90 protein-coding genes, 1 tRNA gene and 1 pseudogene (1 of these 92 cut by a window edge) are annotated in these 105,403 nt (G+C 63.3%); 28 read left to right on the top strand and 64 right to left on the bottom strand.

Annotated features, from left to right (window positions below):
- Positions 1-242, bottom strand: a 242-nt coding sequence (locus AC3A35_RS04525; RefSeq protein WP_487434689.1) for an NAD(P)/FAD-dependent oxidoreductase, incomplete at its 3' end; no start/stop codon positions are given.
- Between the two features lie 813 nt (positions 243-1,055).
- On the opposite strand from AC3A35_RS04525, the gene AC3A35_RS04520 reads away from it, so the two are divergent.
- Positions 1,056-2,078, top strand: a complete 1,023-nt coding sequence (locus tag AC3A35_RS04520; protein WP_487434688.1) for a tyrosine-protein phosphatase — start codon at positions 1,056-1,058, stop codon at positions 2,076-2,078.
- A gap of 217 nt (positions 2,079-2,295) precedes the next feature.
- On the opposite strand, the gene AC3A35_RS04515 is transcribed toward AC3A35_RS04520, so the two are convergent.
- On the bottom strand, positions 2,296-5,796 hold the full coding sequence (locus tag AC3A35_RS04515) for an indolepyruvate ferredoxin oxidoreductase family protein (RefSeq protein WP_487434687.1): 3,501 nt from the start codon (positions 5,794-5,796) through the stop codon (positions 2,296-2,298).
- A gap of 262 nt (positions 5,797-6,058) precedes the next feature.
- On the opposite strand from AC3A35_RS04515, the gene gloB reads away from it, so the two are divergent.
- Positions 6,059-6,823, top strand: a complete 765-nt coding sequence (gloB, locus tag AC3A35_RS04510) for a hydroxyacylglutathione hydrolase (RefSeq protein WP_487434686.1) — start codon at positions 6,059-6,061, stop codon at positions 6,821-6,823.
- A gap of 241 nt (positions 6,824-7,064) precedes the next feature.
- Here gloB and AC3A35_RS04505 read toward each other — a convergent pair whose 3' ends face one another.
- Together AC3A35_RS04505 and AC3A35_RS04500 are read right to left on the bottom strand one after the other, a co-directional pair.
- Entirely contained in the window at positions 7,065-8,003 is a 939-nt protein-coding gene (locus AC3A35_RS04505) for an electron transfer flavoprotein subunit alpha/FixB family protein (protein ID WP_487434685.1), read from the bottom strand.
- A 2-nt stretch (positions 8,004-8,005) separates the two neighbouring features.
- On the bottom strand, positions 8,006-8,755 hold the full coding sequence (locus AC3A35_RS04500) for an electron transfer flavoprotein subunit beta/FixA family protein (RefSeq protein ID WP_487434684.1): 750 nt from the start codon (positions 8,753-8,755) through the stop codon (positions 8,006-8,008).
- A gap of 490 nt (positions 8,756-9,245) precedes the next feature.
- On the opposite strand from AC3A35_RS04500, the gene AC3A35_RS04495 reads away from it, so the two are divergent.
- The gene (locus AC3A35_RS04495; protein WP_487434683.1) at positions 9,246-10,211 is read left to right on the top strand and encodes an NAD(P)H-dependent flavin oxidoreductase; all 966 of its coding nucleotides are present in this window, start codon (positions 9,246-9,248) and stop codon (positions 10,209-10,211) included.
- Positions 10,212-10,309: 98 nt separating this feature from the next.
- Here the strand turns inward: AC3A35_RS04495 and AC3A35_RS04490 are convergent, their stop codons facing one another.
- From AC3A35_RS04490 to AC3A35_RS04480, 3 genes are read right to left on the bottom strand one after another with little or no spacing between them, the layout of a single operon-like run.
- The gene (locus AC3A35_RS04490) at positions 10,310-11,326 is read right to left on the bottom strand and encodes a DUF7064 domain-containing protein (protein WP_487434682.1); all 1,017 of its coding nucleotides are present in this window, start codon (positions 11,324-11,326) and stop codon (positions 10,310-10,312) included.
- Positions 11,319-12,839, bottom strand: a complete 1,521-nt coding sequence (locus AC3A35_RS04485) for a phosphotransferase family protein (RefSeq protein WP_487434681.1) — start codon at positions 12,837-12,839, stop codon at positions 11,319-11,321. The genes AC3A35_RS04490 and AC3A35_RS04485 overlap by 8 nt, the downstream gene beginning before the upstream one ends.
- Positions 12,820-14,064, bottom strand: coding sequence for an MFS transporter (locus tag AC3A35_RS04480; protein WP_487434680.1), 1,245 nt, complete (start codon positions 14,062-14,064; stop codon positions 12,820-12,822). The genes AC3A35_RS04485 and AC3A35_RS04480 overlap by 20 nt, the downstream gene beginning before the upstream one ends.
- 305 nt (positions 14,065-14,369) lie before the next feature.
- Here AC3A35_RS04480 and AC3A35_RS04475 point away from each other — a divergent pair, with 305 nt between their 5' ends.
- Both AC3A35_RS04475 and AC3A35_RS04470 read left to right on the top strand, forming a co-directional pair.
- A complete protein-coding gene (locus AC3A35_RS04475) occupies positions 14,370-14,798 on the top strand; it encodes a universal stress protein (protein ID WP_487434679.1) in 429 nt (142 codons plus the stop codon).
- Positions 14,799-15,348: 550 nt separating this feature from the next.
- Positions 15,349-16,821 carry an aromatic ring-hydroxylating oxygenase subunit alpha gene (locus tag AC3A35_RS04470; RefSeq protein ID WP_487434678.1) on the top strand — a complete coding sequence of 491 codons (1,473 nt, stop codon included), beginning with the start codon at positions 15,349-15,351 and terminating at the stop codon, positions 16,819-16,821.
- 185 nt (positions 16,822-17,006) lie between these two features.
- Here the strand turns inward: AC3A35_RS04470 and AC3A35_RS04465 are convergent, their stop codons facing one another.
- From AC3A35_RS04465 to gloA, 14 genes are all read right to left on the bottom strand, one after another.
- A complete protein-coding gene (locus AC3A35_RS04465) occupies positions 17,007-18,065 on the bottom strand; it encodes a phosphotransferase family protein (RefSeq protein ID WP_487434677.1) in 1,059 nt (352 codons plus the stop codon).
- Positions 18,062-19,333 (bottom strand): acyl-CoA dehydrogenase family protein, encoded by a 1,272-nt coding sequence (locus tag AC3A35_RS04460; RefSeq protein WP_487434676.1) that lies wholly within the window; start codon positions 19,331-19,333, stop codon positions 18,062-18,064. Before AC3A35_RS04460 ends, AC3A35_RS04465 begins: the two co-directional genes overlap by 4 nt.
- A 41-nt stretch (positions 19,334-19,374) precedes the next feature.
- A complete protein-coding gene (locus AC3A35_RS04455) occupies positions 19,375-20,520 on the bottom strand; it encodes an NADH:flavin oxidoreductase (protein WP_487434675.1) in 1,146 nt (381 codons plus the stop codon).
- A 54-nt stretch (positions 20,521-20,574) separates the two neighbouring features.
- Entirely contained in the window at positions 20,575-21,363 is a 789-nt protein-coding gene (locus tag AC3A35_RS04450) for a crotonase/enoyl-CoA hydratase family protein (RefSeq protein ID WP_487434674.1), read from the bottom strand.
- Positions 21,364-21,390: 27 nt separating this feature from the next.
- Positions 21,391-22,152: a crotonase/enoyl-CoA hydratase family protein gene (locus AC3A35_RS04445; protein WP_487434673.1), complete on the bottom strand. Its 762-nt coding sequence runs from the start codon at positions 22,150-22,152 to the stop codon at positions 21,391-21,393.
- Positions 22,153-22,161: 9 nt separating this feature from the next.
- Positions 22,162-22,926 (bottom strand): SDR family NAD(P)-dependent oxidoreductase, encoded by a 765-nt coding sequence (locus AC3A35_RS04440; RefSeq protein WP_487434672.1) that lies wholly within the window; start codon positions 22,924-22,926, stop codon positions 22,162-22,164.
- Between the two features lie 14 nt (positions 22,927-22,940).
- Entirely contained in the window at positions 22,941-24,128 is a 1,188-nt protein-coding gene (locus tag AC3A35_RS04435; RefSeq protein WP_487434671.1) for a thiolase family protein, read from the bottom strand.
- Positions 24,129-24,242: 114 nt separating this feature from the next.
- Positions 24,243-25,382 (bottom strand): acyl-CoA dehydrogenase family protein, encoded by a 1,140-nt coding sequence (locus AC3A35_RS04430; protein ID WP_487434670.1) that lies wholly within the window; start codon positions 25,380-25,382, stop codon positions 24,243-24,245.
- A 34-nt stretch (positions 25,383-25,416) separates the two neighbouring features.
- Positions 25,417-26,604 (bottom strand): acyl-CoA dehydrogenase family protein, encoded by a 1,188-nt coding sequence (locus AC3A35_RS04425; protein WP_487434669.1) that lies wholly within the window; start codon positions 26,602-26,604, stop codon positions 25,417-25,419.
- Positions 26,605-26,634: 30 nt separating this feature from the next.
- Positions 26,635-27,789, bottom strand: coding sequence for an acyl-CoA dehydrogenase family protein (locus AC3A35_RS04420; RefSeq protein ID WP_487434668.1), 1,155 nt, complete (start codon positions 27,787-27,789; stop codon positions 26,635-26,637).
- Between the two features lie 12 nt (positions 27,790-27,801).
- On the bottom strand, positions 27,802-28,875 hold the full coding sequence (locus AC3A35_RS04415) for an acyl-CoA dehydrogenase family protein (RefSeq protein ID WP_487434667.1): 1,074 nt from the start codon (positions 28,873-28,875) through the stop codon (positions 27,802-27,804).
- Entirely contained in the window at positions 28,872-30,035 is a 1,164-nt protein-coding gene (locus AC3A35_RS04410) for an acyl-CoA dehydrogenase family protein (protein WP_487434666.1), read from the bottom strand. Before AC3A35_RS04410 ends, AC3A35_RS04415 begins: the two co-directional genes overlap by 4 nt.
- Before the next feature lie 115 nt (positions 30,036-30,150).
- Positions 30,151-31,542: an FAD-binding oxidoreductase gene (locus tag AC3A35_RS04405; RefSeq protein WP_487434665.1), complete on the bottom strand. Its 1,392-nt coding sequence runs from the start codon at positions 31,540-31,542 to the stop codon at positions 30,151-30,153.
- A 7-nt stretch (positions 31,543-31,549) separates the two neighbouring features.
- A complete protein-coding gene (gloA, locus tag AC3A35_RS04400) occupies positions 31,550-32,047 on the bottom strand; it encodes a lactoylglutathione lyase (RefSeq protein WP_487434664.1) in 498 nt (165 codons plus the stop codon).
- 273 nt (positions 32,048-32,320) lie between these two features.
- On the opposite strand from gloA, the gene AC3A35_RS04395 reads away from it, so the two are divergent.
- Complete coding sequence (locus AC3A35_RS04395; protein ID WP_487434663.1) at positions 32,321-33,025, top strand: TetR/AcrR family transcriptional regulator; 705 nt, start codon at positions 32,321-32,323, stop codon at positions 33,023-33,025.
- Between the two features lie 81 nt (positions 33,026-33,106).
- Here AC3A35_RS04395 and AC3A35_RS04390 read toward each other — a convergent pair whose 3' ends face one another.
- From AC3A35_RS04390 to AC3A35_RS04380, 3 genes are all read right to left on the bottom strand, one after another.
- A complete protein-coding gene (locus AC3A35_RS04390; RefSeq protein WP_487434662.1) occupies positions 33,107-34,927 on the bottom strand; it encodes a putative bifunctional diguanylate cyclase/phosphodiesterase in 1,821 nt (606 codons plus the stop codon).
- A 205-nt stretch (positions 34,928-35,132) separates the two neighbouring features.
- A complete protein-coding gene (locus AC3A35_RS04385; protein ID WP_487434661.1) occupies positions 35,133-37,322 on the bottom strand; it encodes a molybdopterin-containing oxidoreductase family protein in 2,190 nt (729 codons plus the stop codon).
- A gap of 258 nt (positions 37,323-37,580) precedes the next feature.
- Positions 37,581-38,378, bottom strand: coding sequence for an SDR family NAD(P)-dependent oxidoreductase (locus AC3A35_RS04380; RefSeq protein WP_487434660.1), 798 nt, complete (start codon positions 38,376-38,378; stop codon positions 37,581-37,583).
- A 420-nt stretch (positions 38,379-38,798) separates the two neighbouring features.
- Between AC3A35_RS04380 and AC3A35_RS04375 the strand changes: the two genes are divergently transcribed.
- Positions 38,799-39,566, top strand: a complete 768-nt coding sequence (locus AC3A35_RS04375) for a glucose 1-dehydrogenase (protein WP_487434659.1) — start codon at positions 38,799-38,801, stop codon at positions 39,564-39,566.
- A 131-nt stretch (positions 39,567-39,697) separates the two neighbouring features.
- On the opposite strand, the gene AC3A35_RS04370 is transcribed toward AC3A35_RS04375, so the two are convergent.
- The 4 genes from AC3A35_RS04370 to AC3A35_RS04355 all read right to left on the bottom strand — a co-directional run bounded on the left by AC3A35_RS04370 (position 39,698) and on the right by AC3A35_RS04355 (position 43,772).
- Complete coding sequence (locus AC3A35_RS04370; protein ID WP_487434658.1) at positions 39,698-40,069, bottom strand: EthD domain-containing protein; 372 nt, start codon at positions 40,067-40,069, stop codon at positions 39,698-39,700.
- 11 nt (positions 40,070-40,080) lie between these two features.
- Positions 40,081-40,602 carry a nuclear transport factor 2 family protein gene (locus AC3A35_RS04365; RefSeq protein ID WP_487434657.1) on the bottom strand — a complete coding sequence of 174 codons (522 nt, stop codon included), beginning with the start codon at positions 40,600-40,602 and terminating at the stop codon, positions 40,081-40,083.
- An 82-nt stretch (positions 40,603-40,684) separates the two neighbouring features.
- The gene (locus AC3A35_RS04360; RefSeq protein ID WP_487434656.1) at positions 40,685-41,344 is read right to left on the bottom strand and encodes a DUF2889 domain-containing protein; all 660 of its coding nucleotides are present in this window, start codon (positions 41,342-41,344) and stop codon (positions 40,685-40,687) included.
- Positions 41,345-41,582: 238 nt separating this feature from the next.
- Positions 41,583-43,772 carry an oxidoreductase gene (locus tag AC3A35_RS04355; protein WP_487434655.1) on the bottom strand — a complete coding sequence of 730 codons (2,190 nt, stop codon included), beginning with the start codon at positions 43,770-43,772 and terminating at the stop codon, positions 41,583-41,585.
- Between AC3A35_RS04355 and AC3A35_RS04350 the strand changes: the two genes are divergently transcribed.
- Both AC3A35_RS04350 and AC3A35_RS04345 read left to right on the top strand, forming a co-directional pair.
- Positions 43,773-44,543 carry an SDR family NAD(P)-dependent oxidoreductase gene (locus AC3A35_RS04350; RefSeq protein WP_487434654.1) on the top strand — a complete coding sequence of 257 codons (771 nt, stop codon included), beginning with the start codon at positions 43,773-43,775 and terminating at the stop codon, positions 44,541-44,543.
- Between the two features lie 210 nt (positions 44,544-44,753).
- Positions 44,754-45,524: an enoyl-CoA hydratase/isomerase family protein gene (locus tag AC3A35_RS04345; protein ID WP_487434653.1), complete on the top strand. Its 771-nt coding sequence runs from the start codon at positions 44,754-44,756 to the stop codon at positions 45,522-45,524.
- A gap of 57 nt (positions 45,525-45,581) precedes the next feature.
- Here AC3A35_RS04345 and AC3A35_RS04340 read toward each other — a convergent pair whose 3' ends face one another.
- Both AC3A35_RS04340 and AC3A35_RS04335 read right to left on the bottom strand, forming a co-directional pair.
- Positions 45,582-46,130, bottom strand: a complete 549-nt coding sequence (locus AC3A35_RS04340; protein ID WP_487434652.1) for a glutathione peroxidase — start codon at positions 46,128-46,130, stop codon at positions 45,582-45,584.
- A 157-nt stretch (positions 46,131-46,287) separates the two neighbouring features.
- Positions 46,288-47,439, bottom strand: a complete 1,152-nt coding sequence (locus AC3A35_RS04335; RefSeq protein WP_487434651.1) for a helix-turn-helix transcriptional regulator — start codon at positions 47,437-47,439, stop codon at positions 46,288-46,290.
- Positions 47,440-47,776: 337 nt separating this feature from the next.
- On the opposite strand from AC3A35_RS04335, the gene gshA reads away from it, so the two are divergent.
- The gene (gene gshA, locus AC3A35_RS04330; protein WP_487434650.1) at positions 47,777-49,534 is read left to right on the top strand and encodes a glutamate--cysteine ligase; all 1,758 of its coding nucleotides are present in this window, start codon (positions 47,777-47,779) and stop codon (positions 49,532-49,534) included.
- On the opposite strand, the gene AC3A35_RS04325 is transcribed toward gshA, so the two are convergent.
- The 3 genes from AC3A35_RS04325 to AC3A35_RS04315 all read right to left on the bottom strand — a co-directional run bounded on the left by AC3A35_RS04325 (position 49,506) and on the right by AC3A35_RS04315 (position 51,858).
- Positions 49,506-49,823, bottom strand: coding sequence for a hypothetical protein (locus AC3A35_RS04325; protein ID WP_487434649.1), 318 nt, complete (start codon positions 49,821-49,823; stop codon positions 49,506-49,508). The two genes, gshA and AC3A35_RS04325, sit on opposite strands and share 29 nt — an antisense overlap.
- A gap of 48 nt (positions 49,824-49,871) precedes the next feature.
- The gene (locus AC3A35_RS04320; protein WP_487434648.1) at positions 49,872-50,990 is read right to left on the bottom strand and encodes a Gfo/Idh/MocA family protein; all 1,119 of its coding nucleotides are present in this window, start codon (positions 50,988-50,990) and stop codon (positions 49,872-49,874) included.
- Between the two features lie 376 nt (positions 50,991-51,366).
- On the bottom strand, positions 51,367-51,858 hold the full coding sequence (locus tag AC3A35_RS04315) for a flavodoxin family protein (RefSeq protein WP_487434647.1): 492 nt from the start codon (positions 51,856-51,858) through the stop codon (positions 51,367-51,369).
- 431 nt (positions 51,859-52,289) lie between these two features.
- On the opposite strand from AC3A35_RS04315, the gene AC3A35_RS04310 reads away from it, so the two are divergent.
- Both AC3A35_RS04310 and AC3A35_RS04305 read left to right on the top strand, forming a co-directional pair.
- A complete protein-coding gene (locus AC3A35_RS04310) occupies positions 52,290-52,607 on the top strand; it encodes a putative quinol monooxygenase (protein WP_487434646.1) in 318 nt (105 codons plus the stop codon).
- Positions 52,608-52,754: 147 nt separating this feature from the next.
- The gene (locus tag AC3A35_RS04305) at positions 52,755-54,179 is read left to right on the top strand and encodes a DHA2 family efflux MFS transporter permease subunit (protein ID WP_487434645.1); all 1,425 of its coding nucleotides are present in this window, start codon (positions 52,755-52,757) and stop codon (positions 54,177-54,179) included.
- A 2-nt stretch (positions 54,180-54,181) separates the two neighbouring features.
- Here the strand turns inward: AC3A35_RS04305 and AC3A35_RS04300 are convergent, their stop codons facing one another.
- The 10 genes from AC3A35_RS04300 to AC3A35_RS04255 form a co-directional block, all read right to left on the bottom strand.
- Positions 54,182-54,868: a glutathione S-transferase family protein gene (locus AC3A35_RS04300; protein WP_487434644.1), complete on the bottom strand. Its 687-nt coding sequence runs from the start codon at positions 54,866-54,868 to the stop codon at positions 54,182-54,184.
- A 37-nt stretch (positions 54,869-54,905) separates the two neighbouring features.
- Complete coding sequence (locus AC3A35_RS04295; RefSeq protein ID WP_487434643.1) at positions 54,906-55,694, bottom strand: SDR family NAD(P)-dependent oxidoreductase; 789 nt, start codon at positions 55,692-55,694, stop codon at positions 54,906-54,908.
- Positions 55,695-55,740: 46 nt separating this feature from the next.
- Complete coding sequence (locus AC3A35_RS04290; RefSeq protein ID WP_487434642.1) at positions 55,741-58,215, bottom strand: efflux RND transporter permease subunit; 2,475 nt, start codon at positions 58,213-58,215, stop codon at positions 55,741-55,743.
- 16 nt (positions 58,216-58,231) lie between these two features.
- Entirely contained in the window at positions 58,232-59,302 is a 1,071-nt protein-coding gene (locus AC3A35_RS04285; RefSeq protein WP_487434641.1) for a WD40/YVTN/BNR-like repeat-containing protein, read from the bottom strand.
- 118 nt (positions 59,303-59,420) lie between these two features.
- Positions 59,421-60,788 (bottom strand): DUF1329 domain-containing protein, encoded by a 1,368-nt coding sequence (locus AC3A35_RS04280; protein ID WP_487434640.1) that lies wholly within the window; start codon positions 60,786-60,788, stop codon positions 59,421-59,423.
- Between the two features lie 15 nt (positions 60,789-60,803).
- On the bottom strand, positions 60,804-62,549 hold the full coding sequence (locus tag AC3A35_RS04275) for a DUF1302 domain-containing protein (protein ID WP_487434639.1): 1,746 nt from the start codon (positions 62,547-62,549) through the stop codon (positions 60,804-60,806).
- Positions 62,550-62,720: 171 nt separating this feature from the next.
- Entirely contained in the window at positions 62,721-63,128 is a 408-nt protein-coding gene (locus AC3A35_RS04270) for a nuclear transport factor 2 family protein (RefSeq protein ID WP_487434638.1), read from the bottom strand.
- A gap of 46 nt (positions 63,129-63,174) precedes the next feature.
- On the bottom strand, positions 63,175-64,188 hold the full coding sequence (locus AC3A35_RS04265; protein ID WP_487434637.1) for a zinc-dependent alcohol dehydrogenase family protein: 1,014 nt from the start codon (positions 64,186-64,188) through the stop codon (positions 63,175-63,177).
- Between the two features lie 10 nt (positions 64,189-64,198).
- Positions 64,199-64,609, bottom strand: a complete 411-nt coding sequence (locus AC3A35_RS04260; RefSeq protein ID WP_487434636.1) for an EthD domain-containing protein — start codon at positions 64,607-64,609, stop codon at positions 64,199-64,201.
- Positions 64,610-64,640: 31 nt separating this feature from the next.
- A complete protein-coding gene (locus tag AC3A35_RS04255; RefSeq protein WP_487434635.1) occupies positions 64,641-65,546 on the bottom strand; it encodes an SDR family oxidoreductase in 906 nt (301 codons plus the stop codon).
- A gap of 378 nt (positions 65,547-65,924) precedes the next feature.
- Between AC3A35_RS04255 and AC3A35_RS04250 the strand changes: the two genes are divergently transcribed.
- From AC3A35_RS04250 to AC3A35_RS04235, 4 genes are all read left to right on the top strand, one after another.
- Positions 65,925-67,853 carry an AMP-binding protein gene (locus AC3A35_RS04250; RefSeq protein WP_487434634.1) on the top strand — a complete coding sequence of 643 codons (1,929 nt, stop codon included), beginning with the start codon at positions 65,925-65,927 and terminating at the stop codon, positions 67,851-67,853.
- Positions 67,854-68,133: 280 nt separating this feature from the next.
- On the top strand, positions 68,134-68,919 hold the full coding sequence (locus tag AC3A35_RS04245; protein WP_487434633.1) for an SDR family oxidoreductase: 786 nt from the start codon (positions 68,134-68,136) through the stop codon (positions 68,917-68,919).
- Between the two features lie 131 nt (positions 68,920-69,050).
- Positions 69,051-70,403 (top strand): alpha/beta fold hydrolase, encoded by a 1,353-nt coding sequence (locus tag AC3A35_RS04240; RefSeq protein ID WP_487434632.1) that lies wholly within the window; start codon positions 69,051-69,053, stop codon positions 70,401-70,403.
- Between the two features lie 37 nt (positions 70,404-70,440).
- Positions 70,441-71,985: a long-chain-fatty-acid--CoA ligase gene (locus tag AC3A35_RS04235; RefSeq protein ID WP_487434631.1), complete on the top strand. Its 1,545-nt coding sequence runs from the start codon at positions 70,441-70,443 to the stop codon at positions 71,983-71,985.
- A gap of 172 nt (positions 71,986-72,157) precedes the next feature.
- Here AC3A35_RS04235 and AC3A35_RS04230 read toward each other — a convergent pair whose 3' ends face one another.
- The 3 genes from AC3A35_RS04230 to AC3A35_RS04220 form a co-directional block, all read right to left on the bottom strand.
- Complete coding sequence (locus AC3A35_RS04230; protein WP_487434630.1) at positions 72,158-73,402, bottom strand: amidohydrolase family protein; 1,245 nt, start codon at positions 73,400-73,402, stop codon at positions 72,158-72,160.
- 62 nt (positions 73,403-73,464) lie between these two features.
- Positions 73,465-75,234, bottom strand: coding sequence for an FAD-dependent oxidoreductase (locus tag AC3A35_RS04225; protein ID WP_487434629.1), 1,770 nt, complete (start codon positions 75,232-75,234; stop codon positions 73,465-73,467).
- Positions 75,235-75,265: 31 nt separating this feature from the next.
- Positions 75,266-76,060, bottom strand: coding sequence for an SDR family NAD(P)-dependent oxidoreductase (locus AC3A35_RS04220; RefSeq protein WP_487434628.1), 795 nt, complete (start codon positions 76,058-76,060; stop codon positions 75,266-75,268).
- A 400-nt stretch (positions 76,061-76,460) separates the two neighbouring features.
- On the opposite strand from AC3A35_RS04220, the gene AC3A35_RS04215 reads away from it, so the two are divergent.
- Positions 76,461-76,841, top strand: coding sequence for a VOC family protein (locus tag AC3A35_RS04215; protein ID WP_487434627.1), 381 nt, complete (start codon positions 76,461-76,463; stop codon positions 76,839-76,841).
- A gap of 331 nt (positions 76,842-77,172) precedes the next feature.
- A complete protein-coding gene (locus AC3A35_RS04210; RefSeq protein ID WP_487434626.1) occupies positions 77,173-78,873 on the top strand; it encodes a methyl-accepting chemotaxis protein in 1,701 nt (566 codons plus the stop codon).
- 532 nt (positions 78,874-79,405) lie between these two features.
- Here the strand turns inward: AC3A35_RS04210 and AC3A35_RS04205 are convergent.
- The 4 genes from AC3A35_RS04205 to AC3A35_RS04190 are packed head-to-tail and all read right to left on the bottom strand — an operon-like array spanning position 79,406 to position 86,063.
- Positions 79,406-81,862, bottom strand: a complete 2,457-nt coding sequence (locus AC3A35_RS04205; protein ID WP_487434625.1) for an efflux RND transporter permease subunit — start codon at positions 81,860-81,862, stop codon at positions 79,406-79,408.
- A gap of 4 nt (positions 81,863-81,866) precedes the next feature.
- Positions 81,867-82,961 carry a WD40/YVTN/BNR-like repeat-containing protein gene (locus AC3A35_RS04200; RefSeq protein WP_487434624.1) on the bottom strand — a complete coding sequence of 365 codons (1,095 nt, stop codon included), beginning with the start codon at positions 82,959-82,961 and terminating at the stop codon, positions 81,867-81,869.
- A gap of 17 nt (positions 82,962-82,978) precedes the next feature.
- Positions 82,979-84,346 carry a DUF1329 domain-containing protein gene (locus AC3A35_RS04195; RefSeq protein ID WP_487434623.1) on the bottom strand — a complete coding sequence of 456 codons (1,368 nt, stop codon included), beginning with the start codon at positions 84,344-84,346 and terminating at the stop codon, positions 82,979-82,981.
- A 40-nt stretch (positions 84,347-84,386) separates the two neighbouring features.
- Positions 84,387-86,063, bottom strand: coding sequence for a DUF1302 domain-containing protein (locus AC3A35_RS04190; RefSeq protein ID WP_487434622.1), 1,677 nt, complete (start codon positions 86,061-86,063; stop codon positions 84,387-84,389).
- Positions 86,064-86,385: 322 nt separating this feature from the next.
- Between AC3A35_RS04190 and AC3A35_RS04185 the strand changes: the two genes are divergently transcribed.
- The 5 genes from AC3A35_RS04185 to AC3A35_RS04165 are packed head-to-tail and all read left to right on the top strand — an operon-like array spanning position 86,386 to position 91,925.
- Positions 86,386-88,050, top strand: coding sequence for an AMP-binding protein (locus AC3A35_RS04185; protein ID WP_487434621.1), 1,665 nt, complete (start codon positions 86,386-86,388; stop codon positions 88,048-88,050).
- Positions 88,051-88,107: 57 nt separating this feature from the next.
- On the top strand, positions 88,108-89,094 hold the full coding sequence (locus AC3A35_RS04180; protein ID WP_487434620.1) for a quinone oxidoreductase family protein: 987 nt from the start codon (positions 88,108-88,110) through the stop codon (positions 89,092-89,094).
- Positions 89,095-89,102: 8 nt separating this feature from the next.
- On the top strand, positions 89,103-89,978 hold the full coding sequence (locus AC3A35_RS04175) for an alpha/beta fold hydrolase (protein ID WP_487434619.1): 876 nt from the start codon (positions 89,103-89,105) through the stop codon (positions 89,976-89,978).
- Between the two features lie 19 nt (positions 89,979-89,997).
- Positions 89,998-91,119, top strand: a complete 1,122-nt coding sequence (locus tag AC3A35_RS04170; RefSeq protein ID WP_487434618.1) for a CaiB/BaiF CoA transferase family protein — start codon at positions 89,998-90,000, stop codon at positions 91,117-91,119.
- 50 nt (positions 91,120-91,169) lie between these two features.
- Complete coding sequence (locus tag AC3A35_RS04165; protein WP_487434617.1) at positions 91,170-91,925, top strand: nitroreductase family protein; 756 nt, start codon at positions 91,170-91,172, stop codon at positions 91,923-91,925.
- A 47-nt stretch (positions 91,926-91,972) separates the two neighbouring features.
- Here AC3A35_RS04165 and AC3A35_RS04160 read toward each other — a convergent pair whose 3' ends face one another.
- Positions 91,973-92,752: an enoyl-CoA hydratase-related protein gene (locus AC3A35_RS04160; protein WP_487434616.1), complete on the bottom strand. Its 780-nt coding sequence runs from the start codon at positions 92,750-92,752 to the stop codon at positions 91,973-91,975.
- Between the two features lie 195 nt (positions 92,753-92,947).
- On the opposite strand from AC3A35_RS04160, the gene AC3A35_RS04155 reads away from it, so the two are divergent.
- Both AC3A35_RS04155 and AC3A35_RS04150 read left to right on the top strand, forming a co-directional pair.
- Positions 92,948-93,682, top strand: coding sequence for an SDR family NAD(P)-dependent oxidoreductase (locus AC3A35_RS04155; protein ID WP_487434615.1), 735 nt, complete (start codon positions 92,948-92,950; stop codon positions 93,680-93,682).
- A gap of 131 nt (positions 93,683-93,813) precedes the next feature.
- The gene (locus AC3A35_RS04150) at positions 93,814-94,044 is read left to right on the top strand and encodes a nuclear transport factor 2 family protein (RefSeq protein WP_487434614.1); all 231 of its coding nucleotides are present in this window, start codon (positions 93,814-93,816) and stop codon (positions 94,042-94,044) included.
- Here the strand turns inward: AC3A35_RS04150 and AC3A35_RS04145 are convergent.
- The 10 genes from AC3A35_RS04145 to AC3A35_RS04100 all read right to left on the bottom strand — a co-directional run bounded on the left by AC3A35_RS04145 (position 94,031) and on the right by AC3A35_RS04100 (position 102,517).
- Complete coding sequence (locus AC3A35_RS04145; RefSeq protein WP_487434613.1) at positions 94,031-94,846, bottom strand: enoyl-CoA hydratase/isomerase family protein; 816 nt, start codon at positions 94,844-94,846, stop codon at positions 94,031-94,033. The genes AC3A35_RS04150 and AC3A35_RS04145 overlap by 14 nt on opposite strands.
- A gap of 47 nt (positions 94,847-94,893) precedes the next feature.
- Positions 94,894-95,358, bottom strand: a complete 465-nt coding sequence (locus AC3A35_RS04140; RefSeq protein WP_487434612.1) for a MaoC/PaaZ C-terminal domain-containing protein — start codon at positions 95,356-95,358, stop codon at positions 94,894-94,896.
- A gap of 34 nt (positions 95,359-95,392) precedes the next feature.
- A complete protein-coding gene (locus AC3A35_RS04135) occupies positions 95,393-95,791 on the bottom strand; it encodes a Zn-ribbon domain-containing OB-fold protein (protein WP_487434611.1) in 399 nt (132 codons plus the stop codon).
- Positions 95,788-96,960, bottom strand: coding sequence for a thiolase family protein (locus tag AC3A35_RS04130; RefSeq protein WP_487434610.1), 1,173 nt, complete (start codon positions 96,958-96,960; stop codon positions 95,788-95,790). The genes AC3A35_RS04135 and AC3A35_RS04130 overlap by 4 nt, the downstream gene beginning before the upstream one ends.
- Positions 96,961-97,009: 49 nt before the next feature.
- Positions 97,010-97,327 (bottom strand): Rieske (2Fe-2S) protein, encoded by a 318-nt coding sequence (locus tag AC3A35_RS04125; RefSeq protein ID WP_487434609.1) that lies wholly within the window; start codon positions 97,325-97,327, stop codon positions 97,010-97,012.
- A 3-nt stretch (positions 97,328-97,330) separates the two neighbouring features.
- Positions 97,331-98,815, bottom strand: coding sequence for an aromatic ring-hydroxylating oxygenase subunit alpha (locus AC3A35_RS04120; RefSeq protein WP_487434608.1), 1,485 nt, complete (start codon positions 98,813-98,815; stop codon positions 97,331-97,333).
- Positions 98,816-98,896: 81 nt separating this feature from the next.
- Positions 98,897-100,267 (bottom strand): spinster family MFS transporter, encoded by a 1,371-nt coding sequence (locus tag AC3A35_RS04115; RefSeq protein ID WP_487434607.1) that lies wholly within the window; start codon positions 100,265-100,267, stop codon positions 98,897-98,899.
- Positions 100,268-100,376: 109 nt separating this feature from the next.
- The gene (locus AC3A35_RS04110) at positions 100,377-101,522 is read right to left on the bottom strand and encodes an acyl-CoA dehydrogenase family protein (RefSeq protein WP_487434606.1); all 1,146 of its coding nucleotides are present in this window, start codon (positions 101,520-101,522) and stop codon (positions 100,377-100,379) included.
- Positions 101,523-101,555: 33 nt separating this feature from the next.
- The gene (locus AC3A35_RS04105; protein ID WP_487434605.1) at positions 101,556-101,984 is read right to left on the bottom strand and encodes a hotdog family protein; all 429 of its coding nucleotides are present in this window, start codon (positions 101,982-101,984) and stop codon (positions 101,556-101,558) included.
- On the bottom strand, positions 101,984-102,517 hold the full coding sequence (locus tag AC3A35_RS04100; protein ID WP_487434604.1) for an FAS1-like dehydratase domain-containing protein: 534 nt from the start codon (positions 102,515-102,517) through the stop codon (positions 101,984-101,986). The genes AC3A35_RS04105 and AC3A35_RS04100 overlap by 1 nt, the downstream gene beginning before the upstream one ends.
- A gap of 162 nt (positions 102,518-102,679) precedes the next feature.
- Between AC3A35_RS04100 and AC3A35_RS04095 the strand changes: the two are divergent.
- From AC3A35_RS04095 to AC3A35_RS04085, 3 genes and pseudogenes are all read left to right on the top strand, one after another.
- Positions 102,680-102,981 (top strand): annotated as a pseudogene (locus AC3A35_RS04095) (transposase); the annotation flags it as partial.
- A 62-nt stretch (positions 102,982-103,043) separates the two neighbouring features.
- Entirely contained in the window at positions 103,044-103,343 is a 300-nt protein-coding gene (locus tag AC3A35_RS04090) for a hypothetical protein (RefSeq protein ID WP_487434726.1), read from the top strand.
- 531 nt (positions 103,344-103,874) lie between these two features.
- The gene (locus tag AC3A35_RS04085; RefSeq protein WP_487434603.1) at positions 103,875-104,573 is read left to right on the top strand and encodes a tyrosine-type recombinase/integrase; all 699 of its coding nucleotides are present in this window, start codon (positions 103,875-103,877) and stop codon (positions 104,571-104,573) included.
- A 71-nt stretch (positions 104,574-104,644) separates the two neighbouring features.
- Here the strand turns inward: AC3A35_RS04085 and AC3A35_RS04080 are convergent.
- From AC3A35_RS04080 to AC3A35_RS04070, 3 genes are all read right to left on the bottom strand, one after another.
- Positions 104,645-104,721: transfer RNA gene (locus AC3A35_RS04080), tRNA-Pro, on the bottom strand.
- 48 nt (positions 104,722-104,769) lie between these two features.
- A complete protein-coding gene (locus tag AC3A35_RS04075) occupies positions 104,770-105,150 on the bottom strand; it encodes a MerR family transcriptional regulator (protein ID WP_487434602.1) in 381 nt (126 codons plus the stop codon).
- A protein-coding gene (locus AC3A35_RS04070) for an integration host factor subunit alpha (RefSeq protein ID WP_108947619.1) crosses the window boundary here: on the bottom strand, positions 105,131-105,403 show its 3' portion. 39 nt of this gene lie beyond the right edge of the window; only the last 273 of its 312 coding nucleotides appear in the window; the start codon falls outside the window, past its right edge; the stop codon is at positions 105,131-105,133. Before AC3A35_RS04070 ends, AC3A35_RS04075 begins: the two co-directional genes overlap by 20 nt.

Raw genomic sequence — 105,403 nt, 5'->3', positions numbered from 1 at the left:
ACCGCGGTGTTGAGCGGGGCGCCGCGTTCCTTCCAGTCGGGGAAGAGCTCGGTGAGCGCGCGCGGGTCCATCACCGCGCCCGACAGGATGTGGGCACCGATCTCGGCAGCCTTCTCAATCAGACATACTGACAGTTCGCACCCCGCCTCGGCGGCGAGTTGCTTAAGGCGAACCGCCGCGGCCAATCCAGCAGGCCCCCCGCCGACAATCAGCACATCAAACTCCATCGATTCCCTTTGCACTTCTCATCCACTCCCTAAAGCTGTCACTGTTCGAAGCACCCAAACTCCGTGGCGCCCTACCTGTCCCGGTGATCGGCATTCACGACTGCCCTCGGCAGTCCGAGCCAGCGTCCACGCTGACGGAATCACGACAGACGACGTCAAGATGAAGTGCATCCCTGCTGCCATGCACGCGTATACAAAAAAATCCGGGCCGAAGCCCGGTAAAAAAACCAACGGGATGTTGAACAGGAGGAGAGGCATCCCGTCGGGGGTCGACTAAAACGGAGCAGCTCAAAAGAACAGCTTCTTGGCGCCCTTCATCGCGCCAAGAGCCAGCTTGCGACTCCATCGCTTTCCGCGCACTCGGAGCGGAACGGGAACTGAGCGTTTCTCGACGGCACTTTCACCCTCAAGGCTTCAGCCGCCGGCGCTGCAGCAATTCCTTCGAAACCGTGACGCTTCTTGCGACCTGCCGTCGAAACATAGCTTTCTACCGATGATGAAACAGTGCAGCCCAACCACATGGGGACACACAGCTAGGAACCGATTCGTGTGCAAGCACCCTGCCTGGCGACGAAGCATCCACATCGACCTGCGAACTCTGATTCCGCGTGTCCCGCACGACCTCACCAATCAGAATTGCTGCGGCAGCTCCGATGACGATCGCAACTCCACGATTCGACATGGCCTCCTCCACTGGGATTCACCTTCGCCTCCAGCCTTCCGGCAACCACGCCTGCTGGAATACGTAATCGATCATAGTCCTTGTACTTCAGACGAATTGCCCAGGACGGAAGGCGATATTGCATCCAGACCGCCGCAGACGAGACGATGATCGAAACCGTTTCGTCCGTACCCAGGGTGCCGGTCTCGGACAAGTTGCTCGATCACCGGCAGCAGCATTCGAACTTGTCCGCAACGGCATTCGAACATTCCCTTTTCGGCATCCAGCAGAATGATCCCGACGCCTTTGAGACAATAGGGTCGCCACTTGCGGCATCAACCGTCGTCATAGGCCAGCACGTTCCATCAAACATGACTGCAAACAGTCGGCACATCGAGCTAGAGGGCGCTTCCAATCTGCGGGACATTGGCGGTTACGACGCCGCCGACGGGCGGAGCGTGCGCTGGGGCAGCGTGTATCGATCAGGGGCGATGTCCCGATTCGCGCCCTCAGCGTGGCACTGGATGGCCGAACAAGGCGTCCGCGCCGTGTGCGACCTCCGCTCCCGCGAAGAGCGGGAACTGTCACCGACAGCCTGGCAGGGCGGCGAGCACACCCGCCATATCGGCGTCGAGTACGATGCGCAACTTCTGTTCGCCCATCGGAAGGGACGCGGACAAGCAGGCATGAACGAGATGCACGACTCGCTCTATGCCACCTTCCCGAAGCTTCTCGCTCCTTCCCTCAAGGCGATGTTCGAGGCACTGCTCGAGGCCCACACGCCACTCCTTGTCCATTGCTCGGCAGGACAGGATCGGACCGGACTGGCTATCGGCCTGTTGCTCAGTACCCTTGGCGTCTCCCGTGACACCATTCTGGCGGACTACGATCTGTCCACACGGTGCCGCCGTGTCGAGAACGAACTCGATCACGACAAGCTGGTCGCGCAGGCCGAGCACAATGCCTTCGCCCGCTACTACGTCGACATACTGAAGAAGCGAGGAAAGGCCGCGCTGAAGCCGCGGGTGCTGGTCAATCGCAACGGGCAATCGCTGCTGCTCGACGCCTTTCATGCCATCGAGGGCGAATGGGGGTCGGTTCCGGCCTATCTGGAAGCAGAACTCGACTTGCGGCTCGCGCATATCGTGCGCCTCCGGGAGATCTGCCTGACGACGTCGGACTCGCAGTAAGCCGCATCATTCAGTCCGCCACAGCGCGCACCGATCGTTGCCGGGACGGATGCCTCCTTGTCGGCGATGCGCCCCCGCGCCTCCCGAAACGAAGTGCACGGGGACTTTGCCCGCACCCGTCGCAAGGACGACCAGCCCCTGCGGACAAGGCGTGCCGGCCAGGCGGGCCGACAGGATGCCAGTCGGGCAATCGCACGGAACATCGATGTAGCGATGGCTAGTCCTTCGCCAATGCGAGATGTATGGTCTTGCGTGGCTCGGGAAGTGCGGCCTGGAAATCGGCCAGTAGTTTCTCCTTGCGTACCTGATACGTCCGGATGGACTCGTCCTTGACATGGCCGTAGCCGCGAACGTCGGCGGCCAGCCGGGCCAGTTCGATCGCTAGCGCCAGGTTATGCGGGGCCAGACGCGCCGCCAGATCCTCAATCGTCGCGCGGTATTGCGCGATCAGATGCCGTTCCATACGCCGCTCCTGCGTATGGCCGAAGGGGTCGAAGACGGTGCCGCGGAGGCCCTTGAACGCCTTGAGCATCCGGAACACCGGCAGCACCCAGGCGCCAAACTTGCGCTTGCGCGGCAAGCCGGTAGCCCGATCGCGGCCAGGAAGCAGCGGCGGGGCAAGATGGAACTTGACCTTGAAGTTTCCGGTGAATTGCGCGTTCAAACGGTCCAGGAACTTCGGATCGCTGTGCAGCCGCGCGACCTCATACTCGTCCTTGTAGGCCATCAGCCGCGCCAGCGTCAGCGCCACCTCACGCACGAAGGTTTCGCTACCGTCGATCTTCCGCTCGCCGACGCGTCGCTCGATATCGCGCACGAATTCCTCATAGCGCTGCGCGTACGCAGCATCCTGATAGTCGGTCAGCAGGTGCTTGCGGCTGGCGATCACTGACTCGATCGTGTCCAGGCGAGGCAGTTTGTCCTGCTCGGACGCCAGCTCGTCAAACACTGCCGGCGCGTGGGCCACGAGTCGCCCGAATGCGAAGGTACGCAGATTGCCTTCGACGAAGGTTCCGTTCAGCCGGATGGCCTCTTCGAGCGATGCGATGGAAACCGGCAGCAAGCCTTTCTGGGCCGCATAGCCGACCATCAGCACGTTGGTGGCAATACTGTCACCGATCAGATCGGTAGCCAGCCGCGTGGCGTTGAAGCTGAACATCTCGCCGCCGGCAAGGCCGTCGCGGATCACCGCTTCGAGATCCGCACCGCCAAAGTCCATGTCGCGATGGGTCTGGAACTCGCCGGTGGGGGTCACGTCTGCATTGACGACCGCGCGGGTATGGCCCGGATGAACGGTCTTCATCACTTCGCGGCCCGACGCGACAATCATGTCACAGGCGAGCATCAGATCCGCCATACCGGGGCCGAGACGCGAGTTGTTGATCGCGTCGGGCGAGGCGCCGATACGCAGGTGGCTGGTCACGGCGCCGCCTTTCTGCGCCATGCCGGTCATATCGAGGATCGAGCACCCCTTGCCTTCAAGGTGGGCCGCCATGCCGAGAAGCGCACCGACGGTAAGGACGCCGGTGCCGCCGATGCCCGCCACGAGCACGTTGTATTCCTGCGCATCGACTGAAATGCATGCAGGTTCCGGCAGGGTAGCGATCAACGCGTCGAACTTCGCGCCTCCAAGGCCCGTCTTCCTGGCGATCTTGGCGCCGGAGACGGTGACAAACGACGGACAGAAGCCCTTAATGCAGCTGAAGTCCTTGTTGCAGGTCGACTGGTCGATCACGCGCTTTCGCCCGAACTCCGTCTCGAGCGGCTGGATGCTGACACAGTTGGACTGCGCCGAACAGTCGCCACAGCCCTCGCAGACTTCGGGGTTGATGAAGACACGCTTGTCCGGATCCGGATAGGCTCCGCGTTTGCGGCGACGACGCTTTTCAGTCGCGCAGGTCTGCTCATAGACGATGGCCGATACGCCCTTGAGCTCGCGCAGCTCTCGCTGCAGGCGATCGAGCATGTCGCGGTGGTAGACCTTCACGCCGGGAGGCAACGTACCCGTGGCGTACTGCTCCGGTGCGTCCGAGACCAGCGCCACCGGCATGACCCCTTCGGCGAGGAGCTGGCTGACCAGACCGGTGGGCGTGAAATGGGCTTCGACTGGCTGGCCGCCGGTCATCGCAACGGCGTCGTTGAACAGAATCTTGAACGTCATGTTGGCGTTGGCGGCCACCGCGGCACGAATCGCCAGGACGCCCGAGTGCGAATAGGTGCCATCGCCCATGTTCTGGAAAATATGGGGTCTGTCCACCAAGGGACCGACCGAGACCCAGGGCATTCCGTCGCCGCCCATCGGCATCGGGTACATGGTGCGCCTTTCGGGCATCACGTACGCGGCAAGACCCTGACAGCCCACTGCGCTGATCGCGATACTGCCGTCCGGAATCTTGGTGCTGGTATTGTGCGGACAACCCGAACAGTAGAAGGCCGGACGCGCCTTGTTGCCGCCGACGGACAGGGCGCGCTGCTCGAGCCGCTCGAAGTTCGTGTAACGTGCCAGCAGGTCCTCGTCAGCCAGGCCGAGCTGCACAAGCACTACCTTGAGGGCGTGGCGGACGGCACCCGGCGTCAGCTCGCCGACCAGCGGCAGCAACGACACACCGTTGAGATCCTGTTTGCCAGCCAGTGCAGGGCGGCGGTCGGCGCGGATGCCGTACAGATGACGTGCGAGCTGATCTTCGATGACCGGGCGCTTCTCCTCGACCACGAGAACCGCCTGGCTACCTTCGGCGAAGGCGACCGCTTGCTCGCGCTCGAGGGGCCAGATCATGCCGGGTTTGTAGAGACGGACACCGAGGGCACGCATGCGGGCCTCGTCGAGACCGAGGTCGACAAGCGCCTGACGCAGATCCAGATAGGCCTTCCCGGCAGCCACCAGCGACAGCGTGCGGCGCTCCGCATCGACGATCGTACGGTCGATACCATTGGCACGCGCGAAGGCGGCCGCGGCCGGCAGGCGCTTGTTGACGACCCAGTCTTCCTGCACCAGAGGCGGCAACTTCTGGCGCAGGTTCAGCCCCTCGGGTGGAAGCTCGATATCTGGCGTCACGAACGGCCGGTAGGCATTCGGCAGTTCGATAGAAGCCGACAGATCCAGGGTGTCGGTGATGCACTTGAGGCCGACATACAGGCCGCTGTATCGCGACAATTCCCAGCCGAAGATTCCGTATTCGAGGATCTCCCGGATGGTCGCGGGATACAGCACCGGCAGGAAGCCTGCGATCAAGGTGTGCTCCGACTGATGCGCGCTGGCCGAGGATTTACCGCCGTGATCGTCGCCCGCCACCGCGAGCACGCCGCCGTACGCCGACGTTCCTTCGAGGTTTCCGAGCTTCAGCGATTCGCACGCGCGGTCGACGCCGAGCCCCTTGCCGTACCAGAGCCCGAACACGCCCTGATACTTCGACTTGCCGAACCACTCGAGCTCCTGCGTGCCGCGAATCGAGGTCGCTGCAAGCTCCTCGTTCAGCCCCGGCTGAAAACGGAGATCGTGCTGATCGAGAAGCTTCTGCGCCCCCCAGAGCGCGGCGTCATACACGCCCAACGGGGAGCCCCGGTAACCGGAGATATAGCCCGAAGTCGCCAGCCCCGCAGCCCGGTCACGGCGGGCCTGGTCGAGCAGCAGGCGTACCAGCGCCTGGTTGGATGAAATGAAAACCCTGCCGGTCTCGAGCAAGTACTTGTCTTCCAGGGTCGTTACACTCTTGGTCATGATTCAGGCTAGATCTCAGAAATACTTCGTTGCTGTCAGTCGGGGACCGAAGCGCCCGGGAGGGCTTGGCAGATGCGTGTTGCTCAGGGTCCAAACGTAGCAATCAACGACGGCGGACAGTTGTCTGCGGATGAAGTACGTCTTGGGGCGCGAGAGCAGAAGCGTCCTGCCGGACGGAACAACCCACTTGCAGAAGGAGACAAGGGACGCCGCAATGTCGTGGGACACTTTGCCGGAACTCATGTTACGGACCTGAAATCCCATGGACCAGATCGTTGCTGTGCCCGCTTTCGAAGACAATTACATCTGGCTGCTGCGCAAGGGCACGCGGGTGGCCGTGGTCGACCCGGGCGATGCCGCTCCGGTGATGAAGGCCATTGAGGAACGCGGCTGCACGCTGGCAGCCATCCTCCTCACCCACCATCACCCCGACCACGTCGGTGGCGTCGCCGAGTTGCTGGCCTGGCAACCGGTGCCTGTGTACGGTCCCGCCACCGAGGCAATCCCGCTCGTCAACAGGCCGCTGGCCCCCGGTGATCGAGTGAGCCTTCCGGATCTCGACCTCGAATTCGACGTGCTTGATGTCGGCGGTCACACGCTCGGCCACATCGCCTACTCGGGTTCGAACACCGTGTTCGCGGGTGACACCCTGTTCGCCGGTGGATGCGGCCGTATTTTCGAGGGTACGCCCGAGCAGATGTGGCAATCGCTGTCGCGGCTTGCTGCCTTGCCGCAGGAGACCGAGGTGTATTGCGCGCATGAGTACACCACGAGCAATTTGCGCTTCGCAGTGGCGGTCGAACCGGAAAACGAAGCGCTCCGGAGGAGGGTGACAGAAGTGGAACATCTGCGTGCCGCAGGGCGGCCAACCGTTCCGACGACCATCGGACTCGAGTTGCAGACCAATCCATTCCTGCGCGTGCGCGAACCCGCCGTAATCACCGCAGCAGAGGATTTCCGTGGTCATCCACTCCAGGGCGATGTCGAGATCTTTGCGGCGCTGCGCGAATGGAAGAACGTCTTCTGACTGCTTATCCGGGCATGAGGCCCGCAGCGTACCGGCTGCATGGGCCAGACAACCATTGCCAGGCGGCCTGACCAGAAGGCAGCAGCCTCAAGCCACACCCCGCGACGGAAGCCTGCCGCAACGGGGCATCTGACATTCGTCGCGCATCGCGATTCGAAATTTCCATTGCAGACGACGGGTGGCACCAAAAGCGCGGGCCGACAATGCCGGCCCGCGCGACTCATCATTACACGTTCCCGCCTCAATCCTCCAGCGCGCGAATCAGTTCCGGAATCGCGGTAAACAGGTCGGCCTCGAGGCCATAGTCGGCGATTGAGAAGATCGGGGCCTCGGAATCCTTGTTGATCGCCACGATGATCTTGCTGTCCTTCATGCCGGCCAGGTGCTGGATGGCGCCGCTGATGCCGCAGGCGATGTAGAGGTCGGGCGCAACGATCTTGCCGGTCTGCCCGACCTGCAGATCGTTCGGCGCATAGCCGGCGTCGACGGCGGCACGGCTGGCGCCGAGGGCGGCACCGAGCTTGTCGGCGAGCGGCGTGAGCACCTCGTTGAACTTGTCCGCCGACCCAAGCGCACGGCCGCCCGAGACGATGATCTTGGCGGCAGTGAGTTCGGGGCGGTCGTTCTTGGTGACATCCCTGCCGACGAAACTGGAGGTGCCGCTGTCGCCCACGGCCGGCACGTGCTCGACGCTGGCGTTGCCGCCGGTGGCCGCAGCGGCCTCGAAGCCGGTCGTGCGCACGGTCAGAACCTTGACCGCATCACTGCTTTGCACGGTGGCGATGGCGTTGCCGGCGTAGATGGGACGCTCGAAGGTGTCGGGGCCGAGCACCTTGATGATGTCACTGACCTGCGCGACATCAAGCTTGGCTGCCACGCGCGGGGCGACGTTCTTGCCGTTGGCAGTGGAGGGAAACAGGATATGACTGTAGTTGCCGGCCAGTGCCAGCACCTGGGCGGCGACGTTCTCGGCCAACTGTTCGGCCAGTTGCGGGGCATCGGCCAACAGAACCTTGGTGACGCCGCTGAGTTGCGCGGCCTGCCGGGCCGCTTCACCGGCGTTGTGGCCGGCAATCAGCACATGGACTTCGCCGCCGCAGGCCTGTGCGGCAGTAACGATGTTGAGGGTGGCGCTCTTGAGGCTGCCGTGGTCGTGTTCGGCAATAAGGAGTGCAGTCATGATCAGATTACCTTGGCTTCGTTCTTCAACTTGGCGACCAGGGTCGCGACATCGGGCACCTTCACGCCAGCCGACCGCTTGGGCGGCTCGCTGACCTTGAGCGTCTTGAGCCGTGGCGTGATGTCCACGCCGAGCGCTGAAGGAGTGAGCGTCTCGAGCGGCTTTTTCTTTGCCTTCATGATGTTGGGCAGCGTGACATAGCGCGGCTCGTTCAGGCGCAGATCGGTGGTCACGATGGCCGGCAGCACGAGCGTGACCGTCTCGAGACCGCCGTCGACCTCGCGGGTGACGGTGGCCGTCCCGTTGGCGAGCACCACCTTCGAGGCAAAGGTCGCCTGAGGCCGGTCGAGCAACGCAGCGAGCATCTGGCCGGTCTGGTTGCAGTCGTCATCGATCGCCTGCTTGCCCAGAATCATGAGGTGGGGCTGCTCCTTGTCGGCCAGGGCCTTGAGCAACTTGGCCACGGCCAGCGGCTGCAACTCCTCGGTGGTCTCGACCAGGATGGCCCGGTCGGCGCCCATGGCCAGCGCGGTGCGCAGCGTTTCCTGGCATTGGGCCACGCCGCAGGAGACGACAACGATTTCAGTAACAACGCCGCTCTCCTTGAGACGGACCGCCTCTTCAACGGCGATCTCGTCGAACGGGTTGATGCCCATCTTGACGTTGTCCAGATCGATGCCGCTGCCGTCCGACCTGGGTCGGACCTTGACGTTGTAATCCACCACCCGCTTGACGGAAACGAGAACTTTCAAGAGCTTCTCCTACGATAAAGGTCGCGGTGGGCAAGCCGAGCATCGCTTCGCTCTGCACCGCCCGAACCACAAATGGAACAGAAAGATCCGCAGCGTTCGCAGCATCCGAATTTGGACCTGTCGATAGAAGCGACCATTGATTCCCCAGGGGGACTGGCCGTTCTCGCCCGGCGTCACGTTTCAACGTTTGGCATTTTCACTCGGGTCCAATCACCGCGGCACACGAGGAGCACAAGGGACACTTGCGATTGCCTGACGGGACAAGGGGAGCGTGCCTGCTGCCTTGTTCCGGGCCGGATCGACAACGCGCCCCTACGGCGCACGGGTTTCACGGCCGCGTTCGAGCACGGGGAGTAATCAAGGGCGACTGCAACGGCAGGCAATCGCGGTGACCGACCTTGGCTAACATGTCGAGCATACCGAGCCAGCCTGCCTGATACGCAGAATGGGCTCACCAAGTTGACCCCAACCCTGGGCTGAAGGCATGCAGATGAAAACCCCTGTCACCGAACTACTGGGCACCCGCTATCCGATCATTCAGGGCGGTATGCAGTGGGTCGGCCGAGCGGAATTGTCGTCGGCCGTATCGAATGCCGGCGGACTCGGCATTCTGACCGGTCTCACACAACCCACGCCCGAGGCGCTGGGCCGGGAGATCGATCGATGCCGGGAGATGACCGACCGGCCATTCGGCGTGAACCTGACGATCTTTCCGACGATCACACCGCCACCGTACGACGCCTATCTCGATGTGATCATCGAGAAGGGAGTTGGAATCGTCGAGACGGCGGGCAGCAAGGCCACGGACTTCATCCCCAGGATGAAGTCCGCCGGCCTCAAGGTCATTCACAAATGCGTGTCGGTCCGCCATGCCGTGACCGCCGAGCGCCTCGGGGTCGATGCGATCAGTATCGACGGCTTCGAGTGTGCGGGCCACCCCGGTGAGGAAGACATCCCCGGGCTGGTGCTGATCCCCGCGGCGGCCAGCCGGCTCAAGGTGCCGGTCATCGCCTCGGGCGGCATCGCCGACGGTCGCGGGATGGCGGCTGCGCTTGCGCTCGGCGCTGCCGGCGTCAACATGGGGACCCGCTTCTGCGCAACGAAGGAAGCGCCGATCCATGAAAACATCAAACGGGCACTGCTCGATGCCAGCGAGCGCGACACCAACCTGATCTTCCGTTCGCTCCGAAACACTGCCCGGGTGCTGAAGAACCGGATATCGGATGAAGTGGTAGCGACGGAGCGTCGCGGTTGCACCTTCGAGGATATCCGTCCGCTCGTCGCCGGGGCGCGCGGCAAGGCCGCTCTCGAAGCCGGAGAGCCCCAGGAGGGCATCGTGACCGCAGGCGTGGTGGTCGGTCTGATCGACGACATACCCACCTGCGCCGAGCTCATCGAGCGCATGGTCGCGGAATGCCGCGAGCGTCTTGAGAATGGGCTGAGCTGCTTCAACTGAGCTCGCGCGCGGGGCGGCAATACCGCTGAAATCCCTGCGCGCGACGACGGAACAGCCGAGGCAGGCGGGCCAGGCCCGCCTGCTTCAAGCTTCGCGGATCAGATGGGCTTGCACACTCGTGCGACGTAGTCGTTCCACTGCACTTCCTGGGTCTCGCCCCAGCCGACGCTATCGAACTGGGGTGACGTCCATTTCGTCAGTCCGCAGTGGCACAGCGCGTTCTGCCAGCAGTGCCAGGGGTTGCTGGCCGTGACCTCGCCGACGAAGCGGAAAGCCCGGCCATCCTCGGTTTCGCAATCAATGACGCTTCTGACCGGGCGCAGACCGTCTTCCGCGCGTTCGGTGAGCTTCGACATTTTCGTCAGTCGCAACGGCTTGCCGTGGTCGTAAATCCAGGCGTCGCTCATCAGCTTTTCTTCCGGCACCTCATACAGCCCAGCCCAGTCCGGATTGCGCTTCGGATCGTCGAGCCCCGAGATGCAGAAGGAGAAATCTTCCGAGAATGCGCCGTTCATCCACGTATAGGGGGGAATCAGGTGACCCTCCTCGGGCCGGCGTTCCCCCCACGAGCGGTCGCGGGTCGAAAGATTGTCAAACGCGTATTCCCTGCCTTCGTAGACCACCGAACCCACCGCCCGCATGGTCTGCTCGAAATGCTGGTTGTTGGCCCGCATGATCGCCGGCTGCACCGCCTCCTGCACCATATCGAGTTTGAACCGCCGGCCGGCGTTCTCGTACTGGATGCGCATGCGCTGCATCGGCTTTTCGAATGTGACGGTCAGACCGTTCGCCAGACGGATATTGCCCTCGCCATCGAAAATCTCATCCGGCGTGAAGTTGCGAAAATCGAATACCTCCGCCGCGAGTTGCTCCCGCTTGTGGCCGAAGTGGGCAAAGATGCCTCCCGTGCACAGGTTCAGGTTGGGATGCGTCCAGATGTGGATGAACCCGTGGAGCCTGGACTCCGGCTCGTAGAACGCCCAGTACCAGGTCTCGGTCATTTCGTGGTGCTTCTCCGCCAGCGTGCGGCCGTGATAGGAATCGTCACGCTCGGAGGGCGTGCCGAAGCCTTTCTGGCTCTTGGTCCAGGCGATGGTATCCGACGATTCAGACATGGGTTTGAGCTCCGCGAATGATCGAGTCGAGCATTTCGATTTCGAACTTGGGAATGTAGATGGTTCCGGCGACCGATAGCGGCACGTCCTTCACCCCGGGCAGCAGCAGCGAATTCAGCGATCCCATGCAGGCCACCATGTTGCGGGCGCTTTTCCAGACATCGAAGAATCGCGCCGCCTTCGCATCGAAGCGGAATCCGGACTCAGCTTCGTAGATCTCGAGAAAGTCGGGCCAGGCCTCGATCTGGTCGATGAAGGGCTTGATGTAGATGAGATCTTCGACCGGGTCGCTGTCATGGCTGAACTCCCAGTCGAGCAAGGCCACCAGCCGGTCGTCGCGCATCAGCATGTTGTGGTAGCCCGCATCGCCATGCACGCGGCAGGCCGGGCGGCCCTCCAGATCATCGAGGTGGTCCACCAGCCAGGCAAGGCCGAAGGCGATGCCGGGGTGAGGATGACGCTCGCGTTCCTCCAGTCGCTGCTGCAAGTCCGCGATGTCGCTGCGCAGCACTGCCCGTACGTCCGTGTCCTTGCGTGCCGTCGACCGGTGTAGCGCAGCCAGCGTGCCGGCCAGATTCCTGGCCCACTCCAGCCTGCCCCCAGGCTTGGCCGGGAGGACGAGGTGTGCCGGCTCTCCATTGACGAAGCCGACCGCCATGAAGGCCGAGCCGAAATGCTTGGCGTCCGCCTCCAGCCACAGGGGCTCGGGTGTCGCTATTCCTGTCCCGTGCACCTCGCGCAGCACCGCGAATTCCGATGTCACGCTGGAACCGGTGGGCAGCCCCATGCCATCCTTGCGCAACACGATGGTTTGCTCGCGCCCGCCCGACTCCAACTTGACGATGTACGTCTCCTTGGAGAAACCGCCCATCAGCCGCTTCACGTCCAGCACCGTGGTTTCCCGGTGTTCGGCGAATCGCGTCCGCAAGTAGTCCTGCAGCGGCGCGGCAGTGATGTAGATCGGGCCAGACTCCGACTTGGTCCCGCCGTCGCCGCGTCCGCCCTGATACGCATTGCTCGCGCCACCGCCGATCGCCGGGTCCGCATGCTCGTGGTACGAGACCAGAAAGTCCCTCAGGCGCTGTGCGACCGTCGCTTCGGACACTGCATCGAGCTTGCCGCCGCCGGATTCGGACTGTCCCCCTTGCAGCACGGCCGTCAGTTCCGCGCCAATGCCCTCGGACCAGCGCGGCTGCGCCTGACGGGTAACAGACGCAGGTACCGACCTGCCGAGCAGCGAGCGAAGCTCGGCCGACAAGGCGTGCTCGTCGCGCCGCAGCTTCGCCACAAGCGCTTCGTCATAGCCCGTCCGAGCAAGTTGGTAACCGATCGCTGTCACCGCCATGTGAGCCTCGGTGAGTTGATGCGGTGTCAGCCCGTCCGATTGCACGAGGCGCTCCAGGAACGCCTGGACGGAAAGGAGCACCTTCCGTGTAATCTCATCCATTGAATTTTCTCCGATTACAAGCGGCTTCGAACTACGGTACAAACGTTCAGGATGTGATTGGTGCAACGGCGATGGCCTTCTGCCGCCGCAGAATCAGCAGCATGAGGTAGAAGGAGGCCCCCGCCACGGCAAGCATCACGGCGGTCATCAGGAAGGGCAGATCGTAGCCGCCGAAGCGCTCGAACATCAGCCCCAGCCCGGGCGCGAACCCGAAGATGAACGGGAGCTTGATCGAGTAGCTGTAGCCCATTGCGCGGCTGACGCTGGCCGCGTCGAACATCTGGCTGATCGCGGCACCGTGCAGCATTACCAGGGGCACGACGCAGATGCCCAGCACTGCCGCCAGCACATAAAGCGAAACCCCGTCGGCGTGCAGGAATCCCCACCACAGCAGGGCCTGACAAGTCGCGCTGATCACCAGGGCGGCGGGCGGGCCGATTCGATCGCAAAGCCAGCCGAAGAACAAGGTGCCGGCTATCCCCGCCGCGGCATAGACCGACAGCAGCGCTGAGGCGGACTGGAGCGTCATCTGCTTGCCCATGCCGAAGGGCACGATATGCACGACGAAGCCGGTTCCTGAACCAGCCATGATGCCGATACCCAGGGAAAGCAACCAGAACGCCGGTCGCTTGAAGATCGACGTGAGCCCCTCGCCACCAGCCACCGCCGATCCTGCCCCGCCCACTGCGCGTTGCGCCTGAACGGGGGGATGCTCGACCAGCAACAGCATCAGCAGTGCGAGCACGGCGCATACCGTGCCCAAGCCTCCCAGCAAGGCGAACCGCCCGTAAATCGGCAGCAGCTCGGCCACCAGGTACGGCGTCAGGAAAAGTACGACCGGCAGGTTGACCAGGCTCAGCATCTTTCCCCGGTTTGTCTCGAACCACCGGCTGATAAGCGTTAGCGGCCCGAGAATCGCCGACAGGCAGACGCCGACGCCGATCAGACCGAACATCGCGAGGGCCACCGTAAACGAATCGGTGATGGCCAGTCCCCAGTAGCCGATCGAACTGAGCAATGCGCCGAGCAACATGCCCCCGCGCACCGAGACGAGTTGCAGAAAGTTGCCGAGGAAAGGGGACAAGCCACCGATGGCCAGCATGACTACGCTCATTCCCATCGTGGCGACGGCGCGCGACACCCCGAAGTGCTCCTCGGTACTGGCAAGCAGTGGTCCGAAGGAACCGAAGGCAAATCCCATCGCGCAGTTCTGTGCCAAGGCACACAAGAGCACCACTCGCCACCGCGCCCCGGTGCAAGAGGCTGCCGTACCAGCGATATTCCTGTCCATGTGTATAGCCCTGGCTTGTTATGGAAAGGCGAGCATAGCCAGCCACCGATGCGAGATGTCGTCCCCAGCCGCAACCGGAGATGTCTCGCACAATGCTTCCGCATCCCACGGACCGATCTGCTTCCTTCGCCGGTTACCGCGCTCGGCACCCCAGACCCGTGCCATTGCGCGGGCAGGCAAGAATGCCGCTGTCCGCGCTGGCGCGTCCGGGCGTTAAGGACTAGATTCGATCGGCGAGCGGTAGCTTCCAATTGGGTAATGCACCGGAATCGCGGGACGATTGTCGATAGAACGGAGAGATTGAGATGCACAAGGTTCTGCTTCCCTTCGATGGATCCGAGTCAGCCAAGCATGCTGTCCAGTATTTGGTGGATGCATCGCGGTCTCATGGCAGCCTGGAGGTACACGTGCTGAACGTCCAGCCCCCTACAGTGCTGCACGGCGACTATTTTTCGCCGGAGATGCTGAACCGCATTCGAGCAGACGCGCTCAAGCACGGTGTGGATGTGAATGCCCAGGCGCTGCAGATGCTGTCCACGGCAGGGATAAAATGCACTCCACATGAATCCGTCGGCGAGGTCCTTGCCGAGATCCGAAACGCGGTCACGACGCTGGGCTGCGATACGATCGTCATGGGCACACGGGGAATGAGCAGCTTCTCCAACCTCGTACTCGGCTCGGTTGCAAGTCGGGTCGTACACGACGTCTCCGTGCCCGTTCTTCTGGTCAAGTGACGATCACGGCGACGACCCCGACCTCACCCCGTCCGTGACCGATGGACGATGTGTGCTGCTGTATGTCGTGGAGAATTCCGCAACCGGCATTGCAGAACCTTTAACTCACCCGGCCGCCCTCCTCCAACCCACCTGGAATTGCAGCGGCCACACGTCGTGTGAAGTCCCGACTCGACCATCGTCGACTGCCGGGACGGCCCCCATGGAACGTTTGCACGGCGTCCGAAAGCACGCCCCCTTTTTGCAGTCCCCAAGCACCCCGACCGGGCGACGTGACCCCGACCGGGATGTCACCCCGGCTTGCACCCTCCCGTCGGACCAGCCGACGCTTCCGGAGCCGTCGTGGTGGCCGGCCCCCCTGTGTCGCGCGGTCTGCCCCCGCTTTGTCTGCACGTGCAGCGCCTCATATCCAGACCTTCCAAGGAGCGAATAGCCGCCCGCACGAGTTGATCCAGGTCAAATGTCGAAGCATTCGCCCTCTGCAGACTGATCCTGCACCAGCCGCTGACGGCTGACGTGGCGATGATTCGACATTACAAGGAGACACAGTATGTCTGCAGTTCTGAGCAGTGCGACCGAGACGCCTCTTGGCGGCCACCACGGCTTTACGCTCGAGAAGGCCCCGGTCGGCACCAAGTCGTCGGAGGGAGCGAGGTCCCGGCTCAACCTGACCCTGGAACACGTGCTGGAGACCGACGGTCAAGGCATTCCGCCGGCGCTGAGGTCAAGCCCGATGGCGCCGCTCCCCTCGGTGCGGATTTCGATGGACCGGTACTACAAGAAGGAATTCGTCGACCTCGAAGTCGAGCACATCTGGAAGAAGTGCTGGCAGCTGGCCTGCCGCGAGGAGGACATTCCCGAAGTTGGCGACCGTCTGACCTACGACATCATCAATTTGTCGTTCATCATCGTGCGCACGGCGCCGAACACGATCAAGGCCTTCTATAATTCGTGCCCGCACCGCGGACGTCGCCTTTGCGGTCGGAAGGAAACGGGGATCGAGGGCGGCAACGTGCTGCGCTGCCCGTTCCACGCATGGACATGGAACCTCGACGGATCGCTTGAATGGGTGCCCAGCGAAGAGGACTTCCCCCACGTCTCGGCCACGGAATATGCCCTTCCGGAGGCTCGCGTGGGGATCTGGGGCGGCAACGTGTTCATCAATCCCAACCCCGAGGCCCCGTCGCTGGAAGCCTCGCTCGGTGGTCTGCCGGAGATGTTCCGCGATCATCCGCTGGAACAGCGCTACACCATCCTGCACGTGCGCAAGAAGATCCGCGCCAACTGGAAGCTGATCCAGGAAGCCTTCATGGAGGGCTACCACGTGGTCGAAACCCATTGGGATGGGATGCCGTTCTTCGGCTCGGCCTACACCCAGTACGACAACTGGGATGACGGCACCGCCCATTACAACCGGCTGGTGACGCCATCGGTGGTACCGGATGTCTGGATCGCCGACAAGGTCTCGCCGGAAGAGAGCGCCCGTCAGTTCTGCTCCACCTTCGGTCTGCCGCTGCCGCCCGAAGGCAGCATCAAGACCATCGCCGAGGCGCGTCACCACTGCGCCGTCGAGCGCAAGAAGTTCATCCAGGCGACCTACGGCGTGGATCTGTCCGACCGCCCCCACTCCCAGGTGCTCGAGATGACCAAGTTCTTCCTCTTCCCCAATCACCATCCGTGGTGGGGTGAGGCGCTCCCCTGGTGGTATCGCTTCATGCCCTACGGAGACGACCCCGAGTGCGGGATCATGGAGGTCCGCGTCACGGCCCCCCTCCCCCCGGGCGGCAAGCGGCCGCCTGCCGCAACACCGATCGACATCGACTTCGACACCAAGTGCGTCGATGTCCCGGAGATGGGCGTGGCCGGCTACATCGTCGATCAGGACATCTCGAACCTGCTCGAAATCCAGAAGGGCGTTAAGGCGACGGCCGAGGGCCGTGCTTACATGACGCTGGGGCGCTATCAGGAGAAGAACATCCAGCATTTCCACTACGTGTACAACAAGCTGCTGGGTCTTCCGTAATAGCCGAAAGCGCCCGCAAACCATGCCCTATGCATGCTTAGCGGGCGCTTTCGGCCACCCTGTCGATCCGATTAAGCTGCGCCACCGAAGCCGCACTGGTCATGGCGAGCGGCTGCCGGTGCGTCCCGCAGCCAGCAAGCTCGCCAATCCGGGATGCAGTCCGCCGATCAACTCATATCGCCGGGTCAGGCGAGCTTCGCCAGCCCTCTTTCCACGAGCCTCAGCGCTGACGCGTGGTGCTTTTTACCGATTTCGCGGGGAGCGCGACCAGCGCAGGCACGCGCATGGCTAGCTTCGAGCAGCACCGCGAGCTTGTAGCTGGCCAGTGCAACATACCAGTCGATGCATGACAGATCGCGCGTGCTTCCGGCCCGGTAGCGGTCCACCAACTCCTCGGCGCTCGGAAAGCCATCCCAGGGCGTCACGTGAATCGTGCCGGTACCATGCCCCGTTGCATCGGGCCAGGTCGTGACCAGCCAGCCGAGGTCCAGCAACGGATCACCCAGGGTCGCAAGCTCCCAGTCGATCACCGCCGCAAGTTCCGGCGAGTCGGGCGAAAACATCACGTTCGCGAGATGGAAATCACCATGCAGCAGCCCTGGCGTGAAGTGCGCTGGTCGGCGCTCCTCAAGTCGGCACCCGAGTTCATCAATACCGATGAGGCTCGTTGGCCCCTGCCAGCCGGAAAACGAGGCGTAGCTTTCCAGGTGCGCCCGCCAGCGCGACACTTGCCGTTCGAGGAAGCCCTGCGGCTTACCAAAGTCGGCAAGCCCAACCTGCTCGGGTACGACCTCGCCCAGGGCCAGCAGCGCATCGACCATCGCGAAACCCATGCGACGGCGCCAAGCGGCATCGGTCGCATGAGGCACTGGCAGCGGCTTGCCGGAAGGATTGAACCCTGCGACCGGCTCCATGAGGTAGAAGGCAGCACCGATCACGTCGGTATCGCTGCAGGCCGCGATCAGCCGCGGATGCGGTACGCGAGTCGCGGCCAGCGCCCGGAGGACGCGCGCCTCACGCACGATCGTCTTGTCACCGTCCGGGCGAGAATACAGTGGCTGGCGGCGCAAGACGAAATGGCGTTCGCCGCGCCTGAAGCGCATGATCAGGTTCTGCGTGCCGCCGGCCAGCAACTCGAAGTCACCAAGCTCGCCTTCCTCGAGCCCCTCCTCGTCCATCCAGCTGGCGAGACGCTGCGGATCGGCAGCCGCGCGCCAGTCGAACCCGATGTCGGCGCCGGTCATCCGAGCACTGCCTTGAACTTCTCGCGGGCTGCGGCCTCGGCCGTCGGGCGGTGGTAGGCGGGAAAGAGCGCCGTACAGGCTTCGTAATCGCGCAGCAACTGCTTGGCGACCGTGATCTTGTGCACTTCCGTCGGGCCGTCGGCCAGGCCCATCTGGAACGCGCGATTGACCAGCGAGGCGAACGGCATCTCGTTGCTGGCGCCGATCGAGCCATGCAGATGCAGCGCACGCGCGGCAATGTCATGGAGCACCTTGGGCATCGCGGCCTTGACGGCGCTGATGTCCTTGCGAACTTTCCGGTAGTCCTGATACTTGTCGATCCGCCATGCCGTTCGCATCACCAGCAGTCGAAACTGCTCGAGCTCGATCCATGAATCGGCGATGCGCTCCTGGACCATCTGCTTGTCGGCCAGCCGCGATCCCTGCGTCGTGCGCGACAGCGCCCGCTCGCACAAGGCATCGAGCGCCTTCTGCGCCTGGCCGATCACGCGCATTGCGTGGTGCACCCTGCCGCCCCCCAGTCGCACCTGTGCGACAACGAAGGCCTCCCCGACCGGGCCGAGCACCTTGTCTGCACCGACGCGCACGTGGTCGAACTCGACATAGGCATGGGTGGGCACGCCATCACCGCAACCGGCGTTGCGGATGATGTTCAAACCCTGCGTGGTGGCCGGCACGATGAACATCGTCGCCCCCTTGTACACCGAGACATCCGGATCGGTGATTGCCATGACGATAAAGAAGTCAGCATAGCGCGCGTTGGACGCAAACCACTTTTGCCCTGTGATGACCCACTCATCACCATCGCGTACGGCACGGGTCGTGAACACCTGCGGATCGGCGCCGCCCTGCGGCTCGGTCATCGCAAAGCAGGAAACGACCTCGTTGGCGAGCAGCGGCTCGAGATACGACGTCTTCTGCTGGGGGGTCCCGTAGTGGGCGAGAATCTCGCTGTTGCCCGAGTCGGGCGCCTGCGCGCCGAACACGATGGGCGCGAACTCGGATCGCCCGAGGATTTCGTTCATCAGCGCCAGCTTGACCTGGCCGTAGCCCTGGCCGCCAAGTTCGGGACCGAGGTGGCAAGCCCACAGCTTGCGTTCCTTGACGATGCGCTGCAGCGGACGCACCAAGGTCTGAAAGCGATTATCGTGAATGTCCCACGGGCTGCCGAGCACGTGATCCAGCGGCTCGACTTCTTCGCGCACGAAACGTGCAATCCAGTCCAGCTCACGCTGGAAATCAGGGTCTGTATCGAAATCCCACGCCATCTACGTGCCTCCTGTGGTGCGATGTATACGAATGAAACGGGTCAGGCGAGTTGGTTCAGGGCACCCGGGTCGAACGGCAGCGCGTTCTCGCCGGCGATCGCCTTCCGCGCCCATTCCGCATCGCCTAGCACTGCACGGCCGACCGCAACCAGATCGAACTCGCCCGAAACCAGGCGTTGAACCACCCGGTCGACGTTGTCGACGGCGGCGACCCCCTTGTTGCCATCGAACATTCCCTTGTTGATTCCCACCCCGCCGACCGCCATTGAGAACTTGCCGGTCACCTTCTTCGCCCACCCCGCCAGGTTGAGATCCGAGCCGGCGTAAGCCGGTTTGTCGAAGTAGCGCACACTGGCGTCGAAAACATCCACGCCGGCCTCCGCCAGCGGACACAACACCTGCTCCAGCTCCTCCGGGCAGGTGGCGAGCTGCGCACGGAAATCCTGCTGCTTCCAATCCGAGAAGCGAAAGAAGATCGGAAGGTCGGGGCCTATTTCGCGCCGGATCCGGCGCACGATCTCCACCGCGAAGGCCGTGCGTTGCGAGCGGTCGCCCCCCCACCTGTCCTGCCGTTGGTTGGTCTCGGCCCACAGGAAGGTGTCGATCAGATACCCATGCGCACCGTGAATCGCAATGCCGTCGAAGCCCGCAAGCAGCGCATTGCGGGCAGAGCGGACATAGGCCTCGATGACCTCTTCGACCTGCGCCTCGGTCATCGGCTCACCGATGTGCGGGTCCGCGGGAATCTTGTCGCCGGTGAACGATGTCATGCGATCGAGCGGTCCCCACAACCCGGACGGGCTCAGAACCGGCGCTTCCGGGTGGGGGCCGGTACCGGGCAGCCGCAGCGCCCCCTGATGCCACAATTGCGGCACGATATGGCCGCCGGCGGCATGCACCGCCTCCACGACTCGCCGCCAGCCCGCGATGGTCGCATCGCCATGCAGTACCGGGATATTGTCTTCACCAAGTCCGGCATCTCCCAGGGCAGACGGGTGATCGATGCCCACCGCTTCGGTGATGATGAGGCCACAGCCCCCGGCCGCACGACGCGCGTAGTAGTCGGCGACGTCCGCAGTCGGTGCCCCGCCCGGGCAGAAACCCCGGGTCATCGGCGACATCACGATGCGATTGGGAATCGTGAGCTTGCGTATCTCGAGTGGCGAGGAAAGGCTCTGACGGGTCATGGGGATATGGACTCCAAAAATGTGCGCAAGCGCGCCGCCCTAAGTTCGGAGAACCTAGGCCGGACGTTTGGCCAGGAAGGCATTGACCGCGGCAGCATGCTCCGCGGTGGTGTGCGACAGAGCCTGCGCGGCGGCGGAACACTCGAGGATGGTCGACAGGCTGGCCGTGCGCCCCTCGCGCATCAAGCGCTTCGTCATGCGTACCGCGTAGCCGGGATTGGCGGCGATGCGGCGCGCGACCGCCTGCGCCGCGTCGATCAGCCCGGAATCCTCCACGACGCGCGACACCAGCCCGCAGGCCAAGGCTTCGCGCGCATCGATCAGGTCGCCGGTGAACGCCAATTCACAGGCTTTCGAGAAACCGACCACGCGTGGCAGCAGCCATGCCCCGCCATCGCCCGGCACGATGCCGAGCTTGACGAAACTCTCCGCAAATCGCGCGCTTTCGCCGGCGATCCGGATGTCGCACATGCACGCAAGATCACAGCCCGCCCCGACTGCCGGACCGTTGACCGCCGCGATCACCGGGATCTCGATTTGTTCGAACAGCAGCGGTAGCCGCTGGATGCCACGCCGGTAGTTCTGACGGGTGCGGATCGGACTGGCGTCCACCAGTCCGCCGCCCGGTTTCATCGAGTGAATATTGCCGCCGGTCGAAAACGCCGAGCCGGCACCCGTCAAGATCACGACACGTGCCGACAGGTCGGCATCAGCGGCCTCGATCGCATCGCACAGCGCGTCGATCATCTCCGGATCCGAGACCGGGTTGCGCTGCTCGGGCCGGTTCAAGGTCAGCGTCACGATCCCCTCTTCGTCTACGCTGCGCAGCAGAATATCTGTCATCGTTTGTTCCGTTTCATGAGGGAAGCCTCAGGCGCCCGTCCACACCGGCTTGCGCTTCTCGGCGAACGCAGTCGCGCCCTCCTTCGCATCGGCCGACTTGAACACGGGCAGGGTGTATTCGTTCTGGCGATCGAACAGCTCTGTGCTCGACCAGTCCTGCGATTCCTGTATCACCCGCTTGCTCACCGCCACTGCCATCGGGCCGTTCGCCGCGATGCTCGCAGCCAGCTCCCGGGCAACGGCCAGCACCTGCCCCGCGGGCGCGATCCGGTTGATCAGCCCATGCGCCAGCAGCGCCTGCGCCGAGATCGGCACACCGGTCAGCACCAGTTCCAGCGCAACCCGGTAGGGCAGTTGCCGGGGAAGCCGCACCAGGCCGCCGGCATTGGCCACCAGGCCGCGCTTGACTTCAGGCAGGCCGAACGTAGACACATCGGAGGCGACAATCAGGTCGCAGGCCAGTGCCATCTCGAAACCGCCGGCGAGCGCCGAGCCTTCGACTGCGGCGATCAGCGGCTTGCGGATGGTCGCATTGGTCAGCCCGGCAAAACCGCGCCCGTAGGGCTTGACGTTCTCCCCGCGCAGAAACGCCTTCAGGTCCATGCCGGCGGAGAAGATCCCCCCTGCGCCGGTCAGGATCCCGACCTGGATGTCGCTGCGTCGATCGATCTGGTCCGCCGCGTCGGCGATTGCGAGCGCCACCGCCGCGTTCACGGCATTGCGGGCTTCCGGACGATTGATCGTGATCATGGCGACGCCGTCCACAACCTCCAGAATGACTTCGGACATGTCCCCCCCTCAGCGCGGCGGCATGCGGATTGCACCATCCAGGCGGATGGTCTCGCCGTTCATCATCGGGTTTTCGATGATGTGAGCGGCCAGCATGGCAAACTCGGAAGGTTGGCCCAGACGCGAGGGGTGCGGCACCGCCTTGGCCAAGCCATCCCGTACCTCCGGCGCGACGCGCGCGAGAATGGGCGTATCGAAGGTCCCCGGGGCAATCGTGCACACGCGGATCTTGCGCCCGGCCAGGTCGCGCGCCGCAACGATGGTCATGCCGACGATGCCCGCCTTCGCAGAGGCGTAGGGGATCTGCCCGATCTGCCCCTCGAACGCGGCCACCGAGGCAGTCAGCACGATCACGCCGCGTTCGCCGTCGACTTCGTCGGTCTTCGCCATCTCCGCCGCGGCGAGGCGCAGCACGTTGAAGCTGCCGATCAGGTTGATGCGGATGATGGTCTCATAGTGTTCGAGCGAACCCGGAACGCCGTTCTTGTCTACTACCCGCAGCGGGCCACCGCGGCCGGCGCAATGCACGGTCGCGCGCAGCGGCCCCAGCTCGGAGGCGGCCTCGAAGACCTTCAGCATCTGCGCTTCGTCGGTGACATCGGCCGCCACGAATCGGCAGTCGGGGCCGAGCTGGTCGGCCACGGCCGCGCCATCGGACGCCGGCAGGTCGGCGATCACCACTTTCGCACCTTGCGACAACAGCTTCTCGGCCGTCGCGCGTCCGAGCCCCGATGCGCCGCCGGTGACGACGGCAGACATTCCCTGGATATTCATGTAACTCGCCTTCCTTAGAGTCGTTCGATGATGGTGGCGTTGGCCAGTCCGCCGGCCTCGCACATGGTCTGCAGGCCGTAGCGGCCGCCGGTCTGCTCCAGCGCGTGCAGCATGGTGGTCATCAGCCGGCCACCGGAAGCGCCGAGTGGATGCCCCAGCGCAATCGCGCCGCCGCGGGGATTGAGCTTCGCCGGATCGGCGCCGAACTCGCGCAGCCAGGCGAGTGGCACGCTGGCGAACGCCTCATTGACTTCGAAGTGGTCGATGTCGCCAATCTTCAGCCCGGCTTTCGCGAGTACGCGGCGGGTTGAAGGAATCGGCGCAGTGAGCATCATGATAGGATCGTCGCCGATCACGTCGAACGCGACGAAGCGTGCCCGCGGCTTCAGCCCCAGGCGATTGGCGGTCTGTTCGCTCATCAGCAGCAACGCAGAGGCGCCATCGGCAAGCTGCGAAGAGTTGCCCGCGGTGACGCTCCAGTTGATCTCCGGGTAACGCGCCTTCATCTCTTCATTGATGAAGGACGGCTCCAACCCGGCCAGCCGCTCCTGCGTCGTGGTGTCGCGGATGGTCTCATCGGCGCTCAGGAGGCCCGCACCGGCCCGGCTCACCGGCACGATTTCCGCACTGAAGGCACCGCTGTCGCGCGCCGCCGCCGCACGCCGATGGGATTCCACCGAGAACGCGTCGAGCGCTTCCCGCGACGCCCCCCACTTCGCCGCAATGCGCTCCGCGGCAATACCCTGGGAAATCAATCCGCCGGGATAGCGGGCATACATCATCTCGCCCAGCGGATCCTTGCCGATGCGCGCGGTAAACATGGGCACGCGGCTCATCGACTCGACCCCGCCGGCCACGACGATGTCGTAGGCGCCGGCCGCAATCCCCTGAGCGGCGAAGTGGACCGCCTGCTGGCTCGAACCACAACGGCGATCGACCACCGTCGCCGGCACATGCTCCGGGAGCCCGGCGCCCAGCCACGCGATGCGGCCCGGGGAGCCGGACTGCTCGCCGACTTGACTGACGCAGCCGACGATCACATCGTCGACCGTGCCCGGGTCGAGGTCATTGCGCGACATCAGCGCCTTGAAAAGCTGCCCCAGCAGATCGGTCGGATGCAGCGCCGACAGCCCCCCGTCCGCCTTGCCTCTTCCCATGGGGGTCCGGATGGCATCCACGATTACAGCACTGTTGATTGTCATGGTTCGCGTCATGATGAGTTTAGGTAGGCCAAGTATCGACTGCGCCCCCCGGCAACGGTTGTCCCGTGCCGCAATGGGACTAGCCATGCTGAGGAACGGAATGCGCGGTTGCGCCTACTGCCCGCCGATACGTTGGCTGAGCAGCGAGCCGGCACGCTGATAGGCGGCCTGGAGCATCGCCACCGCTACGTCGTCCTTGCGCTGCTCGGCGGTGCCGCCCAGTGCATCGTTCAGGCGCGCGCGCTTGAGGAAGAGATGGCACGACTGCTCCCAGGTGAAACCGATGCCGCCGTGCAACTGCACCGCTTCCTCGGTCACCTGGCGATAAACGGCCCCGGCAAAGAGGCGGCTCGACGCGGCCATCGCCCGCCACTCCCCCTGCCCTGCCGCGAAGGACAGGCAGGCCGCGTCGACGAGGGAACGGGCTGCCTCCATCGAGGTCCTGAGGTCCGCGCAGCGGTGCTTGAGCGCCTGGAAGGAGGCGATCGCCCGCCCGAACTGCTTGCGCGTCTCCATGTAGGCAAGCGTCTCGCCGAAGATCTGCTCGGCGCCACCCACGGCGTCGCAGGCGAGGGCGAGGTCGAAATGCGCAGCCGCACGCACCAAGGCTCTCTCTGCGTTGGCGCCCCGCAGTACGACGCTTTCGGGGCCGATGTCCAGCGCGGTGATTTCGACGTCGAACACCGCGCCCCGCGTGATGTCCCACGTAGCGCGCGGCGTGACGGTCACCTGCGGGTTCGGTAGCGCGATGAGCACAACCGCGAGGTCGCCGTTATCACATGGCACGAGCAAATGCGTGGCATCGCCTGCGCCGAGCACGTAGCGGATCGTGCCATTGAGCACCACGCTTGCGCCGTGCATCGAGGTCACTAGGTTGCCGGTGCCGGTCGAGGTCGCGACGGCGATCGCCTCGCCGGCGATACCGGCCTCGAGCGCCGCAGCCGACCCGGCTTCCGCGCCATCCTGGGCCAGCATGTCGAGGCCGATGACGGCGCTGGCGAACGCCGCGCCCGACAAGGACCGACCGAGTTCCCGATACAGCGTCGCCACCGCGCTGAACGGTTGCCCCAGACCACCGTGCTCCTCGGGCACGCAGAGGCCCAGCCAGCCAAGCTCGGTGATCGTCTTCCAGAGGGCGCCGTTCAGTTGGGGGACGGACGCCGGCGTCGTGAGGATCTCCAGACGGTCGAGATGCTTGCTCAGCACTCGCTTTGCCGCGTCGCGCAGTTCGTCAACTTCGATCGTATCTTCCAAGCCGAATCCCCTTTAAATTGAAAGCTGAAAGCCGTTACGCATACTTCTCGCGCGGCATGCCAAGCACACGCTCGGAAATGATGTTGCGCTGGATCTCGTTACTGCCGCCGGCGATCGTCCACATGAAGGAATTCATGTAGTCGAACGACCAGTTGCCGGTCTCATGACCGCCGCCAAGCGTGAACGGATGGTGAACCTGGGCGGCAAGGGAAACCCGCTGCCCGAGCGCCGTGTATTCGCGCAGGGTCTGCGCATAGAAGAGCTTGATCATCGATGCCGAGCCGCCGACGTCCTGGCCCGCCACGAGCTCGGCCATCATTTCCTTGACGAGTGCGCTGAGCGCCTCGATCTTGGTGAAGACATCGACCGCCTCGCGACGCAACTGGTCGTCCTCGACCATGCCGTTGTCACCGCAGTTCATCGCTTGCAGCAGGCGCCAGCGCGACCGCGAAAGCCGCTCGGACAGTTCCAGGATGGTGAGTCCGCGCTCGGAGTTGAGCGTCGTCTGTGCGATGCGCCAACCCGCGTTCTCGTCGCCGAGACGGTTGGCCACCGGGATGCGCACCCCGGTCAGAAAGATTTCTGCGAACTCCTCGTCGCCGGTGATCTGACGGATCGGCCGCACCTCCACGCCAGGAGAGCGCATGTCCATCAGCAGGAAGGTGATGCCAGCCTGCTTGGGCACGCTTGTGTCGGTCCGCACCAGCAGCAGGCAATAGTCGGCATATTGACCCAGGGTGGACCAGATCTTCTGGCCGTCGACGACGTAGTGGTCGCCGTCGCGAACGGCGCGTGTCTTGAGCGACGCCAGGTCCGACCCGGCGTTCGGCTCGGAGAATCCTTGACACCAGATCTCGCCGTTCAGGATCGCCGGAAGATGCTTGGCCTTCTGCTCCTCCGTGCCCCATTCGGTCAAGGTCATTGCCGCGTGATAAAGCGAGATGAAGTAAAGAATCAGCCGTGGCGCATCGGCGCGCGCCAGTTCCTCGACGATGACGATCTGCTCTTCGAGCGAACGGCCGCCACCCGGCCACCCGGCCTCCCAGTGCGAGGTTGCGAGGCCGCCGGACACCAGGATCTTCATCCATTCACGTTGAAACGCCAGGAACTCTTCGGTGGTGGGATTGGTCATCCGCTCCCGCCAGCGGGGAGGGATGTTCTGTTCGAGCCAGGCCCGGGTCTCCGAGCGCAAGCGGTCAAGTTGCAGGGCCCTATCGGACATGAAAGTCTCCAATGAACTAAGGATCTGTCTTCAGCGCAAGCCGAGCCCGCGCGAGATGATCCCGCGCAGAATCTCGCGCGTGCCTCCGCGCAACGAATAGCACGGCGCATTCATGACGGACTGCGCGAGTACCGCATAGAAACCGTGATCGAGGGTCGGACCGGCATGATCGAGGGCGAAGAGTCCGCGTGCGATCTCGGGCAGTTCTTGCTCGAAGACCGCACCGAGATCCTTGACGATGGACGCCTGCAACTGCGGATCCAGGCCATCCTCGAGCATGGCCGTCACGCTCTTGGAGAGTCGCCGCAGCGTCACGAGGTGACTGGCGAGGCGACCGAGCGCAACCGCCGCGCCTTCACCCGGTGCTTCGCCCAGCACCCGCACCAGTTCGACCAGCAACCGGTACGAAGACAGGAACCGCTCCGGCCCGCTACGTTCGTAGGCCAACTCGCTGGTGACCTGGCTCCATCCGCCCCCCTCCTTGCCGATCAAGGCCTCGGCCGGCAGGAACACGTCCTGGAAGACGACTTCGTTGAAATGATGACGGCCCGTCATGTCGATGATCGGCCGGATGGTGATGCCGGGTGTCGTCAGGTCGACCAGCAACTGGCTGGTTCCGCCCTGCCGGTCTTCACGGCTGCCACTGGTGCGGCAGAAGAGCACCATGTATTGGGCTAAGTGGGCATAGGTCGTCCACAGCTTCGTCCCATTCACGCGCCAGCCACCGTCGATCGGTTGCGCTCGGGTCTGCACCGCCGCAAGGTCGGAGCCTGAGTTCGGTTCGCTCATGCCGATGCAGGTGAAACACTCGCCGCGCGCCATGCGCGGCAGCAGTTGAGACTTCTGCGCTTCGCTGCCGAACTTCAGCAGCAGCGGCCCGGTCTGCCGGTCGGCGAACCAGTGCGCCGCCACCGGGGCGCCGGCAGCGAGGAGTTCCTCCAGCACGACGTAGCGCTCGAACGCACTACGCTCGTGACCGCCATACTGCTTCGGCCAGGTCATGCCGATCCAGCCGCGCTCGCCGAGCTTGCGGCTGAAACCGGCATCGAAACCGCTCCATGACTCACCGCGCTGCAACGCCGACCAGGACCGCCCTTCCTGGGCGATGAAGTCGCGCACCTCGGCGCGCAATGGTTCGACTGCCGCGGATCGTTCAATCCCCTCGAAGGAGAAGTTCGGCATCATTGATGAAATCCCTCAGATTGCGGTGAGGAAGGACCACAGGTCGTCGGCGCCCGTCCGCGCCACCTGTCGCCCAACCAGACGGTTCCAGTACGCTTCACCGCCGCCTTCGTCGCGGCAAGACCAAAGCAGCTTGGTGAAGTAGTGCAAGCGATGCTCGGCGGTGAAGCCGATGGCGCCGTGAATCTGATGAGCGAGCCCGCAGGCAATGCTCGCAGCCTCGCCGGCGCGCGCCTTGGCGATTGCGATCGGCAACACCTTGTCACCGGCCGCGAGCGCATGGGCGGCGAGATCCGCTGCCGCGGCGGCGGCGCATGCCTGGCTTGCGAGCACCGCGAGGTTCTGCTGGATCACCTGGAACTTGCCGATGGGTTTGCCGAACTGCGCGCGCTCACCGGCGTACTGCACGGTCATGTCGAGCACGCGCTCCAAGGCGCCAGCGATCGTCAGTGCACGGATGGCCGCTTCGTCCGCAGCGTAGGTGTCGAGATCATGGACAGCCGGCCGCGCAGCATCGGCCGGCAGCGTGGCGTCGAAGGCCAGGCGGTCGCGCGGCGCGCCGGCGAGGTTCGTCCCGGCCTCACTCACCCAGCTACCCGCGGGCACGGCGACAAGATGCAAACGTCCGCCGTGCGGCGCCAGCACGGCGACCCGTGCCGCGTGCCGCCCCCAGGGGACAGCGGAGCAACAGCCCCGGAGGCGCCATCCATCGGGTTGCCGGTCCAGCGTCAACGAATCGCCGGTCGCGGCGAACGCGAGCACCGCCACGCCGGGAAGCATCTCGAAACCGGCCTCGCCCAAGCGGCGATTCGCCGCCATGGTGTCGGCCAGCGGCAGCGGCAACGCGAAACTGCCCGCGAGGCGAACCAGGCCCAGTGCATCGAGTGGATCGACGCCGAATCCGCCGGCTGCCTCGTCCACCAGCGCCAGAGGCAGGCCGAGTTCGTCGATGGCCCGCCAGTGCGACGCCAGCCACTCGCCCCTTTCGGCGCTGTGCAGCGCCTCGTCGGTGCACAAGTCCGCGAACAGCCTCGAAGCCGAGTCCAACAGGATCTGATCGGTAGTCGTCATGGATGCCGGGCCGGTCAAAGGCTGCGCGCGATCAGCAGCTTCATGATTTCGTTCGCACCGCCGTAGATCCGGTTGACGCGTGCATCCTTGTACATCTGGGCAATCGGATACTCGAGCATGTAACCGTAGCCGCCATGCAACTGCAGGCATTCATCGATCACCGTGCAGCACGTTTCGCTGATCCAGTATTTCGCCATCGACGCCGTGCTGGTGTCGAGTTCGCCTTCGAGCAGGCGCTCGGTGCAGTGATGCAGGAAGACCTTTGCGATCGTCGCCTTGGTCTTGCATTCGGCCAACTTGAACTGCGAGTTCTGGAAATCGAGGATGCGCTTGCCGAACGCCTTGCGCTGCTTGACGTAGTCGATCGTCACATCGAGCGCGTACTCCATCTGCGCCATGCACTGCCAGGCGATCACCATGCGTTCCTGGGGCAGCTTTTGCATCAATTGCGCGAATCCGCGCCCCTCCTCATCCCCCAGGAGATTCTCGGCCGGCACGCGCATTTCGTTGAAGAACAATTCCGTGGTGTCCCGGCCCTCCTGGCCGAGTTTGTGAAGCAGGCGGCCGCGCTCGAAGCCTTCGACCTTGTCGGTTTCCACGACGATCAGCGAAATTCCCTTGGCACCTTCGTCACGACTGGTCTTGCACGCCACGATCACGAGCGAAGCATGCAGGCCATTGGTGATGAACGTCTTCTGGCCGTTGATCACATACTGGTCGCCCTCGCGCCGCGCATAGGTCTTCATGCCCTGCAGATCCGAACCCGCACCCGGCTCCGTCATCGCAATGGCCAGCACCGTCTCGCCTGAGGCAACCTTGGGCAGCCACTTGCGTTTCTGCTCCTCGGTACCGTAGCTGACGATGTAGGGCGCGACCACGGCGTTATGCAGCGGCAATGCAAAACCCTGCACCCCGCGCAGGCCGAGCTGTTCCATCAGGACGGCTTCATGCCGGAAGTCGCCCCCGCCTCCACCATACTCGGCCGGAATGCTCACACCGAGCAGCCCGGCCTCGCCGGCCTTCAGCCACAGATCGCGATCAACCGAACCATTGCCGCGCCAGCGCTCGACGTCCGCCGGCGTTGCATGACGATCGATGAAGCGGCCAACCATCGTCTCGAGGACGGAGAGCTCTTCGGTGCCGAGAAAGGCGGGTTTCTTTAGTTGGATCGCTGACATTTGAGCGGATTTCCGGACTGAATGTAGTGAAGAGAAAGATATGCGGAACACGACGGAGCGCTTGCCCGATGCGGCAGCGACTGTTGCCCCCCGGCGAACATTGCCTGGGCCTCACTCAGAACATGACGTTCCGATTGATCAACCGCTCCGGATCCATTGCCTGACGCAGTCGGCGCATTGCCTCCTTTTCGCCTTCCGACTTCTGCTGATCGAGATAGCTGCGCTTGAACTGTCCGATGCCATGCTCCGCGGTGATCGCTCCGCCGAACGCGGGCAACGCCGCATAGACGATCTGCTCGATCTCGCGCTCCAGACGATTGGTGTCCGGGCCGATAGTGACGCCGATGTGAATGTTGTTGTCGCCCAGATGCCCGAAAGTGACGAAGCTCACCTGAGGGAAGCGCGCTTGCAGGGCCGTACGAACTTGCTCAAGATAATCCTCGACGCGCGGAATCTCGATGCTGACGTCGAATGCCAGGAACGGCGACATCTCGCGCACGATGACCTCGGACCCCTCGCGAACCCGCCACAGATCCTGGCGCTGGCGCTCCGACGTGGCCACCACCGCGTCGACGATGAGTCCACGCTCGAGGGCATCTTCGAGGAAGTCGCTGAACATCGCCTCGTCGAGCCTTTCGTTGTAGCCGAGCCCCTCGATCAATACGTAGTAGGGTTGGCCGGGGTCAAGCGGCCTGCGCTCGGATGAGCTGGATGCCATCAGAGTGTAGAAATCACTCCACATCACCTCGAAGGCGCTCAGCACCGGCAGACGGCGGGCCCGCGCGAGCAGTTCGATGACGTTGTCGAAACTCGCGACCGACACAAAGGCGACCGAGTGGCTGGTCGGCAGTGGCACGAGCTTCACGACGGCGCGGGTCACCACGCCCAGCGTGCCTTCCGAGCCGATGAAGAGGTGCTTCAGGTCATAGCCGGTATTGTTCTTGAGCAGGCGCCCCATGCTCGACACCACCGTACCGTCCGACAGCACGGCCTCGACCCCGAGCACGTTCTGGCGCGTCATGCCCCAGCGGATTACCCGGTTGCCCCCAGCGTTTGTCGCAATCGTGCCGCCTACCGTGGCCGTTCCCTTCGAACCAAGGTCGATCGGATAGAACAGCCCCCGGTCCTGGGCGGCCATCTGCAGCGCCTCGATCGTGACCCCTGCCTGCACGACCGCCGTCTGACTGGCGACACAGATGTCCTCGATCGCGGTCATGCGCTCCAGCGAGATGACGATGTCACCGTTGCCGGTATAGGCGCCACCTGAAACCCCGGTCCGGCCACCATGTACCACCACGGTTTGTCCTCGGCCAGCGCACAGAGCGAGCACCGCCGCAAGCTCCTTCGTATCAGCCGGACGGACGATTGCCTTGGCCAGCGTGGGCATCGTCCGCAACGGATCACAGGAGCGTGCAAGCACATCATCGCCAGTCAGCAGCCCTCGCGGACCGGTCACGGCCAGCAGCGCCCCCAGGAGATCCTCTTGCTGTTCTCGTTCGGCTGCCATCGTTCGCTCAGCCGTGACGGGTCTGGATCAACTCGATCGGATAACCATCCGGATCCTTCACAAAGGCCAGCGCCGGCGCCCCCGGCACCATGTGCTTGGGTGGGGTCGTTACCATGCCGCCGGCTCCCTCCAGCTTCTTGCAGGCCGCATGAATATCCGGCACGCCGATGGCGATATGGCCGTAGCCGCTGCCGTGCGTGTAATCTTCGGCCTGGTCCCAGTTGTGTGTCAGCTCGATGGCCGGACCACTTGCGAAGTCGGTGAAAGAGAGGAAACGGAGCGAGAAGCGCCCCTGTTCGCTGTCGAAACGACTGAGCACGCGCATGCCGAGGCCGTCACAGTAAAACCGGAGCGATCTCTCGAGGTCCCGCACGCGGACCATCGTGTGAAGCAGGCGAGGCTCGGTTGCGTTGCGCCCCCACACCCACAGGCTCTCATCAAGCTTCGTGTCAGCAGCACGGTCGGGTTGTGTCGCCGTGCCGGGGGCGGCTTGTTGGTCGTTCATCTGGCACTCCACTAGTTCGGTGTCTGGGCAGGGCCGCCTGACGCGGCTTGGATGACTCGAATCTAGCAGGGCCGCGACGCTCGGCTTGTCCGCCTCCGCAATGAAATTGCCCTTGCCGGCGCCGCTCTTCGCCCCGGTTCGGCCTTCCTGTCTTCCACAGTCACCTCAAAGCAAAACGTTCGTCGCTTGACACAACATGCGTTTAGTCTAACCTTCCGTCGACGGACACATTTCGGCTCAGACTCTCGGGAGCGAAAGAGGAAAATATTTCATATGAATACGAACCAGATTACTGAGCTGCCCAATACTCGTCCCAACACCAGCGGGCGTCGCCCCTCGATTCGGGAGGAGCAAAAACAACGCACGCGCGACCGGTTGCTTGATGCGGCCTTCGAAGTCTTCAGCGAGGTCGGTTTCCGCGCAGCGACAATCGACGAGATCATGAAGCGTGCAGGAGCAAACCGTGCGACCTTCTATCTCCATTTTTCCGACAAGATGGACATTGCAGCGGGGCTCGGAAGACGGTCGTCAACAGCGGTCGCCGAACGTTTCCGGGTTCTCGACAAGCTCGTCGCACCCACGCGCGCCGACATCCGGAAGTGGCTGGAGGACGATCTTGCCCAAAGGATCACTGACAAAGTCATGTCACAGATCACCCATGAGGCCAGTACCTCCGACCCTCGCTTCGGGCAGGAATACCTCGATTACTTCATTCGCATCGCGGAACGGGTGATGGTCAATTTCGTCTCCCGCTGGCCGGAGGAACAACGGCCGTTGGCCCGCATGAAGATCGTGTGTCTGTTCACAATGCTGCACCGCATGGAATTCCATATGGTGTGCCAGGAGCTCGACTTCGGCTCCTATGATCCGCTCGATGCAATCGTCGATATGTTGTGGAATGAATTATTTGTCTGTACTCCATCAAGCGCGGACAAGACTGCGACCGGGGCTTGGTCGCCGGCGGCGAGCAACGCTTGACGGTCTCGCGTTTCTGGGCCATCAGGGCGAAAATACCGCTCACCACGGAAGTGCGTCGGCCAAAGGTATCTATGGCGAGGATCAATGGGGGTCAGCGGGACGAGCGCAACACCACTGCGCTCTCCAGCTGCTGAACTCTTCCGCTGGCATGGGCTCGCCGATGAAGAAGCCCTGCGCCGTGTCACATTCGAGGCTTGCCAGCCGCTCCCAAGTTCCTTGATTCTCCACCCCTTCGGCGACGACCTCGAGGCCGAGGTTGTGACCAAGATCGATCGTCGAGCGCACGATGGTGGCCGAGTCGTCGCTGGCCAGCATGTCGGCGACGAAGGACTGGTCGATCTTGATCGCGTCCACCGGCAGCTTCTGCAGGTAGCTCAGGCTCGAATAGCCGGTGCCGTAGTCGTCGATGAAGAGGGCGACGCCCAGGGCCTTGAGCCCTTTGAGCGTCTCGAGCGCCCCGGCCGGATCCTCCATGAGCGCGCTTTCGGTGAGCTCGAACTGGATCCGTTCCGGCGAGAGCCCCCAGGTGGCGAAGAGCCCCTTGATCCGATCGACAAGCAGGGAATCGCGCAGATCCTGGGCGGAAAGGTTGATCGCAAGCGGCTCGTCGCCCCCGGCCTCGCGCCAGCGGTAGCTCTGACGGAAGGCTGCTTCGAGCACCCAATGGGTGAGCGGCGCGATCAGCCCCGCGTGCTCCGCAAACTTGATGAACTCTCCCGTAGAAAGCATCCCGTGCTGGGGGTGCTTCCAACGAATCAACGCCTCCGCGCCACACACCTCGCTCGACGCGATGAGGACCTTGGGCTGGCAGTAGAGCAGCAACTCGTCGTGCTCGATCGCTCGGGCAAGGTCGCCCATCAGGGCGAGCCGTCGCGCGAATTCGGCGTCCAGGCTCCCGTTGTAGAAGCTGTAGCCGGACGGTGCGCGCTGCGCTTCATAAGCCGCCACCTTTGCTCGCCGGATCAAGGCGTCCGGATCGGCGCCATGGCCGGGAAAGAGGGCCACGCCCACGCTCGGTCGCGCCGCAACCCGTAGTCCGGCCAGGTGGACGGGCTTGTTGAGGGCATGAACGAGGGCCTGCGCGGTCAGGCTCGACTGCTCGGCACTGCTGCCGGGGAGCAGCAACGCAAAATCGGCTTCTCCCACCCGCGCCAGGATCTCGCCTTCCCGAACGAGGTCGCCGAGACGTTGGGCGATCGCGTGGAGCAGTTCGTCTGCCTCGCGATAGCCGAGGGTATCGCTGATCTCCTGGTATCGACCCACCGTGAGGTGCAGCAAGGCAAGGGGGCGGTGCTGCTGCCGCGCAGGCCCGATCGACGCGTTCAGACGCTCGCGCAAAGACTCCCGATTTAGCAGCCCGGTCAATGAATCGTAGCGGGCCATGCGCTCGATGAGGGCCTGTGCCTCACGATGCCGGGCCCGCGCGCGAAGATTGGCGATGCCATACGCCAGATCGTCCGCCAGCTCAGCGAGCAGTTCGGCTTCTTCCGCACCGAAGGCATCAGGCTCGGAGGCACAGATGGCGAGCACGCCGATCACGTCGCCGTCGACCCTTAGCGGGAAGGCGCTGGCCGCGGCATAGCCGAAGCGGACTGCCTCGGCGCGCCAGGGCGCGTGGTTCGGGTCGGTCAGGAGGTTGCGCCCAATACACGGTTCGCCACTTCGAATCGCGATACCGGCCACGCTGTGCCCCAACTCGTCGTCGCCCCAACTCACCGCCACGTTCCGAAGGGACTCTTCTATCCGATCCTGCCGTCCCTCGAAGGCGGGGGCTCGCAAGAGAACAGTTTTTTCCTCGTCATATTGCGCATAACCGACGCATGCCATGCGGTAGCCGCCTTCATCCACGATGACTCGGCACATGGCGCGCAGTAGCTCGGATTCGTCTTCGGCACGCAACAAGGTCCGGTTGCCCGCGCTCAGGGTCTTGAGCGCACGCTCCACCGTTCCGCGGGCACGGGCGGAGGCCGCGCCCTTCGCGCCTGCGGTGAAGGACTTGGGTCGAGACACCATAGCTGTTCCCCACGGTATTGTTCCATTGTTGTCCCTCGGCTGCAGGAGCGCAATGCAGCGGTGCCGACGCTCGGGATCGTCGGATCGGTTCGGCCTATCGGCCTTCTTCTGCCATCTCTCCTTTCCCGCCAGGCAAACGGACGATGTTGACCGGCACCGCGCTCATGTGAGGCATGGCGTTGATCGCCTCCACATGCCGATCGTTGTCGATCAGCGCGTTTACCGCCGTGCCCGCGCCTGCAGGATCGTGGTTTCCCGGCGAGCCACCCCAGCCGTGTGCGATCGAGATGACACCGGGCTTGACGTTACGGTCTTCGCCCACGATGGCGGCTGCCCGCCCGGCCGCGGACACGAGTTCGATCCGATCGCCTACTGCCAGGCCACGCGCCGCGAGATCCTCCGGGTGCATATAGGCGGGGTTGTAGGGTGTGCGCTTGCGCACCGTGCGGAGGTAGCGGCCGTTGCTGTTGAAGAGGTCGCGCATGCGCCGGGTTGCCAGCAAGTGAGTGTAGGTCTTGCCATCGCGCCGGAAGTGGCCGGGCACCGGATCGATCGCCAGGAAGCGGGTCAGCTCCTCGGCCACGTCGTCGGGCATCAGCTCGAACCGGCCAGCCGCTCCAGGCCGCGCCGGCTGCACCACTTGGCCGCCGATCGGCACGTCGATGCCACTTGGGTGGCGTTTCAGCTCGTCAAGCGACACCGGCGCATCCTTCAGCAGGATCTCGATCAGCGCGTCGGTCGTGGGTGGGGTCGTCATGTCGAGCGGCGTGGTGCCGTTGTAGACGACGGCCTTGCCGAGTCGCTTGGCGATTGACCAGAACACATACCAGTCCTCGACCAGTTCCGCACCCGCGGGCGGACGAAGCACCGGTGGCGTGTACTGAACCCACCCGCCCGGCCAGCAGGCATAGCCCGTCAGGTTCATCGGCAGGTCCGCGCGCTCGTACTGCATCAGCGGCGGCAGTACGTAGTGTGCAAGACGCGTGGTCGGCGTCGGCCAGGGATCGATCGCCACCAGCAGGTCGAGCGACTGCAGAGCAGCGGCGGTCTTGCGCTGATCGGGGAAGGAGCTCATCGGGTCGCCACCGTCGATCAGCAGGGCACGGATCTGACCCGGGCCAGGCGTCAGGATCTCATCGCTCAAGGTGCCACTCGGGCGCTCGCCATACAGCGTTCGCGCGCCGCGGATGCGGCTCGGTCCGCCCGCCTCCCAGGCCCGCATCGGTGGCACCACCTCGGCATACAACGGTGCGCGCGGCGCCAGCGCATCGATACGATGCACCGCGTCGCCAGCGCGCAGGAAGCGGCCGCAGATCACGTTGATGCAGTCGGCCAGATGCTGCGCGAGGTTGGAGTAGGGGGCCATCGACGGGCCGGTGGCCACGGTGACACTGCCCACCTTGCTATCGTGCGCGAAGAGCTTTGCGGCCGCTCGGATCTGCCCCGGCGCGAGGCCGGCGCGGCGCTCCACCCTTTCGGGCGTGAGCGGATCGACTGCGCGGCGCAGCGCCGCCAGGCCCTCGGCGCAGACGTGCGCAGCGCAGAAGTCCTTGTCCTCCCACCCCTGTGCCAGGATCTCGCGCAGGATGCCGCCGGCGATGGCCGCGTCCTGCCCCGGGTAGGGCTGCAGGAAGAGATCGGCATGGTGCGCGGTTTCGGTGTGTCTCGGGTCGATGACGATCAGCTTCAGCCCGCGCTCGCGCGCCTGCTTCAGACGCCGCACCGGGTCCACCTGGATGAAACCGAGCGACGCATGCGCCACCAGCGGGTTGGCGCCGAACAGCATTGCAACCTCCATGCGCTCGAACGCCGGGTAGCCTGCGGCCCAGCCGCCGAGGCGCCCGAAGGACACGTACTTTGCAGACTGGTCGATCGTCAGGGTCGAGAAGTACTGGTCCGAACCGAGCGCGGCCAGGAAGGCGTGATGAATGCGGTACGCCGGCACATTGAACACGCCGCCATTGCCGAGGAAGACCGCTAGCGCTTTGGGACCGTGGCGCTCGATCAGCAGGCGCAGCTTCCCGGCGATCTCGTCCAGCGCCTGTTCGACGCCGATACGTGCATACGACCCGTCGGGCTGCCGCTTCAGCGGATGCAGCAGGCGTTCCGGACCATGATGGCTTTCCGCGGCCTGCAGGCCCTTGAAGCAGGCATAGCCGGCCGTCAGCGGGTTGGCCTTGTCGCCGCGCATGGCGACGATGCGCTCATGCTCGTCGATCATCAGCCGGATGCCGCAGCCGCCGGAGCAGATGCGGCAGAACGAAACGGCTTCGCGTTGGGACATCGAGAATTTCCTCAGTTCGACTGCGGGGGGCCGCCGGTGACAAGCGCGACCCAAGGGTCGGGGAACGACCACCTCGAATCGATCGTGAAAAGGGCTTGCCGTCCCCCCTTCGAGCCCGGATAACGTGACTCGATCGTCTCGGAGATGAGCAGGTGGCCGGACACGCCGACCGCATCGAAGCCCACCGCTTCGCTGAACTTCGCGGCGTCGATCAGCCGCTCGTCTTCGGTTAAACCCGCAGGTTCGAGAACTTGATGCTCATCGGCCTCGGGGTAGGTCGGATCGTTCGACGGCCCCGGCGCCAGGCAGCTCGTCCTGGCGAGGTGGGCGCGTGAGGTGCATGCCGCCGCTCACCGGCAGGTTCACGCCAGTCACGTATCCCGGCCCGGCCAGCGCCACCACGACGCGCGCGTAGTCCTCCGGCTGGCCGACTCGCCCGAGCGGGATCTCGCGCGCGAACGCGGCCTCGGCGCCAGGCGCCGCAAAGAGATCGGCCGCCATCTCGGTCTTGATCGGGCCGGGCTGGATCGAGTTGACCCGGATGCCGCGCGGGGCGTATTCGAGCGCGGCGTAGCGCACGAGACAGTCGGTTGCAGCCTTCGCACAGGCATAGGGAAAGAAGGGCAGCGTCGGCTGCACCGCGCTGGCGCTGGAGAACAGCACGATCGATCCGCCGTCGCGCATCACGGCGGCCATCTCGCGCACGAAGCTGACCTGGCCGAGGAAGTTGACGTCGAGCGAGCGCTGCAGGGCCGTCCGGTCGGCCTCGGCGATGGTTCCGAGGATCGGGCGCGCTGCGGAGTTGATTGCGATTTCGATCGGGCCGTAGGCCTCCGTCGCAGCGCGTGCGAGCGCGGCAACCTGATCGGGCTTGCCTGCGTCGCAGACCACTGCCGTGCCGCCGATTTGCTTAGCGAGCACCTCGAGCGGCTCGGGTCGCCGCGCGGCCACCACCACCTTGGCGCCTTCGGCCGCCAAGGCCTCTGCAACTGCCCAGCCGGTACCGCCGACGGCCGAGGCGCCCAGCACCACCGCCACCTTACCCCGTAACGTCATGGCTCTTTCTCCGTATGAAGGCGTCCAGCATCCCGCACGCCAAGAACTTCCCGAGGCGCAGGCCGAACTGCCGTGTAACGGTATCAAGCTTAGCAGCACGGCCATGCAGCGGACTGGGCGGTGCAGCCTCGGACAACTCCTCGTTCACCTGCATCCGCAGACGACGCTGTACTCGCACGGCGGACTGGTCATCAGTTCGGGGCGTACCGACGCGCACAGCGCACACGAAATGGGATAGTGAGATCAGCGCCCGAGGGCGGATTTCCCGTTGAAGCCCCAAGGAACACGTCCGGAGACACGTCCGGCTTCCGTTAGCGGCACATGGGCTTCCGAATGAAGCCCTAGGATCCCCAAAGGCGTCGGGAGCATCTGCATGCAGTGCCACCACTTTCCTCGCCTGCTCATCACTAAGGAGATCTCATGGGTAGATTACAGGACAAGATTGCGGTCATCACGGGAGCCGCGCGCGGCCAGGGCGAGGCCACAGCACGGCTTTTCGCCGCCGAAGGCGCCAAGGTCGTACTGACCGACCTGAACGAGACCGAGGGCCAGCAAGTCGCACGCGACATCGGCGACTCCGCGCTCTTCGTCAGGCACGACGTGGCCGACGAAGGCTCCTGGGCCGCGGTGGTGGAGGCCGCCGAGGGGCGTTTCGGTCCCGTCGGGGTGCTGGTGAACAATGCCGCGATCACCTACTACAGCAAGCTGCTGGCGACAAGCAAGGCCGACTTCGAGCGTCTGCTGGCGATCAACCTGGTCGGCACTTTCCTCGGCATGAAAGCCGTGCTGCCGAGCATGCAGGCCGCCAAGCGCGGCGCGATCGTCAATATCTCGTCGGTCAACGGCCTGCGCGGCACCTTGGGAATGGCCGCCTACGACGCCGGCAAGTGGGCCGTTCGCGGCATGAGCAAGTCGGTCGCCCTGGAATATGCACCGCTTGGCATTCGCATCAACACCGTGCATCCGGGCGCGATCGACACGCCGATGCTGAATCCCGGCAACGCAATCGACCTGGGCAAGATGGCCGAGAGCTTCGGCATCGCTTTCGGCCGCGTAGGCCGACCCGACGAGGTCGCGCACGCCAGCCTCTTTCTGGCGAGCGACGAGGCCTCCTATATCAGCGGGGCGGAACTGGCGGTGGACGGCACATGGTCGGCCGGCCTGATGACCAACTACAGCGAACTTTGAGGTTTTCAGCCGGCACCGCAGAGACGGATGCACGCGCGCGGGTCGTGGCTGATCGCCGCCACCCGCGCGCGGGTTTTCGTCAGGCACAGCCTGCCCGATGCGGCCGAGGCTGGGCAGGACGCCTTACCGGACTACACCGTGGTCCCGTTGTCGATCTCGTCGACGATGAGCAGCCGAGTATGCTGCCGATCCTGGAACTTCTCTTCATCTTCCAGGATGCGCTTGTTGTTCTCGGGCAGGTTGATGATGCGTTGCATCTCCGCGAGTGCCGCTTCATCCTTCACCCAGATCTCGGTGACGGCGTCGTAGTTGCCGTCGAAGCCGGGATGCTCGGGCTGATAATCCACCAGCCCCTTCGGGTAGTTGCGCACGTACTTCACGAACAGGTGGCCCAGCAGCTTCTTGCCGAATTCCGCCGCGTGTACGGTCTCGTAATGATGGATGAAGTCCTCGCGGCTCATGCCGGGCTTCTTCTTGATGAGAATCACGATCTTGATGCTCACGAGGAGTCTCCCTACTTCGTCGTTGTTATCGCCGCCAGCAGCGGCACTTTGCCGGCATCGCCTTCACGGCGCAGCGCGGTAATCTGCAACTCGAACCTCACCCCGGGCACGGTCTCGTTGACCTGCGGATTGCCGCCCCACCAGATGATGCGGCAGGTGCGTTCCTTGATGCGCCAGCCGGCGGCGGTCTTCACCAACTGGTCGTCGTACCAGCCGTTGCCTTCCCAGAAGTCGCCGCCGCCCAGGCCCCTGCGGATCAGGCGCCAGTGACCGTAGGTCACCGCCTGGGCCTTGTCGCCGTCGACGTTGATCAAGTGGTTCGTCATCACGTGCTGAGTGCCGTCGAAAGGGTCGTGATAGACCGCGAAGTCACGCTTGAAGGTGTCGAGATCGGTCCACTGCGCGCTCGGGCTGTAGTCGGCACGGATGTCAGAGGTGAACACCTGGTCGAACAACTCCCAGCGCTGGGTGTCGATGGCGAAGGCGTAGAGGTTGATGACGTGGGTGATGGCTTCTTTGTCGCTTTGGCTCATGGTCTGTCTCCTGGAAGAAGGGGGGCCGTGGCGCACCACGGTGGGCAGTCAAAGGCACCGCGCTTACCAGACGGCGACCGTACTAAAGGAACTGCAACAGTTTCTCCGGATGATCGGCAAAGTCGCGTCGCGTGCGGTCCAGGCGAACCGCAATTGCAATACGCTCGGGATCGAAGCCGTAGCACAGGCCGGCGTTCCTTTGCTGCTCGGCCGCGGTGAGGGGGCCGCTCGGCAATTCGTAACGACGCGACTGGGCGACGAAGCAGCCCTTCTGCAGCACGAGCAGCGCCTCCAGCTCGTCGCCCTCGAAATGCTGTACCGCCCAGCTGGTGAAACCACGAAACAAATGACGCCCCGCAAACGGTTCAGGCTCGAGGATCGTCGAATGCTCGAGTCGCCACTGCAGCGCCACTTCACCATCACGGAGCAAGGTCGTTGGCCGGGCTTCGGCACTGTCGTCGGGCATCTCCATGAGATAGTCCCTCACGCACTCGCCACGTGCCGCATGGACCGCGCCCAGCCAGGCAAGGTCGAACATGTGCGTGCAGTTCTGACGTGCCCGTCCGTCGGCGAAGAAGGCCGAGAAATCGATCCCGACGGGCAGGCCGACGACGGATTGCAGGGCCTCACCGGCGCCCGCGCAGGTTGTCATCGGAATGCGGCGGAACTCGGGCCGCAGCGCCGTGACACGCTCCCCGTCGTGCTCGACGACGCAGCGCATGCCATGAGCGAGATCTTCCATCTCGACCAGAACCTCGTTCCTCCCGCCTGTCAGCCTGATACGCCGCCAGGCGGTTTTCTGCCCATAGTCCGCCGCTGAGGCAAATATTCGCGAATGGCTCACATGTTCCTCCTTCGAAGCGGCCATGCGTCCAGGCAACGATGTGGAATGCCTCGTCGTTCAACTGGTCGCATACATGACCTGACGTGCCGACGCAGCCGGAGTCGAGCATCCTCCGGCCCCGACGGCCATGGACCGATCAGACTGCGGCGCCGGCGATGTGGCCTTCGCGGGTCGCAGTCTCCAGGAAGCGCGGTGAATTGGCATCACCCACCAGGCGGACGTCGGGGTGGCGTCCGGCCAACTCCGCATGGAGTTCGCGGTTCGGCCGGTTGTGACTGACGAAGACCACCGTGTCGGCCGGAATGACGCTGGTGTCCAAGGTGTTATCGGTGAGGTTTGCCGGGCCCACGACAACATTGCGGCCCTCGATCGCGATCGCGCGGGTGCGGATCCTGTAGTCGAACGGCTTGCCCTGCATGCGCGTCAAGAACGGCTCGTTCATCAGCGACAACTGGATCGCCGGCGCGAACTCCCGCAGTCGCGTGACGTAGGAGACAGAGAGCCCCTTGTTGATCAGGTGCTCGGCCGCGCCCAGTGCCTCGTAGTGACCGAGATCGTCGATCACGACGGCCGTACGGCCGAGATCTGCCGGAGGGGTCAGGAAGAGTTCGGTCGACGAGATCACATGCCGCTGATCGATACCGCGGATCGGCTGGCCCGGATGCGACCCCAGAATGCCATCCATGCGTGCGGTGGCGCCGGTGGCGACGATCACTGCATCGGGCCCAAGGGCCAGTACGTCATCGACATCCATATAGGTGCCGAGCCGCACATCGACGCCGAGACGGTAAATCTCCGCCTCGAGCCAGGTCAGAATGTCTCCCATGCCGTGCCGGGTGGGTGCCATGGCCGCAACCCGCAAGGCACCGCCCAAACGCGAATCCGCCTCCGCGAGCGTGACCCGATGACCACGGAGAGCCGCGACCCGCGCCGACTCCATGCCGGCCGGCCCGCCGCCGATCACCAACACTCTTCTTGGCGTGCCGACCTTGACAAGACGGTGGTCACCGCGCTCGAGTTCGTGGCCTACACCGGCATTGACGGCACATTCCATGCCCATCCAGATGGCGCCTGCCCTTGCCACGCAGGCCTGGTTGCAGCCGATACAGGGTCGAACTTGGTCAGCCTTCCCCGCCAGACTCTTTGTGACGAGATCGGGATCCGCGATCATCGCCCGCACCAGGCCGACCATGTCGGCCTCGCCTGCACGAATCACCTGGTCGATCTCTTCCAGCGTGCGGTACCTGCCGATCACCATGGTCGGCGATTTGACCGCCTTGGCGATGGGGACGCTGGTCGGCATCTCGTAGCCCATGGGCTCATGCATGCCGCCGACCATCTTGGGGAAACTGTTGTAGTTGCCGAGCGAGATGTTCACGTAGTCGATCAGATTGCGTTCCTCGAGCATCTGGACCACGCGCAGGTTTTCGTCTACCCCGAGGCCGCCGACAGTCAGGTCCGGGGCCACCCGCACACCGACGACAAAATTCCTAGAGACAGCGCCACGGATCGCAGTCAGCAATTCGATGATGAAACGGGCCCGGTTCTCGAAACTGCCGCCGTATTCATCCTCGCGCTTGTTCGTATTCGGTGACAGGAATTGCGCGGGCAGGTAGCCGTGCGCGCAATGGATGTCGACGCCATCGAGGCCGCAGCGCTCCATGCGCAGTGCTGCGTCAACGTATGCACCGATCACCGTGTCGATCATCATCTTGGTCATCGGCTGCGGAACCACACCGACTTCGACGCTAACCACATCGGAGGGCGCCCAGGGCGGTGAGCCATCGGCAGGGACGATGTGATGGCCGGCGTGCCAGAGTTGCTGAAACAGCTTCATGTCATGGGGCGCCACCGCATCGACCAGTTTGCGCATGCCACCCTCGATCGCCGGCTCGAAGATATTGAGACAGAAGGCAGACGTAGGATGCACCGATCCCACTTCGAGAATCGACAGTGCGGCACCGCCGCGGGCACGCGCCTCATGATAGGCAATCAATGCATCGTTCATGGTGCCCTTGCCGATGACGGTCCCGTGGGCCGGGCGCACGATGCGGTTCTTCAATTCGATCGCGCCAATTCGAATCGGCTTATCAACATGGGTGTAGGTCAACTTTATCTCCTCGTCATGCGCATTCTCCGTTGGGGTTGCTTCCCAATGGGTGCAGCCGAAACAATAGTCCTGCATGGCGCCGAGGTGTAGCTGCCGCCTTGTCTCTGCACGCACTGTCATTCGTTCGCTGGTGCATGGCGGCCATGCTGCCGTCTCTTTCCACCGAAGATAACCGGCGAAGAAGGCGCAAATCACACCCCAGAAAGGAGACCACATATGAACGCATTGACAGGCAAGGTTGCACTCGTCACCGGTGCAGCCAAGGGGATGGGAGAAGCGATCGCGACCTTGTTTGCGCGCGAGGGTGCGCGAGTTGCAATCACCGCACGCAGCATCGAGCAAGCACAGCGCGTCGCCACCGAAATCGGCGAAGCGGCGCTGCCAGTGGTACTGGACGTGACCGAGCGGCCCTCGTGGGACCAGGCCGTGGGTATCATCGACGCGCACTGGGGCCGGCTGGACGTGCTGGTCAATTGTGCCGGCATCTCGGAATCCGCGACCACCGAGGCGGTAACGGAAGAGACATGGCACCACCACATGCGGACCAACCTCGACGGCCCCTTCCATGGCTGTCGAGCGTGCCTGCCCCTGATGCGCCGCAGCGGCGAACCGGGGAGCATCATCAACATCTCGTCGCTGTTCGGGCAGCGACCTACACCGGGCTTCGCCGCCTACTGCACATCGAAGGCGGCGCTGACTTTCTTCACCAAGGTGTTCGCACTCGAATGCGCGGCGGCCAAGCTGCCAATCCGGGTAAATAGCGTGCACCCCGGCGGTATCGAGACAGACATGCTGGAACAAACTCTCGCCGCCACCGGCCTCCCGCGCGAGAAAGCCTATGAATACTTCTCACGCCTGCATCCAATGGCCCGCCTCGGTAAAGCGGAGGAAGTCGCCGCCGCCTGCCTGTGGCTTGCATCCGACGCCTCCAGCTTCACGACGGGGACCGAGATCAACGTCGACGGCGGCGCATTGATCCGGCCCTGACCGAGGGGAACGCCAGCCGGCGTCACCTCAACGGCTCGCTCGAAGCCGGCCCCGGATCTCGACAGATGCGCTGCGGTGCCAGACAAGTGGTCATATCGCCGGCGGCTAAGCTGTGCACCAAGTCGAGTGTGTGGGGCCCTCGGCTGCGTCCAACGCCGGCTCTGCCACCTGAGCTCCCTCAACCACCGCCCCAATGCAACGGAGTTTCCAATGCCCGACGCCACCTTCACCACGCTCACCTTGGAACTGGGAGGGCCCCTCGCCCATATCCGCTTCAATCGTCCGACGCTGGTCAATCGTTTCGACGAAATTGCACATGTCGAATTCGTGGACGCACTGGCCGCCGTCGCCAACGACAAGGTGGCGCGCGTGCTGGTGCTGTCTGCGGAAGGCAAGGTCTTCTCCGCCGGCGGCGATTTCGAAGAAATCATTGCGGCCGCAACGTCGGCTGAGATCCGCAATCGCATGACCTTCCTCGCCAAGGCGGTATTCCACTCGCTGGCCGACCTCCAGATGCCGGTAATCGCCGCTGTGCAGGGCGCTGCCGCGGGCTTGGGCGCGACCATCGTGACCTTGTGCGACATCGTCGTTGCCTACCGTCAGGCGAAGATTTCAGACCCGCACGTCGCGATCGGCATCGTTGCTGGCGATGGCGGCATCATCGGCTGGTCGCAATCGATTGGCATCAACCGCGCGAAGCGTTATCTCTTGACCGGCGATACGTTGTCGGCCGAGCAGGCCCATGCCATGGGCCTGGTAAGCGATCTCGTCGACTCTCCAGACGCCGCACTTCCGCAAGCCCAGGAAATCGGCCGCAAGATCGCCGCCCTGCCTCCCGCGGGCGTGGAGGGAACCAAGCGGGCCTTCGCGCGTTTGACACACCAGACCGCGCAATTGGTGCTCGACCTCGGTCTCGCCTACGAAATGGACAGCATGACGCGCCCCGAGGTCGCCGCGACGATCAAGAAACTCCGGGGCTAAACAGCAGGCGTGCGCTTCTGCTCACACCTGCCAGCAACCAAGCGCTTCTCTCAAGGTTCAATCCCGTTCAAGTTCCTCATCAACCCTCTGGAGCAAGCGAGGATCATCAGGCGCAATATCGGGAGCAAAGCGCGCCGCCACCTTTCCATCGCGACTGATGAGGAACTTCTCGAAGTTCCAAAGCACCTCGCCCGGCGCACCCGTATCAATGCCATAGCCTTGAAGCTTCTCCCGCCATGGCCCGTCCCCAATACTGACGGGCTGAGACCGCGTCAGCTCGACATAGAGCGGATGCTTGCCATCGCCGAGCACGGATATTTTCGCGAACAATGGAAAGTGGACGTCGTAGTTGAGGGCGCAGAAGCGGTCGATCTCCGCATCGCTTCCCGGCTCCTGTTGCTTGAAATCGTTGGCCGGAAAGCCAAGTATCTCAAAACCGTGCGTATGGCGCGATTGGTACAGCGCCTCCAGCGCCGTGTACTGCGGTGTCAATCCACACTTGGACGCCACATTGACGACGAGCAGCACCTTGCCGCGATACACCGAAAGATGCTCAGCCTTGCCATCAATGCGCCTGACGGAAATATCGTAGATCTTGCCTGTCATGAAATCAGAAACTCCTTCGCTGCAGCGCAACCCTCGGAAGCGGGACGCCATCCGTCAGATTGTGGCGGCTGGCCTCACGCCACGACGGCGGCCTACACCAGTGAATGTATTACTGCCATGCCGGCCGAAAATACGCACGACTGGCGCCATGGCGAGACTACGCTGCGAGCTCGTGGACACGCTGACGGCTGGTTGGAGCTACGAATGGGACATCAGCACAATCGTTCAGCAGCGTATCCTCGTCAAGAATTGATCCCGCAGCGTTCCGGCCCACCGATCGCACAGCACTCTTTCCGCCCGACTGGCGAAATTCACGTGGCGAACATCCCCAGTAATTCTTGAACAATCGACTGAAGTGCGCAGCAGTCTTGAAGCCGTTCATATAGGCAATCTCGGCAATCGTATAATGACGCGTGTCAAGCGCAAGCAGCCACTTTCCGGTGTGTTTGAGACGCTCTTCCCACAGCAGATCTGAAAATGATGTTCCCTTCATTTTCAGCAGGTGGCATAGGTAGCGTGAGGAAATGCCGCAGCCTTGCGCCACGGCAGAGGAGGAGATATCGGGATTCGACAGATGCAGTGTGATATAGGCGATGATCTCCTCGAAGCGCTTTTCACTGATATGCTTGCGTGCGTCAACCGGCACCCCGGCGCATTTGACGACTGTCTCTGCTTCCATCAGCAAGGTTTCGATGAGCATCTCGACGACATTGCGCTCAAGATCCTCGCCTTGTTCGATCAGCAAGGAGAATAACGTCGGCATGACCAGGCGACAATCGGGAGGAGCGGAAAGGCTATCCTTCAATGGGATGCCGTCCGGGAAATGGCGATGCACCATATCGAGCGGCAGCAGAACGGAATAGTACTCCGACAAGCTCAGATCATTGGCCAAACTCTCCCAACGAAATGGCACATTGCTCTTGCTCAAGGCAAATTGCCCTGCCCCTACCCGGATCGTGCTGCCACACTGAGTCAACGAGAACGCTCCCGACTTGACATAGCGCAGCATGACAACGTTCTCTCTGTTATCGCTGATGTGACTCCAGGAGCGCCAGAACGCGTAACGCCGGCGCGAAGAAATCAGCGTAACCGGGCAGGGTGACGACATTCCTCTGCGCGCCACCAAGTCAAACTTCTTGTCATTGCTCAGGCTTTCAATATCGCAATCGTAGTACTCATGACGAAGGGCATCGATCCACCTGGCACCCTGCGAAATGAACGGCTTTGCCCATGCAAAAGCGCACGCTCCGTTCTTCGGACCCGCCCCGCTTCCTGAGCCATCACACACTCCGGTCAATGCACTGCCCATGATGTCGTCTCCTCGTTCTTTATAGTAAACAGCTGTTGTACACACATCGCGCATTCTTTCACTCGACACGTGTCGTCTGAAATCTAGCGCACAGTTCTCACACAGTCAAGGGAATCTCACGGAGGGCGAACGCACGATCGCTGTAACCGGCTGAGCGCGCCGACTGCCGCCGGCAGTCTCGCGCCAAGCTGACGCTCGGCGCAGGGACGCACTGGCCACAAGACATGTTCGACACGCGCGTGCCCGGTCATTTCGACGCGACTCGAACGACAGACGCTCTGCCCGAGTGCTTGCGAGACAACCACTTCATCGCGCTTATCCCGGCACCAAGCCCCAGGTGACCGACGAGACGCTCGCAATCGCACTTATCCGGGGCCGCCATAGCCTAGAGGAACGGGCACCCGTCCGGCCAAGGTTCCGTAATGTGGGCCAGGGTGGCCCCGACGACCTCAAACCCTTACCGATCGAGCGCAAATTGCCCAGGTTCTTGCGGGAACGAATCGTTTCGCTCACCTCCCCCGAAGCCCTGGCAGCGCTGCGATCACTGCGCCGCGGCATCGAGAAGGAGAGCCTGCGCGTAGGCCCGGACCTGAAACTGGCACAAACACCACATCCCAGGGGTTTCGGGTCTTCGCTAACACACCCGCTGATCACGACGGATTACTCCGAAGCGTTGATGGAGTTCATCACTCCAGCCTCGACCAGTATCGAAGGCACACTGATCCAGCTGGAGGAGATCCACCAGTTCGTTCACGCCGGACTCGGCGAAGAACTGCTCTGGAACGCGTCCATGCCGGGTGCCCTTGGCCCCGACCACGAAATCCCGGTCGCGCGGTATGGCGACTCCAATGTCGGGCGCATGAAAACCGTCTACCGCGTGGGCCTCGGATACCGATACGGTCGACGCATGCAGACCATTTCGGGCATTCATTACAATTTTTCGTTGCCCGACGCCCTCTGGCCACTGCTCGGCTGCCATGACCAGGACGCCATCAACGGGGCCTACTTTGCCCTGATCCGCAATTTTCGCCGGCTGTCCTGGCTGCTGGTCTACCTTTTCGGGGCCTCTCCCGTCGCAAGCCGCAGCTTTCTCGAAGGCCGCAGCCACACCCTGCAGCCGCTTGGAAGCGCGTCCTTCCATCTGCCTCACGCCACCTCCCTGCGCATGGGAGACCTGGGCTACCAAAGCAGCGCACAGCAAGGCTTGCGCGTCCCGTACGACGCGCTCGGCAGCTACGTGGGCGCGCTCCGGGACGCAATCTTCGCACCCCATGCGAGCTATCGATGCCTCGTGACGCGCGTCGCGGGTGAGTATTGCCAGCTTTCCACGAGCCTGCTGCAGCTCGAGAACGAGTTCTACAGCCTGATTCGACCGAAGCGAACGGCTCGCCGCGGCGAGACGGCTTTGAGCGCCCTAGCCGGCCGCGGGGTCGAGTACGTCGAGGTTCGCTGCCTCGACGTCAATCCCTTCCTGCCCCTCGGGATCGACGCCGAGCAGATGCGCTTTCTCGATGTCTTTCTTTTATTCTGCCTGCTGACGCCGTCCGCAATGGAGCGCGATGAGGGCATGCGAGCGTCCCGCAGCAATCTGCAACGCGTGGTGGACCACGGCCGACAGGACGATCTTCTGCTCGAACGCGAAGGGCACCTGGTACCCCTGCAGGAATGGGCGGAAGATCTGCTCGACCTCGTGATGCCGCTGGCCACCCTGCTCGATCGGGCTAACGGATCGCCGCTCCATGAGCGGAGCGTTCGGGCTCAGCGGGCCAAGGTGCGCAACAGCAGCCTGACGCCTTCGGCCCGAATTCTGGCCGAGATCATCTCCCAAGGACAGGATTGGAGCGAGTTCGCCGCCCACCATTCCAAACTGCATGGAAGCCGCTTCAAGCGTCGGCCGCTCTCGAGCCACCGCCTGGCGGCGCTCACGGCGCTGGCTGAGCATTCGGTGGCGCAGCAGATGGCGCTTGAGGCCGAGGAACAGGTTCCGTTCGAGCAGTTCCTGGCAAGCTACTTCGACCAGTATCGAGTCATCCCCTCGGCCGCCTTCGAGCGGGAACCGGCCGCCCTTACTTGCACTCCTCTCCGAGCGGTTTGACCAGCATCATGAGAAACCCGGACTCGTCGAACGCGTCCGACCCCGGCATCCTTTCCGTCTTCCAGCGGCCCGTGATTTCCTGCATGACCGCCGCGGGATCGTCGCAGTCCAGCCGATAGACGGCCGCGTATTTCCAGCCCCCGGGCAAGATTGCCTGAAAGCGCCGGGCCGAAGTCACGCCCGGGACTGCGATGACATCCTTGAGGTGTTGTTGGTCATACCAGCGGTTGAACTCCGCGTCTCGCCCCTCCACCGGATTGGAGAGGACGATCATTTCATACTCGGCCATATGGATCCCCTTTCACCATCAACGGTCTCCTATTTTCATGCATACGGGCTACAGATCCGAAGGCCGCACACGACGGCCGGAGGCGGCCGCCTGTTCGATCGCTGCGACCACACGCTGCACCCTCACCGCGTCGTCGAAAGTCGGCGCCAGCGACGTTCCGTCGCGCAAGTCGCGCGCCATCGCCGCATAGACCCGCCGCACGTTGCCCACCATCGGGCCGTCGGCCGCGTCGGCGGCCAGGTCCACGGGCAGCGCAATCGGTTGTAGCGAGGTCGCGTCACCGCGACCGCCGGAGACGGCTAGTGGTACCAGTTGAGCATGACCACCCGGGCCGGTGATCCGCAGATCGCCTTCGCTGCCGTTGACTTCCCAGTGGAGCCCGGCGCCATGTGCCATACCACCACGAAAGTGCACGGACAGTGGCGCGCCGCTCTCCAGCACGCCCGTGACCAGCACCTGGTCCTCGGCGGTCATCGGCACCGTTTCACCCGTATCGGCATTCCGGCCGCTCGTGCGCCGGAGCGCCGTCATCGCCGAGAGCTCGGCCACCGGCCCCAGCACGCTCATGAGGGCCGCCAGCGTGTGCCCCAACGGAATGGTCAACATCGTCGCGCCGTTGCGACGATCGAACGTGTAGGCATTGGCCTGCTGGACCACCGGCCCCCAGTTCATGCCGGTACCGAGCAGCGTGGTGGAGTACACCTCGCCGACGAAGCCTTCGGCGAGCAAGGTACGCAGCTGCTGCACTTCGGGCGCGAAGAGCGCCTGGGTGCCGATCACGCCCAGCACACCCCGCGCGCGGGCGCGCGCCGCCATGGCACGTGCCTCCGCCAAGCCGTTGCCGAGCGGCCATTCGCAGTACACGTGCTTCCCGGCGTCGATTGCGGCATTCACGATCTCCTGGTGGTGCGGCACCTTCACCGTCACGGTGACGACATCGACCTCCGGGCTCGCCACGAGATCGGCGACGCTGGCGAAAGCGCGCGGCAACCCGCATTCCCGGGCGGCCGCTTCGGCACTGTGGAGGCTGGTATTGGCAACGCCCACGATCTCGAAATCTTCGGCCAGGGTACGCAATGCCGGCACATGGGCGAGCGCCCCCCAACTGCGGCCCGGCTGCAGGCCCACGATGCCGACGCGCAAGCGCCGAGGTTCAACGGCCATCATGCCCCCCTCGTACGCTTGCGGTAATTCGGCCGGTCACCGCAGCGATCCGCGCGCTGCCCAGGACCACCGGGGTCGCCCGCATCGCGCCCCTGCTCATCGAACTTGTCCATCGGCATGGTTTCCTCCAGAACGTCCGCCCCGGCCAGACGATGGCCTGGCCATGAGCGGGCGACACATCCCACTTAGGGCTAAGCAAGCCTAGCAGTCGACACCAGCCGGGATTGCCCGTCGCCGCACTGTCTGATATCCGAACCGGTGCTGTCGTCGTCCTGCTCGCCGGGGTACGGCAACGGATGACTCCGGGGACGCGGTCGTGAAGGCGCGGCAGTGTTCCCACGCGCCATGACCAGGTCTGATCGGGTTGGCGCACGCGCCCTCAAAAGACCCCGAGTGCGAGACCAGCAGCCATTCCAGCCCCGAGCTCTGCGCAGCGCGCAAGATCCTCTGGACCGATGCTCTTGCACGCCAGAATGCGGTCGGGGGTTTGCGCATGCGTGCAGACGATCAGGCCCGGTGCGACACACTTGAGACGCCAGCCGGTGGCGATTCTTTCGACCTGGCGCAGTGCGTTCTGCCCGTCGCTGCCGGCGCAGACCATCGCCGCGTACGGCCGGCCGTTCACGCGGTCGAGCACCGCGTAGTAGCAGCGGTCGAAGAAGTCCTTCATCAGTCCGGACATCGCCGCCAGGTTTTCCGGCGTCGCGAACAGGTAGCCGTCGGCGTCCAACACCTCCTCCGGACCGGTATCGGGCGCACGTCGAAGCTTTACGGCGATACCCGGTTCCGCACGCGCCGCCTCGGCAGCCGCCTCGGCCATCTGCTGCGTCCCGCCGGTCATGGAGTGGTAGATGATCAACAGCGTCTTCATTCGCCCCCTCCCGCCCTCTGCATCTGGGCAGGCACCCCCATCACAAAATGCGTCGCCATGCTTGCAAACACTCCCTCAAGCGGTATTGGGGGCCTTGATACCCCGGCGCTGCCATTCAGCCCATACAGATTGCCGCAGCAGACAACTCCATCACCGCGCCTCCGATACCTTGTGCAGGCACGCACTACCGCTGAGGTTCGAGGCGCCATCATGCCCCAAACGCTCGCCGGCAATCGTGGCACAAACGAGCAACGTACGGCAGCGATCATCGCCGGCCTGGACGCCCCGACCGGCGATCCTCCGAATTCGCGCCCCCGACGTTGATCGGATCCACCATGCCGGGCCGCTGCTCAGGAGTGGCGACAGGCAGTCCGCCTGCCTCCCCTTCCTCCTTCCTCTCCAACCTGCATCCAACTGAAAGGACCCGAATCATGACCAACGGCGTAACCATCACTCTTGAGTTGACGCTCAAACCCGAAGCCATCGACGCCTTCTGCGCCGGCCTGCCGGAAGCACTCAATGCCACCAGCACGCGCAAGGGTTTCCGCGATATTCGTATCGTCCGGCATGCCCATGAGCCGCGGGTGATCTTTCTCGAGACCTGGGACAGTGAAGCAGACTACGACGCCTACATTGCCTGGCGTCAGTCTACCGGCGCGATGGATGCGATGGCCCAGATCCTCGCAGCGCCGCCGCGCAAGGACGTCTGGCCGGCACTGGTGGCCGGCGCTTCAAACGGGCGGGCCTGAAGCGGTCGGCTGCTGCACGCATCTGCCCCGCGACGCGGGGACGAACCGGCCCACGTCACCGAACCCATGGGGATAGAGACCGGGGCCTATCCCCGTACCTGCCAGGACGGGATTCCGGCGTTCCATTACAAATTACCGATAACGGTCGTGCCCGTCCTTCCCCGCCCCGCCACATTCGACACACTGGCGCAACGCTATGGCCCCCGCTACAAGTGGCTGGTGCTGCTTGTCGTCGGAATCGGGGCGGTCGCGGGCGTGCTGCCAACCTCCAGCTTCAATGTGGCGATACCCGCACTGTCACAAGCCTTCGGGCTGGGCCAGAATCAAGTGCAGTGGGCGATGACGGCTTTCATGATGGCGATGACCGTGTCGATGCTGCCAACCCCCTGGCTACTCGACCGTTTCGGCCTTCGCCGTGTTTTCTTGCTGGCCGTGGCTATACTGGCCCTTGCGAGCATTGCGGGCCACATGGCCCCGACATTCAGCCTGGTAATCCTGGCCCGCATCCTGCAAGGCGCGGCCGCAGGGGTACTTCAACCGCTGGCGGTCCTTTTTACGCTGCGCCTGTTTCCGACGGAATGCCAAGGCCGGGCGGCAGGTCTGTCCACCTTGAGCATCGCGCTGACGCCCGCATTCGCCCCTGCCCTGGGTGGTGCCTTGCTGGACCGCTTTGGCTGGGAAGCCATCTTCCTGCTCAATCTGCCGTTCTGCCTGGTCGCCGGCGTTGCGGCACTGCATCTGTTGCCGTTGCCGAAAAACAGCAGGTTCGAGCGGTTTGACTGGATAGGCCTCGGCTGGCTGGCGCTGGCGACCGTTGCCCTCATCGAGGGCGTTTCAAGTCTTCAGCGTCACGGCGTCGCTGCACCTAGGACGCTGAGCCAGTTCGTCATCGTATCGGCGGCGACCTGGCTATTCCTGCGGCATGCGCAGCGAACACCAGCGCCGATCATCAATCTCGATCTGTTCAAGCAGGGCACCTTCGCCGTGGGCAGTATCGTTTCGTTTGCCTACGGCTTCGGCATGTACGCATCACTGTACCTGATTCCCGTATTCCTCCAGTCCGCGCTCAAGTATCCGGCAGCGGCGGCCGGACTGGCACTGGTTCCTGCGGGCATCGCCCTCGTTCTTACGCTGCCGCTGGCAGGGCGCCTGGCCGACCGCCACCCACCCAAGTGGGTCGCCGTCTCGGGGCTCGCCGTGTTCGGCGGTTCACTCGTGATCTTCTGGGCGCTGGGCGGAAGCATTCACTACCACGAGTTGATCGGCGCGACCGTGCTTGGCCGGATCGGGCTCGGGCTCATTCTTCCGATCCTCAGCCTCGCCACCCTGCATCACGTGGCCGCACGTCACCTGGGACAGTCCTCCGTGATCATCACCTATGCCCGCCAACTCGGGGGGGTCATGGGGATCGCGACAACCGCCGTATTCGTCGAATGGCGCGAGTCGGTCCACCGCGCGATCCCAACGGGCGTCTTCACCGCGTACTCTCAGGGATTCCTGCTGCTGGCCATCGTCATCTTGCTCGCACTCGTTGCCGCCTGCTTCATGCGGCCGCTACGTCGGCTGTCATAGTTTCAATCGGGTTCCGCGCTTCTGAAACTGGGGAAGCCCGGCGGCGTGGCCCTCATCTGCCGCAGGTAAGTCTGCGTATCCGCAATTGCCGTCCGGAACGCCGGCAATCCGCTGATGCGCTCCACGTAGGCCCTGATCTTCGGCAGCTCCTCGAACCAGCCGTAGAGATTCGCCAGGAACAGGGGAAAGCAGAGCATGAAGTCGGCACCGGTCAGCGAATCTCCAACCACATATCCGTCGTCGCGCAGCGCCCCCTCGAGCATGCGGGCGTAACGCAACGCCTGCCGCTTGCCTTCGAGGCCGACCCTCGGGATGGGGTCGAGGATGCAGCCGGGCGGCGGGGCGCAGTGATCCCAAAAGATGCGCTGATGAACGGCGAACAACCCTTCCGACCAATACATCCATTCATCGACCAGCGCCGCTTCGCGCGACGCCGTCGGATGGGAGAAGCGACCGTTTCCATACTTCGCAAGGATGTAGTTGATGATCGCCCCCGACTCTGTCAATACCAGCCCGTCATCCTCCATCGCTGGTACGGAACCCATTGGATTGATCTTGCGATAATCGGGCTTATGGCGGTCCTCGTTGTAGAAATCGACGATCTTCTGCTCATAGGCCATCCCCAACTCTTCGAGAAGCCATTTGATGCGAAAGGAACGCGTCGTCGGGGAGTGGTAGAGCGTGATCACAGGTCCTCTCAAGTTCGTTGGGTCCGATAAAGACGTCCTAAACGCTTTGACCGCCATCGACGACAATGAACTGACCCGTGACAAACGAGGCCTGATCCGAAGCCAGGAACATTACAGCGGCGGCCAGCTCCTCCTTTCGGCCAAGACGTCTGCCCAGAGGAATTGAGCGCTTCAGCCCGGCCCATTGCTCCGGAGTCATGTCTTTCGTGACCGAGGATCCACTGTCGATGGATCCCATGCCGAAGTCCATCGAGCCTATGCACACGCTGTTGGCCCTTACCAGATGGCGCCCCTCCTCAACCGCAAGCTGACGGATGAGGCTGTCAATGGCGGCTTTCGGCACCGCCGACAGCCCATCCCCTTTCAATATGCGGTGGTTCGCCATCGTCGTACATGCCACGATAGCGCCTTGCGCCTTCCGCAGATGCGGTAAGACCGCATGGACAAGGCGATGAAATCCCAAGGATTCCGCAATCATTACGCGGTTCAGTTCTTCGGGTTCCGTCTGGCCGATCGGAGCCAATTCGAAACGCGGGCCTGCCGCATAGATCAAGGTATTGATTCCGCCATGGCGTTCAGCAACACCTTTAACCACATCTTCGACACTCTGTTGCCGCATCAGGTCCAATTGCCAGACTGAACAATCGATGCCCGTATCGATCAAATCCTTCCGAAGATTCTCTGCCTTGGTGGCGTTGGAGTTGTAGCTGATTGCGATATCGACTCCGCAAGCCGCGAGCGCACACGCTATTCCGGCGCCTGCACCGCCACTGCCCCCGACAACGAGCGCAACGCCAGGACGTGAGACGGTTAATTGATATGCCACTTTTTCCTCCAGTTACGGTGAGGAGCGAAACTGAACCCAAACACTGTCATCGCCCGGCCATAGCATGCACCCCTGTCGAGGCTTTCCCGCGCACAGCCCCTCCCTGCGCCCCTGCCGTGTTTGCAGCTTCCGGCACTTCGTTGCGGCCTCCAAGCAGGAAGTAAGAGAGCGCCGGGATCAGAATCAAAGCGCCGATCATGTTCCACAGCAGCATGAAGGTCAGCAGTATTCCCATGTCTGCCTGGAACTTGATCGGCGACCACACCCAAGTTACCACCCCTGCCGCGAGGGTAATACCGACCAGCGCCACTACCTTGCCGGTGAAGGTGAGCGCACTCTTGTAGGCTGCGGAGAGCGGCAACCCTGCGCGCTGCTGTGCCAATTGGACGCTCAGCAGATAAAGCGCGTAATCGACGCCAATGCCAACGCCCAGGGCGATCACGGGCAAGGTCGCGACCTTCAACCCGATGCCAAGCCACACCATCAATGTCTTGCACAGAATTGACGTAATGACCAGCGGCACAAGTGCCACGATCGCCGCGCGCCAGCTGCGAAACGTGATCAAGCAGATGAGTGCGACAGCGCCATACACAGCTGCGTACATCTTGAGGATCGAATCGCGCACGACGATGTTCGTCACGGCCTCCACGCCGGCCGAGCCCGCCGCCAGAAGGAACTGCAGATTCTCGTCGTCATGTTCGCTTGCGAATGCCTCGACCGCGGCTACCAGTCTGTCCAGGGTTTCCGCCTTGTGATCCGTGAGGTAGGCCACGAGCGGTATGACGGAACAGGCCCTGTCAACGACCTCGGGGCTATCGGTGGTGATCCAGTTCACCGCGCCGCCGAGCAGCATCGGATTGCGCGATATTGTCAGCCACTTGGGATTGCCCTCGTTCAGACCGGCAATCGTATTTCGCACGTTGTCTGCCAGCGAGAACGTCTGCAGCACGCCCGGTAGCTGCTGGAGCACCTTGCCGAGCCGCTCAGTCTCCTTCAATGTCTCAAACTTCTCGCATCCTCCGTCCGGTGTTTTCACAATGACCACGAACTGGTCGCCGGAAAGCAGGTAGTTGCCGTTTATATAAGCGACGTCCCGGTTGTAGCGCGAATCCGGGCGCAGCTCGGGCGCCCCCGGGTCCAGGTCGCCGACTTTGAGATTCAACGCGACCATCCCTCCACCGACCGTCAGCAAGACCGCACCTGCGATAGCCGCGAGCGCCCACCTGCGTTCCGTAAACTTGCCGAGTGCCGCCCAGATCATGCTCGGAGAACCATCCATCGCCGCCAGGCTGCGAACGGCCGCCTTGCGGCTGACACCTACATAGGAAAGCGCCACCGGCAGCAACAGGAGATTGGTGACGATCAGCACCGCCACACCGATGCTTGCCGCGATCGCGAGATCCTTGATCACAGGAATGTCGATGATCACCAGCACCGCAAACCCCACGGCGTCGGCAAGCAGCGCGGTCAAGCCGGCCAGGAAAAGTCTGCGAAAGGTGTAGCGCGCAGCGACGTATTTGTGGGTACCCCGCCCGACATCCTGCATGATGCCGTTCATCTTCTGCGCACCATGGCTTACCCCGATCGCGAAAATCAGGAAGGGAACGAGAACAGAATACGGGTCAAGCTCGAATCCCAACGCGGCGATGATGCCCAGTTGCCAAACGACCGCAATGATCGACGATACGAGGACCAGCACGGTGCTGCGCAGACAGCGGGTGTAGAAGAAGATAATCGCAGCGGCGACGGCTGCGGCGACGCCGAAGTAAGTCATTACCTCCTGCAGGCCGTCGATAAGATCGCCGACAAGCTTGGCAAACCCGACGATATGGACCTTGATGCCGGTTTCGTCCGATTCGTACTTCTGCCTGATCTCCGACTCGAGTTGGCCGGAGAATGCACCATAGTCGAACGGCCGTCCGGTTTCGGGATTCTTTTCGAGGAGCGGCACGACGTACATCATGGATCTGTAGTCGGTACCCACGAGGCTACCAACGACACCGGCTGCGCGCAGGTTCCGCTTCAGCATCTCGATGGCCTCCGGCGATCCGTCGTACTGATCGGGCATGACCGCGCCACCGCGAAAACCTTCTTCGGTCACCTCGGTCCAGCGCACCGCTGACATCCAGATGGAACGCATCCATGCACGGTCGGTGCCCGGGGTCAGAAACAGCGCTTCGTTGATCTTTCGCGTCGCTTCGAGAAACTGAGGGTCGAAAATGTCGCCATTGGTGTTCTCTACGACGATCCTTACCGCATTGTTTACACCTGCCAGTTTTTCCCTGTTCTCGAAATAATTCTTGATATAGACATGATTGTGCGGGATCACCTTGTCGAAATTCGCATTGACAGTCAGTTTGGTCAATTGGAAGCCGAGAAGACCCGTTATCAACAGGCAGACCAGAATGAAAATAAACCGATGGTTGAATACTGCACGCTCGAGCCAGTTTCCCGATCGCATCTCGAATCGCGCCGGGTCGGCGACTACTGGCATTGCGTCAAGATTGGTGCTGACGTCCATATCCGTTGACTCACTCTCAGTTCTTCGTACGCTTGATCGACTCAACCCGGACCCCGGAATTGCCCACCAGCACCACCCTACCCTCACCCGCCGACGCTACGCCGGCGTACGCCATCGGATCGGCAGTCTGGACGCGGGTGAATGCTTCCAGTGCATCGTCGCTCACCAGCAAGGCGCCGGAATAGGTGGTGATCACGATCCGGCCGTCCGGCAACACTGCTCCGGAAGTAATCCCGGCGGTCGTGTCCGCCGTCAGCGTTGCCCAGGTCACACCGCCATCCCTCGAAGCAAACGCGTTGCCGCGCATACCGAACAGCACCAACAGGGAGTCGCTTCCGGTTGCGCCGAAGAAGCTTCCCACATAGGGGGAGTTCACGAAGATGAAACGCTCTTCCGATGGGCTCCAGCGCCGTATCAAGCCCTGCTCTCCGACGAGATACAAGGTGTCGCCAATGGTCACGAGACCATAAAGATGAAAGCCGCCAGGGTTCTCGGTGCGATCAAAGATCGGTTCCCAGGTCTTCCCACCATCAAGGGTGCGAAAGGACATGTTGAATGCACCGACGACAAATCCCTCATTCTCGTTCAGGAACAGCACGTCGAAGAAAGGCTTGTCCGCCCCCTCCTCGACGAAGCGCTCGACATCGGCCATCAGTTTGACCGTATCCGGATCACCCTCCGAAATCCGGCTTGCGTAGTAATCCCGCATCACCTTGGCGGCCAGCAAACCGTCCAGCTGCTTGGCCCAGGTTCTCCCCCCATCTCCGGTATGGAGCACCATGCCATCGTGGCCGACAGCCCATGCCTTGTCCTTGGTCAGAAACCGGACCGCCACCAGATCCGAACTGACCGGCACGGCAACCTGTTGCCACGTCTGTCCGCTGTCGGCCGAAACGAGGATATGTCCGTCCGGACCCACGGCAACAACCCGGCCCTTTGCAGCCGCCACCCCCGTCAGCCTGCTGGCATCCGGACGGGCGCTCATCGTCGCGGGCGTGTTCATGGGGTCACTGAACGGCGACGCATGCGTCGCAGATACCGCGAGCATCCCCAGGAAGAAGGTCCATCTCAGGCGTCGGATCAACATCCCGCGCTCCTCGTGTAGACAATGCTCAGAAAAGAAACGGCATTCGACCGACCTTACGTGCGCTGTACGCTACTGCACCGCGCGTAAGGTCCAGTCAACTAGCCGTCATGGGAGGGCGTCATTGGACAGCCGGGTCCCTGAGCACAAAGTTCGGGAGGGATTCAGACGACAGTTGGACAGCAGGCAAGGGTTTGTCAAGAGACCAAGCCTTATGGATGAAGCCCCATACATAGCTTCCGCTGCTCAGATCGAAAACCACGGTGGGCGTACCAACGTTGGGCGCATGTTTGACGTAATCCGGCCGCAAGGCTGTCCAACCAGTGCGATAGAGTTTTCCGTTGAGGTCATAGGCGTCGTGAAAACCACCGAACCACGTGTCCTCGTCCAGATAGAACTCACGCTTTCCGTAGACGTGACGCTTGCCCTCCTTGAGGGTGGCGCTCACATGCCAGACGCGATGCAACTCCCATCGGATGCATTCCGGGTTGACATGATTCGGCGTATAGAAACCGCCGGAAACGGTGCATTCGCTTCCTCGCCCTGTCACGTACACGTTGTAGGGAATGTACATCTCCTTTTTCCCCAAGAGCTTGAAATCCCACCGGTCCATCGCACCGGAGAACAGATTGAGCTCGTCGTACACCATCGCGCCGCCGTTGGACGCAATCGGAGTATCCGCGGCCAGATCGGGGGCCAGGCGAACACGCCGAGTGGAGGGCTGATAAGACCACGACCTGCGTGTGCCCTTCTCCAGCACGTCAAAGATCAGCGTGGATTGGCCCACGAGACGCGTCGGCCCGGAATACTCGGTACGTATGCCCCAATGGCGAGTCGGCGCTGAAGTGTTCGGATCGTAGAGCTGGTTGTCTTCATAGGCGTACATCTTGTTGACATTCACAACCTCGCCATTCGGCTTGACGAAGTTGGATTCGAGCTGATGAATGCGTCCTCCGCCCATGTAGTTCGCCTTCATGTTCCACATAACTTCCTTGCCGGTCTTCGGAATCGGGAACGGAAAGCCACCGCGGCACCCATTGGAGACATCGAGCGTCTCCCCGTCGTCCTTCAGCGCACACCGCGTGACATTCTTGATCGTATTGTCGGTCACGTGTTCCGGATAACTCGCACTCCGGCGTGTCGGATATACCGCGATGCGAAAAGATGGATACTTCTTGAGCATCTCCTGCGTTCCCGGACTCAGCTTGTCCGCATGCTGATCCATGTTCTTGGCGTCAATCCAGAACAGCATCTTGTCGCTTGCGAACGGGTCCGGCAGGACGCCCGTGCGGTAATCAACTTTGGGGGGGTTCTGAACCCCGCCGGTGTAAGCCGGGATGCTCCCGTCCTTGTTTCCGGCAAGCTCCGCGCCCCACGCGGTAAGGGTAGTACCGAGCTTCTGGACCTCGTCGGCGGGCGGCGCTGCATGGGCGGAACCGGCCATCAGAATGGTGGCGACAATCGCGCTCGTGAAAATAGATTCTCTCATGGCAAATCCTTTAGCTTAGAAACTGCCCTTGTAGGAAAACACCAACCAACCACGATCCTGGATCTGTGATCCATTGCTGACCCTGATCTGTCCTGTTGCCGGATTGACGTCGTGGGTCGCAAAGTAGTCGTTGTAGGCGATGGTGAAGTCATGCCGCTGATTGTAGGTGGCGGTCACCCCTAGGGTGTAGCTGCCTGCCTTCTCGTTCCCGCCTCCAAGGGTGGAGCCGTTTCCTTTCAAACCGTATGAAACACTGGCGAGGGCCGAGATATCCCAGCCGGGACGAACTGCGGTCCATTGGGGCGATGCACGCAGGAAGATCTGCATCGCGTCCTTGGTGACACAGCCGGTTTTCGCACCACGGTCACCCGCTGGACGGTTCGAGCACCTGTTGAAGAACTGTTCGCCCGAGGTCACGTCGTCCCAGCGGCTGTAGGCCAGTTCTCCCACCAACGTCAACTGATCCCACACGCTGTTCGGACCGACAAGGGCAATACCGTTGACGAGCGCGTGCCATGTGTTGCCACGCGGCACATTGGAGCTACCGTCCGTGATCGTGCCATTGAGGGCGGTGCGTTCGCGACGGACGAGTTCGAAGCCCGTACTCACACCGGCGATGGAAGTGGAATAGCTCAGTCCGTAAAGCCTTGCGTTCTCAGCATAAACGGCCCGATAGGTCCTGGCGGCCGGGTTAAGGCTTACGGTAGGACTGCGCTCGTCAAACTCGCGGAAATAGACGCCCAGTGTGCCATCAGCCCAACTCGGGCTCCAGCGCGCACTGAGACCGTAGTCGCCGTCTTTCTTGGGCTTGTCAATGCCTTGGTTGATGAAGAACACGCCAGGCGCCACGGAAAAGCGATCGGGTCCTTGCAGGATGAAATCGGTTGAGCCGAGATAGGTCCCCCCTTCGGGCAAGCGAGTGGGCTCCCAGTCATAGTAGTACTGCGCCGCCAGCGAGAGCTCAGGCGTAAGCTGCAGCGATCCCGAGATTTGACCGATCGGCATGGCCAATTCCTTGGCGTCGGCACCGGGGGCCGTCAGCGCTTTCAAGCCATCCAAAGGAGCCTGCGCGTGGGAAACGCTATGTGCCGACAAAGCGACGACCTCACCCCACAGAGTGGTGTGGCGACCAGCCTTCACGTTGCCGCCCATATCTCCAGCTTGGAAGTTCCAGAATGCGTAGGCATCGAGAATCTCGCCCGATGGCCCCCTGAAATAACGCTTGGTATAGCTCGAGTATCTGTTGTTGATATAACTTCCACGATCTGAAAACGCCGGGTTCGTTTTGACCTCGTTGTCGTAGGCCCAGTCGTTCCAGGCGGAGCCACTGAGACGAAAGCCGAATGCCCCCCGGTAGCTGAAATCGAGCTCGGAGAATAGATCGATCCGGTTTGTGACCACATCGCCCTTGTCGAAACGATAGGTGCCTTCGTCCGTATTGGGGCTGTTGGCAATGGCGCTGCTACGCTCGTTGGTACGTACGCCGAGGTTGTAGCGAAGGGTGTTGCCCCAGCTCAGTTTAACGTCGGGATTGCCAACGTCGATCTCGAATGCGCTCACGTTCCCCGAGAAGCCCGCGATTATGACAACGGACGCGCCCGCACAGAGTGCGGTCGGGGTCAGCCAGGATCGATCCTTGCGAACCGGGGCCGGTCGAGTGCTGACCCCTTCGGTTGCATCCTCGTGTCGCCCCGAGCGATTGCGCTCGAGGACTCCGTCGAGCACGCGATCTGCGGGTACGACGGCCGCTTCTTCTTTCATTTGTATGTCTCCTCGTTTTACTTGGTGCGAGTGCGATGACCGCGTGCTCACACTACAAGGTGAGTCAGCCGGAACGTGTCTCCCGTTGAAACGGATCTTGTCCAACACGCCCCTCCTCCCCTACGGACGACGCGCCCCTGAAGGAGCGCCCCCGGAATGCCAGTTTCAGCCTCAGGCGGCGATCGCCTCCGAGATCGCCTTGGTATCCCAATAGACGGGCTTGATGCTCGAGATCAGACCGTTCTCGAACTCGGTGATCTCGGCGAGCGGCATCGAGATCTTCTTGCCGGTTGCCTTCGACGTTCCGCTGAACTGGAGCACGCCCACCACATAGCCTCCTCCGCTGGTGATCGCCTTGACTTCGATATTCAGATCGTCCCAATGGCCCACAACTTGGGCAAACAGCGTCTTCAGCTCCCCGATTCCGTGGTATTCGCCCCGGTAAGGCAGTCCGTCGGCCTCATAGACCGTCAGGTTCTTCGAAACAACCTTTTCGACCCCTTCCCAGTCGTTGGCGAAGATCGCGCCATAGAAGCGCTGCATTGTTTCGGCGTTGGCCTTGTCCTGCTCAATACTCATGAATGACTCCTTGTCGTCAGTTGAAAATCGAGGCCGACAGACGACCTCAAATCGTGATACCGATCTTTCCAATATGGTTGCGAGACGTGAGGCAATCGAATGCTGCCCGCAACTCGGCGAGTCGAAATACGCGATCCATGGCCGGAATCAGTTTGCTCGCCTCCACCGCACGCACCATGTCCTGCTGATGGCGACGGCTGCCCACCGTCAAGGAAACGACGCGGACATTGCCCTTGATGGCCAATAGAGAGGGAAACTGGACAGGCTGGCGACTGAGTGCGCCGACCATGTACAGGAAGCCGCCCGTGCGCATTGCCTGCAAGGACTGGGACAGGTTGCCCCCTACGACCTCGACGACATGCTCGACGCCACCATCGCTGAGGTCGCGGACTCGACTGCTCCAATTCGGCTGAGCGAGGTAGTCGACAACATGGTCGGCCCCCAGCGCTCGCAGGCGTTCGGCCTTGGCCTCGGACGAGGTCGTGGCGATCACCGTGGCGCCCGCGAGTTTGGCGAACTGGATCGCGAAGCTCGAGACGCCGCCGCTACCCTGGACCAGAACCCGGTCCCCAGGCTTAACGGCGCCCTCAACCACGAGGGCGCGCCATGCGGTCAGGCCGGCACAGGGCAAGGTGGCGGCTTCTTCGAAGCCCAGCCCCTTCGGGGCAAGCGTGAAGTCGGTTTCCGGCAGCGCAACGTACGTGCACGCAAAACCGTCCACGTGATCGCCACGCATGCGTGCCGTCCGGCACGCAGTCGGGGGGCCGTCAACCCAGTCCGGGAAATAGGTGCCGATGACGCGCTCGCCGACCTTGAATTCGCTGGCGCCCTCCCCCAGTTCGACGACTTCGCCGGCGCCGTCAGAGAGCAGGACCCGCCCTTCGGCCGCCGGCAACACCCCGCTCGCAACCAGGTAGTCATGGAAGTTCAGCGAACTTGCCCGGATTCGCACGAGCACCTCACCCGGCCCCGGGCGAGGCGGCTCGCGTTCGACCCGGCGCAGGCTATCCAAATTCGCCGGCGCACCAATCTCGAGACGTGTCATTCCCTTGCGACTCACGACCGGGCGCTCATTCGAGCACCGACTCCGGGGGCTGCGTGAATGCGGTGCCGGTATTGCTTTCGTCGCAGACGATCATCACCGTGGCCTTGTCGTCAAGGAACTTGCGCTCGTCGGCCTTCAAGATCGGCTGGATCTCGGGGTCGTTGAAGATGCGGCCGATCTCCTCAACCGCCGCCATGTCCTTCACCCGCATTTCGGTGATCGCGTCGTAGCCGACATCGTAGGGTGCCGGCTGCACCCCGGCCGGCACGCTGCTCGGATCGAGCAGCGCGAGGGTCGGGTAATTGCGGACATAGCCGGTCAGCAGATGACCGATGTACTTCTGCGCGTAACGGACGTGGCTGCACTCGTAGTGCTCGCGAAACTGCTCCGGCGTGATTCCCGGCTTGCGCTTCAGAAAGAAAATCAGTTTTGCCATGTGCTCCTCCTTGCGGTTGCGGACCAGATCGTCAGCCCCACTTCTGCCGGTTCGCCCAGGTACGCATGTCTGTCAACTCGATCGGAATCAGCTCGAGAGCGGCCTGCACATCGGCCTGAAACGGCTTCTGCGGCGCCTCGTTGTTGAAGGTGTAGAAGCTGTCGAACCCGTCGACGAAGTCCTTGCGGGTGGATCCCGTACCCGGCCCCCAGAGGTCGTAGAACAGTTCGCCGAACTGGCGCGGCGTCATGTACTCGTAGCGCAGCGGACGATCCATCGCCCCGGAAATGATCTCGATCACTTCCAGCGTCGTAAGCCGCTCGGGACCGCCGATGTGGATCTTCCTGCCCGCCAGATCGGGGCGTTTCAGCGCCGCGACCATGAACTTCGCCACGTCTTCGAGGCAAATCCAGTCGGAGGCGAGATCCGGCTTGTGGGCGTAGCGATAGATACCTTTCTGCAGATTGGGCTTGATCCAGTCCCCGAGAAGGTTGTTCATGAACAGCGTCGGCCGGAAGGTAATCACCGGAAAGCCGTAGCTCCGGAACAACTCTTCCATGCCCAGCACGCCATCGAAGGTCACCTGGCCCACCGGCTCATCCGGCGCCCACATGCTCGAGTTCAACACGAACAGTTGGACCTTGGAGCGCTTGACCGCTTCAGCGAGATTGCGACACTGGTCAGCCAGCCGCGACACGTCGCCCATGGAGGGAGCCTGGAACAGCACGGCATCGACGCCGGCAAGGGCCGCGTCCAGCGACGCCGGATCGTCGTAGTCGGCCCGGACGATGGTGGCGCCGAGCACCGCCTCCTGCTCCAGCAGCTTCGGGGCGCGGCTGACGGCCTTCACCATGTAGCCCTGACGCAACGCTTCGCGGACCTGCGGCCGCCCCTGAAAACCCGTCGCGCCGAAAACGATGATCGTCTTGATGTTCATGTGTTTCCTTCTTGTCCAGGGAGTTGGTTCCCAGCAGTCAACGACGTACTGGGAGTCGGGTCACTGCGGCGAACGCGCCGCGCACTTGAAACCTTTGTGCAATCGGCGCTTACCGAGTCAAGCCCGATCCATCAGTCCAAAGAATAGGCTGGACGCCCGCCCCACCTTGTCTGCAGCCGCCCCGGAGCTTGCCCGCAGAACGACACGCGGAACCGACGGCGCGAAACGAGTAAGGATCGCCCCGCTTCCAGGCAAACCAGCGTTGCTGCACGGCACACGACGTCAGCCCGCGCTGTTTCGCCAAGGCAAATCCAGCGCTGAACACAAACTTGACTGGGGACGCACCCGCCGTGCCACCAGCACCACCCTCGCCTATCATTGCGTCCGTATCACACGAGCTCGACCTTCCAGACGAAAACACTCCCACGAGCGCATCGGCATGCCGGCAGCCAGAACCTCCGCCGCAGCCAGGCGACACCAAGGGCCTCAACCCGGGCAGCCAGTCGCCTGAAGCCGGGCCGGACGTCACTACCCACCAGCAGCCGTACGAGCTTCGGATCACCGGCACTACCCGCGAACAGCGAAATCGCACGTCCGAGCATCCCACATAGGAGACACCACCCAATGACGACCAACACCCGCCTGAGCCTATCGTCGGACTCCAACGCACCAGACGTTGCGATCGCGGGGACGCCCGCCACGCTCCCCCCGCTTCCGCCTCGCGACACCGTCATCCACGCGCTTGCGCGAGCGGCCTCCAACAGCCCTGAGGCCGTCTTCATCGATATCGCCGGAGAGAAGCGCACCTATCGCGAGATCGATCGGGAATCGACGCGGTTCGCAAACGAGTTGGCCGCCCTCGGCGTCAAGCAGGGCGATACCGTGGTGACGATCTTCGACACCAACATCGACGTGTTCGTGAGCTGGTTCGCGATCAACAAGCTGGGTGCGATCTGGGTGCCGATCAACACGGCCTATCGAGGGGATTTCCTGCGCCATCAGGTCGATGACGCCGGCGCGCGGTTGATCTTGTGCGACGAACACTTCCTCGACCGCGTGGTCGCGATCGCCGACGCGCTCCCGCAGGTCAGACGCGTGCTCGTTCGAAACCTCAAGGACGTCCCTGCGTGCCCGCTCGAAGTCTCCGCGTTCGATAGGCACCGCGGCGGTGATGATACCCCCCTGCCGATCGTCGTGAAGCCGGCCGATCTTGCCATGCTGGCCTACACCTCGGGCACAACCGGGCCATCCAAGGGCTGCATGCTCAGCCACAACTACCTGTGCATGCAGGGCTATCAGGAACTGCGGATGGTCCCCCATGGACCGGATGCAATCTGCTGGACCTGCCTGCCCGCCTTTCATGTGGCCGCCTTGTGCGTCGTGCTTGGTGCGCTGGTAAACGGCCTGCGTTGCGCGCTCTCCCCGCGTTTCTCGGTCACGACGTTCTGGGAGGAGATCGAAGCCGCAGGCGCAGACCACGCCCTGCTGATGGCCGGCATCTTTTCATATGTCGCCCACGCCCCTGACAGCGACGCGATGAAGCGCTGCTATGGAAAGCTCAAGATGATCTGGGGCCAGCCGATCACACCCGAGATCCGAGAGATCTGGCAGGAGCGTTTCGGCGTGCAGAAGGTCTTTTCCTACGCTTACGGACAGACCGAGGCGAATCGCATGTCGTTCTGTCTTCCCGATGACCACAATCCGCCCGACCGCTGCGCCGGACGTGTTGCCAGTGAGTTCGACCTCAAGATCGTCGATGCCGAAGACCAGCCCGTGCCCGACGGCGAGGTCGGCGAGATCGCGATCCGGCCACGCGGGCCGAACCTGATGTTCGAGGGCTACTGGAAGCGCCCCGAAGAAACGCTCAAGGCGTGGCGCAACCTCTGGATGCACACCGGCGACCTGGGGCGCCTGGAGAACGGTTACCTGTACTTCGTCGATCGCGCAAAGGACTATTTGCGCAGCCGCGGCGAGAACATCTCCAGCTTCGAGGTGGAGCGTACATTCATCGCCCATCCCGACATCCTGGAAGTCACCGTGCACGCTGTCGGCCAGCAGGACGCTGAGGACGAAGCCAAGGCCACGATCGTGCTGCAAGAGAACGCAACGGTGACGTACGAGGAACTGTGCCACTGGGCGATCGAGCGATTGCCGCACTTCGCGGTGCCGCGGTATTTCGAGTTCCGGGCAGAACTCATCAAGAACCCGACCGGCAAGGTGCTGAAATATCGACTGCGCGAGGAAGGCGTGACCCCCGCCACCTGGGACCGTGTCGCTGCCGGCATCGAGGTACGGCGACGAAAGTAAGCACGGCAAGACGCCCCGGGAACGGAGCCACTCCACCGCACGGGACCCGACGTGGTCACCACTCGGGCATCTTCCGGGCCGGACAGACTCTTGCGTTTGCGACAATTCAAACCCCCGCAAAGGACAAGCCGCGCGCAACCCAGTAGGTAGGATGAAGTCTCGGAGTATGCGTGACGTCCCGCGAAGCGACCTCGCGCCTCAACGACTTCGGGCAACCCGACGGCTAACGAAAATACTGATCCTCAATACCGGTATGGGAGAGCATCAAATGGATCTTGGATTGCGTGACAAGATCGCGCTTGTAAGCGGCGGCAGCAAGGGCATGGGGCGTGCGACGGCCGAAGAGCTGGCGCGGGAAGGGGCCCGGGTGCTGGTCGTCGCGCGCGGTCAGGAGGCGATCGACGAAACGGTGGCCGCGATCCGGGCCGCGGGTGGCGTTGCCGAGGGCCTTTCGGTCGACATGACCGACAAGGAGGCGATCGCGGGCGCGGTTGCTCACTGTGCGAAAGTGCTCGGCGGGGAACCCGATATTGCCGTCGCGAACGTCTATGGCACGCCACGCCTGAACTTCGATGGCGCCACCCCCGAGGACTTCCGCCACGGATACGATCTGCTGGTGCTGAGCGCCTTGCATCTTGCCCATGCCGTGGTGCCGGGGATGAAACGGCGCAATTGGGGGCGGATCCTTACCATCGGTTCATTCTGCGTGAGGAAACCGCATTGGCATATCCCGCTGATCGTCGATAACGTCACCCGGGCTGCCGCGCTGGCACTTAGCAAGTCCCTTTCCAACGAGCTAGGCGGCTACGGCATCACCGTCAATACGATTGCCCCGGGCTTCATCGCCACGGAGATGGCCCTTGCCTGGATGGCGGAGCTGGCCCGGGAACAGGGGCAGGAGCCCGCGGCGGCGTCGGCCGCGCTCGACGCCACCATTCCGCTTGGGCGGCAGGGTACGCCCGCAGAAATCGCAGCGACGGCCACGTTCGTCTGCTCGGAACGGGCCAGCTACATTACCGGACAGCTGATTACTGTCGACGGCGGGCTGGTTGGCGCGCTCTATTGAATGTTCAGGAGAGAGGAACTGGCGATGTCTGCGCAGGATGAGTTTGAAATCAACCGTGTCGCCGAAAAAGGCAAGCCGCGCGCAAGCTGACGAGTGGATTGAAGCTTGGGAATATGAGGGCGCCTACGAAAATGACTCAACACTTCAACGGTTTCGATGGCATCACGCTGGCGGCCGAAGTTCGCGGGGACCCGTCCTGGCCGCCCGTCCTGCTGCTACCGGCCTTCGGCCAAACCCGCACTGCCTGGTCGCGCGCAGCCAAGGCGCTCGCCGCCGCCGGCCGCTATGTCGTCACGCTCGATCTGCGCGGGCACGGCGAAAGCGACTGGTCCCCCACACGACACTACGACCTCGGCGATCTCGTGCAGGACGTCATCGCGGTCGTCGCACAACTGCCGTCGCGCCCGGCGATCGTCGGCGCGGGCTTGGGCGGGCTGGCTGCCCTGGTCGCGGTCGGCGAGCAATACGAGCCGATCGCCTGCGCGCTCGTGCTGGTCGATGCCGCACCGCGCATGGCACGCGAGGGCCTGGACCGCATGGCGGCGCTGATGACGGTCGACAGGGCGGGTTTCGCCAGTGCCGAGGCTGCCGCCGATGCAGTCGCAACTTTTCTGCCCGCAGGCGTGCGGCCCGAGGTGACCGAGATCCACCGCCATCTGCGGCGTGCGGACGACGGGCGCTTCCGCTGGCACATCGATCCTGCTTACCGTGCCTTCACCGAGAACGAGTCGGTGCGCCTGCCCGCACTGCAGCGGCTCACCTCTGCAGCCACCGGGCTGAAGATCCCGACTCTTCTTGTGCGCGGGGAAGACAGCGCGATCGTCGACGACGAGAGCGTCGCCGGCTTCCGTGAGCTGGTGCCGCACGGGGAATGCGCCGACCTTGCCGGCGTCGGCGGCGCGATTGTCGGCGACCGCAACGACGCCTTCGACGCCACCATTCTCGAGTTCCTCGAACGCGTTGTGCCCCGGCCTGGGGCACGCCCTCAGGGTGGCATCGAACCCCGCATATTGCGAGATGCGCTGGGCTGCTTCACGACGGGCGTCACCGTCATAACGACGACGACGCCAGAGGGCGAACCGCTCGGCTTCACGGCCAACTCATTCACCTCGGTCTCGCTGGACCCACCCCTGGTGCTGTTCTGCGTGAAGCGCGAGTCCGCCAGCGTGGCGGCGCTGCGCGAACGGGGAGCTTTCTCAGTCAACATCCTGCACATCGGGCAGCAGGCGATCTCGAACACCTTCGCCTCCAGGACCGCGGACCGCTTTGTCAGCCTCGACTATGAAATGTGGGACCTTCGGGTTCCAGTCATTCTCGATGCGATGGCCAATTTCGAATGCTCCATCGAGGAAATGCACGAAGGCGGGGACCACCTGATCGTGGTCGGCCGCATTACGCGCGTGCTCTTCGACCCATCCCGCGACCCCCTGCTTTACCTGCAAGGAAAGTATCGGCGCGTGCATGTGGCGCGCGAAGCAAGCTAACGTACTTGACGTCGACACCATGCTGGACTTCTCCCGGATGCAAACCCTGCCGGACTTGCTCGCATATCACGCCGAGGCCCGGCCACACGATGCCGCACTTGAATTCGAAGGACGCGTGACGTCCTATGCCGCATTCGACAGACGGACCAACCTGCTCGCAGCGTCGCTGAGGCGGCTCAACCCCGAGCCCGGTAGCCGCATCGGCTACCTGGGCAAGAACAGCGATCGGTACTTCGAGCTCGTGTTCGCCGCCGCCAAGGCCGGCTTGGTGCTGGTTCCGCTGAACTGGCGCCTTGCATCCGATGAATTGGCCTTCATCCTCGGCGACGCGCAGGTCGCGCATCTCTTCGTCGACGATCTGTTCGAGGCGCAGGGCCACGCACTTGTCCGGCGGCTCGCCATCGCCCCCGTGCAGTCGCTCGCTGACGAGGCGAACTGGGCCGCGCTGCTGGATCCGCGCGGCGGCGCAATGCCGCCGGTACGCCCCGGTGTCCACGACGTCGTGCTGCAGATCTACACTTCGGGCACCACCGGGGCCCCCAAGGGCGCCATGCTGACGCACGCCAATGTACTCGCCCTGCGCGAGCCGGGGCTGCGCGCCGGGCTCGGCTGGTTTCCGCGCCCAGGCGATACGAGCTTGGTCGTGATGCCGGTGGCCCACATCGCGGGTACCGCCTACGGACTGTTCGGGCTGCACAGCGGCGGGCGCCTTGTGATCGGGCGCGAGTTCGACGCCGGCGAGGTCTGGGCGCTTCTGGCGAGCGCCCGCGCAACGCACATGCTGCTCGCGCCGACGGCGTTGCGCATGCTACTCGAGCATCCCGCCGCGGCGACCACGCCCGCGCCGGACTTGCGCTACGTTACCTACGGAGGTTCCCCGATCGCGCCGGGGCTGCTGGAGCGGGCGGTTGCACGCCTCGGCTGCGGTTTCACCCAGATGTACGGCATGACCGAGGCTTCCGGCGGGGTCGTAGCACTGACGCCCGACGACCACCGCGATGCGGTTGCCCATCGTCTCGCGTCTGCAGGGCGAGCGATGCTGGGGGTCGAGCTTGGCATCGTCGACGGTCAGGGTAAGCGCCTGCCACCGGGACAGGCCGGCGAGATCGTCGTGCGCTCACGCGCGGTAATGGCCGGCTACTGGCAGCGGCCGGAGGCCACCGCTGAAGCGATCTCCGCCGATGGCTGTTTGCGCACCGGCGACATCGGCGTGCTCGACCGCGACGGTTACCTCACGGTCATCGACCGCGCCAAGGACACGATCATCTCCGGTGCAGAGAACGTGTATCCGCTCGAGGTGGAGAACGTCCTGCTGCGCCACCCCCATGTCTCGGACGCCGCCGTCATCGGCGTGCCGTCGGAACAGTGGGGGGAGGAAGTAAAAGCCATCATCGTGCCTGCACCCGACACCCAGTTCGACGCGAACGCCGTGATCGCGTTTGCGCGCAAACACCTCGCGGGCTACAAGACACCGAAATCCATCGACCTGGTGGCCGAACTGCCGCGCAATGCCGGCGGGAAGGTATTGCGCCGGCTGCTGCGCGCCCCGTTCTGGCGCGACCGCGGGAAACACGTGGGCTGATCGGCGACGCTCGAAGCCGCCCGAGCAAGGGTAGCGCGGTGCGATTCGTCCTGAAAGCCGTAGCTGCGTAACAGCTCTTCCATGCCCGGCACGCCATCGAAAGTCACTTGGCCCACCGCACGACTTCAGCCAGCATTGCGGTGGGCCAAGTATGTTTCCAGAACCAGCGAACTCAGTCTCGATACCGCTCCGGAATCGGGAATCGGAACGCTTTGGCTGCATTCAGGCCGAGCAGCTTGGCCCGGGTCGTCTCCTTCAGTCCGTCGCCGAAGCTGCGTTCGATGGATTCCGCCGAATGGGGCCACGATCCTTCGTGGTGCGGATAGTCGTTCGCCCACATGAAGTTGTCGTCGAGGCCGAACCGCTCCACCACGGCCAGCGCCGCGTCGTCCTCGCCGAACGAGGCGTAACAGTTGCTGCGGTAGTACTCGCTCGGCAAGCGCTTCATCTTCGGACGGACCCAGAAGTGGTGCTTCAGGTAAGCCTCGTCCATCTTGCCCATCATCCACGGTACCCAGCCCGCGTCGGCCTCGATCGAGGCGACGCGCAGCTTCGGAAAGCGTTCGAACACGCCGGAGGCGCACATGCTGACGACCGGTTCGATGGTAGGCGCCAGCGAATGGACAACATAGTTGATGATGGCTCCGCCATTGCCCCGCGCGGCACGAGGGTCTTTGCCCGTGGAGACGTGGTAGGTAATCGTCAGGTCGGCGTCCTGAATCGCCGCCCAGAGCGGATCGAACACCGGCAGGTTGTAGTTGATGTGCGCCACGTCGTGCTCGCCCCAGATCGGCTTGCACGGCAGCGTCAGCACGCGGAATCCTTTCTTCGCCACACGCTGCACCTCGCGCACTGCGCCTTCGATGTCCGCAGTGCATAGTGCGGCGGCGGGGCTGCAGCGGTCGACGTAGGGACCGCAGACATCCCATACCCAGTCATTCCAGACCGCGCACTGCGCCGAAACGAACTCGCTGTCGCCGGACGACCACATCAGCAGCGCCGGGCCGTTAGGGAAGATCACTTCACCATCGACCCCGTCCATCTCCTGGTCGACGATGCGCTGCAGGCCGACTACACCGGAGCCGGGCGCAGACATCGAGTCCCCGCCGGCTCGCGAGCGCAGCAGATCCTCGCCCTGAAACGGGAAGTCGATGAGACGTTCCGGTCGCGCGCCAGGCATGATGATGAAGCGATCACCGTTATCGCGCTTCTCGACGCGCGGCAACAGGTGATGCCACTTCGCATCCAGCCGGTCACGGAACAGTGTTACCGGGGGATTGAGGTGCGTATCGCAGGAAATCATGAAGTACTTGCTGGCGTCACCCTGGCGGACGCCTTTTTGCCAGGTCTTCGGCCGCGTCGCCTCAAGACGCCATGCGTTCTCGGAATTAACCACAATCTCGTTCTCTTGAGCCATCTCTGCAATTACCTCCAGTTCGGACAGGTGTCAGTTGGGTGGCTCAAGCATAGGTCGGGGGGTCACGCCACCTTGTCTGAGGACGTCTGCGCCCTTGCCGAACTGGCGATCGTACCGAGCGGGTACGATGAGGCAGCCACAGGCGCGTCAGCCGCATCCGCGGCGAGATCGTTGGCGGCAATGTAGCCGAACACCATGGCCGGCCCGATCGTGCCGCCGGCGCCGGGATAGCAGTTGCCGAACGGTGAACCCGAAGCGTTGCCCGCAGCGTAGAGGCCGGGGATCGGCTGCCCGCCCTGGTTCAACACCCGTGCGCGCGCATCTGCCTTCAATCCGCCCTTGGTGCCCAGGTCACCGAGATTGATCCCGATGGCGTAGAACGGCGCCTGGTCGATCGGCCCCAGACACGGATTGGGCTTCACATTCGCGTCGCCGAACGTCCGGTCGTAATCGTTGCTGCCGCGGCCGAACTCCGGGTCGATCCCGGTACGGGCATACTCGTTCATCTTCGCGACGACCTGCTGCAGCTTGACGGGATCGAGCGCGATCTTTCGCGCCAGTTCGGTCAGGGTGGGCGCCTTGAAGATGTAGTGATCCCACTGGTCGGGGCCGATCGCCCGATCCGGCATGATGGGCGACGGCATGTAACCGCCGGCCGGAAACTTGCTCCGGAACCTGGCATCGAAAACCAGCCAGCACGGCGCGTTCTTTCCCGTTTTCAGGTCGTCCTGGACCATCGCGTTCCCGAACCGGTCGTAGCCGCAGGCCTCGTTTACGAAACGGTCGCCGTTGCGATTCACGCACACGCTGTGTGGCCGGCCTACATCGAAGACCGCCTGGTGAATCTCCTCGAAGTTCGACACGCCGGGGATCGGCTTGCTCATGGTCGGTACCCACCAGCCCGCTTCCATGAACTCCACGTCGGCGCCGATGGCGAGCCCCGCCTGCAGCAGCTCTCCGCGGTTGGCCTCCTCCGGGGTGCTGCTCCACCGCCTGTCGCCAGGCACGCTGAAGTAGCGATTGCGCAGCTCCTGGTTCCACTCGAATCCGCCTGCGCAGACGATCACGCCGCGACGCGCGTTGATGAGGCGGCGCTGGCCGAGGTGCTCGACCTCGACGCCGCTCACCCGCCCCGCCGTCACCTGGAAGGACTTCACCGACGCACCGAGTCTGACTTCGACTCGCCGGTCGATCAGGTGCTTGCGCATCGGCCCGATGAGGGCGCCCCCCAGGCTGAGCAGGCGGTCACGGCGCGTGAGGCGACGCGTGCCCAGGTCGGCCCAGTAGCGCGCGATCACCCGCAGGAGCGTCGACTTCCAGCCCGGCGCCTTGGCCGCAATGCCGAAGGCCTCGCCGAAGTCCATCGTGTACCGGTTCAACAGCTTGAAACGGGTGAACTGCTCGCGCAGCAGGTGAAACTCCCCACCCAGCTTGCGCCCGTCGAACATGGGGCAGACCAGCGAACGGTCGGCCCGTGCCCCGGGCACTTCCGCGAAGTAATCGGACCAGGGCATGACCTGCAGCGGAATGCCGATCGAACGCAGGAAGCGGACCATCTCCGAACCCTGGTCGACAAAGGCCTCGAGCCGGTCGCGGCGTACCGGGCCGCTGATCACGGCATCGAGGTAGCGCATCGTCTCCTCGCGACTGTCGTCGGTGCCCAGGCCATGATTCGGGATCCACAATACTCCGCCGGAAGTCGCCGAGGTCCCCCCGAACTTGTGCGCCTTTTCCAGCACGAGCACCGACAGTCCCAGATCCGTGGCGCGCGCCGCCGCGGTCATGCCGGCGGATCCCGACCCGGCAACGACCACATCATAGGTTTCATTCATTTCCATTGCCTCCGCCCTCGATCGCATGGGGTCATGCTCCACTGGTGGGATCGGTCCCCGTCAATGCGGGGCGCTCGTCACTGCGTGGAAAGCGGGTCAACTGGTTGCCGCCACTCACCTGAAGGTTCAGACCGGTGACGAAAGCGTCTCCGGCAAGCCACAGTGCCGCGTCGGCGAAGTCGGCCGGCTCGCCGATGCGGCCGAGGGGACACTCGCCCGCGTAACTCGCCTCCATCCCATCCACCGACCACAGGGCCGAAGACATCTCCGAGCGAATGGCGCCGGGCAGGATGGAGTTCACGCGTACCCCTCGGGGGCCGTACTCGAGCGCCGCGTAGCGCACCAGGCAGTCGACCGCCGCCTTGGCACATGCGTAGGCATAGACATGCTCGAGCGGGTGGGTGGCGGCCATCGAGGAAAACAGGATGATCGAGCCGCCGTTCTCCATCGCCGCCGCCATGTGCCTCACGAAGTGCACGCTGCCGTGGTAGTTGATCTCGGTCGACTGCAGGAGCGCTTCGGTGGGGGTGTTGGCGATGGTGCCGCCCACGGGCAGGCCCGCCGCATTGACCGCGACATCGAGCCGGCCATAGCGCTCGACTGCGACCCGGGCCAACCGCGCAATAGCCGCATCGTCCGCAACGTCACAAGGCTGAGCGATCCCGCTAATGCGCTCGGCCAAATGCTGCAGTGACGCCTCGCGTCGCGCAGCGACGATAACTCTTGCGCCTTCACTCGCGAAGCGCTCCGCGATCGCCCAGCCAGTTCCCGCAGGAGCCGACGCACCGAGCACAACCGCCACCTTCCCCTCAAGTCGCCGCACCATCACACCACCTCCATGGGTCACGCGAACGTCGTGCATGCGAGAGCACCGTCGGGACGTCCGCCTTCGTTCTTTGGTCAAACCGCGCAGATGACAGCATGGCTTCCGCCGCCCCCGTGGTAGCCGATGACATTGCAACAGTCTAGACAGCAGGCGGAATGGACCTTGTCTCAAGCCGCGTTCGATCTTGCATTGTGCAGATAAACGGTCGAGCAGCCTGCGGGTGCACCCAAAGACATCGCAAAGTTCCTGCGCAAGCAAGTGCCGGCCGGGGTCTGCACTAGCCTGCGGTGGGGCTGTGCAGCGTCACCGGCATCTCGCACGCGTGCGTGTCACGCCGGATGCAATACGGCCCGCGCGTCACCCGTCACCCACCCATTACCCACTTCATCCGGAGCAGACCATGCCCATCTACACACATACCGCGATCGGCACCAACGACATCAATCGCGCCCGCAGCTTCTATGACGTCACGCTCGGCGCGCTGGGCCTCAAGCGTCTCGGCGATCTGGAGCAGGCGTCGTTCTACGGCGCCGAGGCGCCCGAGTTGATGGTCATCAAGCCCATTGACGGGAACCCTGCCACCGCAGGCAACGGTATTACCATCAGCTTCGCAGCGCCCACTCGCGCCGCAGTCGACGCTTTCCACAAGGCCGCGCTGGCTAACGGCGGGGTGTGCGCCGGTGCCCCCGGCCCCCGCCCCGTGGCCCCAAGCGCGTATGCCGCGTATGTGCGCGACCCGGACGGGAACAAGATCGCAACCTATTGCTTCGCAGCCGGCTGATAGCACTCACGCCGGCAGGCGTGGTGGCCTGCCGGATGTGTTGGAGGGCTTCAACGGGAGGCTCGCGGACGTCGCTCCTTTCCGTACATCAACCCTAGGCAAGGCGATTCGTTGCCGGGCTGACCGAAGCGCTTGCAGTACTTCGAACACCACGAGACAACTCGCGCATGCAGCCGTCCGGGCCTCGGCCACCACCGCCAGCGGGCGGCCCGCTTCCACACCATACGAGTCGCGTCCCAGTCCGCCAGCGAAGCTGATCGTATTGCCAGCCGGACCGGCCCCGAATGACACGAATCCTGAACAACGCGAAATAGGTGCGCAAGGAAACGGAATGCAGAATCTGACAGTCAAGGTAAAACTGTATCTGGTCATCGCGTGTGCCGTTGTGACGCTCGTTCTCGTCGGCCTCTCCGGCTGGCTGGGCATACACAAGGTCGGAGGGGCGATGCATGACATCAGCGATGGAAGCGTGCCAGCGCTCATCGCGCTCGGCGCGCTGCGCGTAACGCAGCTTGATGCCACGCGGCTGATCCTCGAAGGGGCGGCATTCCAGCCGGACATCTACGAATCCGTGGCCGACACCGACGCCGGGTTGGCTGAAGTGTTGACCTTTTACAAAGAAATCACCAAGTCCCTGGAACAAGTCGATGTGGCCGCGACCCAGGCTTTTGCCCATTACGATGGGCTACCGAAGGGCGATGAGGAAGCCAGGCGCTGGGCCGAGGTCAAGGAATTGCACAAGGAACACGATGCCTTCGACAGCTTGCATCGTGAAATCCTTCAGACCCTGGCCCGATCCTCCGACTGGTCGGTCCTGCGCCACAACCTCGTCAACTTTCGGACGAGCTCGGACCGGTGGATAGTGGGCGCAGCCCTCTTCCGCGAACCGCTGGAAAGGCTGATCACGATGAACCGGGAAGCCGCGGAACATTCGCGCCTGGCAGGCGACCACGCGATCGACGGTGCTCGGAACGGAATTCTCGCGATCTCGATCCTGGCCGTGATCGCACTGTTCGCGATGAGCGGCATCATCGCAAGGAGCATCATCGGTGCACTCGGTCTGATGCGCGCCACGATCATCGAAGTGGCCAGCACCAACGACTTCACCAAGCGCAGCCCGGTGAAGGGCCGGGATGAAACCGCGGAAACCACGAGGGCCTTCAACGGGCTTCTCGACCGCCTTCAGGCATCCTTGAAGGACATGACGGCGAGCACCGAAGCCATCAGTCTCGCGTCGCAGCAGGCGATGTCCATTTCAGACCAGGTCGCGGGCGCAGCCGGCACGCAAAGCAACCTGGCCTCTTCGATGGCCGCGTCGGTCGAGCACATGACGACCGGTATCAGTCACATCTCGGTGAGCACCAAGGACGTCCTGGAACGGTCCCAGCGTGCCGGCCACGCTGCAAGCGCCGGGGCCGAGATCATCGAGAAGACCGCGCAGGAGATGGAGCTGCTGGCTACGCAGATCACCCGCACAGGGGAGAGGGTCAATGATCTCAGCAGGGAATCCGAAAAGATCTCACTGATCGTCGAGGTCATCACGGATGTTGCGGGTCAGACCAACCTGTTGGCCCTGAACGCGGCCATCGAGGCGGCGCGCGCAGGCGAACAGGGGCGTGGGTTCGCCGTCGTGGCGGACGAGGTTCGCAAACTGGCGGAACGCACCACGGCTTCGGCCCAGGAGATCGGGCGCATGATCCTGACCATGCAGGACTCGGTACGGAGCACGATCGCCGATGTCGAGAGCGTCGTAACTCGAGCGCAAAGCGGTCGCGCGCTCTCGGAGCAGGCGGCAAGACATGTTTCGGAGATCCGTAACAGCGCCAGATCGGTGAACAGCTCGGTGGAAGAAGTCTCGTCATCCTTGGCCGAGCAGGATGTCGCGGCACAGGACATTGCCTGCCGGGTGCACGCCGTCGCCCGGATGAGCGAAGAGACCTGTTCCATCGGGGCGAGCGCCGCCACGATCTCCAAGAATCTCGATCGTGCTTCGCAGACATTGCGCTCGTTGGTGGAACGCTTCAGGGTCTGAGCGGCGCCAACGCGATGGCGGGCCGCAGCAGCGGCCTAGCGTCCTTCAATGCTGAACACCAGCAAGGCGTTACCCGGCATATGCCCGCCAAAGGCATAGCCGGAGTTCACCACCACATGCCCATCGGTCACCAACGCGCCGGGCCCGCTCATCGACCCGCCTCGCGCCGTGACGCCATTGACCGCGGGACACTTACTGCCAGCGGCGCAGTACCGTTCGAATAGGGCCTTGCCCGGATGGGCGTTCCGATCGAAGGCGACGCTCCCCGTGGCATCCTCATCGACCAGGGCAGACGTAGCCCAGGCGCTACCCGACAACGTGCCCCAGACCGCTACTCACAGCCCGACCCACGCCGCGATACTGCACCCTATGCCTTGCCGCCGGTCCCACCACTTGCGCATCACCAACTCCTTTCTCGCCACGCGACGAACCAGCCTGGGCCTCGTTCACCAGGGACGGACAGCCATTGGGGCGTCATCGACGGAACACGTCCTCACCTGGAGTGCGTGCACGCTCCCGTCGCATGGCTCGTTCAGGCAGCCTGCCCCACCGAATCGGCGCTCGTCGAAAGGGACGGGCTCCCTGCGTGGCGCATCTTCACCTTGCGCAGCAGAAAATGGGACAGCGCCGGGATCAGCACCAGGGCGCCGATCATGTTCCAGAGGAACATGAAGGTCAGCATAATGCCCATGTCGGCCTGAAACTTGATCGGGGAAACCGCCCAGGTGACGACACCGGCCGCCAGGGTGATACCTACCAGTGCAACCACCTTGCCCGTGAAGTTCAGCGCGAACTCGTACGACTCTGCCAGCGAATGACCCATGCGCTGATACGCGAGTTGCACGCTGAGCAGGTACAGGGCGTAGTCAACCCCGATGCCGACGCCGAGGGCGATCACAGGCAAGGTGGCGACCTTGACTCCGATGCCCAGCAGCGCCATCAGCGCCTCGGCCATGACCGAGGTCAGCATCAGCGGCAGGATCGCAACCACCACCGCCCGCCAGCTTCGGAAGGTCACGAAGCACAGCAGGGCGACGGCGCCGTAAACCCAGAAAAGCATCGTGCGATTGGAGTTCTTCACCACCTCGTTGGTGGCCGCATCGATGCCTGCGTTGCCCGCGGCGAGCAGGAACTGCCGCTCCGGTGTCGAATGTGCGGCAGCAAAGGCAGACGCTTCCTGCACGACGCGCTCGAGCGTGTCCGCCTTGTGGTCGGACAGATAGGCCAACACCGGCATCAGCGAACAGTCGCTATTCGCCATTTCGGTATTCCATTGCTGGATCTGGTTGAGGCGGTCCCCCAGGATGCGGCTGCTGTGGGGCACGGTCATCATCTTCGGGTTGCCTTCAAACGCGCCCGCGGTGAACTGCTGAACGATATCGACCAGCGAGGAGGTCTGCTGCACACCGTCCACATGACGAAGCCGCCATGCGAGTCGGTCCATCTCGATCAAGGTCTCGAACGAACGACAACCATCAGTGGGCGTCTTCACCATCACGGCGAACACGTCGCTGGAGACCCCGTACTGCGCCGTGATGAAGGCGTTATCGCGGTTGTAGCGTGACTCGGCACGCAACTCCGGAGCGCCAGGATCGAGATCTCCTATCTTGACATCCAGACTCTTGACGAAGGCAGCCGCGGCCAGCATCGTCGCCACCGCCACCGCCGCCAAGGCATAGCGCCGTTCGGTGAAGCGCACCAGGAACCGGTTGGTGCGCTCGAGCGCACTTGTGCCTTTGTCGGCGACGTGCAGGCTGCGGGTCGCCGCACCCGGAGACACCCCGGCATAGGACAGCAGCACCGGCAACAACAGCAGGTTGGTGAATACCAGCACCGCAACGCCGATGCTCGCTGCCAGGGCAAGCTCCCGGATGATGGGAATATCGATGATCATCAATACGGCAAAGCCCACCGCATCGGCCAGCAATGCGGTCAGTCCGGCCAGGAACAGGCGGCGGAAGGTATAGCGCGCCGCGACCCAGCGGTGAGTCCCCCGGCCGATGTCCTGCATGATGCCGTTCATCTTCTGTGCGCCATGGCTCACGCCGATGGCGAACACGAGGAAGGGCACCAGGACGGAGAACGGGTCGATCACCTTGCCGAGGCTCGCCATGATGCCGAGTTGCCATACCACCGCGATGATCGAACAACCGAGTACGAGCAGGGTGCTGCGCGCGCAACGCGTGTAGATGTAGATGATGAGCGCGGCGGTGGCCACTGCCAGCGCAAAGAAGCTCATCACCTTCACCAAGCCCTCGATCAGCTCCCCGACCAGTTTCGCGAAGCCGATGACATGCACGCGATAACGCGGGTCCTGCTCCACCTCCGCCCGCACCTCCTCGAGCACGCGTGAGAAGCTGGCGTAATCCACCCGCTGACCGGTTTCGGCATCGCGCTCGAGCAGAGGCACGACGATCATGCTGGAGCGATGGTCGTTGGCAACCAGGGTGCCGACGAGGCCGGCACGTTCGATGTTGAGTCTGAGTTCGGCAATCGAGCCGACCGATCCATCGTACGATGCCGGCATGACCGTGCCGCCGGCAAAGCCCTCCTCGGTGACTTCCGTCCAGATCACCGAGGGCGACCACAAGGATTTCATCCAGGCACGATCGACGGCTGAGGTCAAGAAGATCCGCTGGTTCACCCTCTCCAGCGTTGCAAGATAGTCCTTGTCGTAGATGTCGCCCTCGGTGGACTCGACGGCGATCCGAACCGTGTTGCCCAGGCCACGCAGTTGATCGCGGTTCTCCAGGTAATTGCGTACGAAAGGATGGCTCTGCGGCAACATGCTCTCGAAGCTGGCGTTGACGTAGAGCAGACGCAGCTGGTAACCGAGCACTGCGGTGAGCGCAATGCACAGCAGCATGAACCACGCCCGGTAGTTGAAAACCAGGCGCTCGAGGAGGTTACCCGATGAGCGGTCGAAGAGCCGCGGATCCGAGATCACCTGCATGTCGGACTGTTGGGAATCGTCGTGTACGGAATGCATGCTGTTACCTCGGAGACCGCTCTGGATGGCCTGCGCCAGCGAATTCTTCTCTCACCCCAGCCGGCCCGACCACAACGAGGCTTCCGTTGGCCGCCTCAAGGATGCTGGTGGCCATCTCGCGTGTGGCAACAGGAAGGGGGGCGAAGGTCTCGCCCCCGTCCTTGCTCACGATCGCGTCTCCCGACTGCGCGACCAGTACGATCTCGCCGCTGGGGTTCAGGTCGCCGGCAACGATGCCGGCGCGCAGCCCGGTTTCGATCTGCTGCCAATGCGCGCCACGATCGGTCGACCGGTACAGGCTGCCCCGCATGCCGTAGGCCAGCACGGCCTGCGGCGTGACGATCAGCCCGAACAGCGAGCCGGCGTAGGGCGTGCGAACGTCTACGAAAGCGGACCGCGCCTCATCCCAGCGCCACACCATGCCGCGTTCACCAGCGAGGTAGAGTTCGTCTCCGGCCCCACGTACCGCATAGAAATGCAGTTCCTCCGGGTTGTCGGTCGCGTCGATCAGCGGTGTCCAGTGCTCGCCGCCGTCGTCGGTGCGGAAGATCCGGTTGAAGGTGCCGACGACGTAACCGGTCCTGGGGTCCTTGAACCAAACGTCCAGAAACGGCTGCGTCTCCTTTTCCTCCGCAAGCCGCCTGGCCTGCGCAAGCAGAGACTCGCGACGCTCAGGAGATAGGTTGACGGCCGAGGATTCGTAATGCGTCAGGGCTGCCTCGCCGAGCGTCCTGCCGTCGACCAGCTTCACCCACGTGGCACCCTGGTCGGCGCTGCGCAGCACGACGGCGCCGTGTCCGACCGCCCAGCCTTCGCGAACCGTGGGAAACGTCACGCCTGTGAGATCCGTACTCACCGGAACGGAGGCCTGATGCCAATGCAGCTTTGGCTTCGACGAGTCGGCATGAATCACGATTCCGCGCTGCCCCACTGCCACGATCCGATCGCCTGCACGGGTCATCGCGGTCAAGGCGGCCCTTGAGGCGAGTGCGCTCGATTCCGCTGGCAGACTCAGCGGGTCCTGGTAGGCAAATGCCGACAAGGCGCAATGACTACCCGCCAGGAACACCAGGCAATGCATCTTGCTGCGCATGGACATGCAGGCCTCCTCGATGCTCAGCGGATGCCGCCGCCGGAAAGTGCGCCAGATTGCCACTCCAGTTCAGGCAGCTTGGCGTTGATGTTCGCGCTTCCCTTGACGGGGGCGTAGGGCGACGGAAAGTTGTCCGTCAGCCATGCGCCCGTCTGAAGATCGAAATGCATCGTCGTCAAGCCCGACATGCCCAGTTCCGGATCGTTGTAGCCAGGGACGCCCGTCTGGATGGCGAAGCGGTAGATCTTCCCCGACATGTCATAGTTGTCGTACACGCCGACGTTGTAGGTGTCCTCATCCATGTAGAGAACACGCTTCGAGAAAATGTGCCGCTTGCCTTCCTTGAGCGTGCCCTCGACCACCCATACCCGATGCAATTCCCAGCGCACGCAGTCGGGGTTGGGGAAGTTCTTGCGGAAATACTTGTCCACCGAGCACTCTTCGCTGAAGAGCTTGAAGTTGTTGTACGGGATGAGCATTTCCTTCTTGCCTACGATCTTGAAGTCGAAGCGATCGGTCGGACCGTCGAATCCATAGAGCTGATCCATCCCCGCCGTGCCTCCCGACTGCGGGTGCGGCGTGTCGTAGGCAAGATCCGGCGACAGCTTGGTGCGCCGCTGGCCGGGCAGGTACTGCCAGACGCTGGTCGGCGAGTTGTCGATCTTGTAGTGCAGCAGGATCTTCTCGCCGGCGACCCGGGCAGGCTCCACGTAGTCGTAGCGGATGCGCTTGTGGATCTCCACATTGTTCCCGTTGTTACTGGCTGCGTAGTAGGGGTAGTCGAACCAGTAGTCATTCACCCCCATCACCAGAGTCCGACCGGAGGCATCGGTGAAGACGGTGGCCACACGTCCGCCCACGGTCGCCCCCTGGAAGGCGAGCTGGTGGTTCCAGATGAGTTGGGTACCGGTCTTGGAAATCGGGAAGGGCAAGCCGCCGACGCAGTTCTCGAGCCTCGGCCCCGCCTCCTTGCACTGGGTCGCGTTCTTCAGGGTATTGTCGATGACCCACTTCGGGTAGGTTGTGGTGCGATGACTCGGGTATACGTCGAGCCGGGCCTCGGGGTATTTCGCAAGGGCCGCCTTCACGCCTTCGCTGAGCTTGTCCGCATGCTGCGCCATGTTGGCCGCCGTCACCGAGTAGAGCGGCTTCTCATCAGCAAACGGATCGGTGAGGACACCCTTCTTCGCCGGGTCATACGACGCCGGCGGTTTCGTCACCCCCCCGGTGTACGCGGGAATGGTGCCGTCCTTGTTGCCGGCCTTCTCGGCCCCCCAGGGCGTCAACGTGTCGCCCAGTTGCTTGATTTCCTCGGGCTTGATATCGGCCGACGCCGCCCCTGCCCCCATGATGGCCAGCGCAACGGCTGCCAGCCTGAAAAGACGATTCATGATGTAGTCCCCTCTTCGTTATGCAATCCGCAGATCGCGCTCAGAACGTGGTCTTGATAGTCAGCGATACCCAATCCCGGTCCCAGTACTTTCCAAGGGAGGAATTGTTGTCGCTGAAGGCGCCCAGCTCATCGCGTGCATGCTTTGCAATGAAGCCGTTGTATTTGAGGGTGATCGCATACTGATTGAAGACGTCGGCCTTCAGGCCGACGCTCCAGGAACCCTGGCCTTCGTTGTCCCCGAAGATGACAGGGGAGTTTCCTTTCAGTCCGCGGTTGAACGACATGGGCATCGACACATCGACACCGTCCATCACCTGGAACCATTTCGGCTCGAAGAGCACGTTGAACCCAACCGCATAGTCGGTGGGGCATGCGTACTCTCGTGGCTGTACGCAGTTGTAGCCCACCCCGTTATAGTTGTGGGGGTTGTCCGTGACCTTCAGCAGCCGTGCATAGTTGATTTCCGTCGTCAATGCCGCAGAATCGAACACCGGATTCGCGCCGAAGTAGGCGATCGCGTTCAGCACGCCGGTGTAGACATTGCCGGTCGGCTTCCAGCTCGAATCCGGGGCGCCGTCCGCAACGAAGGTCACGAAGGGCGTCGCCGCCAGCACGGCATCGGGTCTGTAGGTCAGATCCGCGCCGAACGAGATCCCCCACAGCTGCTTCGCCAGACTGAAACCGATCAGTTTTTCGCGCTCTTCGGACGAAAAATCGATACCGAATCCGGCTGGGGTCGAAACGAGTTGTGGGAACTTGTTGGTGAACTCTCGATAGTAGAGACCCGCGGTCCCGTCGAGCCAGGCCGGATTCCAGCGCAGGGCGAGCCCCCAATCGCCACGCTTCTTGTCGGGCCGATCGCTGATCACGGTCGGCACCCCGAAGATCGTCCCCTTGCCCCCCAGCCCGAATCCATCTGCAGCGCCGAAGTAAGTGCCACCGTCCGGCAGTTCGGTCGGTTTCCAGTCGAAGAAATACTGACCGGCCAGGTTGACGCTCGGCGTCAGTTGTGTCGAGAACGAGAGTTGGTTGAGAGGCTTGAACACCTCCTTGGCCTCAACACCGGGATTCGCCAGAGCCTTGCGGAAGTCGAGCGGCCCCTGGTTGTACGCGACACCACCTACGGCCGAGAACAGCGACTCGCCCCAATAGATATTGTGCTTGCCCAGCTTGATGTTGATCGGCACCTCGCCGATATCCAGCTTGGTAAACAGGAAGGCGTCGAGGATTTCGCCCGACGGCCCGCGGTTCCAGCGTTTGGTGTAACCGGAGTACGACCCGCCCGTCTGCCCTGCGCCCATTCCGACGCCAGAGGCATCCAATGCCGGATCGCCCTTGACTCGGTCGGTATACGCCGCATCAAACCATGCCGCTCCGCTCACGCGAAAGCCGTGGTAGCGCTTATAGATGAAGTCGAATTCGGAAAGCAGGTCGAGCCGATTGGTGACGATATCGCCGGCGTTGGCGAACTTGCGGTCCGACTGATAGGCCGTGACATCGCCCCGTCCCGAACCGTCCCCGCAGATGTCGGGATCGCAATCCTCGGCGCGAATGCCGAGGTTGTAGCGAAAGGTGTTGTCCCATCGGATCTTCAGATCCGAACTGCCGGCATCGATATTGAATGACCACGCCGTTCCGGCCGATCCACACAGCGCAGTGACGCACAGTGCCGCCTGCAAGAGCGGCCCGTGAAGTCCAGACAAAGCTTTGCTCACCGTGAGTGTCTCCCTTATTTATTCATGAGGCGTTTCTGTATGCCATGCAGGGCGCTTCCGGATGTCCCGAAGCGGAGGGTAGTTCCCCCTGACAGTGAAACTTGTCTGCAACTGCCAGCGAATTTTCCACTCGACCTTCCGTGCCATTCCCTCACCTGAGACGGCACTCGTTCTTGACTGCAATGGCAAGTTTGGCGAAACCCCCTTCCGTTCCATCCGGTGCGATCCCTATAGTGCTTGACCGTCGGACAGGAACTTGCGCTGGGAACCGGCAAGCGCCATCGATTGCTCCGAACGATCCAACCTGCATCCGAGGGAACTGATGTCCATGATCGAAACTCCTCCCGCGCGATCCGATTCGGTGACCCCGACCGAGCGAACTTCCGCCTATCGGGGCGGGCCGCGCGACACCGTCGTTCACGCCCTCGCGCGGGCAGTGGAAAGAGATCCTGAGCAGGTCTTCGTCGACCTTGCCGGTACGAAGTACAGCTACGGGGAGATCGACCGGCTCTCCACTCGCTTCGCCCATTCCCTGGCCGCGCTCGGCGTACGGCAGGGTGACCGGGTCGTCTCCATTCTCGACACGTCCATCGACGTGTTCCTGACCTGGTTCGCGGCGAACAAGCTTGGTGCGATCTGGGTTCCGATCAATACCGCCTACCAGGGCGAATTCCTGCGCCATCAGATCGCGGATTCCGGCGCGAGCCTGGTCGTATGCGACGCCCACTATGTGGAGCGCGTCGCGGCGATTGCCGACGAACTCCCCGACGTGGCGCTCGTCCTGGCTCGCGGCCAGGGCCCGTTTCCCCATTGCCAGATCCCGCTCGAGCCCCTCGACGGGCACCGTGGAGAGGGCGAAACCCCGCTTCCCGCGATCGTGAAACCCGCCGACCTGGCCATGCTGATCTATACGTCAGGCACGACCGGGCCGTCCAAGGGCTGCATGATCAGCCACAACTGCCTGGGCATGTGGGGCCGTCAGCAGAACCGGGCCGTGCCGTTGACGGATGAGGACGTCAGCTGGACCTGCCTGCCCGTGTTCCACGCGGCCGCCCTCATCTCCGTGCTGGGTGTGCTCGTCGCCGGCCGGCGTTGTGCGATCTGGCCTCGCTTCTCGGTCTCCACCTTCTGGTCCGACATCGAGCAGGCGGGCGCCACCAAGGCCCAGTTGATGGCGTCGATCTTTTCCCTGGTGGCGAACGCGCCCGACACCGAGGCGATGAAGCGCTGCTACGGCAAGCTCGACATGATCTACGGCCAGCCCATCACGCCCGAGATTCGCGAGGTGTGGAAGCAGCGCTTCGGCGTGAAGGTCGTGTCCTCGTGGTCCTACGGCCAGACCGAGGGCGTGCGCCTGACGATGGTCGGCCCGGAAGAGACCGCGCCGGACGGCTGCGCCGGCCGCGTCGCCGACGAGTTCGAGCTGATGATCGTCGATTCCGACGACCAGCCGGTTCCGGACGGCCAGGTGGGCGAGATCGTGTTTCGCCCGCGCGAAGCCAACATCATGTTCGAAGGCTACTGGGGGCGCCCCGAAGAAACGATCAAGGCCTGGCGCAACCTCTGGATGCACACCGGCGACCTGGGACGCCTGGAGAACGGCTACCTGTACTTCGCCGATCGGGCGAAGGATTACCTGCGTAGCCGGGGCGAGAACATCTCCAGTTTCGAGCTCGAGCGCTGTTTCATCGCCCACCCGGACATCCTGGAAGTCGCCGTGCACGCGGTCGGCCGGCAAGACGCCGAAGACGAGATCAAGGTCACCATGGTGCTGCGCGAGGACGCGACCTTGTCCTACGAAGCGCTGTGCCCCTGGGCCATCGAACGCTTGCCCCATTTCGCGGTGCCGCGCTATTTCGAGTTCCGCGCCGAGCTCGTCAAGAACCCCACCGGCAAGGTCCTGAAGTACCGCCTGCGCGAGCAAGGCATCACCGCCGGCACCTGGGATCGGGTCGCCGCCGGCATCGAAGTACGCCGTCGCAAGTAGGCATTGCGACACCCACCCACCGCGACCGCCCCATTACCTCATAGAGGAATCCCGAAAATGAAAGCTTGGACCATCGCCGGCCAGACCGGCACCAACGACCTGAAACTCGTCGAAGCCGATATGCCGCGCATCAGCGGGAACGAAGTGCTGGTGCGCGTCACCGCGCCCGGCGTCGTGCCCTTCGATCAAGCCGTGATCAACAACGAGAACGAGGCCAATTTTCCGCCTGCGACACTGCCGCTCCAGCCGGGCAACCAAGGTGCCGGCGTCGTCGAGGATCCGGGCAATACCTCGTTCAAGAAGGGCGAGCGTGTGATGTTCGGCGCCTTCGTATACGGCTTCATGCGGCCCGGCAGTTGGGCCGAGTATGTCGCCGTCGATGCAGACCACCTCGGCCGCACTCCCCACTCGGTCCCCGACGGCGCGGCCGCCCAGGCCGCGGTCGCCTACCCCACTGCCTACATGGCGCTCAAGGAGGCCGGCATGGCCCCGGGCAAGACCGTGCTCGCGACCGGTATCGGCGGTTCGGTAGGCAATGCCGCATACCAACTCGCCAAGGCCATGGGGGCGAAGAAGGTGTTCTCCACGACAAGTTCCACGGCTAAGGCCAGATTGGCTGCCGAGGCTGGCTTCGACAACGTCATTGACATGTCCAGCGAGTCGTTGCAGGAAGGAATCCTGGCCCGCAATGACGGAGAAGGAGTGGACATTGTCATCGATTCGGTTGGCGGTCAGGTCATTGCCGAGGCGATCAAGTGCATGAAGCGCTACGGCAAGACGATCACGCTCGGGTTTGCCGCCGGTCGCAATTCGACCATTGCTTTGGCTGACCTGATCCTCGTTCGTGGCAGCATCCAGGGCTATGGCGTATACACGAGCTCGCCGGCCGAGTGGCGCGAGGCGTGGGACGTCCTCGGGCGTTTTGCCGACGAAGGCAAGGTCAAGGTTTTGTTCGACCGTAGCTTCCCGTTCGAGCAGGCTCCCGATGCGCTGCGCTACATGGCTACCCAACGCCCCTTCGGTGCGGTTGCCCTGCACTTCTAAGTCCCCTGATGCGCACGTTCAAGATCAAAGACGGCCTCACACTGGCAGCCGATGTCGGCGGAGATCCGGCCGGCGTCCCGGTCGTGCTGCTGCATGGCGGTGGGCAAACGCGCCATAGCTGGCAGAACGTATTCGACAGGCTCGTCGCCTCCGGGCATCACGTGGTCGCGCTCGACGCGCGCGGCCATGGCGACAGCGACTGGGATCCCGAGGGCGACTATTCCATTGACGCGCTGGTTTCCGATCTCCGGTCGGTCCTTGCGCAAACGCCTTCGCTGCCGATCCTGGTGGGCGCCTCCATGGGGGGCATGACCGCGCTCGCGGCGGTCGGCGAGGCCACCCACCCGATCGCGCGGGCACTGGTGCTCGTAGACATCACCCCCATGATCAACATCGAGGGCACCGAGCAGATTGCCGCCTTCATGCGTGCCAACGGCGACGGTTTCATAAGTGTCGAGGAAGCCGCAAACGCCGTAGCAAAGTACCTGCCTCATCGGCCGCGCCCAAGCAACACCGCGGGACTCTCGCGCAACCTGTGCAAACGGGAGGGACGTTTCTTCTGGCACTGGGATCCGCAGCTGATCTCCCCGCACGGCTACGACCGGCTGGCGGTGCAATCCCGGCTGGAGGCGGCGACGCGCCAGCTACGCGTACCCACCCTGCTGATTCGTGGCGATCAGAGCAATATCGTCGGTGACGAGCAGGTTGCTCATTTCCGTGCGCTCGCCCCATCGGCCGAGTACGTCAACGTCACCGGTGCCGGCCACATGGTCGCCGGCGACCGCAACGATGCATTCAACCAGGGCATCCTCGACTTCATCGCACGAGTGGGACGCAATCAGACGTCCTGGCACCAGACCGCCACGCAGCATTCAAGAAACTGACATTCAAGGATCTCCTCTTATGGCAAACGGACCTCTGCAAGGCCTCAAAGTAATCGAATTTGCCGGCATCGGCCCTGGGCCCTTCTGCGGCATGCTGCTCTCCGACATGGGGGCTGAAGTCATTCGCATCGAGCGCACTGCCCGCGGCGGCGGCCAGCTCGTGGAGATCGACGGTCGCGGCCGCCGGTCGGTTTCGGCCGACCTGAAAAGTCCCAGCGCCGTCGCCGCCTGCCTCGCATTGTGCGAGAAGGCGGACATCGTGATCGAAGGCTACCGCCCCGGCGTGATGGAACGCCTCGGTCTGGGCCCCGATACAATCCTCAAGCGCAACCCACGCATCATCTACGGACGCATGACCGGATGGGGCCAGCATGGCCCCTATGCCCAGCGCGCCGGCCACGACATCAACTACATCGCCATCTCCGGGGCGCTCGATGCGATCGGCACCGCGGACAAACCGGTACCCCCGCTCAATCTGGTCGGTGACTATGGTGGAGGCGCCATGATGCTCGCCGTCGGTCTGCTGGCCGGCGTGCTGAGTGCACGCACTACCGGGCAGGGCCAGGTGGTCGACGCCTCGATCAGCGACGGCACCTGCTACCTGACCGCGATCTTCTACAGACTGCGTGCCCTTGGCCAATGGAAGGAAGGACGCGCTGCCAATCTGCTCGACGGTGGCGCCCCCTTCTACGACACCTACCGCTGTGCCGATGGCAAGTTTGTCGCGGTCGGTGCGATCGAGCCGCAGTTCTACGCGCTGCTGCTCGAGAAAACCGGCCTTGCCGGCAGGCTCACGCAGAAGCAGATGGACCGCGATGCCTGGCCCGTGATGAAGGCCGTGTTTGCGGAAGTCTTCGCGAGCAAGACCCGGGATCAATGGGTCGAGATCATGGGGGACGCCGATACCTGCTTCGCCCCTGTACTGACGGCCGAGGAGGCCGCCCAGGACCCACACAACGTCGCCCGGTCTACGTTTGTCGAGATCGACGGCGTGCGCCAGCCCGCGCCGGCACCACGCTTTTCGCGTACGCCCAGCGCGATCCAGGCTTCGACCAGGGGTGCCGCATCCCGTGACGCCTTGCTGGGCTGGGGTCTGGCTGCCGAGTATGTGGATGATCTGGTCGGCACCATGAGCGCGTGAACACCATTGACGCGTCGGAACGCCGGCTCGAAACTCAAGGAGAAATGCATATGTCACAAAATCCGCGTGCGGCCATGCAGGACCCGCACGGTCCCGAGGGCACCTGGCCCGAGGATTCCGTAGCGCTCGGCCGGCTCCTCGCCCAGCGCTTCAGCTGCCGTGCCTACCGGCCTGATCCGGTTCCTCGCCACGTGATCGAACGCATGTTGGGGCTTGCGCAGCTATCGCCCTCCTGGTGCAACTCGCAGCCATGGCAGGTCATCGTGACCGAAGGCAAGGGCACTGAGCGTCTGCGCGAAGCACTCTTCGCCCATGCGCAGGCCGATGCCATCGCCAACAAGGGCGTACCCAATCTGCAGCCCGACTTCCCCTTCCCCGCCGCCTATCGCGGGGTCTACAAGGAGCGCCAGCGCGAGGTCGGCTGGCAACTCTATGAGAGCGTCGGCATTGCCTATGGTGACCGCAGCGCCTCGGCATCACAGGCGATGAAGAACTTCCGGCTATTCGACGCGCCACACATGTTGCTGATCACTTCCGAGCGCGATCTCGGCACCTATGGCGCAATCGATTGCGGTGTTTTTCTCTCCAGCTTGCTGCTGGCCGCCCAGAGCCTGGGCATCGCGAGCATCCCGCAGGCGGCCCTGGCGACCTACGCGCCTTTCATGCACGCACACTTCGACATCCCGGACAGCCGCATGATCGTCGCAGGTGTTTCGTTCGGTTATGCCGACGAGCAGCACCCGGCCAACGCGTTCCGATCCAGGCGCGCGCCGCTTGGCGACGTCGTGCGCTGGGTCATCGAGTAGGCGCTCGAATCACGCGAACCACAAAGGGGGCTCGGCCCCCTTGTTCTTTACTGTCCCGTGAATACCGGCGGCCGCTTCTGCTTGAAGGCTGCAACCCCCTCGGCGAAATCCTTCGTCCTGCCGGCCAGACGTTGGTGACGCCCCTCCGCCGCCAGTGCTTCGGTCAACGAGTGATCCAACGCGAAGCGGATGCCATGCCGGATCAATGCATAGGCCTGTGTCGGCCCCGCGGCCATCCTGCGCGCGAGCTCGGACGACTCGGCCGCCAGCGCATCGTCGTCCACCACCTTGTAGAGCATGCCCCAGTCCTCAGCGCGCTCGGCCGGAATGCGCTCGCCCAGCATCATCATTGCCTGAGCACGCGCGCGGCCGATCAACCGCGGCAGCAGCCAGCTGCTGCCGACGTCCGGCACCAGACCGATGTTGACGAAGGCCTGCAGAAAGTAGGCCGAACGTGCCGCCAGGACGATATCGCCGGCCAGTGCCAATGCGCAGCCGGCACCCACGGCGGGCCCGTTGACCGCCGTGATGACCGGCACCGGCAGGGCGAAGAGCCGTTCGAGGATGGGGTTGTAGTACTGCTCCACCTTGACGCCGAGATCCCCGCTGCCGTCGCCCGCGCCCAGGTCCGCTCCTGACGAGAAGGCACGCCCGGCGCCGGTCAGCAGCAACACGCGCGCGCTGCCGCCATCGCGCACCTCGTCCAGTGCCCTGATGATCTCCTTCAGCGTCTGGGTGCGCATGGCGTTCAGCGCCTGAGGCCGGTTCAAGGTCAGCGTCACGACGCCCTCTACCTCGTTCAGGGTGATGTCTTCGTATTCGTTCATGGGGCTCTCCGGAAATATGGCGCAGATATGCGCTGCCTCAATATGTTGGCGGGCACCCCCGCAGCAGCTGGTTCCGCACAGCACTGGGACTTGCCCCTCCACGCAGGCACGCCCTGCCGGCACCGCCGACCTCCTAGAATCGGTCACAGTAGCGGACAAGTGAGGAAGCGGATGAATACACGCAATAGAGAACTCGTGGAAGACTTGCGGCTCGATGGAAGAACCGCGCTCGTCGTCGGCGGATCGAGCGGTATCGGCAACGGCATCGCACAGCGTTTCCGCCAGCAGGGCGCACAGGTCCATGTCTGCGGCACGCGCCCAAGCGCGTCGGATTATGCGGGCGAGGACGGCTCCGACCTCTCTGGCCTCGCCTACACGCAACTGGACGTCAGCGATGCGACCGCGGTCGATGCCTGGCAGCCGTCGTTCGAACAACTCGACATCCTCGTACTCGCACAGGGCGCTGTGGTGTACCGGCGCAAGGAATTCGAGATCGAGACGTTCCGCCACGTGGTGAACGTCAATCTCGTCAGCGTCATGCACCTGGCGACGCGCTTCTACCCAATGATCAAGGCGCGCGAGGGCTCGATCGTGATCATCGGCTCGATCGGCGCCTTCAAGTCGGTCGTCGGCAATCCAGCCTACGCGGCCTCGAAGGCGGGCGTGTTCGGCCTCACCCGCACGCTCGGCGACGCATGGGGCCGCGAGGGCGTGCGCGTCAACGGCATCGCGCCTGGCATGATCGCGACGAAGATGACGAAGGTGACGACCGAGCATCCCGACCGCCTGCAGGCGGCGCTGGACACGATCTCCCTCGGCCGGCTCGGACTGCCGGAGGACGTGGCCAACATGGCGCTGTTCCTCGTCTCGCCGCTGGCCGGCTATGTGACCGGCCAGACCATGATCGTGGATGGCGGCCGCAGCCTCTAGCTGGCACGTGAGACCCCGGTTCTGCCGGGAGGCCGCCATGCGAGGCCGCGCCGCCCCCCTCCCCACCGCGTCGAGCGGGTCACAAACCAAAACCCCCGGCGCCGCCAGGGAGTGATTATCCGAGGACCGCCATGAATCCGATCGACGTGCTGCGCTGGACAGAGGAAATCCGAGAGCTGAAGGCGCGCTACTTTCGCCTGATGGACACCAAACGCTGGGGCGACTACGCCAAGCTGTTCCTCGACGACTCGGTGTTCGACGTCAGTGAGGCCTTCAACGATCCGGGCGGGGTCGACGGCAGCAGTCTCGAGGCCGCGGTACACGAGCCGATCATCGGCCACCTTCGCGCTACCGGCCCGTGAACCGGGCCGCGCGCTTTTCGGTGAATGCGGCCGTGGCTTCCTTGTAGTCCTCGGTCATCGAGGCAAGAATCTGCGATCGGTTCTCCAGCTCGATGGCAGCATCGAAGCTGGCGGCATCCAGGTTCTCCCACATGACGCGCTTGGTATGTCGCGTCGCAAACGGGCTGTTGGCGAGCACGCCCCGGGTCCACTGCTCCGCCGCGGGAAGCAGGTCGGCATCGTCCACCAGCCTTGCCGCCAGGCCGATGCGCTCGGCTTCCTCCGCCTCGACCGGCCGCCCGCTCAACAGGATCTCGAAGGCGCGGGACGCACCGATGAGCCGTGGCAGCAAATAGCTGATGCCACTTTCACCGGCAGTGAGGCCCAATCTGACCGCGCCGACGAGGAAACGCGCCGAGCGCGCGATGATCCGCACATCGGCCGAGAGCGCGATCGCCATGCCGGCACCCACGCAGGGGCCGTTCACCGCCGCGACCACGACCTGGGGCAAGGCACGGATACGTTGGCTCATGCCGGCGAACTGTTCCTGCCACTGCATGCGCTCGACCAGACCACTCGGCGCGTGACGATTGCGCTCGTCGGCCGCGGCCACATCCTGACCCGAGCAGAACCCTCGCCCGGCGCCGGTGAGGATCAGCGCGCGGCACTCCCGGTCCTCGGCCAGGCCATCGAGCACGCGATTGAAATCCGCCACCATCTCCCGCGTGAAGGCGTTCAAACGCGAGGGCCGGTTTAGCCGCAAGACGCGGATCTGGGGGCCGAGTTGCTCCAGGACCAGGGCTTCACCCTCTGTGCTGGTCATCGAACGGCGCTCCTGCCGATCGGCGGTAAGGTGCCGGCGGCACGCCCTCAGTCATTCCCGAACACGCCGGTGATGCGCAGCAGGGTCGCAACCCGTCCGTCGGCCTTCTTCACCGTGAGGCACATCGTCATCAAGCCGAGCTCAGGCTTGGACGCCGAGGCGCGGACCATCTCGATCTCCATCTCGCAGCGTAGCGGCTCGTCGGCGTAGATCGGGGTTTCCCATCTGATCTGGTCGACACCCGCACCGGCCAGACCCCGAACCTTCGTGCTCTTCCAGAAGTCGGCAATGAGATTCTGCAGGATCAGGGCGCTGAGCCATCCGCTCGCCGACATGCGCTCGAACAGGGGATGCGCCCGTGCGGCCTCGTCATCCAGATGAAAGGGTTGCGCATCGTACTTCGACGCGAACTCGATCATCTCCTCGCGCGTCAGCACGCGCTGGCCGAGGTCGAAACGGTCGCCGACCTTGAGGTCGCGGAAACGAAGATTGCGGACGTCGTGCAGGGACACGGTGAACTCCTGAAGTGGAAGGTGAAGGGGCCGCTCAGGCGGGCCTGAACTGCGGCAACTGCAGATCGCCGCGCGCCTCGAAAGTGACTTGCACCCGCATGCCGATCGTCACCGTAGCGGGGTCGCAATCGACCACGTTGCTCATCATGACCGGCCCCTCGTCCAGCTCGATCAGCGCGAGCACGTAGGGGACGCGTGCGGCCACCGATTCGTAGGGGGCCATATGCACGACCGACATGGCCGCGACCTTTCCACGTCCGCTGGCAGCCTCCCAGCCCAGGTCGGCCGACCAGCACGTCGGACACCAGTCGCTGACGAAGCGAAAGCGGGTGCCGCAGGAATGGCAGGTGCGAATCCGCAATTCGCCGACGGCGGTGCCATCCCAGAACGGCTGGTTCACCGGCGTGACTTCGGGTATCGGGCCCCCGTTCATCGCGAACGCCCCAGGATCAGGCTTGCATGTTCGTACATCATTCCTCCGTAGCAATGGACAAACGCCGCCGCGGCGCGCTCCAGCTGGTTCGCACCGGCCTGGCCCATCACCTGCCGCGCCGCTTCGACGATGAGCGACATGCCCGAGGCTTCGCCGGTGTGACCGAAAGAGAGCAGACCGCCATTGGTGTTGACCGGCAGACTCCCACCGGGATCGATCGCCCCACTCTGGACGAAGGCGCCGGACTCCCCCGGTTTGCAGAAGCCCAGGTTCTCGAGCAGGATCAGCGGCGTGGCCGAGAAGGCGTCGTAGAGCATCGCCATCTCGATGTCGCCGCGCGACAGCCCGGCGCGCCGAAACGCGTCATCGCCAGTGCGCGTGGCAACGGTGTGAATCAGGCGGTCGCCGGCCGAGCTCAGCGATCCGTGGCTGTGCGCCTCGCCGTAGCCGAGCACGTAGGCGGGCTGCTCGGTGAGCCGACGCGCCTTCTCGTCGGTCGTGACGAGCACCGCGCCGCCGCCATCGCAGGGCACCGAGCAGTCGAGGTAATGGAAAGGCGACGCGATCATTCGCGAGCTCAGCACGTCTTCGACCGTGATCGGCCCTTTGGCATGCATCACGGCCCGCGGATTGCGCAGCGCCCACTGCCGCGCCGAGACCGCCACCCGCGCCAGATCGACCGGTGTAGCGCCCCGCTCCGCCATGAAGCGGGACGCGACCAGCGCATAGAGTGCGGGGATGAATGGACCATAGCCGATCTCGAAGTCGGGCTCGCTGATCATGCGCGCCATCACCTCGGCGCCCCCTGATGTCGGCTTGGTGAACTTGCCGGTACCAATGCACAGGATGCAGTCGGCGAGACCATCACGGATCGCAGAGGCCGCGCGGCCAACCATGATTGCGAAGCTGGCACCGCCGGCGTTCAGCGTTTCGGCGAAACCAGGCACCAACCCGAGCTCGGCCCCCAGCTTCTCATGCGTGTAGATATCGATGGCCCCAACGCCCTGCCCCGACGGCACGGCAAGGAGACCGTTCACATCACTCGGCTGCAACCCCCAGTCGCGCAAAGCTGCGATCGCGACCTGGCGATAGAGGTTGTGGGGGCTTACATCCGGGAAGCGCGCGGGCGGTAATTCGTAGCTGGCTGCAATGGCAACGCCAGATGACATCTTCAAATCTCCTCAATGGGCCGCAGCAATTTTGCCGAGGGCGCTGTGGCTAGGGCACGTCCACTTGAATCTGGCCGCCCTCTTCGCGCACGGGAAAAGTCTGCAACGACGCATAATTCAGCCGGCCGGACAGACATTCGCCGGTAGAGAGCCGGAACTTCGCCCCGTGCAGCGGACACGCGACCACGCCGTCGCACACCTTCCCGCCGTCCAGGCGGGAACCGGCATGGGTGCACCGGTTGCTGACGGCGTACAGCCGTCCGCCCGAACGACAGACGAAGACGGCCTGACCGCGGATCTCCACGGCCACACCTTCGCCTTCCGCGATGGAGGCAATGACCAGTGAAGGAACGTCGCTCATGTCCATCGCTCAGTCCCGCTTACGCGCCGCGCGCTTTGGCTTGACGGCCTTGACCGCTGCTGCGGCAACCTCGTCCGTATCGAGACCGAGCAGGCGGTCGTACACCTCGTGGAAGTGGCGGATCTTGGCCTCGTGATTGTTGGCGAGCGTCATGTACGCCGTCCCCGGCGCCGCCGCCTTGAAGCCCTGCTGAACGGCCAACATGTTGGCCAGGTCCTGGTCGATGATGTGCCCCGTTGCACCCAGCTCCGGGCGGTCCGAGCCCTTCTCGTCGAAATCGAGCTCGATCGGCTCGGGCACCGGCGGCCGCTCCCCGTTGGCGGGGATGGGCAGCAGGATGCGGATCTCCATCATCGAGTGATCGGGGTTGTCGCCGATCGGGGTGAAGTTGTACCACCAAGGCAGTCCTTCGCCCCACCACGGATGATGGTTGGGGAACATGAAGTACTTCGCCATATCGACGAAATAGCTGATCGGCTCGCGCGAATAGTCGCGGCCGGTCTGCTCTTCCAGTACCGCACGCTTCGCCTCCGCGGCATAACGGCGGGCATCGACCGGCGTCAGCCCCCGCCCCTCGGGCGGCAGCGGCAGTTCCTGGGCGTGGCAATAGAGCATCAGGCCTTCGCGCGGCGTCACCCGATCCGCGATGTAAACATCGGTCGTCATGCCCGGCGTGCACAGCCGGCTGACGAAACCCTTTCCAGCACTCCAGACGTCCACCTGGGTAGAGGCCGAGCCAAACATCGGCATGCCGTCGGCATGGGTTTCGACGACATGGTAGCCCTCCATGAACGCCTCCTGCGCGGCCTTCCAGTTGCAGCGCACCTTGATCAGGATTCGCATCGCGGTGTAGCGCTCCTCGATCGGGTAGTTCTTGTAGTGGTGCACGAGAATCCCCAGCGATTCCTTGAGCGGTGCCGCGTTCGGATCCGGGTTGATGAATACGTTACCGCCCCAGGTGGCCACCTTAACCTCCACGAGGCTATTGTGCTGCGCATCCACATGGGGAAATTCCTGTGCCAGGGGAATCCACTCGAGCTTTCCCTTGAGGTCGTACACCCAGCCATGGAAGGGGCACCGGATGTCCTTGCCGCTGGACTTGGTCCTGCCGCTGCAGAGCTTGCGGGCGCGGTGCCGACAGCTGTTGTAGAACGCCTTGATCTTGGTCGGACTGGTACGCACGACAATGAAGGAGTTATTGGCAACGTCGTAGCTCACGCGGTCGCCAACGTTGGGAATGTCTTCCTCACGGCACGCGACTTGCCACTGCTTGTTCCAGATGTGCTCGACTTCCAGCGGCACATACTTCGGATCGATATAGCGGTCGAAGGAGATCAGCCGCGGTTCAGGCTGGTAGTCGCCGCGTTTCTGGAGCGGAACGGCACGCTCCTGCTCGTCGGCGTCGAGAATGGAGTCGAGCGTCGGCGGATCGACGACCACACTGCCCGATTCGGCCTTGCCGTAATCCTTCCAATAGGATGGTTGAGCTTCCATGCTTGCCTCCAGTCGTTGAGTAAAATTGCCTTGTAGGCTTCTTGGTTATCATCGAGATCCAAAGCCGACGTGAACGTTGTATCAGCGGGATGGCTGGTGGACAGGTCTCTCTTCGTATCCGAACTTGTCTTCATCTGCAGTCATTGGCTGCAAAGGCCGGAGCGACGGTGCGGCGTCTCCCAATCGCCTGCCGGCGAGCCAGAAGTGCAGCGCCGCCCAGGCCAACAACGTGCTGACGAGAATCAGTGCGACAGTGATGCCGTGTGCCGAGGCGGCGCGGCACCCTGCTTCCACGCCGGCGGCCGGCGACCGGCAAGAAATGGCGTAGTGGGCCGGCGAGGCGGCGAACCGGAGCGCCGCCGCGCGATCGCTGACCATGCCGACCAGCACGGGCCCCAGCCCCAGTCCCACGAGATTGATGATCAGGAACAGCACGGATGAAGCGGTCGCCCTCATCCGGGCACCGACCATTGCGTGCACCTGGGCGAAAGTAGGCGCAATGTAGGTGTAGATGCCTGCGGTACCCGCCATCAGCAAGACGGTCGCGAGCCACAGCGCGTCCACCGCGAACCCGGCGATGAAGCATGGCGTGGCCAGCAATACCATCGTGGCCGGCATCCACGCGTAGACACGCTGGTCACGCTGTCCATAGCGATCGGCGGCGAAACCCCCGAACAAGGTGCCGACGCCGGCCGCCGCGCCGTTGATCAGCCCGGCGATCCATCCCACTTCGCCGAGGTCGATCCCGTGCACACGAATCAGGAAGACCGGCAGGAACCCCGCCACGCTGTAACCGACCAGCACCACCAGGGTCGCACCCACAGCCAACTGCCGAAAGACTGCATTGTTCAGCAGCACGCGCAACACGGCGACCGTGCTCGGCGGCGAAGTCTCCGCAACCTGCTCATCGAAACGGCCACGCGGCACGCGGGGGACCAACAACAGGACCGGCAGCAGCACGATGCCCGCCGCGCCGAGGATGACGAACGTGGTACGCCAGTCCCACTGGTGCGCGAGCCAACCGGCCAGCGCAGCACCGAGGAAGGCCCCCACGGGCACGCCGAAGGTATACACCGACAGCGCACGGGCACGGCGCGCGGGAGGAAACAGATCGGCGATCAGGGAATGGGAGGCCGGGTTACCGCCAGCCTCCCCCACGCTGACCCCGATCCGGGCAAGCAGCAAATGCACATAGTTTTGCGCAAGCCCGCAAGACACGGTCATCAGCGACCAGGCAGCGAGCGAGGCTGCGATAATCGCCGGGCGATTGTAGCGCTCGGCCAAGCGGGCAATCGGGAGGCTCGCCAGCGCATAGAGGATTGCGAATGCCGGCCCCCCCAACATCCCGAGTTCGCCGTCCGACAGCCCGAACTCGCGCTTGATCGGCTCCTGCAGCACGCCAAGCGCGGTGCGATCTATGTAGCTCAGCATGTAGGTGAGCAGCAACGCCACCAAGGCCGCATTGGCGCGTGCCGAGGTGACATCTCCCGAGCGCGGCGCGTCACCTCCGGAGTTCGAACCAACATGCATCACTGTTCCACCCCAGCAATACCTCGCCGCATCAGTACGACTTCGGCAAACCCAGGGCCTTTTCGGCGATGAAGCTGAGCACGACCTGGTTGTTCACCGGCGCCACAGTGTTGTTCTGCGCCGCAATGTAGAAGGGCAGAATGTCCTGGCTCACGTCGACACCGGCACCGCCAAAGGTCGTCATTGCGATCTCAGCCGCCATCTTGAAGGCCTCCGACGACAGGATCTTGAGCATGTTGACGTCCAGCCCCACCGGCTCGCCGCGATCATGCTTGTCGCAAGCCTGGTACATCATCAGGCGCGCCGATTCGACATAGGTCTTGGCACGTGCCATCGGATGTGCGATCGACTGATAGGCGCCGATCGGCGTACCGAAAGGCGCGCGCATCTTGGCGTACTCCGCCGCGCGGTTGAGAACGTAGTCTGCTTGACCGAGGTTCATGGCAGCCACCAGAAGACGCTCCGAGTTGAGCGACTCGAAGAGGATGCTCAACCCTTTCCCCTCTTCACCGACCAGCGACTCGGCAGGCAGCACCACATTGTCGAAGAAGGTCTGGTATTGCTTCTCCGGCAGATACATGCCGATATTCATCGGAGTAGCGGAAATTCCAGGCAACTTCGTATCGACGATGAACAGCGAAATGCCATGCGTACGATTGGCAGCATCCATCGGTGCAGTACGGGCAACGAGCAGGCAATGGGCGGACTCGAGAAACGCTGTCTGGTAGGTCTTGCCACCATTGAGCAGGAACGTGCCGTCGGGCTGGCGGATCGCAGCGGTCTTGATCCTGAACGTATTGGTCCCGGAATCGGGCTCGGTGATACCGAAGCTGAAGAACTCCTCACCGGTTGCCGTGGGTGGCAGGTAGCGCTGCTTCTGGGCTTCGCTCGCATGATGCAGGAGAGGTTCCCGCGACATGAAGTTCGTTATCGCGATGGGCAGCAGAAGCGCCTCCCGATGCAGCAGGTCAATCGCATAGACGATATCCTTCAACGATCCGCCCGACCCACCATATTCTTCCGGCATTCCCATCGAGAGCAGGCCAGTATCGACCCACATATCCCACAATTTCTGCGGAAACTCGTTCTTCCGGCCGCATTCAGCAACATAGGCCCGGTCTACGCGCTTGATGATCGCGTCGCAGATCTCCCGAACTGCACCTTGAGTTTCAGACATGACACACTCCTCTCTTAGTTCAAATACCCGGAATCAATTGACGAGCAAAGGCAACAGCAACGTGGTCTCTACATCGCAGACCGATGCAGCCTGAGTACGCAACTTGATGGCAAGCTCCACACGACGACGATCCCCTTCGATCGCCGCTTCGACGACGCGCCCTGACCCGACAAGCACATCACCGGGATACACCGACGCCTTCATGACCATCTTGCGACGCGCAATGAACGCGGCCGGACCAGCCCAATCCGTGGCAACCCGGTCGGCAAAGCCCTGCAGAGCGATCGTGTTCAGATAGATCGACTTCTGCCCCTGCATTTGTGCGTAGTAAGGGTCGCAGTGCCCGGGAAACAGATCCCAGGTCGCCAGGGGCGTCATCACCACCTTTTCATAGGTCACGCTCAACTCAACCTGCGGAAGCTCAAGCCCGACGACGATTTCATTCTCAATGTCCAGGCTCATCACGCGCTCCTCGCCTCAAAGCGAAACTGGATATTCGTACTGGTTGCCACTTTCTCGCCCGACTCGTTCTGATAGGTTGCGACCGTCGTAACGAAATAGCCGGACCCGAGCCGCGTCTCCTTCAACTCGGAAATCTCGGTTGCAACGTCCCAGAAATTCAGGGTTTCACCCACATAGATCGGCCGGTGATAGACAATCTCGGTAGACACATTGACGAGGCTACCGCCGGGCAAGGGCAGCTTCAGCAGCATGAAATCGAGCTCGACATCACGGTCGGGCATCCACGGCAACGGCAGCGTCCAAGTCTGCAGCATCGCAGGCGGCGCCACCGGCCGCCCCCAGATTCGAGTGGAGGCAACGGCATCCCAGTACGACGGATTGCCATCCTCAACCAACGCGCAGAACTGAGCGATGCGAACCTCACTGACTGGGTGGGTTCCAAAATTCACGGGCGACCTCTGACCCAGCATCGCCCTCCCTTCTTCATAGGTGCCGGTTGCCGGCGCCAGCCGGTCACGCTTGATTTGGTCCATATGCATTCCAACGCACGATGTGTCTGGACAAGTCTGGGGCATTGCCGGAGATCTGCGTTGTCTGGCCTTGCACCGCCATTTGTCCAGCCAACTCGGACACCACGGAAGCGCTGATCTATTCAGAGCCGGTAAAATGCCGAAGTGATAAATGGAGCCGCTACCATGAAGCAAACGACCTTCGTCTTGCTGGCTTTCGACAGGAAGAAGAAACAGACTCGCCGGGAACGCTTCCGCTCCGCGATGGAGGCGGTCGTGCCACGGGCAGCGCTGCTGGCGGTGACCGAGCCGCATTGCTCCAAAGCTGGCCGGCAGGGACGTCCGCCGATGCTGCTGGCGACGATGCTGCGGATCTACTTCAGGCAGCAGTGGTACGCGCTGTCGGATCCGTCGATGGAAGACACGCTGTACGAGATTCGATGCGCCGCTTTGCCTGCCTTGACCCGACCGACGACGCAATATCGGACTGACCAGTCTTTATCTGGCGAGGCGAGACTTGTGAGTTGATGGGCAAAATCCGCGCTCGAACATCGTCCGCAAACCGATGGCATTGCTGCTGCTCACCCGCGGCGCCACGGCCCCCCCATCTGCCAGTCGAAATCGCGGGATCTTCGCCTCCACATCCGTCGTGCCTATATCCGGGGGCGCGGTGGCCCGAGCGCTCATGATCGCCGGCGCCATGATCAAGCCCTGCGCGGTAGTCATCGACGTGGGGATCAACCGCCCACCCGAAGGCAAGCTGTGCGGTGGTGCGGTTTACGATTCCTATGCCCAGGTCGCCGCGAACAACACCCCGGAGCCCGGCAGCATCGGTCCGATGAACTCTTGATTGACTGACCGGCAGCGATGTGGCGGTTTGAGCCGGGCGTCAGGCCGCCCCAGCCATCTCGCTTCTCGTGCGGTGGATGGCCCACCACGACCTGAAGCGGACTAGCACTCATCGGCCGCGCTCGCGCGGCTGCCGACTGGTGAGCGCCACGCGCCTACACCGCGCAGAAGCCGCCAGGAGCCCTGCCCCTCCCCGCGGCACATCAACCCCACGTTCGAGACCTGCGTGTTGAGCTTCCTTGACCCATAAAGTGAAAAACACCTTCACCAGGCTCCGCACCGCCGGTGCCGATTATTCCGAGCACCCCGCGCTCAGCACGCTGAGCCTGTAGTCGATCGGCATCTTTCCGCCATTCGCCTAGGCCACTAACCTTCAAGCACTGCGGCGCCCTTCCGGGCAACGCAGCGAGCGCCCCGCCGGAAAGAAGGGAGGTAAAGAGAAATGGGGCGAAAGACAATTAGTGGGCTCTACGAGCGCCGTGGGGTCTGGCACATCGACAAGCAAGTCCGTGGGTATGGACGCCTTACCGCAGTGCCGGCGATCACGATGCTCGAAGGGGCGAAGACGTCACGGGGGGCATATCCGCTTTCATGGGAAGAGCAGATCTACCTCTTTCGCGAGTTGCCGGAGCACCTCGAGCGAATGGCGCTGTTCAAGGTGAATACCGGTTGCCGCGAGCAGGAAGTCTGCAAGCTGAGGTGGACGTGGGAGGTGGAAGTCCCTGAGCTCAACACGAGCGTATTCTTGATCCCCGCCGATTTTGGCGGAAGGACCGAGAAGTCCGGCGTAAAGAACGGGGACGACCGCCTGGTCGTGCTGAACAGCGTTGCAGCGTCGGTGATCAACGGCCAGCGGGGTAAGCACGACGAGCTCGTGTTCCCTTACGGGGATGGTGACAAGGTGCGGAGGTTGCATCGCATGAACGACACAGCATGGCGATCGGCGCGCAAGCGAGCGGCGAAAGAATGGGAGGAGGACACGGGCCGAAAGGCGCACCCCGGGTTCGCCTCGGTGCGGATCCACGACCTGAAGCACACCTTCGGTCGCAGGCTTCGGGCGGCGAACGTCGCCTTCGAGGACAGGCAGGTGCTGCTCGGCCACAAGTCGGGCAGCGTCACCACGCATTACTCGGGTGCAGAACTGGCCGCGCTGATCGAGGCCGCAAACAAGGTGGCGGGAACGGACTCCCGGAGCCCTATCCTCACCATCCTGAAGAGGCGGGTTGCGTGACGAAAGTCCCGCAAAAGGTCCCGCAAAAAACAAAGGCCAGTCGCTTGAACTGGCCCAAGTATTTGAATCATTGGTCGGGGCGGCGGGATTCGAACTCGCGACCCCTTGCACCCCATGCAAGTGCGCTACCAGGCTGCGCTACGCCCCGACACAAGCGCGCATTATAGCAGGATGAAATTCCATTGCCAGCAAAAAATCAGGCCCGAAGCGCGGCGAGGGCGGCCTCGATATCGGTCCGGACATCCCGGATGAGCGCCTTGTAGCGCTCCGCCACCTCGGCCTCTTCCTGCTGATGGATTGCGGCCTCACCGAGCCGGTTGCGCGCCCCCGAGATGGTGAAACCTTCGTCGTACAACAGATGCCGGATGCGTCTGATCAGCAGCACTTCGTGATGCTGATAATAGCGACGGTTGCCACTGCGCTTGACCGGCTTGAGCTGGGTAAACTCCTGCTCCCAGTAGCGCAACACATGCGCCTTGACCCCGCAAAGCTCGCTGACCTCGCCAATCGTGAAGTAACGCTTGGCCGGAATGGGCGGCAGCGCGGCCGTACTGGTTTCAGGGTTGCTTGCTTGCATCGCTGAGTTCCTCCACCGCGGCCTTCAGCTTCTGACTGGCATGGAAGGTCACCACCCTGCGGGCGGTGATCGGGATCTCCTCCCCGGTCTTCGGATTGCGGCCCGGACGCTGAGGCTTGTCCCGCAACTGGAAATTGCCGAAGCCCGACAATTTGACGCTGTCGCCACGCTCAAGTGCCGTCCGGATTTCTTCGAAGAAGCCCTCTACCATGTCCTTGGCTTCGCGCTTGTTGAGCCCGACCTGCTCGAACAG

This window comes from Azoarcus sp. Soil_N_20 (assembly GCF_057656155.1).
The sequence above is the reverse complement of the archived record's forward strand: the minus strand, read 5'-3'. Positions and strand labels throughout refer to the sequence as shown.

What these genes read in the sequence shown, in the direction of transcription:
- AC3A35_RS04240 (WP_487434632.1), top strand. Translation starts at nt 69,051, where the DNA reads ATGACTCAACACTTCAACGGTTTCGATGGCATCACGCTGGCGGCCGAA.
- AC3A35_RS04125 (WP_487434609.1), bottom strand. Translation starts at nt 97,327, where the DNA reads ATGGACATGAGCGACGTTCCTTCACTGGTCATTGCCTCCATCGCGGAA.
- AC3A35_RS04290 (WP_487434642.1), bottom strand. Translation starts at nt 58,215, where the DNA reads ATGGACGTCAGCACCAATCTTGACGCAATGCCAGTAGTCGCCGACCCG.
- AC3A35_RS04285 (WP_487434641.1), bottom strand. Translation starts at nt 59,302, where the DNA reads ATGTTGATCCGACGCCTGAGATGGACCTTCTTCCTGGGGATGCTCGCG.
- AC3A35_RS04470 (WP_487434678.1), top strand. Translation starts at nt 15,349, where the DNA reads ATGTCTGCAGTTCTGAGCAGTGCGACCGAGACGCCTCTTGGCGGCCAC.
- AC3A35_RS04490 (WP_487434682.1), bottom strand. Translation starts at nt 11,326, where the DNA reads ATGTCTGAATCGTCGGATACCATCGCCTGGACCAAGAGCCAGAAAGGC.
- AC3A35_RS04275 (WP_487434639.1), bottom strand. Translation starts at nt 62,549, where the DNA reads ATGAAAGAAGAAGCGGCCGTCGTACCCGCAGATCGCGTGCTCGACGGA.
- AC3A35_RS04440 (WP_487434672.1), bottom strand. Translation starts at nt 22,926, where the DNA reads ATGAATATCCAGGGAATGTCTGCCGTCGTCACCGGCGGCGCATCGGGG.
- AC3A35_RS04160 (WP_487434616.1), bottom strand. Translation starts at nt 92,752, where the DNA reads ATGAACGAATACGAAGACATCACCCTGAACGAGGTAGAGGGCGTCGTG.
- AC3A35_RS04120 (WP_487434608.1), bottom strand. Translation starts at nt 98,815, where the DNA reads ATGGAAGCTCAACCATCCTATTGGAAGGATTACGGCAAGGCCGAATCG.
- AC3A35_RS04395 (WP_487434663.1), top strand. Translation starts at nt 32,321, where the DNA reads ATGAATACGAACCAGATTACTGAGCTGCCCAATACTCGTCCCAACACC.
- AC3A35_RS04310 (WP_487434646.1), top strand. Translation starts at nt 52,290, where the DNA reads ATGACCAACGGCGTAACCATCACTCTTGAGTTGACGCTCAAACCCGAA.
- AC3A35_RS04260 (WP_487434636.1), bottom strand. Translation starts at nt 64,609, where the DNA reads ATGGCAAAACTGATTTTCTTTCTGAAGCGCAAGCCGGGAATCACGCCG.
- AC3A35_RS04325 (WP_487434649.1), bottom strand. Translation starts at nt 49,823, where the DNA reads ATGGCCGAGTATGAAATGATCGTCCTCTCCAATCCGGTGGAGGGGCGA.
- AC3A35_RS04185 (WP_487434621.1), top strand. Translation starts at nt 86,386, where the DNA reads ATGTCCATGATCGAAACTCCTCCCGCGCGATCCGATTCGGTGACCCCG.
- AC3A35_RS04365 (WP_487434657.1), bottom strand. Translation starts at nt 40,602, where the DNA reads ATGAGCCAAAGCGACAAAGAAGCCATCACCCACGTCATCAACCTCTAC.
- AC3A35_RS04505 (WP_487434685.1), bottom strand. Translation starts at nt 8,003, where the DNA reads ATGACTGCACTCCTTATTGCCGAACACGACCACGGCAGCCTCAAGAGC.
- AC3A35_RS04175 (WP_487434619.1), top strand. Translation starts at nt 89,103, where the DNA reads ATGCGCACGTTCAAGATCAAAGACGGCCTCACACTGGCAGCCGATGTC.
- AC3A35_RS04270 (WP_487434638.1), bottom strand. Translation starts at nt 63,128, where the DNA reads ATGAGTATTGAGCAGGACAAGGCCAACGCCGAAACAATGCAGCGCTTC.
- AC3A35_RS04150 (WP_487434614.1), top strand. Translation starts at nt 93,814, where the DNA reads ATGAATCCGATCGACGTGCTGCGCTGGACAGAGGAAATCCGAGAGCTG.
- gloB (WP_487434686.1), top strand. Translation starts at nt 6,059, where the DNA reads ATGGACCAGATCGTTGCTGTGCCCGCTTTCGAAGACAATTACATCTGG.
- AC3A35_RS04280 (WP_487434640.1), bottom strand. Translation starts at nt 60,788, where the DNA reads ATGAGAGAATCTATTTTCACGAGCGCGATTGTCGCCACCATTCTGATG.
- AC3A35_RS04200 (WP_487434624.1), bottom strand. Translation starts at nt 82,961, where the DNA reads ATGTCCATGCGCAGCAAGATGCATTGCCTGGTGTTCCTGGCGGGTAGT.
- AC3A35_RS04410 (WP_487434666.1), bottom strand. Translation starts at nt 30,035, where the DNA reads ATGTCAGCGATCCAACTAAAGAAACCCGCCTTTCTCGGCACCGAAGAG.
- AC3A35_RS04210 (WP_487434626.1), top strand. Translation starts at nt 77,173, where the DNA reads ATGCAGAATCTGACAGTCAAGGTAAAACTGTATCTGGTCATCGCGTGT.
- AC3A35_RS04075 (WP_487434602.1), bottom strand. Translation starts at nt 105,150, where the DNA reads ATGCAAGCAAGCAACCCTGAAACCAGTACGGCCGCGCTGCCGCCCATT.
- AC3A35_RS04340 (WP_487434652.1), bottom strand. Translation starts at nt 46,130, where the DNA reads ATGACAGGCAAGATCTACGATATTTCCGTCAGGCGCATTGATGGCAAG.
- AC3A35_RS04355 (WP_487434655.1), bottom strand. Translation starts at nt 43,772, where the DNA reads ATGTGGTCTCCTTTCTGGGGTGTGATTTGCGCCTTCTTCGCCGGTTAT.
- AC3A35_RS04105 (WP_487434605.1), bottom strand. Translation starts at nt 101,984, where the DNA reads ATGAGCCTGGACATTGAGAATGAAATCGTCGTCGGGCTTGAGCTTCCG.
- AC3A35_RS04495 (WP_487434683.1), top strand. Translation starts at nt 9,246, where the DNA reads ATGAAAACCCCTGTCACCGAACTACTGGGCACCCGCTATCCGATCATT.
- AC3A35_RS04465 (WP_487434677.1), bottom strand. Translation starts at nt 18,065, where the DNA reads ATGACCGGCGCCGACATCGGGTTCGACTGGCGCGCGGCTGCCGATCCG.
- AC3A35_RS04135 (WP_487434611.1), bottom strand. Translation starts at nt 95,791, where the DNA reads ATGAACGGGGGCCCGATACCCGAAGTCACGCCGGTGAACCAGCCGTTC.
- AC3A35_RS04455 (WP_487434675.1), bottom strand. Translation starts at nt 20,520, where the DNA reads ATGACCCGTCAGAGCCTTTCCTCGCCACTCGAGATACGCAAGCTCACG.
- AC3A35_RS04345 (WP_487434653.1), top strand. Translation starts at nt 44,754, where the DNA reads ATGCCCGACGCCACCTTCACCACGCTCACCTTGGAACTGGGAGGGCCC.
- AC3A35_RS04220 (WP_487434628.1), bottom strand. Translation starts at nt 76,060, where the DNA reads ATGGTGCGGCGACTTGAGGGGAAGGTGGCGGTTGTGCTCGGTGCGTCG.
- AC3A35_RS04360 (WP_487434656.1), bottom strand. Translation starts at nt 41,344, where the DNA reads ATGGAAGATCTCGCTCATGGCATGCGCTGCGTCGTCGAGCACGACGGG.
- AC3A35_RS04375 (WP_487434659.1), top strand. Translation starts at nt 38,799, where the DNA reads ATGGGTAGATTACAGGACAAGATTGCGGTCATCACGGGAGCCGCGCGC.
- AC3A35_RS04435 (WP_487434671.1), bottom strand. Translation starts at nt 24,128, where the DNA reads ATGACAATCAACAGTGCTGTAATCGTGGATGCCATCCGGACCCCCATG.
- AC3A35_RS04350 (WP_487434654.1), top strand. Translation starts at nt 43,773, where the DNA reads ATGAACGCATTGACAGGCAAGGTTGCACTCGTCACCGGTGCAGCCAAG.
- AC3A35_RS04110 (WP_487434606.1), bottom strand. Translation starts at nt 101,522, where the DNA reads ATGTCTGAAACTCAAGGTGCAGTTCGGGAGATCTGCGACGCGATCATC.
- AC3A35_RS04320 (WP_487434648.1), bottom strand. Translation starts at nt 50,990, where the DNA reads ATGATGGCCGTTGAACCTCGGCGCTTGCGCGTCGGCATCGTGGGCCTG.
- gloA (WP_487434664.1), bottom strand. Translation starts at nt 32,047, where the DNA reads ATGAACGACCAACAAGCCGCCCCCGGCACGGCGACACAACCCGACCGT.
- AC3A35_RS04315 (WP_487434647.1), bottom strand. Translation starts at nt 51,858, where the DNA reads ATGAAGACGCTGTTGATCATCTACCACTCCATGACCGGCGGGACGCAG.
- AC3A35_RS04460 (WP_487434676.1), bottom strand. Translation starts at nt 19,333, where the DNA reads ATGGCGTGGGATTTCGATACAGACCCTGATTTCCAGCGTGAGCTGGAC.
- AC3A35_RS04425 (WP_487434669.1), bottom strand. Translation starts at nt 26,604, where the DNA reads ATGTCCGATAGGGCCCTGCAACTTGACCGCTTGCGCTCGGAGACCCGG.
- AC3A35_RS04165 (WP_487434617.1), top strand. Translation starts at nt 91,170, where the DNA reads ATGTCACAAAATCCGCGTGCGGCCATGCAGGACCCGCACGGTCCCGAG.
- AC3A35_RS04515 (WP_487434687.1), bottom strand. Translation starts at nt 5,796, where the DNA reads ATGACCAAGAGTGTAACGACCCTGGAAGACAAGTACTTGCTCGAGACC.
- AC3A35_RS04380 (WP_487434660.1), bottom strand. Translation starts at nt 38,378, where the DNA reads ATGACGTTACGGGGTAAGGTGGCGGTGGTGCTGGGCGCCTCGGCCGTC.
- AC3A35_RS04130 (WP_487434610.1), bottom strand. Translation starts at nt 96,960, where the DNA reads ATGTCATCTGGCGTTGCCATTGCAGCCAGCTACGAATTACCGCCCGCG.
- AC3A35_RS04225 (WP_487434629.1), bottom strand. Translation starts at nt 75,234, where the DNA reads ATGAATGAAACCTATGATGTGGTCGTTGCCGGGTCGGGATCCGCCGGC.
- AC3A35_RS04170 (WP_487434618.1), top strand. Translation starts at nt 89,998, where the DNA reads ATGGCAAACGGACCTCTGCAAGGCCTCAAAGTAATCGAATTTGCCGGC.
- AC3A35_RS04405 (WP_487434665.1), bottom strand. Translation starts at nt 31,542, where the DNA reads ATGGCAGCCGAACGAGAACAGCAAGAGGATCTCCTGGGGGCGCTGCTG.
- AC3A35_RS04180 (WP_487434620.1), top strand. Translation starts at nt 88,108, where the DNA reads ATGAAAGCTTGGACCATCGCCGGCCAGACCGGCACCAACGACCTGAAA.
- AC3A35_RS04255 (WP_487434635.1), bottom strand. Translation starts at nt 65,546, where the DNA reads ATGAACATCAAGACGATCATCGTTTTCGGCGCGACGGGTTTTCAGGGG.
- AC3A35_RS04230 (WP_487434630.1), bottom strand. Translation starts at nt 73,402, where the DNA reads ATGGCTCAAGAGAACGAGATTGTGGTTAATTCCGAGAACGCATGGCGT.
- AC3A35_RS04520 (WP_487434688.1), top strand. Translation starts at nt 1,056, where the DNA reads ATGATCGAAACCGTTTCGTCCGTACCCAGGGTGCCGGTCTCGGACAAG.
- AC3A35_RS04195 (WP_487434623.1), bottom strand. Translation starts at nt 84,346, where the DNA reads ATGAATCGTCTTTTCAGGCTGGCAGCCGTTGCGCTGGCCATCATGGGG.
- AC3A35_RS04385 (WP_487434661.1), bottom strand. Translation starts at nt 37,322, where the DNA reads ATGTCCCAACGCGAAGCCGTTTCGTTCTGCCGCATCTGCTCCGGCGGC.
- AC3A35_RS04420 (WP_487434668.1), bottom strand. Translation starts at nt 27,789, where the DNA reads ATGATGCCGAACTTCTCCTTCGAGGGGATTGAACGATCCGCGGCAGTC.
- AC3A35_RS04335 (WP_487434651.1), bottom strand. Translation starts at nt 47,439, where the DNA reads ATGGGCAGTGCATTGACCGGAGTGTGTGATGGCTCAGGAAGCGGGGCG.
- AC3A35_RS04215 (WP_487434627.1), top strand. Translation starts at nt 76,461, where the DNA reads ATGCCCATCTACACACATACCGCGATCGGCACCAACGACATCAATCGC.
- AC3A35_RS04100 (WP_487434604.1), bottom strand. Translation starts at nt 102,517, where the DNA reads ATGGACCAAATCAAGCGTGACCGGCTGGCGCCGGCAACCGGCACCTAT.
- AC3A35_RS04480 (WP_487434680.1), bottom strand. Translation starts at nt 14,064, where the DNA reads ATGGACAGGAATATCGCTGGTACGGCAGCCTCTTGCACCGGGGCGCGG.
- AC3A35_RS04445 (WP_487434673.1), bottom strand. Translation starts at nt 22,152, where the DNA reads ATGTCCGAAGTCATTCTGGAGGTTGTGGACGGCGTCGCCATGATCACG.
- AC3A35_RS04235 (WP_487434631.1), top strand. Translation starts at nt 70,441, where the DNA reads ATGCAAACCCTGCCGGACTTGCTCGCATATCACGCCGAGGCCCGGCCA.
- AC3A35_RS04205 (WP_487434625.1), bottom strand. Translation starts at nt 81,862, where the DNA reads ATGCATTCCGTACACGACGATTCCCAACAGTCCGACATGCAGGTGATC.
- AC3A35_RS04475 (WP_487434679.1), top strand. Translation starts at nt 14,370, where the DNA reads ATGCACAAGGTTCTGCTTCCCTTCGATGGATCCGAGTCAGCCAAGCAT.
- AC3A35_RS04450 (WP_487434674.1), bottom strand. Translation starts at nt 21,363, where the DNA reads ATGACAGATATTCTGCTGCGCAGCGTAGACGAAGAGGGGATCGTGACG.
- AC3A35_RS04145 (WP_487434613.1), bottom strand. Translation starts at nt 94,846, where the DNA reads ATGACCAGCACAGAGGGTGAAGCCCTGGTCCTGGAGCAACTCGGCCCC.